The sequence below is a fragment of the Microbacterium terrisoli genome (assembly GCF_030866805.1).
Lineage (GTDB): Bacteria > Actinomycetota > Actinomycetes > Actinomycetales > Microbacteriaceae > Microbacterium > Microbacterium terrisoli.
This window is the reverse complement of record NZ_CP133019.1, coordinates 2,740,247-2,852,922: the sequence shown is the minus strand read 5'-3', so window position 1 is coordinate 2,852,922 and position 112,676 is coordinate 2,740,247. Positions and strand designations below refer to the sequence as shown.

The 112,676-nt window shown below is 69.3% G+C and carries 110 protein-coding genes and 3 tRNA genes (2 of these 113 running past the window's edge); 74 read left to right on the top strand and 39 right to left on the bottom strand.

The window, feature by feature from the left end; genetic code table 11:
- On the top strand, positions 1 to 609 hold the 3' portion of the coding sequence (locus QU603_RS12935) for an AAA family ATPase (RefSeq protein ID WP_308491788.1). It extends 2,439 nt beyond the left edge of the window; only the last 609 of its 3,048 coding nucleotides appear in the window; its start codon lies beyond the left edge, outside the window; the stop codon is at positions 607 to 609.
- Positions 610 to 639: 30 nt separating this feature from the next.
- Here the strand turns inward: QU603_RS12935 and QU603_RS12930 are convergent, their stop codons facing one another.
- From QU603_RS12930 to QU603_RS12920, 3 genes are all read right to left on the bottom strand, one after another.
- Positions 640 to 1,338: a hypothetical protein gene (locus QU603_RS12930; RefSeq protein WP_308491787.1), complete on the bottom strand. Its 699-nt coding sequence runs from the start codon at positions 1,336 to 1,338 to the stop codon at positions 640 to 642.
- Positions 1,339 to 1,403: 65 nt separating this feature from the next.
- On the bottom strand, positions 1,404 to 2,864 hold the full coding sequence (locus QU603_RS12925) for a lipase maturation factor family protein (protein WP_308491786.1): 1,461 nt from the start codon (positions 2,862 to 2,864) through the stop codon (positions 1,404 to 1,406).
- Between the two features lie 4 nt (positions 2,865 to 2,868).
- A complete protein-coding gene (locus tag QU603_RS12920; protein ID WP_308491785.1) occupies positions 2,869 to 4,329 on the bottom strand; it encodes a phytoene desaturase family protein in 1,461 nt (486 codons plus the stop codon).
- Between the two features lie 138 nt (positions 4,330 to 4,467).
- Here QU603_RS12920 and QU603_RS12915 point away from each other — a divergent pair, with 138 nt between their 5' ends.
- The 3 genes from QU603_RS12915 (at position 4,468) to QU603_RS12905 (ending at position 9,236) form a co-directional block, all read left to right on the top strand.
- On the top strand, positions 4,468 to 5,070 hold the full coding sequence (locus tag QU603_RS12915; protein ID WP_308491784.1) for a hypothetical protein: 603 nt from the start codon (positions 4,468 to 4,470) through the stop codon (positions 5,068 to 5,070).
- Positions 5,071 to 5,363: 293 nt separating this feature from the next.
- Positions 5,364 to 8,879 (top strand): TM0106 family RecB-like putative nuclease, encoded by a 3,516-nt coding sequence (locus tag QU603_RS12910; RefSeq protein WP_308491783.1) that lies wholly within the window; start codon positions 5,364 to 5,366, stop codon positions 8,877 to 8,879.
- A gap of 54 nt (positions 8,880 to 8,933) precedes the next feature.
- Positions 8,934 to 9,236 carry a DUF3467 domain-containing protein gene (locus tag QU603_RS12905; protein ID WP_308491782.1) on the top strand — a complete coding sequence of 101 codons (303 nt, stop codon included), beginning with the start codon at positions 8,934 to 8,936 and terminating at the stop codon, positions 9,234 to 9,236.
- Positions 9,237 to 9,272: 36 nt separating this feature from the next.
- Here the strand turns inward: QU603_RS12905 and upp are convergent, their stop codons facing one another.
- Positions 9,273 to 9,905: a uracil phosphoribosyltransferase gene (upp, locus tag QU603_RS12900; RefSeq protein ID WP_308491781.1), complete on the bottom strand. Its 633-nt coding sequence runs from the start codon at positions 9,903 to 9,905 to the stop codon at positions 9,273 to 9,275.
- A gap of 67 nt (positions 9,906 to 9,972) precedes the next feature.
- Here upp and QU603_RS12895 point away from each other — a divergent pair, with 67 nt between their 5' ends.
- Positions 9,973 to 10,404, top strand: coding sequence for a nucleoside deaminase (locus tag QU603_RS12895; RefSeq protein WP_308494020.1), 432 nt, complete (start codon positions 9,973 to 9,975; stop codon positions 10,402 to 10,404).
- A gap of 67 nt (positions 10,405 to 10,471) precedes the next feature.
- Here QU603_RS12895 and QU603_RS12890 read toward each other — a convergent pair whose 3' ends face one another.
- Genes QU603_RS12890 through QU603_RS12880 form a run of 3 tightly spaced genes read right to left on the bottom strand, consistent with a single transcriptional unit; the run spans position 10,472 to position 13,509 of the window.
- On the bottom strand, positions 10,472 to 11,398 hold the full coding sequence (locus QU603_RS12890) for an LLM class F420-dependent oxidoreductase (RefSeq protein ID WP_308491780.1): 927 nt from the start codon (positions 11,396 to 11,398) through the stop codon (positions 10,472 to 10,474).
- Complete coding sequence (locus QU603_RS12885) at positions 11,398 to 12,363, bottom strand: cation diffusion facilitator family transporter (RefSeq protein ID WP_308491779.1); 966 nt, start codon at positions 12,361 to 12,363, stop codon at positions 11,398 to 11,400. Before QU603_RS12885 ends, QU603_RS12890 begins: the two co-directional genes overlap by 1 nt.
- A gap of 33 nt (positions 12,364 to 12,396) precedes the next feature.
- Complete coding sequence (locus tag QU603_RS12880; protein ID WP_308491778.1) at positions 12,397 to 13,509, bottom strand: alpha/beta fold hydrolase; 1,113 nt, start codon at positions 13,507 to 13,509, stop codon at positions 12,397 to 12,399.
- Positions 13,510 to 13,587: 78 nt separating this feature from the next.
- On the opposite strand from QU603_RS12880, the gene proC reads away from it, so the two are divergent.
- Positions 13,588 to 14,412: a pyrroline-5-carboxylate reductase gene (proC, locus tag QU603_RS12875; RefSeq protein ID WP_308491777.1), complete on the top strand. Its 825-nt coding sequence runs from the start codon at positions 13,588 to 13,590 to the stop codon at positions 14,410 to 14,412.
- 219 nt (positions 14,413 to 14,631) lie between these two features.
- On the opposite strand, the gene QU603_RS12870 is transcribed toward proC, so the two are convergent.
- Together QU603_RS12870 and QU603_RS12865 are read right to left on the bottom strand one after the other, a co-directional pair.
- Positions 14,632 to 15,303, bottom strand: a complete 672-nt coding sequence (locus tag QU603_RS12870; protein WP_308491776.1) for a potassium channel family protein — start codon at positions 15,301 to 15,303, stop codon at positions 14,632 to 14,634.
- Positions 15,296 to 16,747, bottom strand: coding sequence for a TrkH family potassium uptake protein (locus tag QU603_RS12865; protein ID WP_370655305.1), 1,452 nt, complete (start codon positions 16,745 to 16,747; stop codon positions 15,296 to 15,298). The genes QU603_RS12870 and QU603_RS12865 overlap by 8 nt, the downstream gene beginning before the upstream one ends.
- Before the next feature lie 43 nt (positions 16,748 to 16,790).
- Here QU603_RS12865 and QU603_RS12860 point away from each other — a divergent pair, with 43 nt between their 5' ends.
- The 7 genes from QU603_RS12860 to QU603_RS12830 all read left to right on the top strand — a co-directional run bounded on the left by QU603_RS12860 (position 16,791) and on the right by QU603_RS12830 (position 19,937).
- Complete coding sequence (locus QU603_RS12860) at positions 16,791 to 17,189, top strand: ArsR/SmtB family transcription factor (protein ID WP_308491774.1); 399 nt, start codon at positions 16,791 to 16,793, stop codon at positions 17,187 to 17,189.
- Positions 17,190 to 17,209: 20 nt separating this feature from the next.
- Complete coding sequence (locus tag QU603_RS12855) at positions 17,210 to 18,397, top strand: glycosyltransferase family 4 protein (protein ID WP_308494019.1); 1,188 nt, start codon at positions 17,210 to 17,212, stop codon at positions 18,395 to 18,397.
- Positions 18,398 to 18,566: 169 nt separating this feature from the next.
- Complete coding sequence (locus tag QU603_RS12850; RefSeq protein WP_308491773.1) at positions 18,567 to 18,758, top strand: helix-turn-helix domain-containing protein; 192 nt, start codon at positions 18,567 to 18,569, stop codon at positions 18,756 to 18,758.
- 85 nt (positions 18,759 to 18,843) lie between these two features.
- Complete coding sequence (locus tag QU603_RS12845) at positions 18,844 to 18,942, top strand: 30S ribosomal protein bS22 (protein ID WP_003792170.1); 99 nt, start codon at positions 18,844 to 18,846, stop codon at positions 18,940 to 18,942.
- An 80-nt stretch (positions 18,943 to 19,022) separates the two neighbouring features.
- Entirely contained in the window at positions 19,023 to 19,316 is a 294-nt protein-coding gene (locus tag QU603_RS12840) for a rhodanese-like domain-containing protein (protein ID WP_308491772.1), read from the top strand.
- 46 nt (positions 19,317 to 19,362) lie between these two features.
- Positions 19,363 to 19,644 carry a glutaredoxin family protein gene (locus tag QU603_RS12835; RefSeq protein WP_308491771.1) on the top strand — a complete coding sequence of 94 codons (282 nt, stop codon included), beginning with the start codon at positions 19,363 to 19,365 and terminating at the stop codon, positions 19,642 to 19,644.
- On the top strand, positions 19,644 to 19,937 hold the full coding sequence (locus QU603_RS12830) for a Dabb family protein (protein ID WP_308491770.1): 294 nt from the start codon (positions 19,644 to 19,646) through the stop codon (positions 19,935 to 19,937). Before QU603_RS12835 ends, QU603_RS12830 begins: the two co-directional genes overlap by 1 nt.
- Before the next feature lie 52 nt (positions 19,938 to 19,989).
- Here QU603_RS12830 and QU603_RS12825 read toward each other — a convergent pair whose 3' ends face one another.
- The gene (locus QU603_RS12825; protein WP_308491769.1) at positions 19,990 to 20,172 is read right to left on the bottom strand and encodes a YegP family protein; all 183 of its coding nucleotides are present in this window, start codon (positions 20,170 to 20,172) and stop codon (positions 19,990 to 19,992) included.
- A 159-nt stretch (positions 20,173 to 20,331) separates the two neighbouring features.
- On the opposite strand from QU603_RS12825, the gene QU603_RS12820 reads away from it, so the two are divergent.
- Entirely contained in the window at positions 20,332 to 21,591 is a 1,260-nt protein-coding gene (locus QU603_RS12820; protein ID WP_308491768.1) for an amidohydrolase, read from the top strand.
- Between the two features lie 18 nt (positions 21,592 to 21,609).
- Here QU603_RS12820 and QU603_RS12815 read toward each other — a convergent pair whose 3' ends face one another.
- Together QU603_RS12815 and aspS are read right to left on the bottom strand one after the other, a co-directional pair.
- Positions 21,610 to 22,254, bottom strand: a complete 645-nt coding sequence (locus tag QU603_RS12815) for a trimeric intracellular cation channel family protein (RefSeq protein WP_308491767.1) — start codon at positions 22,252 to 22,254, stop codon at positions 21,610 to 21,612.
- Positions 22,255 to 22,258: 4 nt separating this feature from the next.
- A complete protein-coding gene (aspS, locus tag QU603_RS12810; protein WP_308491766.1) occupies positions 22,259 to 23,599 on the bottom strand; it encodes an aspartate--tRNA(Asn) ligase in 1,341 nt (446 codons plus the stop codon).
- Positions 23,600 to 23,671: 72 nt separating this feature from the next.
- Between aspS and QU603_RS12805 the strand changes: the two genes are divergently transcribed.
- From QU603_RS12805 to ccsB, 5 genes are read left to right on the top strand one after another with little or no spacing between them, the layout of a single operon-like run.
- The gene (locus QU603_RS12805) at positions 23,672 to 24,301 is read left to right on the top strand and encodes a histidine phosphatase family protein (RefSeq protein WP_308491765.1); all 630 of its coding nucleotides are present in this window, start codon (positions 23,672 to 23,674) and stop codon (positions 24,299 to 24,301) included.
- 26 nt (positions 24,302 to 24,327) lie between these two features.
- Entirely contained in the window at positions 24,328 to 24,915 is a 588-nt protein-coding gene (locus QU603_RS12800; protein WP_308491764.1) for a TlpA family protein disulfide reductase, read from the top strand.
- On the top strand, positions 24,912 to 25,712 hold the full coding sequence (locus QU603_RS12795) for a cytochrome c biogenesis CcdA family protein (RefSeq protein ID WP_308491763.1): 801 nt from the start codon (positions 24,912 to 24,914) through the stop codon (positions 25,710 to 25,712). The genes QU603_RS12800 and QU603_RS12795 overlap by 4 nt, the downstream gene beginning before the upstream one ends.
- Positions 25,693 to 27,513, top strand: a complete 1,821-nt coding sequence (resB, locus tag QU603_RS12790) for a cytochrome c biogenesis protein ResB (RefSeq protein WP_370655304.1) — start codon at positions 25,693 to 25,695, stop codon at positions 27,511 to 27,513. The genes QU603_RS12795 and resB overlap by 20 nt, the downstream gene beginning before the upstream one ends.
- Before the next feature lie 5 nt (positions 27,514 to 27,518).
- A complete protein-coding gene (gene ccsB, locus QU603_RS12785) occupies positions 27,519 to 28,586 on the top strand; it encodes a c-type cytochrome biogenesis protein CcsB (RefSeq protein ID WP_308491762.1) in 1,068 nt (355 codons plus the stop codon).
- Positions 28,587 to 28,810: 224 nt separating this feature from the next.
- Here the strand turns inward: ccsB and QU603_RS12780 are convergent, their stop codons facing one another.
- Positions 28,811 to 29,776, bottom strand: a complete 966-nt coding sequence (locus tag QU603_RS12780) for a GlxA family transcriptional regulator (RefSeq protein WP_308491761.1) — start codon at positions 29,774 to 29,776, stop codon at positions 28,811 to 28,813.
- 89 nt (positions 29,777 to 29,865) lie between these two features.
- Here QU603_RS12780 and QU603_RS12775 point away from each other — a divergent pair, with 89 nt between their 5' ends.
- Positions 29,866 to 30,087, top strand: coding sequence for a hypothetical protein (locus QU603_RS12775; RefSeq protein WP_308491760.1), 222 nt, complete (start codon positions 29,866 to 29,868; stop codon positions 30,085 to 30,087).
- Between the two features lie 40 nt (positions 30,088 to 30,127).
- On the opposite strand, the gene QU603_RS12770 is transcribed toward QU603_RS12775, so the two are convergent.
- Positions 30,128 to 31,375 (bottom strand): DUF4232 domain-containing protein, encoded by a 1,248-nt coding sequence (locus QU603_RS12770; protein WP_308491759.1) that lies wholly within the window; start codon positions 31,373 to 31,375, stop codon positions 30,128 to 30,130.
- 125 nt (positions 31,376 to 31,500) lie between these two features.
- Here QU603_RS12770 and QU603_RS12765 point away from each other — a divergent pair, with 125 nt between their 5' ends.
- A complete protein-coding gene (locus QU603_RS12765; protein ID WP_308491758.1) occupies positions 31,501 to 31,776 on the top strand; it encodes a DUF2277 domain-containing protein in 276 nt (91 codons plus the stop codon).
- Positions 31,777 to 32,099: 323 nt separating this feature from the next.
- Here the strand turns inward: QU603_RS12765 and QU603_RS12760 are convergent, their stop codons facing one another.
- The 3 genes from QU603_RS12760 to QU603_RS12750 form a co-directional block, all read right to left on the bottom strand.
- On the bottom strand, positions 32,100 to 33,119 hold the full coding sequence (locus QU603_RS12760; RefSeq protein WP_308491757.1) for an acetamidase/formamidase family protein: 1,020 nt from the start codon (positions 33,117 to 33,119) through the stop codon (positions 32,100 to 32,102).
- A 17-nt stretch (positions 33,120 to 33,136) separates the two neighbouring features.
- Positions 33,137 to 34,603 carry an APC family permease gene (locus QU603_RS12755; protein ID WP_308491756.1) on the bottom strand — a complete coding sequence of 489 codons (1,467 nt, stop codon included), beginning with the start codon at positions 34,601 to 34,603 and terminating at the stop codon, positions 33,137 to 33,139.
- Positions 34,604 to 34,666: 63 nt separating this feature from the next.
- Entirely contained in the window at positions 34,667 to 35,722 is a 1,056-nt protein-coding gene (locus QU603_RS12750) for an ABC transporter substrate-binding protein (RefSeq protein ID WP_308491755.1), read from the bottom strand.
- A 100-nt stretch (positions 35,723 to 35,822) separates the two neighbouring features.
- On the opposite strand from QU603_RS12750, the gene QU603_RS12745 reads away from it, so the two are divergent.
- Positions 35,823 to 36,224 (top strand): MarR family winged helix-turn-helix transcriptional regulator, encoded by a 402-nt coding sequence (locus QU603_RS12745; RefSeq protein ID WP_308494017.1) that lies wholly within the window; start codon positions 35,823 to 35,825, stop codon positions 36,222 to 36,224.
- 348 nt (positions 36,225 to 36,572) lie between these two features.
- On the opposite strand, the gene QU603_RS12740 is transcribed toward QU603_RS12745, so the two are convergent.
- Together QU603_RS12740 and QU603_RS12735 are read right to left on the bottom strand one after the other, a co-directional pair.
- On the bottom strand, positions 36,573 to 38,729 hold the full coding sequence (locus QU603_RS12740; RefSeq protein WP_308491754.1) for a YhgE/Pip domain-containing protein: 2,157 nt from the start codon (positions 38,727 to 38,729) through the stop codon (positions 36,573 to 36,575).
- The gene (locus tag QU603_RS12735) at positions 38,726 to 41,617 is read right to left on the bottom strand and encodes an MMPL family transporter (protein WP_308491753.1); all 2,892 of its coding nucleotides are present in this window, start codon (positions 41,615 to 41,617) and stop codon (positions 38,726 to 38,728) included. The genes QU603_RS12740 and QU603_RS12735 overlap by 4 nt, the downstream gene beginning before the upstream one ends.
- 166 nt (positions 41,618 to 41,783) lie before the next feature.
- Here QU603_RS12735 and QU603_RS12730 point away from each other — a divergent pair, with 166 nt between their 5' ends.
- Positions 41,784 to 42,416: a TetR/AcrR family transcriptional regulator gene (locus QU603_RS12730; RefSeq protein WP_308491752.1), complete on the top strand. Its 633-nt coding sequence runs from the start codon at positions 41,784 to 41,786 to the stop codon at positions 42,414 to 42,416.
- Positions 42,417 to 42,440: 24 nt separating this feature from the next.
- Here QU603_RS12730 and QU603_RS12725 read toward each other — a convergent pair whose 3' ends face one another.
- Positions 42,441 to 43,433, bottom strand: coding sequence for an o-succinylbenzoate synthase (locus QU603_RS12725; RefSeq protein ID WP_308491751.1), 993 nt, complete (start codon positions 43,431 to 43,433; stop codon positions 42,441 to 42,443).
- A gap of 257 nt (positions 43,434 to 43,690) precedes the next feature.
- On the opposite strand from QU603_RS12725, the gene QU603_RS12720 reads away from it, so the two are divergent.
- From QU603_RS12720 to QU603_RS12710, 3 genes are read left to right on the top strand one after another with little or no spacing between them, the layout of a single operon-like run.
- Complete coding sequence (locus tag QU603_RS12720) at positions 43,691 to 44,026, top strand: PadR family transcriptional regulator (protein ID WP_308491750.1); 336 nt, start codon at positions 43,691 to 43,693, stop codon at positions 44,024 to 44,026.
- Between the two features lie 57 nt (positions 44,027 to 44,083).
- Positions 44,084 to 44,359, top strand: a complete 276-nt coding sequence (locus QU603_RS12715) for a hypothetical protein (RefSeq protein ID WP_308491749.1) — start codon at positions 44,084 to 44,086, stop codon at positions 44,357 to 44,359.
- 59 nt (positions 44,360 to 44,418) lie between these two features.
- The gene (locus QU603_RS12710; protein WP_308494016.1) at positions 44,419 to 45,204 is read left to right on the top strand and encodes an LLM class F420-dependent oxidoreductase; all 786 of its coding nucleotides are present in this window, start codon (positions 44,419 to 44,421) and stop codon (positions 45,202 to 45,204) included.
- A gap of 33 nt (positions 45,205 to 45,237) precedes the next feature.
- Here the strand turns inward: QU603_RS12710 and QU603_RS12705 are convergent, their stop codons facing one another.
- The gene (locus tag QU603_RS12705) at positions 45,238 to 45,672 is read right to left on the bottom strand and encodes a glucose-6-phosphate dehydrogenase (RefSeq protein ID WP_308491748.1); all 435 of its coding nucleotides are present in this window, start codon (positions 45,670 to 45,672) and stop codon (positions 45,238 to 45,240) included.
- A gap of 101 nt (positions 45,673 to 45,773) precedes the next feature.
- Here QU603_RS12705 and QU603_RS12700 point away from each other — a divergent pair, with 101 nt between their 5' ends.
- The 7 genes from QU603_RS12700 (at position 45,774) to QU603_RS12670 (ending at position 53,241) form a co-directional block, all read left to right on the top strand.
- A complete protein-coding gene (locus QU603_RS12700; RefSeq protein WP_308491747.1) occupies positions 45,774 to 46,718 on the top strand; it encodes a 1,4-dihydroxy-2-naphthoyl-CoA synthase in 945 nt (314 codons plus the stop codon).
- An 8-nt stretch (positions 46,719 to 46,726) separates the two neighbouring features.
- Positions 46,727 to 47,878 carry an AMP-binding protein gene (locus QU603_RS12695; protein WP_308491746.1) on the top strand — a complete coding sequence of 384 codons (1,152 nt, stop codon included), beginning with the start codon at positions 46,727 to 46,729 and terminating at the stop codon, positions 47,876 to 47,878.
- Between the two features lie 162 nt (positions 47,879 to 48,040).
- Positions 48,041 to 49,198 (top strand): ABC transporter ATP-binding protein, encoded by a 1,158-nt coding sequence (locus tag QU603_RS12690; RefSeq protein ID WP_308491745.1) that lies wholly within the window; start codon positions 48,041 to 48,043, stop codon positions 49,196 to 49,198.
- Positions 49,195 to 50,421 carry an ABC transporter substrate-binding protein gene (locus tag QU603_RS12685; RefSeq protein ID WP_308491744.1) on the top strand — a complete coding sequence of 409 codons (1,227 nt, stop codon included), beginning with the start codon at positions 49,195 to 49,197 and terminating at the stop codon, positions 50,419 to 50,421. Before QU603_RS12690 ends, QU603_RS12685 begins: the two co-directional genes overlap by 4 nt.
- On the top strand, positions 50,418 to 51,347 hold the full coding sequence (locus tag QU603_RS12680) for an ABC transporter permease (RefSeq protein ID WP_308491743.1): 930 nt from the start codon (positions 50,418 to 50,420) through the stop codon (positions 51,345 to 51,347). Before QU603_RS12685 ends, QU603_RS12680 begins: the two co-directional genes overlap by 4 nt.
- A complete protein-coding gene (locus tag QU603_RS12675; protein ID WP_308491742.1) occupies positions 51,344 to 52,201 on the top strand; it encodes an ABC transporter permease in 858 nt (285 codons plus the stop codon). The genes QU603_RS12680 and QU603_RS12675 overlap by 4 nt, the downstream gene beginning before the upstream one ends.
- 83 nt (positions 52,202 to 52,284) lie before the next feature.
- Positions 52,285 to 53,241 (top strand): 1,4-dihydroxy-2-naphthoate polyprenyltransferase, encoded by a 957-nt coding sequence (locus QU603_RS12670; RefSeq protein WP_308491741.1) that lies wholly within the window; start codon positions 52,285 to 52,287, stop codon positions 53,239 to 53,241.
- Here QU603_RS12670 and QU603_RS12665 read toward each other — a convergent pair whose 3' ends face one another.
- Complete coding sequence (locus QU603_RS12665; RefSeq protein WP_308491740.1) at positions 53,242 to 53,580, bottom strand: DUF4229 domain-containing protein; 339 nt, start codon at positions 53,578 to 53,580, stop codon at positions 53,242 to 53,244.
- Between the two features lie 64 nt (positions 53,581 to 53,644).
- Here QU603_RS12665 and QU603_RS12660 point away from each other — a divergent pair, with 64 nt between their 5' ends.
- The 7 genes from QU603_RS12660 to QU603_RS12630 all read left to right on the top strand — a co-directional run bounded on the left by QU603_RS12660 (position 53,645) and on the right by QU603_RS12630 (position 60,083).
- On the top strand, positions 53,645 to 54,022 hold the full coding sequence (locus QU603_RS12660) for a PLD nuclease N-terminal domain-containing protein (RefSeq protein WP_308491739.1): 378 nt from the start codon (positions 53,645 to 53,647) through the stop codon (positions 54,020 to 54,022).
- Positions 54,019 to 55,842, top strand: a complete 1,824-nt coding sequence (menD, locus tag QU603_RS12655; protein WP_308491738.1) for a 2-succinyl-5-enolpyruvyl-6-hydroxy-3-cyclohexene-1-carboxylic-acid synthase — start codon at positions 54,019 to 54,021, stop codon at positions 55,840 to 55,842. Before QU603_RS12660 ends, menD begins: the two co-directional genes overlap by 4 nt.
- A gap of 105 nt (positions 55,843 to 55,947) precedes the next feature.
- Positions 55,948 to 56,811 (top strand): PPK2 family polyphosphate kinase, encoded by an 864-nt coding sequence (locus QU603_RS12650; protein WP_308491737.1) that lies wholly within the window; start codon positions 55,948 to 55,950, stop codon positions 56,809 to 56,811.
- Positions 56,812 to 56,897: 86 nt separating this feature from the next.
- Positions 56,898 to 57,266, top strand: coding sequence for a PadR family transcriptional regulator (locus QU603_RS12645; protein WP_308491736.1), 369 nt, complete (start codon positions 56,898 to 56,900; stop codon positions 57,264 to 57,266).
- Entirely contained in the window at positions 57,263 to 58,165 is a 903-nt protein-coding gene (locus QU603_RS12640; RefSeq protein WP_308491735.1) for a permease prefix domain 1-containing protein, read from the top strand. Before QU603_RS12645 ends, QU603_RS12640 begins: the two co-directional genes overlap by 4 nt.
- Positions 58,166 to 58,257: 92 nt before the next feature.
- Complete coding sequence (locus tag QU603_RS12635) at positions 58,258 to 59,280, top strand: ABC transporter ATP-binding protein (RefSeq protein WP_308491734.1); 1,023 nt, start codon at positions 58,258 to 58,260, stop codon at positions 59,278 to 59,280.
- Complete coding sequence (locus QU603_RS12630) at positions 59,277 to 60,083, top strand: ABC transporter permease (RefSeq protein WP_308491733.1); 807 nt, start codon at positions 59,277 to 59,279, stop codon at positions 60,081 to 60,083. Before QU603_RS12635 ends, QU603_RS12630 begins: the two co-directional genes overlap by 4 nt.
- A 118-nt stretch (positions 60,084 to 60,201) precedes the next feature.
- Here QU603_RS12630 and QU603_RS12625 read toward each other — a convergent pair whose 3' ends face one another.
- From QU603_RS12625 to QU603_RS12615, 3 genes are all read right to left on the bottom strand, one after another.
- A complete protein-coding gene (locus QU603_RS12625) occupies positions 60,202 to 61,425 on the bottom strand; it encodes an MFS transporter (protein ID WP_308491732.1) in 1,224 nt (407 codons plus the stop codon).
- Positions 61,422 to 62,000, bottom strand: coding sequence for an ArsR/SmtB family transcription factor (locus tag QU603_RS12620; protein ID WP_308491731.1), 579 nt, complete (start codon positions 61,998 to 62,000; stop codon positions 61,422 to 61,424). Before QU603_RS12620 ends, QU603_RS12625 begins: the two co-directional genes overlap by 4 nt.
- A 156-nt stretch (positions 62,001 to 62,156) precedes the next feature.
- Positions 62,157 to 63,452, bottom strand: a complete 1,296-nt coding sequence (locus QU603_RS12615; protein ID WP_308491730.1) for an isochorismate synthase — start codon at positions 63,450 to 63,452, stop codon at positions 62,157 to 62,159.
- A gap of 168 nt (positions 63,453 to 63,620) precedes the next feature.
- On the opposite strand from QU603_RS12615, the gene QU603_RS12610 reads away from it, so the two are divergent.
- From QU603_RS12610 to QU603_RS12580, 7 genes are all read left to right on the top strand, one after another.
- The gene (locus QU603_RS12610) at positions 63,621 to 64,181 is read left to right on the top strand and encodes a DUF402 domain-containing protein (protein ID WP_308491729.1); all 561 of its coding nucleotides are present in this window, start codon (positions 63,621 to 63,623) and stop codon (positions 64,179 to 64,181) included.
- Positions 64,182 to 64,362: 181 nt separating this feature from the next.
- Positions 64,363 to 65,025: a class I SAM-dependent methyltransferase gene (locus QU603_RS12605; protein WP_370655358.1), complete on the top strand. Its 663-nt coding sequence runs from the start codon at positions 64,363 to 64,365 to the stop codon at positions 65,023 to 65,025.
- 85 nt (positions 65,026 to 65,110) lie between these two features.
- On the top strand, positions 65,111 to 66,172 hold the full coding sequence (locus tag QU603_RS12600) for a polyprenyl synthetase family protein (RefSeq protein WP_308491727.1): 1,062 nt from the start codon (positions 65,111 to 65,113) through the stop codon (positions 66,170 to 66,172).
- Between the two features lie 51 nt (positions 66,173 to 66,223).
- The gene (locus QU603_RS12595; protein ID WP_308491726.1) at positions 66,224 to 67,597 is read left to right on the top strand and encodes an FAD-dependent oxidoreductase; all 1,374 of its coding nucleotides are present in this window, start codon (positions 66,224 to 66,226) and stop codon (positions 67,595 to 67,597) included.
- A 39-nt stretch (positions 67,598 to 67,636) separates the two neighbouring features.
- Positions 67,637 to 68,824 carry a Bcr/CflA family efflux MFS transporter gene (locus tag QU603_RS12590; RefSeq protein WP_308491725.1) on the top strand — a complete coding sequence of 396 codons (1,188 nt, stop codon included), beginning with the start codon at positions 67,637 to 67,639 and terminating at the stop codon, positions 68,822 to 68,824.
- 63 nt (positions 68,825 to 68,887) lie between these two features.
- On the top strand, positions 68,888 to 69,886 hold the full coding sequence (locus tag QU603_RS12585; RefSeq protein WP_308491724.1) for an alpha/beta hydrolase: 999 nt from the start codon (positions 68,888 to 68,890) through the stop codon (positions 69,884 to 69,886).
- A 435-nt stretch (positions 69,887 to 70,321) separates the two neighbouring features.
- On the top strand, positions 70,322 to 71,326 hold the full coding sequence (locus tag QU603_RS12580) for a squalene cyclase (protein ID WP_308491723.1): 1,005 nt from the start codon (positions 70,322 to 70,324) through the stop codon (positions 71,324 to 71,326).
- A gap of 504 nt (positions 71,327 to 71,830) precedes the next feature.
- On the opposite strand, the gene QU603_RS12575 is transcribed toward QU603_RS12580, so the two are convergent.
- A complete protein-coding gene (locus tag QU603_RS12575; RefSeq protein WP_308491722.1) occupies positions 71,831 to 72,319 on the bottom strand; it encodes a YajQ family cyclic di-GMP-binding protein in 489 nt (162 codons plus the stop codon).
- Between the two features lie 231 nt (positions 72,320 to 72,550).
- Between QU603_RS12575 and QU603_RS12570 the strand changes: the two genes are divergently transcribed.
- From QU603_RS12570 to QU603_RS12545, 6 genes are all read left to right on the top strand, one after another.
- Positions 72,551 to 73,786 carry a sugar ABC transporter substrate-binding protein gene (locus QU603_RS12570; RefSeq protein WP_308491721.1) on the top strand — a complete coding sequence of 412 codons (1,236 nt, stop codon included), beginning with the start codon at positions 72,551 to 72,553 and terminating at the stop codon, positions 73,784 to 73,786.
- Positions 73,787 to 73,926: 140 nt separating this feature from the next.
- Positions 73,927 to 75,537 (top strand): ABC transporter permease subunit, encoded by a 1,611-nt coding sequence (locus tag QU603_RS12565; protein WP_308491720.1) that lies wholly within the window; start codon positions 73,927 to 73,929, stop codon positions 75,535 to 75,537.
- Positions 75,538 to 75,607: 70 nt separating this feature from the next.
- Entirely contained in the window at positions 75,608 to 76,495 is an 888-nt protein-coding gene (locus QU603_RS12560; protein ID WP_308494015.1) for a sugar ABC transporter permease, read from the top strand.
- A gap of 29 nt (positions 76,496 to 76,524) precedes the next feature.
- Positions 76,525 to 78,426, top strand: a complete 1,902-nt coding sequence (locus tag QU603_RS12555) for a glycoside hydrolase family 13 protein (protein ID WP_308491719.1) — start codon at positions 76,525 to 76,527, stop codon at positions 78,424 to 78,426.
- A gap of 93 nt (positions 78,427 to 78,519) precedes the next feature.
- Positions 78,520 to 79,425 (top strand): PfkB family carbohydrate kinase, encoded by a 906-nt coding sequence (locus tag QU603_RS12550; protein WP_308491718.1) that lies wholly within the window; start codon positions 78,520 to 78,522, stop codon positions 79,423 to 79,425.
- Between the two features lie 90 nt (positions 79,426 to 79,515).
- A tRNA-Tyr gene (locus QU603_RS12545) sits at positions 79,516 to 79,600 on the top strand.
- Positions 79,601 to 80,129: 529 nt separating this feature from the next.
- Here QU603_RS12545 and QU603_RS12540 read toward each other — a convergent pair.
- Genes QU603_RS12540 through QU603_RS12530 form a run of 3 tightly spaced genes read right to left on the bottom strand, consistent with a single transcriptional unit; the run spans position 80,130 to position 83,201 of the window.
- Positions 80,130 to 80,891 (bottom strand): nitrilase-related carbon-nitrogen hydrolase, encoded by a 762-nt coding sequence (locus QU603_RS12540; RefSeq protein WP_308491717.1) that lies wholly within the window; start codon positions 80,889 to 80,891, stop codon positions 80,130 to 80,132.
- 4 nt (positions 80,892 to 80,895) lie between these two features.
- Positions 80,896 to 82,281, bottom strand: coding sequence for an APC family permease (locus tag QU603_RS12535; protein ID WP_308491716.1), 1,386 nt, complete (start codon positions 82,279 to 82,281; stop codon positions 80,896 to 80,898).
- A gap of 41 nt (positions 82,282 to 82,322) precedes the next feature.
- On the bottom strand, positions 82,323 to 83,201 hold the full coding sequence (locus QU603_RS12530; RefSeq protein ID WP_308491715.1) for a carbon-nitrogen hydrolase family protein: 879 nt from the start codon (positions 83,199 to 83,201) through the stop codon (positions 82,323 to 82,325).
- A 100-nt stretch (positions 83,202 to 83,301) separates the two neighbouring features.
- Here QU603_RS12530 and QU603_RS12525 point away from each other — a divergent pair, with 100 nt between their 5' ends.
- A complete protein-coding gene (locus tag QU603_RS12525) occupies positions 83,302 to 84,042 on the top strand; it encodes a FadR/GntR family transcriptional regulator (protein ID WP_308491714.1) in 741 nt (246 codons plus the stop codon).
- 45 nt (positions 84,043 to 84,087) lie between these two features.
- Here QU603_RS12525 and QU603_RS12520 read toward each other — a convergent pair whose 3' ends face one another.
- From QU603_RS12520 to QU603_RS12510, 3 genes are all read right to left on the bottom strand, one after another.
- Positions 84,088 to 84,921 carry a carbohydrate ABC transporter permease gene (locus tag QU603_RS12520; protein ID WP_308491713.1) on the bottom strand — a complete coding sequence of 278 codons (834 nt, stop codon included), beginning with the start codon at positions 84,919 to 84,921 and terminating at the stop codon, positions 84,088 to 84,090.
- 1 nt (position 84,922) lies between these two features.
- Positions 84,923 to 85,882, bottom strand: coding sequence for a carbohydrate ABC transporter permease (locus tag QU603_RS12515; RefSeq protein WP_308491712.1), 960 nt, complete (start codon positions 85,880 to 85,882; stop codon positions 84,923 to 84,925).
- 83 nt (positions 85,883 to 85,965) lie between these two features.
- Positions 85,966 to 87,336 (bottom strand): ABC transporter substrate-binding protein, encoded by a 1,371-nt coding sequence (locus QU603_RS12510; protein WP_308491711.1) that lies wholly within the window; start codon positions 87,334 to 87,336, stop codon positions 85,966 to 85,968.
- A 287-nt stretch (positions 87,337 to 87,623) separates the two neighbouring features.
- Between QU603_RS12510 and QU603_RS12505 the strand changes: the two genes are divergently transcribed.
- The 5 genes from QU603_RS12505 (at position 87,624) to QU603_RS12485 (ending at position 91,534) form a co-directional block, all read left to right on the top strand.
- Positions 87,624 to 88,637 carry a hypothetical protein gene (locus QU603_RS12505; protein ID WP_308491710.1) on the top strand — a complete coding sequence of 338 codons (1,014 nt, stop codon included), beginning with the start codon at positions 87,624 to 87,626 and terminating at the stop codon, positions 88,635 to 88,637.
- Between the two features lie 91 nt (positions 88,638 to 88,728).
- Complete coding sequence (locus QU603_RS12500; RefSeq protein ID WP_308491709.1) at positions 88,729 to 89,550, top strand: inositol monophosphatase family protein; 822 nt, start codon at positions 88,729 to 88,731, stop codon at positions 89,548 to 89,550.
- Positions 89,551 to 89,880: 330 nt separating this feature from the next.
- Complete coding sequence (locus tag QU603_RS12495) at positions 89,881 to 91,212, top strand: M23 family metallopeptidase (protein WP_308491708.1); 1,332 nt, start codon at positions 89,881 to 89,883, stop codon at positions 91,210 to 91,212.
- Positions 91,213 to 91,352: 140 nt separating this feature from the next.
- A tRNA-Thr gene (locus tag QU603_RS12490) sits at positions 91,353 to 91,424 on the top strand.
- A gap of 36 nt (positions 91,425 to 91,460) precedes the next feature.
- Positions 91,461 to 91,534, top strand: a tRNA-Met gene (locus tag QU603_RS12485).
- Positions 91,535 to 91,597: 63 nt separating this feature from the next.
- On the opposite strand, the gene QU603_RS12480 is transcribed toward QU603_RS12485, so the two are convergent.
- The 3 genes from QU603_RS12480 to QU603_RS12470 all read right to left on the bottom strand — a co-directional run bounded on the left by QU603_RS12480 (position 91,598) and on the right by QU603_RS12470 (position 94,469).
- Positions 91,598 to 92,707 carry a fatty acid desaturase family protein gene (locus tag QU603_RS12480; RefSeq protein WP_308491707.1) on the bottom strand — a complete coding sequence of 370 codons (1,110 nt, stop codon included), beginning with the start codon at positions 92,705 to 92,707 and terminating at the stop codon, positions 91,598 to 91,600.
- A gap of 178 nt (positions 92,708 to 92,885) precedes the next feature.
- Complete coding sequence (locus QU603_RS12475; protein ID WP_308491706.1) at positions 92,886 to 93,089, bottom strand: cold-shock protein; 204 nt, start codon at positions 93,087 to 93,089, stop codon at positions 92,886 to 92,888.
- A 564-nt stretch (positions 93,090 to 93,653) separates the two neighbouring features.
- Positions 93,654 to 94,469, bottom strand: a complete 816-nt coding sequence (locus tag QU603_RS12470) for a TrmH family RNA methyltransferase (protein ID WP_308491705.1) — start codon at positions 94,467 to 94,469, stop codon at positions 93,654 to 93,656.
- Between the two features lie 172 nt (positions 94,470 to 94,641).
- On the opposite strand from QU603_RS12470, the gene QU603_RS12465 reads away from it, so the two are divergent.
- Positions 94,642 to 95,574, top strand: coding sequence for an SGNH/GDSL hydrolase family protein (locus QU603_RS12465; RefSeq protein ID WP_308491704.1), 933 nt, complete (start codon positions 94,642 to 94,644; stop codon positions 95,572 to 95,574).
- Between the two features lie 10 nt (positions 95,575 to 95,584).
- Here the strand turns inward: QU603_RS12465 and QU603_RS12460 are convergent, their stop codons facing one another.
- From QU603_RS12460 to QU603_RS12450, 3 genes are all read right to left on the bottom strand, one after another.
- Complete coding sequence (locus tag QU603_RS12460; RefSeq protein ID WP_308491703.1) at positions 95,585 to 96,118, bottom strand: GNAT family N-acetyltransferase; 534 nt, start codon at positions 96,116 to 96,118, stop codon at positions 95,585 to 95,587.
- Positions 96,118 to 97,206, bottom strand: a complete 1,089-nt coding sequence (locus QU603_RS12455) for an LLM class flavin-dependent oxidoreductase (RefSeq protein ID WP_308491702.1) — start codon at positions 97,204 to 97,206, stop codon at positions 96,118 to 96,120. Before QU603_RS12455 ends, QU603_RS12460 begins: the two co-directional genes overlap by 1 nt.
- Before the next feature lie 166 nt (positions 97,207 to 97,372).
- Positions 97,373 to 97,804, bottom strand: coding sequence for a cupin domain-containing protein (locus tag QU603_RS12450; protein WP_308491701.1), 432 nt, complete (start codon positions 97,802 to 97,804; stop codon positions 97,373 to 97,375).
- Positions 97,805 to 98,066: 262 nt separating this feature from the next.
- Between QU603_RS12450 and mvk the strand changes: the two genes are divergently transcribed.
- From mvk to QU603_RS12380, 14 genes are all read left to right on the top strand, one after another.
- Positions 98,067 to 99,026, top strand: coding sequence for a mevalonate kinase (gene mvk, locus QU603_RS12445; RefSeq protein WP_308491700.1), 960 nt, complete (start codon positions 98,067 to 98,069; stop codon positions 99,024 to 99,026).
- The gene (mvaD, locus tag QU603_RS12440) at positions 99,023 to 99,994 is read left to right on the top strand and encodes a diphosphomevalonate decarboxylase (RefSeq protein WP_308491699.1); all 972 of its coding nucleotides are present in this window, start codon (positions 99,023 to 99,025) and stop codon (positions 99,992 to 99,994) included. Before mvk ends, mvaD begins: the two co-directional genes overlap by 4 nt.
- Complete coding sequence (locus QU603_RS12435; protein WP_308491698.1) at positions 99,991 to 101,181, top strand: phosphomevalonate kinase; 1,191 nt, start codon at positions 99,991 to 99,993, stop codon at positions 101,179 to 101,181. The genes mvaD and QU603_RS12435 overlap by 4 nt, the downstream gene beginning before the upstream one ends.
- Positions 101,178 to 102,287, top strand: a complete 1,110-nt coding sequence (gene fni / locus QU603_RS12430; RefSeq protein WP_308491697.1) for a type 2 isopentenyl-diphosphate Delta-isomerase — start codon at positions 101,178 to 101,180, stop codon at positions 102,285 to 102,287. The genes QU603_RS12435 and fni overlap by 4 nt, the downstream gene beginning before the upstream one ends.
- A complete protein-coding gene (locus QU603_RS12425; protein WP_308491696.1) occupies positions 102,284 to 103,333 on the top strand; it encodes a hydroxymethylglutaryl-coenzyme A reductase family protein in 1,050 nt (349 codons plus the stop codon). Before fni ends, QU603_RS12425 begins: the two co-directional genes overlap by 4 nt.
- Positions 103,330 to 104,538, top strand: a complete 1,209-nt coding sequence (locus QU603_RS12420; RefSeq protein WP_308491695.1) for a hydroxymethylglutaryl-CoA synthase — start codon at positions 103,330 to 103,332, stop codon at positions 104,536 to 104,538. The genes QU603_RS12425 and QU603_RS12420 overlap by 4 nt, the downstream gene beginning before the upstream one ends.
- Before the next feature lie 46 nt (positions 104,539 to 104,584).
- Positions 104,585 to 105,661 (top strand): ABC transporter ATP-binding protein, encoded by a 1,077-nt coding sequence (locus QU603_RS12415; RefSeq protein ID WP_308491694.1) that lies wholly within the window; start codon positions 104,585 to 104,587, stop codon positions 105,659 to 105,661.
- Positions 105,662 to 105,710: 49 nt separating this feature from the next.
- Positions 105,711 to 106,754: an extracellular solute-binding protein gene (locus QU603_RS12410; RefSeq protein ID WP_308491693.1), complete on the top strand. Its 1,044-nt coding sequence runs from the start codon at positions 105,711 to 105,713 to the stop codon at positions 106,752 to 106,754.
- Complete coding sequence (locus QU603_RS12405) at positions 106,754 to 108,304, top strand: ABC transporter permease (RefSeq protein ID WP_308491692.1); 1,551 nt, start codon at positions 106,754 to 106,756, stop codon at positions 108,302 to 108,304. Before QU603_RS12410 ends, QU603_RS12405 begins: the two co-directional genes overlap by 1 nt.
- A gap of 126 nt (positions 108,305 to 108,430) precedes the next feature.
- Complete coding sequence (locus tag QU603_RS12400) at positions 108,431 to 109,678, top strand: LCP family protein (RefSeq protein ID WP_308491691.1); 1,248 nt, start codon at positions 108,431 to 108,433, stop codon at positions 109,676 to 109,678.
- Positions 109,679 to 109,690: 12 nt separating this feature from the next.
- Positions 109,691 to 110,503: a sulfite exporter TauE/SafE family protein gene (locus QU603_RS12395; RefSeq protein ID WP_308491690.1), complete on the top strand. Its 813-nt coding sequence runs from the start codon at positions 109,691 to 109,693 to the stop codon at positions 110,501 to 110,503.
- Positions 110,504 to 110,512: 9 nt separating this feature from the next.
- Positions 110,513 to 110,959, top strand: coding sequence for an FAS1-like dehydratase domain-containing protein (locus QU603_RS12390; RefSeq protein WP_308491689.1), 447 nt, complete (start codon positions 110,513 to 110,515; stop codon positions 110,957 to 110,959).
- Positions 110,956 to 111,360 carry a MaoC/PaaZ C-terminal domain-containing protein gene (locus QU603_RS12385; RefSeq protein ID WP_308491688.1) on the top strand — a complete coding sequence of 135 codons (405 nt, stop codon included), beginning with the start codon at positions 110,956 to 110,958 and terminating at the stop codon, positions 111,358 to 111,360. The genes QU603_RS12390 and QU603_RS12385 overlap by 4 nt, the downstream gene beginning before the upstream one ends.
- 10 nt (positions 111,361 to 111,370) lie before the next feature.
- Positions 111,371 to 112,507, top strand: coding sequence for a UDP-N-acetylmuramate dehydrogenase (locus QU603_RS12380; protein ID WP_308491687.1), 1,137 nt, complete (start codon positions 111,371 to 111,373; stop codon positions 112,505 to 112,507).
- Between the two features lie 34 nt (positions 112,508 to 112,541).
- Here QU603_RS12380 and QU603_RS12375 read toward each other — a convergent pair whose 3' ends face one another.
- Positions 112,542 to 112,676: the 3' end of a pyridoxal phosphate-dependent aminotransferase gene (locus tag QU603_RS12375; RefSeq protein ID WP_308491686.1), read on the bottom strand. The gene runs 1,083 nt beyond the window's last position; the window shows 135 of its 1,218 coding nt (coding positions 1,084–1,218); its start codon lies off the right edge, out of view; it ends in the stop codon at positions 112,542 to 112,544.

Sequence of the window (112,676 nt, the reverse complement as noted above, 5' to 3'; positions counted from 1 at the left end):
GCCGCCGGCCGCGCAGGTCGGGCGCACGACGCCATCGCCGAGCTGGAGCAGCGTCGCCGCCTCATCGCCGGTGTCGCCAACGCGGTGGCAGGACGCAACGATCGCAAGATGGACCTCGAGACGTTCGTGCTGGCCGCCGAACTCGAGCAGATCGTCGCGGCGGCGAACCTGCGGCTGGAAGACATGTCATCGGGCCGCTATCGGCTGCGTCACACCGATGCGCTGGCTGCGCGCAACGCCGCCAGCGGGCTCGGACTCGAGGTGGTCGACGCCTTCACCGGCCAGGCGCGCCCCGCGCAGTCGCTCTCCGGCGGCGAGACGTTCCTGGCCTCACTCGCCCTCGCGCTCGGACTGGCCCAGGTGGTGACCGATCGGGCGGGCGGCATCCGGCTCGACACGCTATTCATCGATGAAGGCTTCGGATCGTTGGACCCCGAGACTCTCGACCTGGCGATGCGCACCCTGGACGAACTGCGTCAGGGCGGGCGCACGGTCGGCGTGATCAGCCACGTCGAGGCGATGAAGGAGCAGCTGCCCGCCCAATTGATCGTCGAAGCCGGAGCGCATGGGCCCAGCACGATCCGTCAAGGGGCCCTCGACCCGGCGTAGCACCCGGCGATCTGCGCGATCTGCACTCCGTCAGGGCCTGAGGTGGTCTTCCGCGGCCTTCAGCACGACATCGACCAGGCGCGTGGCCTGTGGCTTCGTGAACGCCCCGGGCTTCAGCGCCCTCAGCTGGTCGACCTGGTCGGCGACGGCGGCGTCGCCGCCCGAGCGATACGCCTCCAGCACGCTGTAGCCGATCAGTTTCAGGATGTCGTCGCTGTAGGCGCCGTCGATCTGGGCGTCAGTGGCATCCAGACGGATCTGCTTGACGATGTCGCGGATCTGCGGGCGGGCATCGGCCAGGAAGGCCTTCTCGCCGGCGGCCTGGGCGGCGGCTTCGGCAGCCGCCTGCTGCTCGGAGGTGTCGCTCACCTGCGCATCAGGGGCGGGCGCCACCGCAGCCGACTGTGCGCTCAGTCCGGTCCACGTTGCCACCACGAGGGCCACGACGAACACGATCCCGCCCAGCACCGCGACGATGACCCCGGTCACGCTCAGCCCCGTGCCGCCCTGGCGGCGACTGATCAGCGCGATGAGGCAGAGCACGAGCCCGACCAGCAGCAGCACGCCGGCCACGATCACCGCCGGCAATCCCAGTCCGGGCACGAACCCGCCGAACGCCGCGACCAGGCCCAGCACCGCGGCCACCAGCCCGAGCACGGCCAGCGCGCGCGGCCGCGCGGGCGGAACCGGTGGCACGAGCGGCTCGAGATCGGGGTGGGGTGAGATCACCCCGCGATACTACTGGCCGTCACCTGCGCACCTGCTCCACGTCAGTTCATCACGACGTCAACGCGTCACGACGTCAACGCGTCACGCGAGACCGGCTCGACGAGCATGCGCCGTCGCTCGCGCACCCAGACGCCCGCCCCCGCTCGGTGCTCGGCACGGGTCGAGAACCGGTAGCGGTATGCGACCACGCGCACCCACTGCGGGCGCTGCCCGTCGAACGGGTCGGACGCCAGCAGCCGCAGCGTCGGCCGGTCGGCCTCGAGCAGCCGCAGCAGCAGCACACGGAACCAGTCATCCAGCGCCCGCCCCAGCGGAAGAAACCACATCAGCCAGTCCAGACGCAGATGGTACGGCGCGAACTGTCCGGGCACGCGCGCCGGCGGCCCCGGCTTGCCTGTGAAGACGTACTCGGTCCAGGCCGCGGCATCCGGATTCTTCTCCAGCGTGCCCTCGATGACGTACTCCGTGCGCACGCGGGTCACCGTTCCGAACGCTCCGTACGCGTTGGCAAGCTGCCACCGGTTGAAGCTCGCGTTCATCAGCTGACGGTGCGCCACCAGATTGCGCGCCGGCCACCAGCTGAGCACGACATAGAGCACGAACACGACCGAGGTGACGACGATCCAATACCCGGGCACCCCGGCAGACCTGCCGCTGTCGGCCCGGATGCCGTAGCCTGCGAACGCGAGCACGATGGTCGCCCAGTTCAGCCACGCGAAGTTTCCGGTGATCACGAGCCACAGTTGGGTGGCGATGACGATGGATGCCGCGACCGCCCCGATGACCGCCGGCACAGGACCCGGCACCCAGAGGCCGACGACCGGGGCGAACAGGAACCACGGAACGATGAGCTGGGCGACATGGTTGCCGAGCACTTCGCCCTTGTGGAACCAGCGGGGGAGCAGATGCGCCTGCCGACTGAGCGGCCCCGGCATCGGCTGCGTCTCATGGTGGAAGGTCAGCGCGGTCAGGTCGCGCCATTCGCGTCCGCCGCGGATCTTGATCATGCCGGCACCGAACTCCAGCCGGAACACGAGCCACCAGAACAGCACGATCACCACGGTCGTCGGCGGCTGGTCATTCGACCCGAGGAAGGCCGCCAAGAACCCGGACTCCAGCAGCAGCATCTCCCACCCGAAGCCGTAGAAGGTCTGACCGACCGAGACGATCGACATGTAGCCGACCCACACGGCGAGAAAGCACAGCGCCGGCACCCACGGCGGACCGAGCTGGGGCAGACCCAGCACGAGGGATGCGGCCACGACGATCCCGGCGATGCACAGCACCCGCAGACGTCGGTCGGTGTAGCCCGTCCATCGGAACAGTGTCGGACGCAGCATCCCGGCCGCGCGCGAGGACGAGCGTGCCCAGGCCAGCAGCCGCGGCACCGGCAGCAGGCCGTGCTCGCCCAGCAACGCCGGGAACTGGTTCAGGCTGGAGACGAACGCGATCACATACAGCGCCGCGATGCCGCGCTGCAGCACCTCGCGGGCGAACCCGAAATCGACCGCCGCGAACCCGTCCACGGTCTCACCCGAACAGATCCGCCAGCTCGGCCGGGGTCCCCGCATCGCGCAGCGCCAGGTGGGCGGCATGCCATCCGGGCATCCCGTGCACGCCCGGTCCGGGCGGGGTCGCCGCCGAGGCGAGGTACACCCCGCGCATCGGTGTGCGCCACGGCGTGGGGGAGGTCACCGGACGACGGAACGCCTGGGCCATCGTGAACGCGCCGCCCAGGATGTCGCCGCCGACGTCGGCGGGATTGAACGATTCGCGTGCGGCCGCGGTCATGACGTGGGTGGCGATGACCCGGTCGCGCACGCCGGGCGCGAACCGTTCCAGCTGGTCGAGCACCGGCGCGGTGGGATCCAGCGTCGAGCCTGCCGGCACGTGGATGTACGCCCACAGCGTGTGAGCGCCCTTCGGCGCGCGCGTGTCGTCGAGGACGCTGGGCTGCACGACCAGGACGTAGGGGCGATCCGAGGCACGACCCGACGCGACGGCGTTCTCGCTCGCCTCGATCTCGGCCTGCGTGCCGCCCAGGTGCACGGTCGGTGAGGCCGCGACATCCGGATTCGTCCACGGCACCGGCCCGCTCAGCGCAAGATCGACCTTGGCCGCCGCCGCCCCGTAGCGGTACCGGCGCACGGCGCTGGCATAGCGGCGCGGCACGTCGGGCAGGGTGAGCGCCAGGCGCGGGGCGGTGTCCAGCAGCAGCAGGTCGCCGCCGGCGGGGTCGCCCCAGTCGAGCATCGACAGGTCCCGCACCCGGTGGCCGGCGTCGACGGTTCCGCCGTGCGCGTGCAGATCGGCCAGCAGCGCGGCCGCGATCGCGTCCGAGCCCCCGCGCGGATACGCCCATCCCGTCGAGTGCGCGTGCGCGAGCAGGTACAGCGCCGAGGCCGTGGCCGCCAGCGACGGCAGCGCGGTGTTCGCATGCGCCACAACGCCGGTGAACAGTGCCGCGGCCCGATCGGTGGTGAAGGAGGGGAACAGCGACCGGCCTGCGCGCGTGCCCAGCTGCAGCATGCGTGCGGCCAAGCGGGTGGCCACGAGAGGATGCCGAGGCACCCGCAGCAGCTGCCCCCCGGTGAACTCGGCCACCTCGTCGAGATGGCGGTTCAGCGGGCGCACGGCGGCGCGCCAGGCGCGGCCGTCCGGTCCGAGCCCCTCCACTGTGCGGTCCAGGTCCCGCCAGGCGATCGCCGCACGACCGTCGTCGAGGGGGTGGGCGAACGAGGCGTCCGGCACGATCCAGTCGATGCGGTCCAGTCCGAATGCGCGGAAGAACGGTGAGCTCAGCGCCGCCGGGTGCACGGCAGAGCACACGTCGTGGCGGAACCCCGGCTCGGTCAGCGCCAGCGTGCGCACGCCGCCGCCGGGGATGTCGGATGCCTCGACCACCCGCACCTCGTACCCGGCGCGGGCAAGGCTGACGGCGGCGGCCAGGCCGTTCGGCCCGCTGCCGACGATCGTCGCGCGTCGTGCCATGCGCCCAGTCTCGCACCGATGGCGGCCGTCGCCAGAGCACACTCACAGCGCGTTGATAGCCGCTCGACGCATGTTCGCCGCACGTTCGCCGCAGAACGCGCCATGATGGGATCACAGGATCGACCCGGGGAGGTTGCCATGGAGACGAAGGAACTTGCGGCGCCCAGCGGCATCACCGCGCGGATGGGCTGGGCGCCGGGCTCGTCGCCGACGGAGCGCATCCGGAGCCTTGCGAAGGACGCGCTCGCCGATCGACTCGACGTGGACCGCGACAACATCAATGTCGATCGCGTGGCGGTATCGCGGTTCGGTCACAATACGACGCTGCTGCCGTTCATCGGCTCACGCGAGCTGCCGGTGGTCGTGCGCACGGCCAGCGGCCGCATCGGGTCGGTCGTCGCCGTCACCGAACCCGACCGCCTCGTGGGCTTGGACATCCGCAGCCGCACGCACAACGAGGCGCTGCTGCACGAGATCCGCGCCCACTCGCATCTGTGGGGCGACAGCATGTGGGAGACCGCGAGCGACGAGAGCCTGCTGCTGCACTGGTCGCGCGTGCAGGCAGTGCGCCAGGCCGACCCCCGCGGGGTCGAGAACCGGCCCGAGCACGTCCGGCTGGATCCGCCGTTCGCGAAGGCGTGGACGCAGGACGGCAAAGACGCCTATCGGCTGTTCGACCTGTCGAACCAGGGGTTCATCGTCACTCTCGCCATCGGCGAGCCCGCCGTCGCACGGGTCTGACCGCGGCGGTCTGTCCCGACTGGTCGGGGTTGGTCCGTGCCGCCTCGGGCCGGCGCGGCGGCAGTGGGCAGGAGTGCGGCAGCGCTGGGCCGGGCTGGGCGGCGCTGGGCGGCGCTGGGCAGTACGGAGCGGTCGGGCTGTGCCCCATCGCGGCGACGCGCGTGAACCCGTGCCGGTAGGCATGGGCTGGGTGCGCAGGCAGGGTGCGCAGGCAGGGTGCGCAGGCCGCGTGCGCAGGCACGGGGCGCAGGGATGTCGGATGCCGCGGCTAGGGTCGGAGCGAAAGGGGAGGCATGCGATACATCGAGGGTGAAGCCCGCATCGTCTGGAGCGCGAGCGACGTGAAGGCCGCCGCCGAGTGCGAGTTCGCGTGGCTGCGCGCGATCGACGCGAAGGCCGGCCGCATCGCGGCGGTGGACGACCCCGAAGATGCCACTCTCGCCCGGGCCGGCCTGCTCGGCACCGAGCACGAGCGGCGGGTGCTCGCGGCGTACCGCGCGCAGTATGCCGCCGCCGTCGTCGAGATCCCCGAGACCAGATCCAGCGACGCCGAGCAGATGCAGGATGCCGTGGCCCGCACACGTGCGGCACTGGACGATCCGACGGTCCAGGTCGTCTACCAGGCGACGTTCGCGACCGATGAGTTCGTCGGCTTCGCCGACTTCCTCGTGCGCGATGACGACGGCAGCTGGATCGTGCAGGACTCCAAGCTCGCACGCCACGCACGGGTGACCGCGCTCATGCAGTTGGCGGCATATGCCGACCAGCTCGATCTGCTGGGCGTGCCGCGTGCCGCACGCGTCGAGCTGCTGCTGGGCGATGGCACGACCAGCGTGCACCAGGTCGACGACCTCATGCCGGTCTTCCGACTGCGGCGCGAGCGCCTGCGCGCGCTGGTGGCGGACCGCCGGCTGGAGCGGCCCGACGAGCCGCCGATCGCGTGGGGTGATGCCCGTGGCGAGCTCGGCGTCGTGGCGTGCGGTCGCTGCGCCACGTGCGACCTCGAGGTCATGGCGCACCGTGACCTGCTGCTGGTGGCCGGGATGCGTCCGGTCCAGCGCGAGCGGCTGCGCGGTGCCGGCATCGACACGATCGATGCGCTGGCGGCGGCATCCACCCCGCCCGAACGCATGAGCGCAGAGACGTTCGCGAACCTGCGCACGCAGGCCCGGCTGCAGCTTCAGAGTCCGGCCGGCACTCCCGTCGCCGTCGCCGGGACGGCGGCTCCCGCGATCCCCACCTACGAGGTCGTCTTCCCCAAGGCGCTGGGGGCACTGCCGCGTCCCGATCAGGGTGACATCTTCTTCGACTTCGAGGGCGACCCGCTCTACACCGAGGGCCCGGCCCGCGACTGGGGCATCGACTACCTGTTCGGCTGGGTCGACCTGCGCGAGGAGTACTCGGCGCTGTGGGCGCACACGTTCGCCGACGAGAAGGCCGCGCTCGAGCGCTTCGTCGAGATCGTGGCGACGCTGCGCCGCGCGCACCCGGGCATGCACATCTACCACTACGCGCCGTATGAGACCGCGCATCTGCTCGCGATGGCCGCGCGACACGGAGTGTGCGAGGCCGAGGTCGACACGCTGCTGCGCGAAGGGGTGTTCGTGGACCTGTATCCGATCGTGCGGCGGGCGCTGAAGGTCGGGTCGCGCTCGTACTCCATCAAGAAGCTCGAGCCGCTGTACATGGGGGAAGAGGTGCGCACCAGCGACGTGCAGCGCGGTGACGACTCGATCGTCAAGTACGTGCAGGCGCGGGCACTCGGCGACGCGGGGCAGGATGCCCAGGCACAGGAGGTGCTCGACGACCTTGCCGACTACAACCGCTACGACTGCGTGTCGACCCGCCGCCTGCGGGACTGGCTCGTCGATCGCGCCCGCGAGGTGGGGCTGGTCCCCTCCCGCGATGTGGAGCCGGTCGAGGTGGCGTACGAGCCCGCGCCGCAGGCCGATGCGTTGAGGGTGCTGGCCGTGGCGGCCGAAGCCGCTGGGGTGCCCGAAACCGACGTCCGCGCGCTGCGACTGGGTGCGGCGGCGATCGACTACTACCCGCGTGAGGCGAAGTCGTTCTGGTTCGCGCACTTCCTGCGCCTGCGTGAACCGGTCTCGGTGTGGGAGACCACGCGCGACGTGGTCGTGATCGACGCCGACCGCAGCGCGGTGACCGAGCAGTGGCATCCTGGACCGCGGTCCATCCGGCGCGTGGTGCGGCTGCGCGGCGAACTGGCCCCGGGCACCAGGCTCAGCGAAGGCTCACGCCCGTATGCCGTGTATGCGACGCCGTCGCCGTTCCCCGCGGCGGTCATGCCGCGCTGGGTGCATGTGGCGCGCGAGGTCGAGGTGCTCGAGGTGCTCGACGACGGCGCGATCGTGGCCGAGACCGCGGTGGACGGACAGACCTGGAGCGAGCTTCCCGTCGCCCTGGCCCCGTCGGCGCCGCCGCGCGCGGGCAATCAGCAGACCGCGATCGAGCAGTGGGCCGATGCCGTGGCTGCGGCCTCACCCGACTTCCCCGCCGATGCGGCTACCGACATCCTGCGCCGCCGCCCGCCGCGGCTGCGCGGGGGCGCCACCGGACTCGACACGAGCGCGCGCACAGCAGACCGCGTCGCGGGGATCACCGAGGCGCTGCGGGACGTGGATCGCAGCTACGTGGCTGTGCAGGGGCCCCCGGGCACCGGCAAGACGTTCGTCGGGTCGCATGTCATCGCCCGACTGGTGCGCGAGCAGCGGTGGAAGATCGGCGTGGTCGCGCAGTCGCACGCCGTGGTCGAGCACATGCTCGATCAGGTCGTGGCCGCGGGCGTGCCGGCAGAGCTCGTCGCCAAGGCCCGCAAGAGCGGTGATGACGCAGAGGTATCGTTCACGGCGATCCCCAAGAACGGACTGGCCCGCTTCGCCGAGGACCACGCCGAGACCGGCTTCGTCGCCGGCGGCACCGCGTGGGACTTCAGCCACCCGGGGCGGGTCGTGCGCGGCTCGCTCGATCTGCTCGTGGTCGACGAGGCGGGCCAGTTCTCGCTCGCCTCGACGGTGGCGGTCGCCGCGGCCGCGCAGCGGCTGCTGCTGCTGGGCGATCCGCAGCAGCTGCCCCAGGTGAGCCAGGGCATCCACCCCGAACCGGTGGACGCCTCGGCGCTCGGCTGGGTCATGGACGAGGCATCCGTCATCCCGCCCGCGTACGGCTTCTTCCTCGACCGGTCCTGGCGCATGCACCCCGCGGTGGCGGCCTCCGTCTCGCAGCTGTCCTATGCCGGCGAGCTCGCGTCGCAGCCGGGCACCGATGAGCGCGCGATCGCGGGCGTCGAACCGGGGGTGCATCCGGTCGCCGTGCGCCATCACGGCAATGCCACGTCATCCGATGAAGAGGCCGCCGAGGTCGTGCGCGTCGTGCGCGACCTGCTCGGCCGCGAGCTGTCGGCGTCGCCGACGCTGGACGGGCAGGATGCCGCGGCCCGCGCGCTGACGCAGTCGGACATCATCGTCGTCACCCCCTACAACGCGCAGCAGGTCGTCGTCGAACGGGCGCTGGCCGATGCCGGGTTCGGCGAGGTTCCGGTGGGGACCGTCGACAAGTTCCAGGGGCAGGAGGCCGCCGTCTCGATCGTGTCGCTGGCCGCATCCAGCGGCAGGGACGCGCCGCGCGGGCTGGAATTCCTGCTGCTGCAGAACCGGCTGAACGTCGCGATCTCGCGCGCAAAGGTCGCCGCCTACCTCGTGTATGCGCCGGGGCTTCTCGACGACCTGCCCCACACCCCCGACGGCGTCGTGCGTCTGAGCGCGTTCGCGCGCCTGGTCGGCATCCGCTGACCGGCGCGGGACATCGGGCATCGGCGAGGCGCGCCTGACACGTAGACTCGGCCCATGAGCGACGACCTGCCCCAGCAGTTCGAGATCGATCTGCCTCCCGAGATCATCCCGGGCAACTATGCAGACTTCGCGAACGTCTGGCACACCCCGACGGTGTTCGTCATGGACTTCGTGACGCTGGCCCAGCCGCCGCGCGAAGACACGAACGCCGACACGGGCGAGCGCATCGCCATCGTGCCGGCACGGGTGGTCAGCCGCATCCGGATCCCACCGGAGCAGGTGTTCGAGCTGGCCAAGGCGCTCACGCAGCAGCTGGAGTTCTGGGAGCAAGAGACCGGCAAGCGCTCTCCGTCCTGACGGTCGGCTGCCGGCGCCCGGTTCGCGAAACGCCGGTCAGACCGTGCCGTAGAGGCGATCGCCCGCGTCGCCCAGGCCCGGCACGATGTAGCCGCGTTCGTTGAGGCGCTCGTCGCGCGCACCGAGCACGAGCGTCACGTCGCGGTCACCGACCTGCTCATCGATCTTGGCGATGCCCTCGGGCGTGCCCAGCAGGCAGATGGCGGTGATGTCCTGCGCGCCGCGCTGGAAGAGGAAGTCGATCGCCGCCCCCAGCGACCCGCCGGTGGCCAGCATCGGATCCAGCACGAAGCACTGCCGGTCACTGAGGTCGGCGGGCAGCCGTTCGGCGTACGTCGTGGGCTGCAGGGTCTGCTCGTCGCGCACCATGCCCAGGAATCCGACCTCGGCGGTCGGCAGCAGCTTGACCATGCCCTCGAGCATCCCGAGCCCCGCGCGCAGGATCGGCACCACGAGCGGCCGCGGCTCGTCGATGCGCACTCCCATCGTGGTGGCCACGGGCGTCTCGATCTGCACCGGCGCCACCCGCACGCCGCGCGTCGCCTCGTAGGCGAGCAGGGTGACGAGCTCTTCGGTCAGCTGGCGGAACACCGGTGACGGAGTGCGCTGGTCACGCAGCACGGTCAGCTTGTGGGTGATCAGCGGATGGTCGGCGATGTGCACGCGCATGGATACAGATTACCGGCCGGCGCCCTACGCTCGAGACGTGGACACCGGCGGAGACTTCGACGACGCGATGCTGCACGCCCTCGCTCTGGCCCAGCAGGCGGGCGCGTCGGGCGACGTGCCGGTCGGGGCAGTCGTGTTGGATGCTGCGGGCCGGCTGATCGCGCAGGGCCGGAACGAGCGCGAGGCCACGGGAGATCCCACCGCGCACGCGGAGGTCGTCGCGCTGCGTGCGGCTGCGGCATCCTCGGGTTCGTGGAACCTCGAAGGCTGCACGCTGGTGGTCACACTGGAACCGTGTCTGATGTGCGCCGGTGCGATCCTGCAGGCGCGCGTCGGGCGCGTGGTGTTCGGTGCGTGGGATGAGAAGGCCGGCGCGGCCGGCTCCCTGTACGACGTGCTGCGGGATCGGCGCCTGCCGTACCGCGCGGAGGTCATCGGAGGCGTGCGCGAGGACGCCGCCACCGCTGTGCTGCGCGACTTCTTCGACCGGCGCCGCTGACCGGGTGGTCCAGCCGGCGCGTCTCGACTCGGTCGCGCTGCGCGCGGCCTCGCTCAACGGGCGGTGGTCACAGGTCGCGCAGGTGCGGCAGCACTTCGGCGCCCAGCAGTTCGAGGTGTGCGAGGTCGCGCAGATCCATCAGCTGGAAATACACGCGCTCAGCACCCAGGGCCTGCAGGCGCGCGACCTTCTCGACGACCTCGCCGGGCAGCCCCGCGATCACGTCGTCCGCGCGCACCGCACCGCCGTCGCGCCCGATCGCCTCGGCGCGACGCGAGAGTGCTGCTTCGTCGTCGCCGACGATGGTCGGCAGCGCGACAGACAGCTTCAGGGTCTCGGGGTCGCGTGCGGCCGCCTCGCACGCCGCGCGCACGCCGGCGAACTTCTCGGCGATGACGTCCTCGGGCTGGAACCCGATGTTGAACTCGCTCGCGAAGCGTGCGGCGATCGCCGGCGTGCGCGTCGGCCCGCCACCGCCCACGATCACCGGGACATGCGACTGCACGGGTTTGGGCAGGGCAGGCGCGTCGGCCAGCGTGTAGTGCCGTCCGGAGAAGGAATACCCGCCTTCGGCGGCCCACAGGCCGGTGATGATCTCGAGCTGTTCCTCCAGCATCCCGAATCGCTTCGCCGGGAACGGGATGCCGTAGGCGCGGTGCTCGGCTTCGAACCAGCCGGTGCCCAGTCCGAGCTCGACGCGGCCGCCGCTCATCGCGTCCACCTGCGCGGCCTGGATCGCAAGGATCGCGGGCTGGCGGTGGGTGGCAGAAGACACGAGCGTGCCCAGCCTGATGTGCGAGGTCTCCACCGCCAGGCCGGCCAGCGTCGTCCATGCGTCGGTGGGTCCGGGCAGCGGCGAACCCGCGCCCATGCGCATGTAGTGGTCGCTGCGGAAGTACCCGTCGAAGCCCAGACGTTCGGACGCCTGCGCGAATGCGCGTTGCTCGGCGTAGCTGAACCCCTGCTGCGGCTCGGTGAAGACACAGAACTCCATCAGTCCTCCGATTTCAGGATGAATGCCTCGGTCGGGGGAGCGGCATCGTCGCCGGGCCGGTAGACATCCGGTTCGACGTAGATCACCCGCGCGGCGGGCACCGCCGCGCGCACCCGCTGCTCGACCGCGTCGATGTCGCCGGCCACGGCCCGCAGCGTCCTGTCGCCGGCGAAGCCGAGCTTGGCGGCCACGAGCAGCTCGTCGGGGCCGAGGTACAGCGTCTTCAGGTGGATGACCTTCTCGATCCCGGGGCCGGATTCGATCGCGTCCACGATCGCGTCGTGGTCGCGCTTGTTGGCGCCTTCGCCGACCAGCAGGCTCTTGGTCTCGATCCCCAGAGTGATGGCCACCAGGATCAGCAGCGTGCCGATCATGAGTGTGCCGATCGCGTCGAACACCGGGTTGTGCGTGAGCCACGACAGCCCGACGCCCAGCAGCGCGAAGACCAGACCGGTCAGGGCTGCGACGTCCTCGAGCAGCACGACCGGCAGCTCCGGCGCCTTCGCGTGCCGGATGAACGCCGGCCACGACTCACCGCGCGCGCGGTGCGGTGCAGACTCGCGCACGGCGGTGCGCAGCGAGAACGACTCCAGGCAGATCGCGATGACCAGGACGAGGATCGGCACCCAGACGTTGGCCAGCTCGTGCGGATGGGTGAGCTTGTCCACTCCCTCGTAGATGGAGAACAGACCACCGACCGAGAACAGGATGATCGCCACGACGAATGCGTACACGTAGCGCTCGCGGCCGTACCCGAACGGGTGCTCCATGTCGGCGCGACGCTTGGCCTGCCGGCCGCCCCACAGCAGCAGCAGCTGGTTGCCGCTGTCGGCGACGGAGTGGATCGCTTCGGCCAGCATCGAGGCGGACCCCGAGAACAGCCATGCGATGAACTTCGCGACCGCGATGCCCAGATTCGCCAGGAACGCCGCGATGATCGCCTTGCCGCCGCCAGAAGAGCTCATGCGACGAGTCTAGAGAAAAGGCGGCGCGGGGCCTCAGTCCTCGGACTTGAGGATGATCGCCTCGGTCGGCGGTGCCGCCTCGTTGGCGGGCTTGATGTAGCCGATCGCCTGCAGCAGGGCGCGCCGGAACACTCCGGGCCGCTCGAGGTGCGGCGCGTGTCCGGCCCCCTCGATCTGGAGTTCGATGACGCCGCCGCCGGCGGCGCGGTACGCCTCGAGCACGTCGCGGGTCTGGCTGACCATCGGCTGCGGCGGTGCGACGTCGTCGCCGGGCCAGCCCGGGATGATGCCCATCTTGCCCAGCTGGTTGAGGTCGAACGACGACGCATCCGACACGATCGCGTCTGCCGTGCCGTGCACCCATAGGATCGGAGGCTTGACGACGATGTCGACGATGCTCGACACGTTGAAGTACTTCGGCGCCATCGTGTTCAGCACGCCGCGGCCACCGGGGGCGAACCCGGGCCAGGAGGTGCTGGTGACGCTGTCGCCCGGGTAGTTGTCCTCACCGGTCTTCGTGCTCAGCATCGAGGCGACCCACACGTCCTCCTGCGCTGTCGCGTACTCGGGCGAGACGTACGACGAGCGCAGGACCGAGCGCGGCGAGGTCGCGGCATCCGCCGATGTGTCACCGGCGGCGAGCCGGGCGACGAAGTCCGCGTTCGCGCCGCCGGCGCCGGTGCCGGCGTCGTCGGAGGTCAGCCGCGATCCGTCGCGGCGTGTGCCGCCGAATCCGTAGGGCGAGACCGGGGCCTGCAGCGTGAGGCTGCGCACGGGATGTTCGAGCGCGTACTGCATCACGACCCCGCCTCCCATCGACCAGCCCACCAGATGCACCGAGTTCAGGTGCAGCGCCGTCAGAGTGGCGCGCAGGTCGTCGGCGAAGTCGCGCAGACCGCGTGTCGCGTCGACCGGCGCGGTCTCGCTGTCGCCGAAGCCGCGCAGGTCCACGGCGATCGCGCGTAGGTCTCCGGGCAGGTCCTCCATGATCTCCTGCCAGAACAGCGACGACGACACATTCCCGTGCACGAACACGACCGTGCGCTCCTCGGGTGTCGCGGGGTCGTCGCCGCTGCGCTCGAGGATGTTCACCGCCAGACGCGGCGTCTTCACCATGCGTGCAACGATGCCGTCGAACAGGGTCATGGATCGGCCTCCTCAGCGTTCCCTTCCGACTATAACCGGGGCCCGTCGCCGAGGACCGTGCAGCCATAGGATGGCGGCATGCTCCCACCGATCGCGATCCTCGGCGCAGGCTCCATGGGCGGCGCCATTCTGCACGGACTCGTCGGCTCCGGCCGTGCCACGGGCCTGACCGTCACCAATCGCACCCGCGCGAAGGCGGCGAAGCTCGCCGCGGCACCCGGGGTGCGCAGCGTGGCCCTGGACGAGTCCCCGACGGGGAACGTGGATGCCGCAGCGGCGGCATCCATCGTCATCGTCGGGGTCAAGCCCCACATGGTGCCCGATCTGCTGGGTGAAATCGCGCCGGTGCTGCAGCCGGGCACGGTCGTGGTGAGCCTGGCCGCAGGGGTGACCATCGCGACGTACGAGCAGATCCTTCCGACGGGAACGCCCGTGCTGCGCTCGATGCCGAACACCCCCGCCCTCGTCGGCAAGGGTGTGACGGGGCTTTCGGCCGGAAGCGCCGTGGGCGACGCGGACCTCGCCGTCGTGCGGGAATTGTTCTCGACGGTCGGCGCGGTCATCGAGGTCCCCGAGTCGCAGATCGATGCCCTGTCGACGATCTCTGGGTCGGGGCCGGCGTACGTGTTCCTGCTCATCGAGAAGCTCACGGCCGCCGCCGTCCGCAAGGGCTTCTCGAGCGACGAGGCCCGGGCGATGGCCGAGGGCACGTTCATCGGCGCCGCGGCGCTGCTCGCGTCGAGCGGCGAGGACCCGGCCGAGCTGCGTCGGCGCGTGACGAGCCCTGCCGGCACGACCGAACGGGCCATCGCGGTGCTGCAGGACGCGGGCCTGGACGACGTGTTCGCCGCCGCGACCGACGCGGCCCTGGCCCGCGCCCGAGAACTGGCCGCCGTCGCCTGACCCGCTCCGCCCGGCGTCGCGCTCCGGCCCTCCGTCGTCGAAATCCGTGTGGTCGAAATCCGTGTGGTCGAAGTCATGTGACTTCGACGTCGACACATCGATTTGACGTCAATTCGGTGTGTCCTGGTCGAGAGCATATGATTTCGACGCCGTCCTGCCTCTCATGAAGGCACCAGGCGCCACTGTCGTACCCCAGTGCGGGGGCGTGAGCGGCACAGCTCAGCGCTCGAGCGAAGCGAACCGCTCGATATCGGAGTTGGTGCCCGAGACGATGATGAGGTCGTGGTCGGTGACCACGGTGTCCGCCTCGGCATAGCGGAACGGCCTGCCGGGGCTCTTGACCCCGACCACGGTGACATTGAACTTGGTGCGTACCCCGGACTGGTTCAGTCCGATGCCGCGGATGTACTTGGGCGGGTACATCTTGGCCAGCACGAAGTCGTCGTCGAACCGGATGAAATCCAGCATGCGGCCGCTGACCAGGTGCGCCACGCGCTCACCGGCTTCGCGCTCGGGGTAGATGACGTGATTCGCGCCCACGCGCGCGAGGATCTTGCCGTGCGACTGCGACACCGCCTTCGCCCAGATCTGCGGCACCTTCAGATCGACGAGGTTCGCCGTGATCAGCACCGACGACTCGATCGACGAGCCGGTGGCGACGACGGCCACCTGGAAGTCCTGCGCCCCGATCTGCTTGAGGGCGTCGAGGTTGCGGCCATCGGCCTGCACCGCGTGGGTGACGCGCTCGGACCACTTCTGCACGAGCTCGATGTTCTCGTCGATGGCCAGGACATCGCGATCGAGCCGGTCCAGCTCGCCTGCGCACGCGGCCCCGAACCGGCCCAGGCCGATGACCAGGACAGGGGCATCGCCTCGGATCTGCTCAACCAACGATCGGCCTTTCCACGGGGAGCGAATACAGCTGCTTGCTGCTGGTCGCGGCCACGGCCGCGGCGAGAGTCACTGTACCAACGCGGCCGAACAGCATGGTGGCCGCCAGCACGTATTTTCCGGGATCCTGCAGGGTCTCCGTCAGCCCCGACGACAGCCCGACCGTGGCGAACGCCGAGATGACGTCGAAGAGCACGTCGGCCACGGGTGCCTTTGTGAACTGCGCGATCGTCACCGTCGAGACCGCCACGAGGGTCGCGCCCCACGCCACGACCGACAGGGCCACGCGCTGCACGTCGCTCGGGATGCGGCGGCCGAACGCCTGCACGGACGGGCGGCCCTTCGCCTCGGACCAGACGGCCAGCGCCAGCACGGCCAGGGTCGTGACCTTGATGCCACCCGCAGTGGAGGCAGAGCCCCCGCCGACGAACATGAGCATGGAGCCGACGATGAGCGACGAGCCGTGCAGACTGCTGATGTCCACCGTGGAGAATCCGCCGGAACGGGTCATCGCCGACAGGAAGAACGACTGGTAGACGGTGTCCCACACGCCGCGGTCGCCGAACGTCTTCGGGTTGTTGTATTCCAGCAGCAGGAACACGAGCGCGCCGGCGACGAACAGCAGCACGGTCGTGATGATCGTCAGCTTCGCGTGCAGCGACCAGCGCCGGACGTGCCAGCGCTCACGCAGCAGCGTGTAGATGACCGGGAAGCCGATCGAGCCGAGGAAGACGCCGCCCATCATGACGGTGAGGAAGAAGTAGTCGTGCTGGAAGAGCTCGAGCCCGTCCGGGTTCGGCGCGAATCCGGTGTTCGTGAACGACATCGCCGCGTAGTAGGGGGCTTCCCACAAGGCGCGCAGCGGATCGATCCCGCCCAGGATGAGCGAGGGCAACATGAGCACGGCCAGCCCCGCCTCGATGACGAGGGTGGACAGGGCCACGGTGGCCAGCAGCGAGCCCACATCTCCCAGGCGCACCGTCTGTCCTTCGTTGACGGGTCCGCCGTGGGCGCGCAGCGGATTCGAATCGCTTGCCGCGATGAGCTTGGCGCGCAGGCCCAGCCGCTTCGAGATCACCAGACCGAGGATCGATGCGAGCGTGAGAACGCCCAGGGCTCCCACGTTCACGCCGATGTAGACGATGATGTTGCCGAACGCCGACCAATGCGTGGCCATGTCGACCGTCGACAGCCCGGTGACACAGATCGTCGAGATCGCAGTGAACAGCGCGTCGGCGAACGGAGTGCGCACGCCGTTGGCAGATGCGGCCGGCAGACTCAGCAGCATCGTGAAGATGGCGATCAGGATGATGTACACGCCCACCGCGAAGCGGGCCGGGGATGCCGTGGTGAAATCGCGCAGAGTGTCCCAGGCTTCGGCGGCGGCATGCCGCAGGCGTCGCAGAAGCGACCTGCGTATACGCGGATCCGTATGTGAGGACATCTGTGTCATGGTACTCAGCCGGACGCCCGGCTAACCTAAGGGCATGGCGGACATCTTCGACGTGATCGCGGACGGGACCCGTCGCGAAATCCTACGGTTGCTGCTGGACCGCGCCGCCGCGGGCCACGAGGGCACCAGCGTGTCGCAGATCGTCGCGGAGCTGGGGGTGAGCCAACCCACCGTCTCCAAGCACCTCAAGGTGCTGCGCGAGGCAGACCTGGTAGCTGTGCGCGAAGAGGGGCAGCACCGCTTCTATCGGATCGAGACGGCGCCGTTGGATGCCGTGGACGCCTGGATCGTCCCGTTCCTCGAGCACGCCGACCCGGTCGAGCCCGTCGCGCTGCCCGAGCCGGCCGCCCATGCCGCCGAAGTGGTGGGGCGCGCCGCGGCATCGGCCAAGCATGCGTGGGAGAGCGCGCTGAAGAAGCTCCCGGGCCGCTGAGCGCTCGCCTACACACCGTGATGTCCGACGACTCCCGCTCCGGTGCGCCCGCGGTCATGCTGCTGTGCGACTACTCGCTGCACTACCTGGGCGGCGCGCAGACCGCTTTCATGCGCCAGGCGCGCAGCCTCGCCGCCGAGGGCTGGAAGGTCGTCGTGGTCGCCCCGGACTCCGACGTGCTGGCGGGCACGCCCGGCATCCTGATCGCATCCCCCGTCGTGCGGCGCACCTTTCCGGTGCTGGACCTGCCGATCCTCGGCGACCGGTCCCGGCTGCAGGCCGATGTCGCCGTCATGGCGCGTCGCCACCGGGTGCGCGCCCTGGTCGTGCACTCCGAGTTCACCCTCGCCGCCGTGGCGCTCGGGGTCGGCGCCGAGCTCGGCATCCCAGTCCTGCACACGGTGCACACGTTCTTCTGGCACGCGCCGATCATTCTGTCGCCGTTCGCGCCGGGGATCCGGTGGTTCCACCGCCGGCTGACCGGCATCCCCTCCGTCGACCGATGCCACGGCGGCACTCCCGTCGACAATGCGCTGCGCGGCATGACGTTGCGCGTCGCGCTGCGCGCGGACGGGGTGCTCTCTCCCTCGGAGCATCAGGCGCGGGCACTGCGGGCGGCCGGGGTGGCTTCAGCCCGTGCGTTCTCGAACGTGTCCGAGCCGCTGCAGCCCGCGCCCCTGCGCCGGTGCGGGCCGTTGACGCTCGTGTGGGCGGCGCGGTTCGCTCCCGAGAAGCGGCTGCAGGTGGCATTGGATGCCGTGCGGCTCGTGACGGCGCGGCTCGGGCCGGGGCGCGTGCACCTGCATGTGGCCGGCGGCCGGCATCGCGCCCAGACCGACGTCACGTTCCACGGGCGGGTGCCGGCCACACGCGTCGCGGAGCTGATGACGCGATCCGACGCCGTGCTGATCACCTCGTTCGGATTCGACAACCAGCCGATGATCGCACTGGAGGGCTTCACGCGCGCACGGCCCGTGATCGTGTCCGACCCCGCGTTGGCAGCCGAGTTCGGCGCCGCGGCCATCGGCACCGTGACGCCGGATGCTGCGGGCCTGGCCGACACGCTCACCGGCCTGGTCGCCGACAGGGGCGCGCTGACCGATGCCGCGGCCGCGGCGCTGGCGTATGCCCGGGCGCGCCGGCCCGCCGCGCACGCCGCCGATCTGCGTGCTGCGATCGACGGCGTGTCGGCGAACCGGCGCGCCTAGCGGCCCGCCGATCGGGCGCGCGAGCGTCCCGCGAGCGTCCCGCAAAGGCACATCCGTGAGTCGATCGCACAGGTCACGCGCGCACCATGGGTTTACAGGTGTCCCGCCGACCCCATAGAGTGTGCTCAGTGTTCTGGCAAGGCGCTGATCTGGGGAGAGGTGGACCGACATGGCTGAACTGCCCGATGTGCAGTTCCTGACCGTCGCAGAGGTGGCCGAGCTGATGCGCGTGTCGAAGATGACGGTCTATCGCCTCGTGCACGCCGGCGAACTGCCCGCGGTGCGCTTCGGACGCAGCTACCGTGTGCCCGAATCGGCCGTGGCAGAGGTCATGCAGCGGCCCATCGCCGACGTCGGCTAGACTGACCCGAGGCATTTTTCGTTTTTTTGCCCGATCCCGGGTGCGGGAGACCCTGCGCCCAGACCCCGACATAGTGAGGTTTTCCGTGGGTTCTGTCATCAAGAAGCGCCGCAAGCGCATGGCGAAGAAGAAGCACCGCAAGCTGCTTCGCAAGACTCGCCACCAGCGCCGCAACAAGAAGTAAGCGGCACGTGCACCAAGCGCCTGTCCGGGTGGACGGGCGCTTCGTGTTATCCGCGTTGTGCCACCGCGAAGGAATCACACATGAAGTCGATCACCGTCCACGACCTGCATGATCAGCACGATGTCCCCCTCGTCGACGTCCGCGAGCCCGACGAATACGCCGCAGGCCACGTGCCCGGTGCGATCAATCTGCCGATGTCGACGATCCGCGATCGCATGGAAGATCTGCCCGAAGGCCCTTTCAACGTGATCTGCCAGGTGGGCGGGCGTTCGGCGCGGGTGACGAAGTCGCTCGAGCAGCAGGGCTACGACGTCACCAACGTCGAGGGCGGCACCGGGGAGTGGATCGCGCGCGGCTTCGACGTCGAGCGCTGAGACGCCCGCGGGCCGGCGTGTCCGAGCCCGCCTCTATGATGAGAGCGTGACCACGATCACCCTCATCGGCAAACCCGGCTGTCACCTCTGCGATGTCGCGCACGGCGTCATCGACCATGTCCTCGCTGAGCTTCCCGCCGGCGTGGCCGATCGTGTCGAGGTGGTCGAGAAGTCCATCCAGACCGATCCTGAGTTGTACGCGCAGTGGTGGGAGAAGATCCCGGTCGTCCTCATCGACGACCACCTGCACGCGCATTGGCGCGTCGGGGCCGACCGGCTGCACGCGGCGCTGATGGATGCCGCAGCCCCGGCCAAGGCGCTGCGCTGATGCTGCGGCACGTCGTGATGTGGAAGCTCGCCGCCTCCGATCCGACCGAGCGCGTGGCGCAGGCGCAGCAGATCGCCGATCGACTGAATGCGCTGCAAGGCGTCGTGCCCGAGATCGTCGCGATCAGCGCGGGCCCGGGCATGGCCGAGGGCGATTGGCATGCCGCCCTGATCGTCGACGTCGCCGGTCGCGATGCGCTGGCGTCCTATGCCGCGCACCCGGCGCATCAGAAGGTGCTCACCTACATCCGCAGTGTCGTTGCGGAACGCGCCGCGGTCGACTTCGAGTTCTGACGCCGCCCGCGCCGATCAACCCCCGCGTCGACCGACCCACGCGGTTCGCCTGCTAATTGTCGACTTCGACCACCGGTGCGTCCGGTGCGTTCGTCTTGACGGACTCGATGCCGTTCAGGGCGCTCGCCTTCGACGAATACCCTTGGCTGGTCGCCACGACCTGGCCGTTGGACGCCTTCAGGTTGAACCGCCAGTCGCCGCCCTTGTCGGTCCACAACTCGAACTTGCCTGCCATGGGATCTCCCTCGCTCTCAAGGACGGGTCTCGCACCCGCCGAGCATCACGGTAGCGGTCGCACGGCTGTGGCGGTAGAGGGCGGACCGGTGCACCCGGCGCTTGTGCATCTCGGCGTGAGAAGCGTTGAATGGCAGCGGTGCGTGTGGAGGGACCAACGATGATCCAGCACAGAGATGCGACGTCCGTTCTCGCGGGGCAGGAGACGATCAGAACCTGGCAGGAGCACCTCTACAAGACGGTCCACCAGCATCCCGAGCTCGGCCACCAGGAGGTCGAGACCGCGGCCCTGGTCGCCGACGCACTGCGCGGGTTCGGCTACGACGTGCACGAGAAGATCGGCTCGACCGGTGTCGTCGGCGTCCTGCGCAACGGAGACGGGCCGGTCGTGCTCACGCGCGCCGACATGGATGCCCTGCCCGTGGAGGAAGTGACAGGGCTGCCGTATGCCAGCACGGATCACGCGACCGATCGGGACGGCGTCGTGGTTCCGGTCATGCACGCCTGCGGGCACGATGTGCACGTGGCGTGCCTGCTCGGGGCTGCCAGCCTGCTCGCCGAGACGCCGGATGCCTGGAAGGGCACGTACATCGCCCTGTTCCAGCCCGCCGAAGAGCTCGCCGACGGAGCCGAGGTGATGCTCGATGCGGGCCTTGCCGATCTGATTCCGAAGCCGGACGTCGCGCTGGCCCAGCATGTGCTGCCCTTCCCAGCCGGACGGCTGGGAGTGCGGCCGGGTCCGTTCCTCTCCAGCGGCGACAGCATGCGCGTGACGGTGTGGGGCCGCGGCAGCCATGGTTCGATGCCGCAGCTGTCAGTCGATCCGGTGGTGCTCGCCTCCTCGATCGTCATGCGGTTGCAGACGGTCGTCTCGCGCGAGGTCGCGCCGGGGGAGTTCGCCGTGCTCACCGTCGGGCGCGTCGAGGCCGGTTCCAAGAGCAACATCATCTCCGACCATGCGGTTCTCGAACTGAACTTCCGCACCTTCAGCGAGTCGACCCGTGCCGCCATCGTCGCGGCGATCCACCGCATCGTGGAGGGCGAGTGCGCAGCCGCCGGGTCGCCCAAGCCGTCCACCTACGAGACCTACGACCACTATCCGGTCACCGACAACGATCCGGATGTCGCAGCCACTCTCGCCGCGGCGTTCGCCGACCATTTCGGCGACAGCGCGTTCGCGATCGATCGCCAGTCTGCCAGCGAGGACTTCAGCGAGATCCCTGACGCGCTGCGCGTTCCGTACGCGTACTGGGGGGTGGGCGGTATCGACCCGGCCCAGTACGCGAAGGCCGAGGCATCCGGAACCGTGGTCACCGACATCCCCGCCAACCACTCGCCATCCTTCGCGCCCGTCATCGAGCCGACGCTGCGCACCGGCACGGCCGCCGCGGTCGTGGCGGCGCTCGCCTGGCTCGGATGACCGGGGCGGCGCGGGCGCTCAGACGGGGTCGGACGGTCCGGTCGTTGCCCGCGGACGCGGGGCGTTGAGCTTGAAGTACACGCCCAGCAGCCGGATGAGGAAGCAGGCGGCAGCCGCGGCGAACGCCGCAGCCAGGCCGTGGAAGCCGAGCAGAATGCAGCCGACGGTGATCCCGGCACCCACGATCGCGGGGATCGCGTACAGTCCTTCGCGCATGACCGAGGGCACCCGGCCGATCATGACGTCGCGCAGCGTGCCACCGCCCACCGCGGTGATCGCACCCAGGATGATGGCCTGCACCGGACCGAGCCCGAACGTCATCGCCTTGCCGGCGCCGGTGACGGCGAACACGCTCAGTCCGACTGCGTCCAGCAACTCGATCGGCACGGCCAGCCGGGTCAGATGCTGAGAGAAGGCGAACGCGATCAGAGCGCCGCCGGCGGCCACCGCCAGATACCGCCAATCCTGGAACGTCGCCGGGGGAAGGTCATCGATCAGCGTGTCACGGATGATCCCGCCGCCCAGGGCGGTGATCATGCCCAGGGTGATCACGCCCACGATGTCCAGCCGTGCTGCGCGCATGGCCGTCAGGCCCCCGTTCAGGGCGAAGACGAACGTCCCCGTCAGGTCGAGGACGAGCAGCAGCAGCGATGCGCCCTCCATGTGCTCACGGTGCCAGGCGTGTGGGCCCTCGGAACAGGAACGTCACTTCGCGGATGGATGCCTCGCCCAGAAGCAGCATCAGCACGCGGGCAAGGCCCATGCCGAATCCGCCGTGCGGCGGGACGCCGTAGCGGAAGAAGTCCAGATAGTGCTCCAGACCCTCGAGCTTCAGGCCCTTGGCCAGCGCCTGCTGCTCGAGCACCTCGATGCGGTGCTCGCGCTGGGCGCCGGTGGTGATCTCGACGCCCTTGAACAGCAGGTCGTAGCTCTTGGTGAGCCCGGTCGCCGGGTCGATCATGTGGTAAAAGGGCCGGATCTCGGGGTGGTAGTCGGTGATGAACACGAACTCGTGCCCGAGCCCCTCGGCGACGTGCGCCGAGATCTGACGCTCGCCCTCGGGGTCGAGGTCGCCGTCGGTGCGTGGGATCTCGTAGCCGCGCTCGGCCACGATCCGGTGCGCCTCGGCCAGCGGGATGCGCGGGAACGGCAGCGTCGGCACCACGACGTCGATGTCGAAGAGCTCCTTGATCTCGTCGCCATGCTTGGCTTTCACGGCCTGGATTGCGGTGGCCAGCAGCTCTTCCTGCATGGCCGCGACATCCTCGTGCGACTCGATCCAGCTGATCTCGGCATCCACACTCGTGAACTCGGTCGCGTGGCGGCTGGTGAAGCTCGGGTCGGCGCGGAACACGTCGCCGATCTCGAACACCTTGCCGAAGCCGGCGGCCTGCGCCATCTGCTTGAAGTGCTGCGGGCTCTGGGCGAGGTAGGCCGTCTTGTCTTCGAAGTACGGCAGGCTGAACAGCTCGGCATTCGACTCCGACGGGCTCGACATCAGCTTCGGCGTGTGGATCTCGACGTAGTCGCGGTCGACCCAGTACTGCCGCATGGCGTGCTCGAGCGTCGTCGAGACGCGGAAGATCAGGTTGTTGCGCCGCTGACGCAGGTCGAGGAAGCGCCAGTCCATGCGCTTGTCCGTGCTGGAGTCCGCCGCGATCGGCGTCTCGGGCAGGGCCGCAGAGGCGACCTCGAGGGTTCGCAGCTTGATCTCGATGCCGCCGAGCTTGACGCGCTCGTCGTGCTTGAGGTCACCGGTGATCGTCAGGAACGACCCGTGGGCGAGGTTCGAGATGGCGTCGGTCAGTGCGAGGGCCGCGGCATCCTGGTCTGTCTTCTCTGGGTCGGGACGCGTCGCGGGGTTGACCAGCTGCACGGCACCGGTCTCGTCGCGCAGGATGACGAACTGCACCTTCTTCTGATCGCGGACGGTCTCCACCCATCCCGAGACGGACACGGGACCGTCGGCGCGGGCGGCGAGCTGGCCTACGAGAATACGTTCAGTCACAAGCGTCCAGTCTACGTGGCCGGGCTCACGCTCTCAGCGGCCTCTGAACCGCAGCGCACGTAGACTGGGGCGGTGCCCGCCGATCGCCTGCATCTGGTGCGCCATGGGGAGGTTCACAACCCCCGTGGCGTGCTCTACGGGCGACTCCCGAACTATCGGCTGAGCACGGCCGGGCGCACCATGGCGCGCGAGGCCGCCCGCTATCTGCACGGGCTGGGGCGTCCGATCGAGTCGCTCGTGTGCTCGCCGCTGCAGCGCACGCAGGAGTCCGCCGAGCCGTTCGCCGAGCTGTTCGGCATTCCGCCGTTCGTCGACGGTCGCGTCATCGAGCCCACCAACGTCTTCGAGGGCAAGCGCATGTCGCGGGCCCTGCTCAATCCTCTCAACTGGCGGTATCTGCGCCGACCCGAGATTCCGAGTTGGGGCGAACCGTACGCCCAGGTGATCGCGCGCATGGAGGCCGCGATGCAGGATGCCTGGACCCGCACGCCGTCCGGAGACGCTGTGATCGTCTCGCACCAGCTGCCCATCTGGATCACCCACCTGCACATCGCAGGGCTGCCGGCCCGTCACGACCCGCGCAGGCGCCGTTGTGCGCTCTCGAGCGTGACGAGCTTCGAGCGCACGGGAGATGTCTGGGTCGAGGTCGGATACGCCGAGCCCGCCGCCGCGGCGGGCGCTGTCGATGTGGGAGCCGTGTGATGCACATCTCGAAGAAGGTCCGGGGCGTGGCATCCATCGCCGCCGCTGTGATGCTCGTGGCGGGATTGACCGCCTGCAGCGGGGCGGGGGGCGACCTCGCCCAGCAGTACCGCGCCGGCGACAGTAAGGGCTTCATCTCCGCGGACGGTACCGTGCACGAGTACAAGCCCGGTGATCAGCCGAAGGCGATCGCCTACTCGGGCACGCTGGATGACGGCGAGGACGTGTCGAACAAGACGTATGCGGGCAAGGTCACGGTCGTGAACTTCTGGTGGGCCAACTGTGCACCCTGCCGCACCGAAGCTCCGATCCTCGAAGAGTCCGCGCAGCACTTCGCCGGGCAGGATGTCGCCTTTCTCGGCGTGAACACGTACGACCAGGCCGCCACCTCGCAGAGCTTCGCGAAGGAGTTCGGCATCACCTATCCGAGCGTCATCGACGTCGACACCAAGTCGGTCACCGCGGCGTTCGCCGACATCGTGCCGCTCAGTGCCACTCCGTCGACGGTGATCCTCGGCAAGGACGGTCGGCCGACCGCGCGCATCATCGGCCCGGTGCCCGATCCGTCGATCCTGAACGCGCTGATCACGACCGCGTTGGACGAGAAGTCGTGATCGCACTGATCGCGGGCGGTGCCCTGTGGGTCGCGATCCCGATCGCGATCCTGGCAGGTCTCGTCTCGTTCCTGTCGCCGTGCGTGCTGCCGCTGGTGCCCGGCTACCTCGGGTTCATCGGGGGAGCGGTGACCCCGCGCCAGCGGCCTGCGGCATCCGCCCCGGCTTCTGCGGGCCGGGCGGCCGCCGTCGCCGTCGAGACGTCGGTGGCCGCCCCTGCCCGCGGCCGGCTGGTGGGCGGTGTGCTGCTGTTCATCGCCGGGTTCACCGTCGTGTTCATGGCCGTGAACATCTTCAGCGGCACCGTGGGCCTGTTCTTCCTGCAGTACAAAGACGTCATCACCCGGGTCGTGGGCGTGATCGTCATCCTGCTGGGTCTCGTGTTCATCGGCCTGTTCGGGTTCGCCCAGCGCACGTTCAAGCCGCAGGTGCGCGGCAACCTCGGACTCGTCGGCGCACCGCTGCTGGGACTTGCCCTCGGGGTGGGGTGGGCGCCGTGCATCGGCCCGACGCTCGCCGTGATCCTGAACATGTCGCTGGATTCGGCCTCGGCCGGCCGAGGCGCCGTCCTGGGGCTCGCGTATTCGCTGGGCCTCGGCATTCCGTTCCTGCTCATCGCGCTCGGCTTCGGCTGGGCCACTCGCTCGGTGACGTTCCTGCGCCGCCATATCCGCACCGTCAACCTGATCGGTGGCGCGGTGCTCATCGTCCTCGGCGTCCTGATGGTCACCGGGGTGTGGGGAGTTCTCATGTCACAACTGACGGGAGTGTTTTTCAGTGTCACACCCGCGCTCTGATCCGATGGCGGATGCCGCGGCCGACCCGCTGCGGCCCGCCGACCACGTCGACCACACCGACGACGGACCCGATATCGTCTCGCCGCAGCTCGGCTTCTTCGGCTGGCTGCGGTGGGGGTGGCGCCAGCTGGCCAGCATGCGCACCGCGCTCGTGCTGCTGCTGCTGCTGGCGATCGCAGCAGTGCCCGGATCGATCGTGCCGCAGCGCACGGCCGACCCGAACGGTGTGACCCAGTACTTCCAGGACAACCCGACGCTCGCGCCGGTGCTCGACAAGCTGCAGCTGTTCGACGTGTATTCGTCGGTGTGGTTCTCGGCGATCTACATCCTGCTGTTCATCTCGCTGATCGGCTGCGTCATCCCGCGACTCAAGCACCACCTGAAGGCTCTGCGCACCCGTCCGCCGCGCACGCCGGCGCGCCTGGCGCGGCTTGCCCACCACAGCGAGACGCTCGTCGAACTCGCCCCCGGCGACGCCGAGCCCGCAGCCTACGCCGAGGGCGAGGCATCCCGCGCCATCGACCTGGCCGCATCGCAGCTCAAAGCCGGCGGATACCGTGTGCAACGCTACGAGTCCCGGGGCTCCGTGTCGGTCTCGGCCGAACGCGGCTACCTGCGCGAGTCCGGGAATCTGCTGTTCCACATCGCGATTCTGGGTGTGATCATCGCTGTCGGCTTCGGCGGCGGCTTCACCTACACCGGACAGCGCGTGATCGTGCAGGGCACGACGTTCGTCAACTCGGTGGGCACCGACTACTCGTCGTTCAACCCGGGCAGGTTCGTCAATCCCGACGACCTCACGCCGTACACGATGCGCCTGGACAAGTTCGACGTCACCTATGTGCCGTTCGGCACCGCCAACGGCGGTCAGGCCGGCAACTTCGTCGCACACATGACCACCACGCTGCCGGGGCAGAAGTCCGTGGACGACACCATCCTCGTCAACCACCCGCTGGGCATCGCGGGCGAGCGGGTGTATCTGATGGGCAACGGCTATGCGCCCACCGTCACGGTGCGAAACCCCGCCGGTGAGGTCGTCTTCCACGACAGCATCGCGTTCCTGCCGCAGGACAACAACCTGACCTCGCTCGGCATCATCAAGGTGCCCGACGGGCTGAAGAAGCAGATCGGCATGGTCTCGTTCTTCTACCCCACGCAGCTGGAGCACAAGGACGGAACGTTCTCATCGGCCTATCCGGCGCTGCTGAGCCCGCTGCTGACCATGAACGTGTATGAAGGTGACCTGGGCATCAACAACGGCGTGCCGAAGTCGGTCTATGCGCTGGACACCACGGGCATGACGCAGCTGACCGGAGGCTCCACCGACGTGAAGCCGATCGAGCTGGCACCGGGGCAGACGCAGAAGCTGCCGGACGGACTGGGCTCGATCACCTTCGACGACGAGTCGCCGCTGGGTGCGACCGACTCGTCGCAGTCGGTCAAGCGCTTCGTGTCGCTGTCGATCCATCGCGACGTGTCGGGCCCGTGGGTGCTCGGCTTCGCCGTGCTGGCGGTGCTGAGCCTCTTGCTCGCGCTGTTCATGCCGCGCCGGCGCATGTGGGTGAAGGCGACACCGAAGGGCTCGGTGCTCACGCTCGAATACGCAGGTCTCGCCCGTGGCGAGGACCCGACTCTCGGGGGAGCCGTCGACGCGCTCGCGCGCAGGCACGGCGAGGCGTTCGACGCCGGGTCGCCGGCGGGGCGGGATGCCGCTGCCCGCGGCGGTTCGGACGGGCTGGGAGATCGTGACGAGAACGCGTCGACCGACGAGCCGAGCCCGAAGAACCCGAGCGTAGACTGATCGCCATGCCCTCGCTCGATGAGATCTCCGTGCTGCTCGTGTGGACGGCCGTGGCCATCTATGCCCTCGCATTCGTCGCCTACACGATCGACCTGGCCAGCCGCTCGGCGCAGGCGCTCGATGCGAAGGATGCCGCCGCCCTCACCCGTGAGCGCCAGCTCGTGGGCGCTGCTGCCGGTGCAGCGGCCTCGGCTCGGTCCTCGAGCGCGCGCGGCGAGACGAAACGCCCCGCCGGCGCCGTGAACCGATCGATCGATTCGTCGCCTTCGCCGTTCGCGATCGCTCCCGCCGAGCGGGTGCGGCCGCTGTTCGCGCGCATCGGCACGTCGCTGGTGTGGCTGGGCTTCCTCTTCCACCTCGGCGCCGATGTCCTGCGCGGTGTCGCCGCAGGCCGTGTGCCGTGGGCCAACATGTACGAATTCGCCCTCACCGGCATGCTGCTGGTCGTCGCGGTCTACCTGGCAGTGCTGTTCCGGTACGACCTGCGCTTCTTGGGCGCGCTCGTGACGGGCCTTGTGGTGCTGCTTCTGGGCGGATCGGTGCTGGCGTTCTACGTCGTCGTGGCGCCGCTGGTCGACCCGCTGAAGTCGCCGTGGCTGGTCATCCACGTCTTCGTCGCGTCGCTGGCTACGGCGTTCTTCACCCTGACGTTCGGGTTGTCGCTGCTGCAGCTCATGCAGACGCGTCGCGAGCACAAGCTGATCGTCGCCGACGGCAAGCCGGTGCGCACGTGGGGGTTCCTCAAGACGCTGCCATCGTCGGAGGCACTGGAGTCGCTGGCCTACCGCTTCGCAATCGTCGGCTTCATCTTCTGGACGTTCACCCTCATCGCCGGGTCCATCTGGGCCAATGACGCGTGGGGCAGGTTCTGGGGCTTCGACACGAAGGAAGTCTGGACGTTCGTCATCTGGGTGCTCTACGCCGGGTACATCCATGCCCGTGCGACGCGCGGCTGGCGCGGCACTCGGTCGGCCTGGCTGTCGGTCATCGGCTTCGCCGCGGTGATCTTCAACTTCGCCATCGTCAACGTCTTCTTCAAGGGCCTGCACGCCTACAGCGGCCTGACGAACTGAGTTCGTTCGTTCGAGGGAGCGCAGCGAGACGGTCGCCGAGCGCCAGGTGGCACCCGGACGCGATGCTCCTTCGTTCAGCCATGGGATTCTTGGTGAGACCCAGGGCGACGTCTCAGGTCTCACCGAGCTTCCCCTCACTCGCGCAGGAATCCCCTGGCTGGCCAAGATTCGTGGCGTCGACTATCTGCGTCGGCTCGTGCGCTGCGCGCCCGGGTGCGGCGGACTCATCCGGCCATCGCCGCGGTGCACGAGAACCGTGCACGATATGCGCTCGGGGTCGTATCGAGCACGCGCGTGAAGTTCTGGCGCAGGACGGCGGCCGAGCCGAAGCCTGTCTCGGCGGCGATCTGCTCAAGGCCGAGGTCCGTGCGTTCGAGCATCCGCTGCGCCTCGACGATGCGCTGGCGGGTGAGCCACGTCGCCGGCGGCATGCCGAACTCGGAGCGGAACCGGCGTGCGAACGTGCGTGACGACATGTGGGCGCGGCGCGCGAGCTCGTCAACCGACAACTCGTCGCGAAGATTCTGCACCGCCCAGGCAGAGATGTCCGACAGCGAGTCGCCGGCGACAGCCGGCAGCGGGCGATCGATGTACTGCGCCTGACCGCCGTCGCGCTGCGGCGGCACGACCATGCGCTTCGCGATGCGGTTGGCCATCTCTGCGCCCAGCTCGATCCGCAGCAGGTGCAGACATGCGTCGATCCCCGCGGCCGTGCCCGCGCTGGTGATGATCCGTCCGTCCTGGACGAACAGCACATCGGGGTCGACGTCGATCTGCGGATACATGGCGGCAAGCACGCCGGAATACATCCAATGCGTGGTCGCCCGGCGCCCGTCGAGCACACCGGCCGCGGCAAGGGCGAAAGCGCCGCTGCACACGCTCATGGTCCACGCGCCGCGGGCCACGGCATCCTGCGCCACGGCGATCAGCCGCGCATCGACGTTCCCCCACCTCTCGCGGGGCATCGGGCAGAAGATGACGAGATCGGCTTCATAGGCGAACGAGAGGTCGTGCTCGACGTTCACCGAGAAGCCGAGCTTCGAGTGCACGGCACCCGGATGCGGCGCCACGACGCGGAAGTCGAAGTTGGGCACGCCGTCGTCGCTGCGATCGAGTCCGAACGCCTCGCAGGCCACGCCGAATTCGAACGGAGCGAAACCCTCGTCGATGATGCAGGCCACGGTCTTCATGTGTGCACTCCTCATGATGGCAGGATTGTGACGAACATTGACTATTCTGCCACTCGTGGCGGGATTTTGTCGAGCATAGTCTTTCTGCCATGTTCATCATCGTCGTCCTGGCGGGCCTCGCGATCTGGGGCCTGGTCGCCACTGTCATCGAACTGCGCCGCGATGGATATCGGGCGGTGCCCACGAACGAGACCCGCGTCGCCGAGTACGGTCCGCCGGAGGACTCATCCGCGGGGTCGGCGCCGCGACAGTCGATCGTCGCCGCATCCGGCCGTGTCGCGCACCACCGCCCGCAGGCCGTGCCGAGGTGACGGCATCCCGCCTCAACTGCCGGGTCGGTGCCGCACCGCCTCAGCCGGCGGCGGGCGCCCGCGTCTCCCAGGCCGTCACGTGCACGGTCGTGCCCGCGACGATGTCGAGCACGACCGGCCACGACACGCGCGTGGCGCCGGGCTGGGGCGCCGCCCAGAGGGTGCGCGCGGCGAGCTGACCCTGCATGGAGTTCGCGTCCCACCCGATCCCTGCATGCACCGACTCACCGGGCTTGACGGTGATGGTCGAAGGACCCGGGTCGGTGGCCATGAACGAGCTGCCATGCTCGACGGTCACCGGCAGCAGGTGGCCGTTCTGATCTGCAAACGCCACATCGGGATACCCCGTCACCGTGCAGGCGCTGTCGGTGTTGTTCACCAGCTGCAAAGTCTGCAGGCGGTGGCCGGTCGCGGCATCCGACCCCGGCGCGAGCAGCGTGGAATTCTCGGGCGTGCACGCGTCGGCGGGCAGGGGAGTGGTCGAGGTCGCGACAGTGGGCACCGGGTCTCCGACGGCGTTCGGATCGCGAGGCGCCGCGCCCCCGGGGTCGGCGTTGGCGGATGCCTCGGCCTGCGACGTCGCCTGCTGCTGGCGCAGTTGCGCCTGGGTCGCGGCGTGCGCGCCCTGGTCGACGAGCGGAAGGGCGACGGCGGCGACCACGGCCAGCGCGCTCACGATGAGGACGCTCGTGGTGCGCGCGGACGTGCTCGCGGGTGCGGCGGCTGTCGGCGTGCGGTCCGGGCCGGCGATCCCCGAGGTCTCGAGGGCGCCTGCCGCCGGTAGGGACTCGTCGAATGCCGCAGCATTCGGTGTCGTCACCGCGGACTCCGCACGGCGGCGGACGCCGAGCGCGACGACGAGGGCGGGGATCCACCCCACGACCAGCGCCCAGAAGACCGTGAGGGCTGCCGTTCCCATCGTTCCGATCGCGCCGCCGATGCCCATCCGTGCCGTCCACGCGATGAGGTTGCCGAGGTCGAGCACCGCGCCCAGCACGAATCCGGTGAGGATCGCCGCCAGCCATCCGGGGGCGAACGGCACCCGTCCGCCGCGCGCGAACCAGGACGAGATCGCGGCGTACGCGACCACGATCAGCAGCATCGCGGTCACGTACAGCACGACCGCCCATCCCAACGGGGCTGAGAAGAATCCGCCGCGCATCGGCGAGGGGACCAGCCGCGCCAGCGTCGAGGCCGAACCGCCGATCGTCGTCAGGCCGTAGGGCAACCAGCCGGAGGCGAGCCACAAAGCGGCAAGGACGATTCCCGCGATCAGTCTGCGTGGCATGACGCTCCTCTTCGTGTGCGTGCGGCTGCGGCATCCTGACTCTAATCGTCGTGGATTCGTGAACCCTGCAGGAGCGACGGGCCGGCCACTGGAAGATGGATGCCGCTTCGCGTAGCGTGTGCGGCATGTGCCGAAACATCCACACGCTGCACAACTTCGAACCGGCAGCCACTTCCGACGAGGTGCAGGCGGCCGCACTGCAGTATGTGCGCAAGATCGCCGGGACGACCAAGCCCTCGAAGGCGAACCAAGACGCGTTCGATCATGCCGTCGCCGAGATCGCCCACGCGACACAGCACCTGCTCGACGCGCTCGTGGCCACCACCCCGCCGAAGAATCGCGAAGAGGAGGCCGAGAAGAAGCGCGCCCGGGCGATCGCGTCGGGGCGGTACGCCGCCTGACGGCGCGCCGTGCTCTGCCTCACGGCGGCTGGCTGCGGGCATCCCGTGCGGGGTTGAGTCGGCGCTATTTACCGTTCCGGTCGAACCCGTAAATCGTGCCGACTGAATTTCGGGTGGCTCGTTCGGTCGACGCGATTCACCGCCGCCAGCGGGTCAAGACCGTGAAACGTGCCGACTGAATGACGGATGACGCGAACCGCGGATGACACGCCGCGCACGCTCACGTCTTGATGCGCGTGGAGCATCAAGATTTGAGTGCGCGCAACGGTGCATTGCGCCTCGGGTACGGAGTCGGTCTGAGTTCGACCCAGCTCGGCGCCGTGTCAGCTGGTGCCGTGGTCTGTTCGGTATGCGTCCGCGGCCGCACGCAGCCTTCGGTGGGCACCGCCGTAGGCCTCAGCATCCCTCAGCGCCCACTTCGGCAGCTTCGCGACCATCGTGTAATTGGGGTCGCAGACGTTCGCGGCAGGCGCCAGACCGAGCTGGCTGACAAGCTGGTATGCGTCCAGCAGATCCATGCCGGTCAGCGACGCCGTCCACTCGACGAGGTCTTTCTGGCTCAGCCGGAACGCGTCTTCCAGCGGGCGCACAGATCCCGTGCTCATGACGAAGTCGTCGTTCTCGTAGCGTGGCCAGGCAGGCGCTGCGGCCTTTACGAGCTCGACCGCGATGACCGAATTCATGGCGCATTCCAGACCAGTGCCGATGACCTCGCCTTCGCCCTGACGCGCATGTCCGTCGCCGAGGGCGAGCATGGCGCCGGCGACGTTGACCGGCAGATACAGCGTCGTGCCGCGGCGCACCTCGGGGGAGTCCATGTTTCCCCCGTGTGATGACGGAGTGACCACGAGTCGCACCTCGCCGCCGGACGGCGCCACGCCCACGACGCCGTGCATCGGGTCCAGCGGGAGTTCCAGCTCGTACTCCGATGTGTGCGCACGGAAGTGCGCGGTCCAGCGGTCCAGATCGAGGTCGTAGAACCATACGCGCTCTTCGAGCGGTTGTTGCAGAGTAGGAGTCTCGTGGCTTGAGGTCAGTGCCCCGAAATAGGGGAACGTCACCGACACCGCGCTCGGCCGCGACGGCCGGATGTCGATGAAGTGCACCGCCAGCATGTCGCCGGGTTCGGCGCCCTCCACGGCGATCGGCCCGCTCACAGGGTTCAGCTTCTCGAAGTCGCAGACCTCGCTGGGCCGGTCCTGTGCCGAGCGGACCCGCCCGCCGAAACAGTCCTCGGTGCTGACCTCCACGATGTCACCGGACCGGATCTGCAGTTTCGGCTCGGTGCCTCCGAACACATACGCGTAGTCGGTCGCCGCCGGCCTCAGTTCATGGATGCTCATGGGGACCTTCTCCTCGATCACTTCTCGGCGTCGTGCGCGTCGTCTTCGGCCTCTGCGGACTCAGCCGCCTGCATCGACAGCGGGTCGCGCAGCCGTCCCCTCAGACCGAGGATGATGGCGAGCACGATGCCCAGCGCCAGCCAGATGAAGCCGAGCGTCTGCGCGGCCACCTGTGCGTTCCACACGACGGCGATGAGCACGAGGAAGCCCAGCACCGGGAAGACCAGGTGCAGGAACCAGCGCCGCGAACGGTGCTTGACGACGAACCACCACACGACGGCGACGTTCAGCATCAGAAATGCGGTCAGGGCGCCGAAGTTGACCAGCGACGAGATCACGGTGAGCCCGTCGGGCAGCGACGCCAGCGGGATGCCGATCGCCAGCGAGATCGCCGCCACGAGGAACGTCGCGTTGGTGGGCACCTTGTGCTTGCGGTTCACCTGCCGCAGGAACTTCGGCAGCTGACGATCGCGGGCCATCGCGAACAGCAGGCGGCTCGTGGCCGCCTGGGCGACCATGGCGTCGGCGAAGCCCCACGCGATCGCCGTCGCGACCGCGGTGAGCACGCCCAGCCACGGTCCGCCCGCGAATGCCGCCGCATCGTAGAACGCGGTGCCGGCGACATCCCCCTTCGCGATGAGGGTCGAAGGGTCTTCGACGAGCATCGCGGCCACCCACGTCTGCACCACGAACAGCGCGCCGACGATCAGCAGCGAGAACACCATCGAGCGGCCGAGCTGCTTGCTGGTGCCCGCGTTCTCTTCGGCGAGGGTCGAGATAGCGTCGAATCCGAGGAACGACAGAACGGCGATGGATGCCGCGCCGAAAACCACCGCGAACGTGAAGGTGTGCGGATTGAAGAACGCCTCGAAGCTGAAGTGGCCGCGGCCGGATGCGACGGCCCAGATGCCGACCGCGAGGAAGATCGCCAGGACGATGAGCTCGGCCACGAGCATGTACTTGTTCACGCGCGCGGTGAGAGTGATGCCGAAGTAATTGATCACGGTGTTCAGCACGACGAACACGATCACCCAGGCCCACACGGGTACGTCGGGCACGAAGCTCGCCATCGCCAGCGCGGCCGCGAGATACAGCAGCGCAGGCACCAGGATGTAGTCCAGCAGGATCATCCATCCGGCCACGAACCCGGCACCGCGGTGGGTGCCGCGACCGACGTACGTGAACACAGAGCCGGTCATCGGGAACGCCTGTGCCATCTGCGCATACGAGTTCGCTGAGAACATCATGCCGACCATGGCGATGATGTACGCCAGCGCGACCATGCCGCCGGACTGCTGGAACACGCTGCCGAAGATTGCGAACGGTGCGATCGGCACCATGAAGATCAATCCGTAGATCAGCAGGTCTGAGAACGTCAGCGTGCGCTTGAGCTCCTGCTTGTAGCCGAACTGTTCGATCGCGTCGGCGTGGTCTGCGATGCCCGCAGCACTCGGGTTAGGGTCTGCGTCGGGGGTGGGGGTCATGAGCGGTCCTATCCGCTTCGCCTGCGAAGCGATATTTTCACGTGGAAATTGTTTGCCACGCTACTACGGACGATCGCCGGCCGCCACTGGTTCCAGCCACGTTCCCGCCGCACGGGCCAAGCTCACGGAACCGCGCGTCCGCAATCCGGCATAGGACCTCGCCCTCATCTGTGTGAGGTCGGCTCGACGGCCCACCACCTCGGCGAGAAGCCTGACACCGTCGTAGCAGCCGACGGCGTACGCCCCCGGCGTCGGTGCGAGGGCGCCGTAGCGGCTCGCGTACGCAGAGTGGATGCTGTCGAATCCACCGTCGTCGACGTCGAAGAACGGCATCGCCGAGAACAGGTTGCCAGTCTCGTCCCCGCCGGCGGCCAGCAGGCAGTTCTCGTCGAGCGCGGTGCACAGTCGCAGGCACGAGCCCGACACGGCGGATGCACCGAAAGCCCGATGGAACAGGATGCCGTCGCGTCCGATGAGCGAGACCAAGACGGCGTCGGGGCGCGAGCGCGACACGTGATCGACGAGTTCGTCGGGATTCGTCACTCCCACCGGGACGAGCCGGTCGTACACCACCTGCCCGCCGAGGTCGCCGATCACGGCACGCGCGGCCGTGTGCATGGCGCGGGGCCAGACGTAGTCGTTGCCGATGAGTGCCCACCGGCGTGCGCGGCCGTCGCCCATGAGCTTGCGCACGGGCTCTCGCAGCTGAGCCAGGGGACCGTCCCCGATGAACACCGTACGGCCCGATGGGTGGAGGAGTTCGTGCGGCGGCGTGAACACGTAGGGAAGTCGTCCGACGATGGTGCGCTCGATCGCCACGCGCACGTCCGACGTGTGCGCACCCACGAGCCCGTCGAGTCCTGCGCCACCCATCACGGCATCCACATCGCGTGCTGTCTGTGCGGGGCCTTGTCCGGCATCGATCACGACCAAGCGCACCGGCCGGTCCAGCACGGCCGCCTCTTCTTCCGCGGCAAGCTGTGCGGCGTTGACGATCCCGGGCCCGGCGACGCCCATCACGCCGCTCAGCGACGCGACGACACCCAGCGTGATGGCGTCGGGGCGCGGCCCGCCCAGCATCGCTTCGATCGGAGAGGTTATGCTGACCGCTGAGGTCATGGTCCCAGTATGGGCGCGTGACACGCCGCACGCGATCTGACCGGTTCGTCGGGCGAGAGCGGCGGGCGAGAGCGGCAGGCGAGAGCAGAGGACGGTGGCGATGCAGACGGCGAGGTCCGAGAGCGCCGGTTCGCTCGCGCTGACGCTGCTTGCTTCGATTCGTGCACAGCAGTCGCTGATCGATGTGCTGGACACGGCGCTCGCCGACGAAAGCGCGACCGTCGATCAGTGGCGCGTGCTGTCTGCGCTGTGCGCGGCTGGACCCGAGGCGATGACGATGGGCGAGCTCGCTGCCTCGACCCAGATTCCGCGCCCGACGCTGTCGCGCATCGTGGATGCCCTCGAAGATGCCGCCAGCGTCTTCCGCCACACCGGCGTCGTCGATCGGCGCCGCATCACCGTGCACGTCTCCGACCGCGGTGCGGAGCGCCTGGCCCGCATGGACGCGATCGTGGCGGCCTGGGAGGCAGCGACTGCTGCACGCCCCGGCGCGGCCACATAACCAGCGTTCGGTCGGCGTGAATTACCGTTCCGGCCGGTCTGACGCGTAAAACGCGCCGACTGAACCGCGGATGCGGCGCCGCGGATGCCGCGCCGCGTGCACGCTCACGTCTTGATGCGTGTGGAGCATCAAGACGTGAGTGTGCGCGAGGTGCGCTGCGGCCGGCCCGGCGCGCGGGGGCGAGCGCGCCGCCGATGGCCGGGAGCGCGCATCGCCTAGCGGGAGCGGGCATCGCTTAGCGGGAGCGCGCATCGCCTAGCGGGAGCGGGCATCGCCGAGCGGGAGCGCGCATGGCGTGGCGGCCAGCGCGCAGGCCGGGCCCCGCGGCGGCTCACCGCGGGGCGGCGGTCACGCGGCCAGCGGCAGCTCCTGCACCAGGGCCTTCACGCTCGTCGTGCGGCGGCGCATCACCACGACCACTGTCGCCCCGAACGAGATCAGGGCCCAGATCAGCAGCCCGGCGATGCCGGCGCCCACACCGGCGGAGCCGGTCAGCGCGGCCAGGCCCGCCGAGAGCGCCGGCGAGGTCGGCAGCACGCTCGCGATCGCCACGAGCACGCCCGGCACGGTCGAGACCACGCCGGTGGCCACCGCCAGCACGCCGATCAGCGCCGCGATCCAGCGACCGGCCCCGCGGAACACGGCCACCAGTGCCTGGTTGACCGCGGCGAAGGCGATGCCGGCCACGACGCAGACGGCGGCGAAGATCGACCAGGTTCCCCAGTCGTACGACGCGGCGATCTGCACGATTCCGGCCACGAGCAGCCCCTGCGCGGCGCCGATCACGGCCGCCGGGGCCAGGTTGCGCAGGGCGAGCATCGCCGATGCGCGACGTGAGGTCAGTGCCCGCCGCGACACCGCCTGCAGGGCCACGAACGATCCGAGGCCTCCGAACCACAGCGCGAGCATCGCCAGCAGCGGAATCGCCGACGCGCCGAACATGTTCTCGCCCACGCCCTTCGCGCTGACCGGGTCGGCGACCACGGTCGCCAGGCTCTTGGCCTGCTGATCGGTGAACGACGGCAGGGCGTCGGATGCTTTGTGCAGGCCCGCGGCGATCGTGTCGGCGCCGCCGGCGAGCTTGTCGACCCCGCCGGCGAGGCTGTGCGCACCGTCGGCGCCCTTGCTGGCCCCGTCGGCCCACGTCTGGGTGCCCGACGCCCACGTCCGCGCGCCCGATGCCCACTGCGCAGCACCGCCCGATGCCTGCGACGCACCCGACGCGAGTCCATCGGCGCCCGACGCGAGCGTCGAGACGCCGGCCGCGGCATCCGCAGCCCCCGACGCCAGACCGTCCATGCCGCCGGCCACCTGCGTCATGCCCCCGGAGACCTGCGACAGGCCTGCTGCGACCTGCGGCAGCTGGCTCAGCCCGTCGACGCCGGAAGCGATCGCATCGGACTGGTCGATGACGCCGTTGATCTGCGGCAGCGCGGCGTTGGCGGTGTCTGCCGCCTGCTGCAGCGCTGCGCACAGCTGGGCGGACGCACCGTCGGCCTCGCACTGCGCCACGAGCGCGTCGAGCTGGGCGACGGTGTCCGACACCTTCGTCTTGATCTGATCGCTGTTGGCGGCCAGCTGGTGCGCGGTGTCGACGACCTGCTGCGGGATCTGCGGGGCCTGCGACAGGCCGCCGGCGATCTTTGCGAGGTTGGTCGAGAGCTGACGGGTGCTGCCGGCCAGCTGCGTCGCGCCGCCGGCCCAGGTCTTCAGGCCGTCGGCGGCAGAGCGCGCACCGCCGGCCCATTGCGAAGCCCCGTCCGACAGCTTCGAGACGCCACCGGCGATGCCGTCGGCGCCCGAGGCCAGCTGTGTCGCGCCCGAGGCGAGTTTCGTCGCGCCGCCGGCGAGCTGCTGAGTGCCCTCGGCGAGGCTCCCGGCGCCGTCGGCGGCCGTGCGTGCGCCCTGCGCCCAGGTCGTCGCACCGTCGGCGGCCTTGCCCAGCTGATCGCCGAGCGTCGTGAAGCTGACGAAGACGTTCTGCATCGTGGTGCTCGAGAGCTGTTCGCCCATGACGCTGGTGGCGGTCTGGGCGAGCTGTGCGGTGATGGCGTCATCCATCACGCGCCCCTCGGGCGCGGTCTCGACCTTGATCGTCGCCTGCCGCGCCGTGTGGTCTTTGCCGGCCAGCTCCTGACCGCTGGAGACGGCCGCAGCCGAGAAATCCTCGGGGATCGTGATGACGGCCTGGTAGCGGCCGTCGGTCAGGCCCTTCTCGGCATCCTTCGTGTTCGAGATCGTCCACGTGAGGTTGCTGGGCGCCTCGTCCGACCCCTTGACCAGGCCCGCCGTGAGCTGACGGCCCAGCGGTACGAGCTGGTCGTTGACCGTGACGGCCTTGTCGTTGTTGACGATGGCCGCGTTCATCGAGTCCAGGCGCTCGGTCGGGTTGTAGAGCGCGGTGACAAGGATGCCGCCGATCAGCACCGGCAGCAGCAGCACGCCGATCAGCGTCAGCCATGTGATCGGCCGGCGCGAGCGGGCGCGTTCGATGTTCAGGGTCATGCTGTCACCTCGGGGGTCGACTCGGGGGTCGACTGACTTGTCGGACGTGCGGGTTCGGTTACGACGTGCCGGTGCACAGGGGCTGCCACGTCGAGGACGGCGGCGCCGGGACGCCCGGCATCCGCCAGCAGTGTGCGGGCCGCGGCGGCATCGGTCGCGGTGGCGATCACCGTCAGGGTGGGGGTGAGGGATGCCGCATCCCGCAGGGCTGCGGACACCTGGTCACGCGCGGCCGGCGCGGTGACGGCATCCAGTCCGTCGATCACGAGCAGCCTCGTGCGGCGTTTGAGCGCCCGACGCACGTCCGCGGCCGGATCGGTCGTGCCGACCAGCAGTGCCACGCCTGCGTGTGCGCGCACCCACACGGCGCGCTCGGGCAGCAGGTGCCCGTTGACCTTGACGCGACCACCGGTGGGCGCCACGCGGCCGGCGAGGGTCAGCGCGACCGCGCGCGCCGAGCGGCGGTCTCCACTGTTCAGCACAAGCGTGCCGCCAGGTTCGACCCGGAGGGTCACGCCGCGATACAGCGTCGTGCCGTCGGGGTCTGACAGCTCGAGGTCTTCGGCCACGGCCACGGCGGTCGTGTGCGGTTCTGGCCAGCGGGCGAGCGAGATCTCACGCTCGACGGCCTCGCCTTCGATGTCGAAGTGGGGGAGCACCCGCTGAAGCCAGCGCGGCATCCACCAGGCTTTCGCGCCCAGCAGGGCCATCACCGCCGGCACCAGCGTCATGCGCACCAGGAACGCGTCGATCGCGATGCCGGTGGCAAGTCCCAGGGCGATGGGTTTGAGGCTCGTGTCACCTTCGGGCACGAATGCGGCGAACACGGCGAACATGATGATCGCGGCGGCGGTGACCACGCGGGCCGAGCCGGTGTATCCGCTGCGGACGGCGTCCAGGGCGATCTGCCGGTCGCTGCGCCCGTCGCGTTTGCGTCTGCCGTGCACGTAGTCCTCGCGCATGCGCGAGACCAGGAACACCTCGTAGTCCATCGCCAGGCCGAACAGCACGCCCATGAGCACGATCGGCATGAAGCTGATGATCGGGCCCACCTTGGTCACGTGCAGCAGGTCGGCGCCGAACCCGTGGATGAACACGAGCGAGACGACGCCGAACGCGGCGGCGACCGACAGCAGGTAGCCTGCGGTCGCCTTCAGCGGCACCCAGATCGAGCGGAACACGATCGTCAGCAGCACGAGCGAGAGGCCGACCACGAAGATCGCGAACGGCACGAGGGCCGCGCCGAGTCGGTCGGAGATGTCGATCGCCACGGCCGTGAAGCCGGTGACCTTCATGTCGACGCCGTACGTGTCGAGGATGTGGTCGTGCTGCGCGCGCAGTTCGCGCACGAGGTCGGCGGTGGCCGGGTCGTCGGGGGCGGTGGTCGGGATGATCTGCACGATGCCGGTGTCGGCGGTCGCGTTGGGGGTGGCCAGGGCAACGGTCTTCACGCCCGGGAGCGTGGCGACGTCGTCGCCGATGTCGTGCATGAGCGTGAGCGGATCGTTGCTGGTCACGATCGTGCCGGTCATGATCAGCGGACCGTTGAAGCCGGGGCCGAAATGCTCGCTGATCAGGTCGTACGACTGGCGCGCCTGCGAGTTCTGCGGCAGCATGCCGGCGTTGGGCAGGGCCAGGGCCAGGCTCGACGCGGGGATCGCGAGTGCGCCGAGGGCGGCGACGACGGCCACAGTCGTGACGACGGGATGCCGCGTGACCAGACCGACCCATCGCGTGGCGAAGCCCTTCTTCTGCCCGCTCGCCCCGCGAGCGGGGCGAGCCGGAGCGTCGTCGGCAGTGTCGTCGTCGCGATTCGCCGCGGCCGTCGCAGTCCCACCCTCAACGGGCGTGGGCCGTCGCCGCTTCCAGCCGATGATGCGGCCTTTCGTGAACCCGAGGAAGGCCGGCGTCAGCGTCACGGCCACGGCCACGGCGATCGCGACGGCGACCGCGGCGGCGATGCCCATCGTGGTCAGGAACGGGATCTGCGCGAAAGACAGACCGATCAGGGCGATCAGCACGGTGACGCCGGCGAACACGACGGCCGACCCGGCGGTGCCGGTGGCCCGGGCGGTGGACTCTTCGGGTTCGATGCCGCCTCGCACCTGGTCCTGATGTCGGGAGATGATGAACAGCGCGTAGTCGATGCCGACGGCGAGGCCGAGCATGAGGGCCAGCAGCGGCGTGGTCGCCGAGATGGTCGCGAAGGCGGTCGCCACGAAGATCAGGGCCATCGACAGCCCGACTCCCAGAATCGCGGTCAGCAGCGGCAGCCCGGCCACGACGAACGAGCGGAACGTCACGATCAGCACCAGCAGGGCGATCAGCAGCCCGACCGCCTCGGTGAGTGTGATGGTGGGCAGCGTCGTGGCGAACAGGTCTCCGCCCAGAGCTACCTGCGATCCGGCCGGCAGTGCGGCGCGCAGGTCGTCGGTCACGTGTTCGAGATCGGCCTTGGTGCTGGCCTTGACATCGGTGACCTGGCCCTTGAACTGCATCTGGATGATCGCTGCGGTCTTGTCGTCCGAGACGAGCCCGTCGACCTGCTTCGAGAACGGGTCGCTGACCGCCAGCACCCCGGGCAGCTTCTCGATCCGGTCGATCGTTGCGTGGATGTCGGTCGTGAAGGCAGCGGCATCCACCTTCTGCCCCTCGGGGGCGACGACGATCGCCTGCGCGCTCGTGCCGGAGACCTGGGGGAACGTGAGGCTGAGCTGTTCGAGGCCCGCCTGCGACTCGGTGCCGGGGATCGAGAACGTGTTGTCGGTGCCCTGCGCGAAGGCCGCGACGCCGCCGCCGGCCAGCCCCAGCAGCAGCAGCCATGCCACCAGCACGCGCCAGGGGTGACGATACGACCAGCGTCCGAGCGCTGCCAGAAGTGTGGACACGTGTCCTCCGGATCGAGATGCGGAACAGTTCGATACGCCGCTGTATCCAATACAGGAGTGTATCGGATACATTCGTGTATCGTAATCGCATCACCAAGGTCCAAACTGGACGGTGCTTGTGAATGACAGTGGCTGTGAACTGCAGGTTGTGGACGAGAGGGATGCCGTGGCTGACGTCGGGACGGGTACGCGGAGCCGCGAGAACACGCGCGCGCGGCTGCTGGATGCCGCCTTCGACGTGTTCGCCGACGTCGGGCTGGACGCGGCATCGGTCGAAGCCGTGTGCGAGCGGGCGGGATTCACCCGCGGAGCCTTCTACTCGAACTTCGAGTCGAAGGACGAGCTGTTCCTCGAGCTGATGACGACGGTGTCGGACCGCAAGCTCTCGGTGATCACCGACCGCGTGAAGGCGATCGCCGGCGGGCACGCCGAGCCGGGCACTCCGGCCGAGGTCGTGCAGGGGCTGGTGGACGCGTCGATGGACACGCGCCAGGGCGTGCTGCTGATGAGCGAGATCCGCATCCGCGCGATGCGCGATGCGCGCATGGCCGCCGCGTACCGCGAGTGGGGCGATGACATGACCCACCGGGTCGCCGACCTCGTCGAGGAGCTGGTCTCCAGCTACGGCCTGCGGCTGCGCATGCCTTCGCTCGCGTTCGCGCAGACGATGCTGGAGCTGTGGGAGGCGACCTCGGTCAGTGCCGTCATCGCGGGCCTGGATGACGCGGCCACCCGTGACGTGATCAGCACCCGCACGCAGGTGTTCGCCGCGGCCGTGGTCGAGGGCTTCGACGCCTGAGCACGCGTTCAGGCCGCCGGCCGGTCAGCCGGCGAGAAGCGCGTGGCAGCGGGTGAGGCGGGCGGTCCACCATGCCACGCGATCGGCGCCGGCCGTGACAGCGTCGAGCAGTTCGGCATCCGGCGTCACGCGGCCCACCGGCAGCACTCCGGCGGACGGCCGCAGCGGAGGGTTCGCGACATCCTGCATGAACAGGGATGCCGTGCCCAGCCCGCAGTCGTAGTCCAGCGCGGGCAGGGCCGCGGCCAGGGTCGCGCCCATCGCAAGGCCGACCGAGGTGTCCAGAGCACTGGAGACCACGGCGGGCAGCCCTGCCTCGGCGACGATCTCGAGCGCGCGGCGCACGCCGCCGAGCGGCTGGGCTTTGACGATCACGAGGTCGGCGGCGCCCGCGCGGGCCACGGCGATCGGGTCGGCGGCCTTGCGCACGCTCTCGTCGGCGGCGATCGGGATGTCCCACCGCACGATGCGCCGACGCAGTTCGGCCAGCTCGTCGATCGTCGCGCAGGGCTGCTCGAGGTATTCGAGGTCCGCGTCGGCCAGGGCGTGGATCGCGCGCTCGGCTTCGTCGACGTTCCAGCCGCCGTTCGCGTCGATGCGCACGCGGCCTTCCGGACCCATCTCCTGGCGCACGGCGCGCACGCGTGCGATGTCGTCGGCCAGGCTCTGACCGGGTTCGGCGACCTTGACCTTCGCCGTGCGGCAGCCGTCGAAGCGGGCCAGCACGCCGGGCACAGCGTTCGCGGCCACAGCCGGCACCGTCGCGTTCACGGGGATCTGGGTGCGCACCGGTGCGGGCTGCGGCGCCCAGCCGAAGTCGATGGCTGCGGCCAGCCACGCCGAGGCCTCGGCGTCGTCGTACTCGACGAACGGCGAGAACTCCGTCCACCCCTCCGGGCCGTGCAGCAGCATCGCCTCGCGCACGGTGACCCCGCGGAACCGCGTGGCCATGGGCAGGGCGACCACCCGTGCCTCTGCGAGCAGGTCGTGCAGATCGGGCAGTTCAGGTATCCTCACCCTCCCATCTTGGACCGCGGCCCGTCGCGTCGCTGCGGCTGAGTGTCGCCGCCCGGCGTGTCCACGAAAGACAGGTACGGTCGTCTTCCGCGTTGAACCTCGCGTTCACACAGTGCGCGTTCGTCGGCGCGGCGCCTGGTGGCCCGCTGTGTGAACCGGAAGGTGAATGTCGTTCTCACATGTATCTGATCCGGGCGAAATGTCCGACATCAATGGTTGCTAGACAGTAGTGTGTGCCACACAGTACAGTGTGAGATGTGAGTGAGAAAGAGATCCTCGAGACGCATCTGCAGGAACTGCGCCGCGGCACCGTCGTGCTGGCGTGTCTGCGGCTGCTGGTCGAACCCGGCTATGGGTACGGCCTGCTCGAAGAGCTCGATCGGCGCGGATTCGCGACCGACGCGAACACCCTGTACCCGCTGCTGCGCAGGCTCGAGAAGCAGGGGTACCTGACCAGCGAGTGGAACACCGACGAGGCCCGGCCGCGCAAGTTCTATCGCGCCAGCAGTGCGGGCACGGCGCTGGCCGCCACGCTCATGACCGACTTCCGCGCGATCGCCGATGCCATCGCGGCACTCCCCGAGGAGAAGTGAGATGGATGCCGTACCCCTGACTGACCGGTAGTGCTCGAGCGCACCGGGCACGAGACCATGACGAGCGAGGCATGGACGCCCGACAAGCTGCCCGAACCGAGGCAGAGTGGAGCGACGTTCGGCGACATGCTCGCGAGCATCATCCTGATGGGCGCGCTGGCCGGTGCCGTGCTGTGGGACCTGTGGCTCGGATTCGTGCCCGGTCACCGCGTGTCGCTGGTGAATCCGGCGCTGTGGCCGATCGCGATCATGATCCTGTTCGTGATCATGGCGGTGGCCGCAATGCTCGCGGTCATCGACGCGTTCGCCAAGGCCCGGCGGTCGCGCGCGTGAGCCTGCGCGCCGGCGCACCTCACGCGCCGGCGCGCACCGCCATGCGCCCTAGGCTGGGCATCGTGCTCCTCGACACCCCCGTGCGGCTCGGCGTGCAGCTGCGGCCCGAACAGATCCAGTACTCCGACATGCGCGACGCGGTGCGGCGCCTCGAAGACGCCGGCGTCGACATCCTCTTCAACTGGGACCACTTCTTTCCGCTCTACGGCGACCCCGAGGGCACCCACTTCGAAGCGTGGACCATGCTCGGCGCGTGGGCCGAGCAGACCGAACGGGTCGAGTTCGGCACGCTGGTCAACTGCAACGGGTATCGCAATCCCGATCTGCAGGCGGACATGGCCCGCACTCTCGACCACATCTCGGGCGGCCGGTTCATCTTCGGCACCGGGGCGGGATGGTTCGAGCGCGACTACGACGAATACGGCTACGAGTTCGGCACGCCCAGCACGCGACTGAATGCGCTCGCCGAGGGACTGCGCCGCATCGAGTCGCGCTGGGCGAAGCTGAATCCGGCTCCGACTCGCCGCATCCCCGTCATGATCGGCGGCAAGGGCGAGCAGAAGACGCTGCGCCTGGTGGCCCGCCACGCCGACATCTGGCACAGCTTCGTGCCCGCCGACGGCATCGCGCACAAGATCGAGGTCATTCAGCGGTGGGCGGAGCGTGAGCAGCGCGACGTGTCGGGCCTGATCGTGTCGAACGAGCTGCACCGGCGTGATGAGCAGGATGCCACGGCTCTTCACGACGCCGGCGTGCGCCTGTTCACGCTCGCCCTACAGGGCCCCGACTGGGACTACGAGCTCGTCGATCGCTGGCTGCGCTGGCGCGACGCCCGCAACCGCTGAGCGGCCCTCGGGCGAAGGGGAGAGGAGAGTCGGTCAGGCGACCTGTTTGCCGCACACCCCGCAGATGCCGCTGGGCGGCACCACCATGAAGCAGTCCGGGCACACCGCTTCCGGCTTCTCGATCGGCTTGGGCGTTGCGGCAGTGCGGGGCGCACGCGCGGCGGCCTTCGCACGCGGCGGGCGTGCAGTGCCGGCCGGACGGGTCGCCCCGACCGTGCGTGAAGGGCTCGCGAGAGGTGTCGGCGCCGCCACGCGAGGGGCGTGATCGGCGCAGTACAGCCGCACACTGCCGGCGGGGTCGTGAGGGTGACGGTGCTTGACCGCCCACAGCGCGGTGCGCGGCAGCGGGTCGGATGCGATGCCGCACGTCACGCAGCGCGCCGGTTCGCCCGGCATCACGGTCTCGGCGATGATCGGTGCTTCGAATGGAAGGGCCTCGCGCCAATCGGCCGTCTTCGTGATCTTCATGCGGACCTCTCCGCGCTTCCGTTCGGGCGGACGCGCGCTTTCCAGTCTTGCACGCGCCGGGTCTCCTTCTGGCCGCGCTCCGGCCCGCGTAATCTGGTCGGGTGAGCGTTTCGGAGCTTTTCGACCCCGATGAATGGATGCCGGCACCCGGCCCTGACGGCGCTGCGGCGGCGTACACCGACATCACGGCGCATGTCTCGCGCGACGGGCGCATCGCGCGCATCGCGTTCGACCGGCCCGAGGTGCGCAACGCGTTCCGCCCGCACACCGTCGACGAGCTGTACACCGCGCTGGACATCGCGCGGTGCGACCCGCGCATCGGCGTGGTGCTGCTCACCGGCAACGGGCCGAGCCCCAAGGACGGCGGCTGGGCGTTCTGCTCAGGCGGCGACCAGCGCATCCGCGGGCGCGACGGCTACAAGTACTCCGACTCCGAGGACTCGGTCGTCGAGCGAGCCGAAGGCGAGTCGAAAAGCGGCGACACGGCACGTGCCGGGCGCCTGCACATCCTCGAAGTGCAGCGGCTGATCCGATTCATGCCCAAGCCCGTGATCGCCGTCGTGCCCGGGTGGGCAGCCGGCGGCGGGCACTCGCTGCACGTGGTGTGCGACCTGACGATCGCCAGCGCCGAGCACGGCCGGTTCAAGCAGACCGACGCCGACGTCGGCTCGTTCGACGCGGGATACGGCTCGGCATACTTCGCCCGGCAGATCGGGCAGAAATTCGCGCGCGAGGTGTTCTTCCTCGCCGAGGAGTACTCCGCACAGCGCGCGTATGAGATGGGCGCCGTCAACCGGGTCGTGCCGCACGCCGACCTCGAGCGTGAGGCGGTGGCGATGGCGCGCACGGTATTGACGAAGTCGCCCACGGCGATCCGCATGCTGAAGTTCGCCTTCAACGCCGTCGACGACGGGATGGTCGGTCAGCAGGTGTTCGCCGGCGAGGCGACCCGGCTCGCGTACGGCACCGATGAGGCTGTCGAGGGGCGCGACGCCTTCTTGCAGAAGCGCGATCCCGACTGGTCGCCGTACCCCTGGCAGTTCTGAGGCCGCGCATGAGGCTCGAACCACTCGCGGGTGACGCAACCGCAGTGCTCGCGGCGGCCCGGCGCATGCTCGAGGGCACCGGTCCTGCGCTGGCGCTGGGCATGACCGGTGGCATGCCGACCGACGTGCCCGACGGCACAGCGGTCGAGGTGCCCGAGGGCACAGCGGCAGTCATCACCACATCGGGCTCGACCGGCGTGCCCAAGAGCGTCGTGCTCAGCCGCGCCGCGCTGCTGGCCGGCACCGATGCCACCGCCGCCCGCATCGGCCAGGGCGCCTGGCTGCTGGCCCTGCCGCCGGGATACATCGCGGGACTCCAGGTGATGATCCGTTCGCTGCGCGCCGGCTGCGACCCGATCCTGCTGGAGGGTCGCTTCGACCCCGTGGCGTTCGCCGAGGCTGCCCTGGCGATGCCCCCCGGCTCGTACACATCGCTCGTACCCGCGCAGCTGCAGCGCCTGCTCGATGCGGCCGAGGCCGATGACCTCGTCGCCGAGGCGCTGCGCACTTTCGCCGCGATCCTCGTCGGAGGCCAGGCGCTGCCGCTGGCCACGAGGGAGCGCGCGCAGGATGCCGGGGCCCGCATCGTGCGCACGTACGGGTCGACCGAGACCTGCGGCGGCTGCGTGTACGACGGTGTGCCGCTGCAGGACGTGCGGGCTGCGATCGTCGACGGCGAGGTGCGGCTGAGCGGTCCGATGCTCGCCGACGGGTACCTCGGCGATCCGCAGCTGACCGACGCGGTGTTCGTGACCGACGACGACGGCCGCCGCTGGTACCGCACGGGGGATGCGGGCGTGATCGACGACGGGGTGCTGCGCATCCACGGCCGCATCGACAACGTCATCGTCTCGGGCGGTGTGAACGTCTCGCTCGATCGGGTCGAACGCGTCGTGAGGGATGTCGCGGGCCTGGCCGGTGCGGTCGTGGTCGGCGTGCCAGACCAGCACTGGGGCGAGGCATCCGTCATCGTCGTCCCCCGGGGGCAGGCACTGCGCCGCAGCGACAGTGCACAGCTCGATGCGGCACGGCAGGCCGTCGCCGACCAGCTGGGCGCCGCCGCCCGCCCCGCGCGACTCGTGCTCGTCGACCGGCTCGCAACTCTGCCCAGCGGCAAGCCCGACCGCGAGGCGATCCGCCGCGCCGTCGCCGACGCGTGAGCGACAGCCCCGCCATCCGGACGGAATGACCGGAACGGGTGCGCTCCAGGGCACATTGTCGTCGCGCCGACACGTGGGTCCGGGGCAGAATGAGTGCACATCCCGGCGCGACGCTGCCCCGGCTGCGCATCGCGGATGACACCTCACCCGAGAGGAGATACCGTGACCGACGAGCGTCCGCCTGCGGCATCCGTTCCCGCCGTCGTCTTGCAGCACGTCACCAAGGCGTTCGACCAGACCCACGCGGTGCAAGACATCGACCTGCAGCTTGCGCAGGGCGAATTCTTCGCGCTGCTCGGCCCGTCGGGCTGTGGCAAGACGACCACTCTTCGCATGGTCGGCGGCTTCGAGCTGCCCACCGAGGGCCGCATCCTGCTGGAGGGCGCGGATGTGACGGCCCTGCCCCCGTACAAGCGCGACGTGAACACGGTGTTCCAGTCGTACGCGCTGTTCCCGCACATGACGGTGGCCGACAACGTGGCCTTCGGCCTGCGCCGCAAGGGCGTCTCGGGCGGTGACGCCCGCCGTCGCGCGAACGACATGCTCGAGCTGGTCGGGCTCGAAGGCTTCGGCACGCGCCGGCCGCACCAGCTCTCCGGCGGCCAGCAGCAGCGTGTGGCGCTGGCGCGGGCCCTGGTCAACGAGCCGAAGGTGCTGCTGCTGGACGAGCCGATGGGGGCTCTGGACGCCAAGATCCGCAAGTCCATGCAGATCGAGCTCAAGCGCATTCAGCGAGAGGTCGGCATCACATTCCTCTACGTCACGCACGACCAGAACGAGGCCATGTCGATGGCAGACCGGCTCGCAGTGATGAACGGCGGCCGCATCGAAGACATCGGCGAGCCGCAGCGGGTCTACGACCGGCCGGCGACGCAGTTCGTGGCGGAGTTCCTCGGCTCGTGCAACATCCTGCCGGCACAGCTCGGCGACGACGGACTGCGTCTGCCCGACGGCACTGCTGTGCAGGTCGGCGCTGAGGACCTGAAGGCGATCGCGACGCAGGACGCTCGGATCGGCCTGCGTCCCGAGAAGCTCGTGGTCACCCGTGACGGCGCGAGCGCCGCCGGGGTGAATCGGGTGCGCGGGATCGTGCGCACCGCCACCTACCTGGGCGCGAGCACGGAATACGAGGTCGTGACCACATGGGGCGATGTGCTGCGCTCGTTCGCGCAGAACCTCGACCCCTCCCAGCGCGCCGCCGCCGGCGAGCAGGTCACGATCGGGTGGGACCCCGACCACGCCTTCCTGCTGCCGTCGGCCGCCGACAGTGCGCCGCAGGCGGCGCCGGTCACCGACACGATCCGGACGGCGACCCGATGACGCCGAACGATCCCGCGCTGATCCGAGGCCTGACCCAGCAGCGTCTGTCCCGGCGCACTCTGCTGCGTGGAGCACTCACGGGCCTGGGCGCGGTCGCCATGTCGGCGACGCTTGCCGGCTGCGGCATCCCGGGCTCGCCGGCCGGGCAGGCGCAGCAGCAGATCGACTGGCCGGCCTTCTGGGCCAAGCAGAAGAAGACGGGCATGCTCGACTTCGCGAACTGGCCGCTGTACATCGACCAGGACAAAGGCAAGATCCCGTCGCTGGAGATGTTCACGAAGGCGACCGGCATCAAGGTCGACTACATGCCGGTCATCCAGGGCAACGCCCCGTTCTATGCGACGATCGCGCCGCAGCTGCGTGCGCACCAGGCGCTCGGCTACGACATCGTGGTGATGACCAACGGGTGGGAGCTGACCGAGATGATCCGCAACGGATTCCTCATGCAGCTCGACCACTCCCGACTGCCGAACTTCGCGAAATACGCGGCCGACAGCGTCAAGAACCCGCCGTACGACCCCGGCAACGCGCACTCGGTCGTGTGGCAGACCGGTTTCACCGGGCTCGCCTACAACAAGAAGCTCTCCCCGAAGAAGATCACGTCGTTCCAGGATCTGCTCGATCCGGCGCTGAAGGGCCGGATCGGGATGATGAACGACAACACCGAGCTCGGCAGCGCAGGGTTGCTGGCGACCGGCGTGAAACCCGTGGACTCGACGCCGGCGGACTGGAGGCGTGCGGCTGACTGGCTGAAGAAGCAGCGCGTGAACGTCACCGGATATTACGACCAGAGCTACATCGACAAGCTCCAGAACGGTGACACGTGGGTGTCGCAGGCCTGGTCAGGCGACGTCTTCCAGGCGCAGGCGAACGGGGCGGCCGACCTCGAGTTCGTCACCCCAGACGAGGGCCAGATGGTCTGGCACGACAACATGCTGATCCCGATGCAGGCGCAGCATCCCGCCGACGCCCTGGAGTGGATGAACTTCTACTACACGCCCGAGATCGCGGGCATCGTCGAGGACTGGGTGAACTACGTGTGCCCGGTGCCGGCGGCCAAGCAGTACATCCTCGAAGAATTGGAGGATCCGGATGTCGCCAACAGCCCATTGGTGTTCCCGACTCCCGAGATGGAGCGCAAGAGCAACGACTTCTACGTGTTCCGCAACTACGACGAGTATGAGCAGTGGAACGAGACCTTCAACCAGGTGATCCAGTCATGACCGCCGTCACCGCTCTCGCCGCTCCCGCCACCGGCCCCAAGCCGCCGTTGCGCGCCCGCATCCGACGCAACCCCGCGCCGTACCTGCTGGCGCTGGCCGGCATCGCATGGCTGCTGGTGCTGTTCGTCATTCCGCTGATCTCGGGCCTTGCGGTCTCGCTCATGAGCGGCAACCCCGAAGACGGCTACACGTTCACGTGGAACGTCGGCGTCTACGCAAAGCTGTTCGGCCCGGAGGCGACGACCCCCTATTGGCTGTTCCTCGGACGTGGTGTGTTCTACGGCGCGGTGGCCACGGTCGTCACGATCCTCGTCGGCTATCCGATGGCGTACTTCATCGCGTTCCGGGTGCGCCCGCAGTGGAAGAACTTCCTGCTGCTGCTGGTGATGCTCAGCTTCCTGGTCTCGTTCATCATCCGCACAGACATGTGGGCGTTCCTGCTCAGCGACCAGGGGCCGGTGCTCTCGGTCCTTCGCGCGATGCATCTGATCGGCACCGACATCCACGTCCTGGGCACCGGTGCCGCCGTGATCGGCGGGCTCGCCTACAACGACCTGGCGTTCATGGTGCTGCCGATCTACGTCGCCCTCGAACGGATCGATCCGCGCCTGATCGAGGCATCCGCCGATCTGTACGGAAAGAAGAGCGCCACATTCTTCCATACCGTGCTGCCGCTGACCCGGTCGGGGATCTTCGCGGGCGTGCTGCTCGTGTTCATCGACTCGGCCGGTGACCCGGTCAGTCCGTCCCTGCTGGGTGGAACTCACACCTACACCATCGGCCAAGCCATCCAAGACGCCTACCTGACCAACCAGCAGTACAACGTCGCCGCAGCGCTGTCCACGGTCCTGATGATCGTGCTCGGTGTGATCCTGTTCGCGTATGCCCGCATCGCGGGCACTGACAACATCGAGGACCTGGTATGAGCATCGCCACCGATGTCGCGCCCGCCACCCGTGGCCTGCCCGACCCCGCCGGCAACGTCGTCAACCTGCCCAAGAAGCGGCGCGGCCCGTTCCTGCCGATCTTCTTCTGGGTGTTCCTGGTGATCACGCTGCTGCCGATCATCACGATGGTCGTCTACAGCTTCAACAACACCCCGACCAGCCGCATCACCTTCAGATGGCACGGGTTCACGCTGTACTGGTATCAGAACCTCACGCAGGTGCAGGGGCTGGGCGAGGCGTTCCTGCTGTCTGTCGTGATCGCTGTGCTCGCCGCGGTCATCGCGATCCTCATCGGTGTGCCGCTGGCGATGGCGCTGGAGCGCTATCGATTCTTCGGCAAGAGTGCGATCTCGGCGACCGTGTTCGCTGACATCGCGGCACCGTCGATCGTCGTCGGCGCGGCATCCCTGTCGTTCTTCCTGTCGTCGAGCATCCCGCTCGGATTCTGGACCGTGCTGCTGGTGCACGTGACGTTCTGTCTGGCCTATGTGGTGGTCGTCGTGCGCGCCCGCCTCTCGGGCACCGGCATGGTGCTCGAGCAGGCGGCCGCAGACCTCGGCGCTGCGCCGTTCGTCGGATTCGTCAAGGTGACACTGCCGCTGCTGGTGCCCGGCATGATCGCCGCCGGTGCCCTGGCCCTGGCGATGTCGATCGACGATTACGTCATCACGAGCTTCGTCGCAGGCCCCGCTGTCACCTTCCCGCTGTTCGTCTACGGAGCCGCGAAGGTCGGACTGCCGCCGCAGGTGCTGTGCTTCGGCACGCTCATCTTCGTCGTCGGGCTCCTCGTGATGTTCCTGAACAGCTGGCTGACCCGGCGCGGGCGGCGGTAGGGGCGCCGACGAGACCCACAGCGCGCCGACGAGACCCACAGCGCGCCGAAGAGACCCACAGCGCGCCGAATAGAATCAGTGCCGTGGCATCCTCTTCCCGCACGTCCCGCAAGAAGCGAACGCCGTCCGGCGGCAATCCGGCCAAGGCCCCGGTCCGGCACATCCCCCGGCCCACCGCCGGGGACTGGGTCGGGGCGGCCCGGTTGCGCACGCTGCCGCTCGCGGTGACGCCGGTGCTCATCGGCACCGGAGCGGCGCACGTGATCGACATCCGGTTCCACTGGGTGCTCGCGCTCGGGTGCCTGGCCGTCGCGGTGCTGCTGCAGATCGGCGTGAACTTCGCCAATGACCACTCCGACGGCGTTCGGGGCACCGACGACCACCGCCACGGACCGGCGCGACTGACCGCCTCGCGCAAGGTCCAGGCCCGCACGGTGCTGATCGTGGCGCTGTCCTTCTTCGCCCTGGCTGCTCTGGTGGGCCTGGCGCTGGTGATCCGCACGCAGCAGTGGTGGATGCTGGTGGTCGGCGCCGCGTGCATCGTGGCGGCGTGGTTCTACACCGGCGGCAAGAGGCCGTACGGTTACCACGCACTGGGTGAGCTGTTCGTGTTCGTCTTCTTCGGGCTGGTCGCCACGGTCGGCACGACCTGGATCCAGGTGCAGGCCGCCCCTCAGGAAGCCTGGCTCGGCGGTGTGGCGGCGGGGCTTCTGGCCGTCGCGGTGCTGGTGGCCAACAACCTGCGCGACGTCGACCAGGACCGCACCGCCGGCAAGAAGACACTGTCGGTCGTGATCGGTCGGCGCGGCTCGCAGATCCTGTTCACGGTCTGTATCGTGCTGGCGTTCGGCATCGCAGCGCTGGTGGCCGTGTTCTACCCCGTCGCGTGGCTGGTGATGATGGCGCTGCTCGGCGCCATTCCCGCGCTGATGATCGTGTGGATGTATCGCACGCCGCGCGAACTGGTCACCGCCCTGGCGGTCACCTCGTTCACCTCGCTCGCGTACGGCGCCCTGCTGATGTGGGCCTATCTCGGCTGATCAGCCGGCGTCGTTGCCCGAGTCGGCCGAGCCCGTCGGGTGCGGCTGAACCGCGTCGTTCGCGGCATCCTCGATATCGGCATCCTGCTGCCCCGCCGTGCGGTGCTGCCCGTCCTCGCGGGCCATGCGCCGCTCGCGCCGCTCCGCCAGCCCTGCCGAGACCTCGTTCAGCGGACGGCGCAGGAAGATGATCGACAGCGAGATGCCGATCAGCGCGGCGAAGATGATGGCGATCCAGTACATCGCACGGAAGATCGGGAACAGCATCATGATCCCCAAGGGCACGAGGAACGCCAGCAGGCGCAGCACGGAATACACGATTGCGGAGCGGGTCTTCACTCTTCCCAGTCTACGTGGGGCATCAGCACAGTCCGGGCGGGTGTGTGCGGCTTAGGATGAGGGCATGGCTCGCCTGCTTCTGATCCTCGCCCTCGTGGCGGTGATCTTCTGGGTGTTCAGCATCGTGGATGCTGCCGTGCAGCCTGCCATTCGGCACCGCGGTGTCGGCAAGTCGATGTGGGTCGCGATCGTGGTCGTCTTCCCTGTGCTTGGCGGCGTGCTGTGGTTCGCGATCGGTCGTGCGCCCGCTATGGCGCGCGGTGTGCGTGCTCCCGACGACGATCCCGAGTTCCTGCGCGGGCTCGGTCCGGCCCCACACACCTCCTCGTCGGCCGATCACCGCTCGCGCGCCGAGCAGGATGAACGCATCCGTCAGCTCGAACAGGACCTCGCGCGGCTCGACCACGACGACGACGATCCCACCGTCGGCCCGCGTCCGTGAGCGCCGAGTCTGATCCGGTCGGCCCTGATCCGGTCGGCCCTGATCCGGTCGGCCCGGCTTCTGCCGGCGGGCGGCCCTCGCCGGCGACCGATGCTGCTGCCGCCCTGCTGGCGCGGCTGGTCGAACGGGGAGTGCAGCACGTGGTGCTCAGTCCCGGATCGCGATCCCAGGCGCTGGCGCTGGTGGCCGCCGAGTTCGAGGAGCGTGGAGCGATCGCGCTGCACGTGCGCATCGATGAGCGCGTCGCCGGGTTCACCGCCCTGGGTGTCGGGCGCGAGACCGGGATCCCGGCGGCCGTGATCTGCACATCGGGCACCGCAACGGCGAACCTGCTGCCGGCCGTGCTCGAGGCGGACCATGCGGGCGTCCCTCTGCTGCTGCTGACAGCCGATCGTCCGCCCGAGCTGCGCGGCGTGGGTGCCAACCAGACCACGCGCCAAGTCGGGATCTACGGCGCGCACGTGCGGTGGGAAGACGACCTGCCCGTGCCCGAGGCGACCGACGCAGACGGCACGTCACCGGCGACGGCGGCGGTGCGGGCGGCAGCCGACGAGGCGATGGATGCCGCACTGGGCGTTTCGGGTCGCCCCGGACCCGCGCACCTGAACCTCCCCTACCGTGCGCCGCTGTCGGGTGCGTTCCCCGCATGGTTCGCTGCGAGGGCCGCCGCCGCCACCGATGCGTCGAGACTGCGCGAACTGCGCGCCGACGGACCTGGTCGTCGCAGTTCGCGCGATCTCGATGGTGCCTCGGGTCAGGATGCCGGTCCCGTCGAGCTGCCGCGCGGTCCCCGCACGGTCGTGGTCGCCGGAGCCGACGGAGGACCGGCGGCCGAGCAGCTTGCATATGAGGGCGGCTGGCCGCTGATCGCCGAGATCGTCAGCGGCGCGCGTTTCGGCCGGCAGATCGTGCACGGCTACCGTGCAGCGCTGCGCGATGCCGAGCTGGGCGGGCGCATCGAGCGCGTCGTCGTCTACGGCCACCCGACCTTGTCACGAGAGGTGACGGCGCTGCTCTCGCGCGGCGACCTCGAGGTGATCGCTGTGACCGGCGGCGGCGAACCGCTGAACCTCAACGGCGCGACCGCGCATGTCACGGCGGCCACGGTGGCACGAGGGGCCGCTGACCGGGACTGGCTCGGCACCTGGATGCGCGCCTCGCGTGCTGCCGAAGTCGATCTCGCCCCGGCGGCGCCGGACGCGACGGGACTTGCCTCGGCGGTGCCCAGCGAACGGCTGCGCGCGCTGGCCGCCGAGGTCGCGATCGCGCGCACCGCGGTGACGCGGGAGCTGCTGGTCGACGCCGTGTGGCGGGCCACCTGGCCGCACGACCGACTGGTGTTCGGCTCGTCGCGCCTGGTGCGAGTGGCCGACGGCATCCTGCCCGGAAAGAAGGTCCCCGTCCACGCCAACCGGGGACTCGCCGGCATCGACGGCACGGTCTCCACCGCGCTCGGCGTGGCGCTGGCGAGCCAGCGCAACGGAGAGCTCGGCGTCACGCGCGTGCTGCTGGGCGATCTCGCCCTGCTGCATGACGTGGGAGCGCTGCTGCTGCCGGACGGTGAAGTCGACCCGCGCATCCAGATCATCGTCGGCAACGACGGCGGCGGCACGATCTTCGACGGGCTGGAGGTGGCATCCACCGCCGCTGACGCTCCGATGCGCCGCGTCATGTACACGCCGCAGGCGGTGGATGTCGCGGCCCTGGCCACGGCCTACGGCTGGGATTACGAGCGGGTGACCACGCGCACGGCGCTGGATCAGGAGCTCACGGCGGGCCGCGGCGGCCGGCGCATCATCGAGGTGCCGCTGGAGCGCTGAGGGCGCAGCGATGCGCGCGCGGCGCTGGGGGCGGGCCGCGGCGCCGCGTGGACCGCGGTGAGGCGGTGCTGGACCGGCGGTGCTCGGACGGCCATGATGAGACGCATGACCCCGAAGAGCCAGAAGCACTGGAACGGCGACGCATCGACCCTGCTGCGGGCGACCGGCGGCTTTCGACTGGACCGCGTCGATGCCGACGCCAGCCCCGGCTATGGGCGCCGCAAGCGCGACGCCGTCGCCGATCTGGTCGCGGGGGCCGATGAGCTCAGCGAGCTGCAGGAACGGCTGTACGCGTCCGCCCGCGGCGGGACATCTGAGGCATCGGTGCTGCTGATCCTGCAGGCGATGGACACCGCGGGCAAAGGGGGGATCGTGCGCCACGTCGTGGGCTCTGTCGACCCGCAGGGGGTGCAGCTGACGGCCTTCAAGAAGCCCACGCCCGAAGAGCTCGCGCACGACTTTCTGTGGCGGGTCCGGCCGCAGGCGCCCGCCCCCGGCATGATCGGCGTGTTCGACCGGTCGCACTACGAGGACGTGCTGATCGGCAAGGTGCGCTCACTCGCGCCCGAGGAGGAGATCGAGCGGCGGTACGGGGCGATCGTCGACTTCGAGAAGGAGCTCACCGACGCCGGCACCCACATCGTCAAGGTCATGCTGCACATCTCCGCCCACGAGCAGCGCGACCGGCTGATGGACCGGCTCGACCGTCCCGACAAGCACTGGAAATACAATCCCGATGACGTGGACGAGCGCAAGCTGTGGCCCGACTACATGAAGGCGTATCAGTCGGTGTTCGAGCGCACGTCCACCGCGAACGCCCCCTGGTATGTCGTGCCGGCCAACCACAAGTGGTACGCGCGGCTCGCGGTGCAATCGCTGTTGCTGAACGCGCTTCTGGAGATCGATCCGCGGTGGCCCGCGGCATCCTTCGACGTCGCCGCCGAGCGTGAGCGTCTGCGCGCGACCTGACCTGCGCGCCCACCCTCCGCCGGCCCGCCCTGCCGTCGAGCGAAGTGTTGGTGTCGTCAAGTACTTGATGTGATACAGTAATTGACGTGACGAAAGACAGTGCATTCGCAGCGGACCTCATCCGCGGCCACACCGACACGATCGTGCTCGGCGTGCTGCGGGGCGGCGACCGCTACGGCTTTGAGATCTACAAGGCGATCCGCGAGGCCACCGGCGGCGAGCACGAGATCAAAGAGGCCACGCTCTACGCCACGTATCGCCGGCTCGAGCGCGACGGGCTCGTCGAATCGTACTGGGGGGACGAGACCCAGGGCGGGCGGCGCAAGTACTACCGCATCACCGACGCCGGCCGCGCCGTCTACACCTCCAACGTCGCCGCGTGGGTCGCCACCCGGCATGTGATCGACGCCCTGCTGGACGTCTCCGACACCTCCCCGAAGGGCACACACCGATGAACACCGACATCCACCGCCTGCTCGACGAGGCCTTCACCGCCGTCGAGATGACCCCCGATGCGCAGGACCTGAAAGAGGAGATCCGGGCGAACCTGGTCTCGCGCGTCGCCGAGCTCGAGGCATCCGGAACCGCTCCGACGGATGCCGCGCTCCAGGCCGTCGCCGAGCTCGGCGACGTGCACGAACTGCTGGGCGAGGCCGGCGGCGCGCCCGCGCCGGCGTCAGATTCCACTCTGAACGGCTACACCGCGCTTGCGCTGCGCAACAGGGTGCGGCCCAAGCCCGGCTTCGTCGTCCGTGTCGTCGTCTGGTCGGCCATGATCGTCGTCGGCGTCACGCTCGGCACGCTGGGGGCGACCGGGGTGCTGCCGCTCGTGGCGGGCCCGCTGATCGCCCTGCTCGGCCTGGCCTCGACCGGGCTCGGCCTGCTCGTCGGAGATTCGCTCGCGCAGGAGACGACGACGAATCACCCGATGCCGCACAACCGTGCCGGTGGCTATGCGGCGGCCAGCTTCCTGATGCTCTACGGCCTCGGCTTCGCCGGTTATGTCGGGCTGCAGGCACTGCCGGTGTGGTGCGTCGTGTTCGCCGCGCTCGGCGTGATCGCGGCCATCATCCTCTACGCGTTCCTCGGGGCGACCCAGACCAACCGGCACAAGGCCTGGACCCGACGAGCGCACGCCCAGATGCCGCCCAATCGGTTCGAGCAGGAGCCCGAGACCGCCGCGCGCTTCGGCGTCTATGTCGCGGCGATCTGGATCCTGACGTTCGCCGTCATCGCGGTACTCGGCTTCACCGTCGGCTGGTGGTGGGCCCCCGTGGCCTTCCTGGGCGGCCTGGGCGTCATGATGCTGGTCCTGGCGCGCATGATGTTCGGTCCGCGCAAGACGCAGGACTGACCGACAAGACCCAGAGCTGATCAGCCCGGCGCGTTTCGACTCGTCGCTTCGATCCTCGTTCGATCACCCGAAGAAGGAAGGGATGCTTCGCCATGCCTGAAAACGGTTCACCCCGCGCCGCCATCGAGGCGCGCGACCTCGTCAAGGTGTACCCCGGCCGCGGCCGCAGACCCGCCGTCCGTGCCCTGGACGGCCTGGGGCTCATTGTCCCCGCCGGGCGGGTGTTCGGCCTGCTCGGCCCCAACGGGGCGGGCAAGTCGACCACCACCAAGATCCTCACGACGCTCTCTCGTGCGACCTCGGGCTCGGCCTGCGTGGCCGGCCACGACATCCTGCGCGAGCCCGAGGCCGTGCGCACGGCGATCGGCTACGTCTCCCAGGGCGCCGGAACAGATCCGTTCCTCACCGCGACCGAGAACCTCGAGATCGCCGCGCGCATGCGAGGCGTCTCGGCCGCAGAGTCCCGTGCCCGTGCGGCGCATCTGCTCGACGAATTCGGGCTGATCGAGGCATCCGGCCGCCCCGTCCACACGTTCTCAGGAGGCATGCGCCGCCGGCTCGACGTGGCTGCAGCTCTCGTGCACCGGCCGAGCGTGCTGTTCCTCGACGAGCCGACCACGGGCCTGGACCCTGAGGCGAGAGCTGCCATGTGGGCCGAGATCCGGCGATTGTCGGGCGAGGACGCGCTCACGGTGATCCTCACCACGCACTACATGGAAGAGGCCGACCGTCTGGCCGACGAACTGCTGATCGTCAACCGCGGACGGGCCGTCGTGCAGGGCAGCCCCGACGAGCTGAAGGCGGCCCTGCACGGCGACTCCGTGCGCGTCACCCTCGTTGAGCCGGACCCTGCGCACGTCCGTGCGGCGATCGCGCGGGTGCCCGGGCTGCGCGACGTCATGGTCGAGGCATCCGGGGTCGACGGCGTGCTCGCCGCCCGCACCGACGACGCCTCAGCCGCCGTCGGTGCCGTGATCTCGGCTCTGGATGCTGCGGGCATCCGCTACGGCCAGGTCGCAGCATCCCACCCCACCCTCGATGACGTGTACCTGCACTTCGTCGGACACACCTTCGGCGAGCACACGCCCGCCGTCCCGGAAGGAGTCGCAGCATGACCACGATCGCTCCGGCCCTCGCGGTGCGCCGCGCGGGCTGGTTCACCCAGACCGGCCAGGTGCTGCGCCGGTGGCTGATCGTCTCGATCCGGCAGGTGTGGGGTCCGGCGATGAGCCTCATCCAGCCGGTGATCTGGATCGTGCTGTTTGGGCAGGTCTTCCACGCACTGGGCGCCCTGCCGCAGTTCGGCGGGGCAGGCTACATCGACTATCTGGTGCCGGGCATCCTCATGATGACGGTGCTGTACTCCGGCGCCTGGGCGGGCACCGGGTACATCGACGACATCAATTCAGGCGTCATGGACCAGTACCTCACCTCACCCATCTCGCGCTCGGCGATCATCACGGGTCAGCTCGTGCAACAGCTGATCGTGGGCGTGGCCCAGTCGCTGGTCGTGCTCGGGATCGGCGCGCTGGCCGGAGCACGCTACCCGGGGGGCGCGGGCGGGATGCTGGTGGCGCTGGCCGTGGCGACGGTGCTGGCGGCGATCTTCTGCTGTGCGTCCACCGGCGTCGCGCTGATCTCGCGCAACCAGATCGCGCTGATCAGCCTGTCGCAATTGATCGTGCTGCCGGCCACGTTCCTGTCGACCACGATGATGCCGGCGGCGCTCATGCCCGACTGGGTGCAGTCGGTCTCGCGCGGGAACCCGATGACCTGGGCCGTCGAGCTCGGCCGCGGCGGCCTGACGGGCGTCTATCCGGACGCGGCGTGGTGGCAGCTCGGCGGGCTCGTGCTGCTGGCGGCGCTCGCATTCACCTGGGCGGTGCGGTCGCTGCGCGCCTACCAGCGCTCGATCTGACGTTCGCCCCCACACGCCCGCACACACGCCCGACCGCCCGCCCGCCCGCAGAACCCTCACCGGAGATGCCGGGGCCGAGGGTGGGATGCCGCGGCCAGGCGGCCGGGATGCGGGGCCGTCAGAAGCCGCGCCAGCGGCGGCCGAACCCGGTGCACAGGATCGTCGTGGCATACAGCAGGGCCGCCAGGCCCAGGGCCGCGGTCAGACCCAGTGCGTCGACGCCGATGCCGGCCAGAAGGCTTCCCAACGGCATCGCGGCGGTGACGCCGGCGGTCAGCGCTCCGAGCACGCGCGCCCGGATGCCCGCCGGCACGATGCGATACAGCGCGGCGTCCAGCATCGGGTTCAAGGGACCGGCGGCAAGGCCGGTCACGGCGAGCACCACGGCCACAACGGCGAACGGCGGCTCGAGCATTAACGCGAGATACGGCGGGGGACCGGCGAGCAGGAACAGGACGATCAGCAGGCCATGACGAGGGACCCGGTCGCCGATGATGCCGTACAACCCGGCGCCCGCCAGCGCTCCGCCCGAGAAGCAGGCGATCATGATCCCGAGCTCCGCGCCGTTGTGACCGAGGCCCTTGGCATACAGGGGCTGCAGCACCGTGAGCCCCGCCGTGTCGATGGCGTTCGTGACCACCACCATCGCGACCACGGCGCGCATCAGAGGGGTCCGGAGGATGAAGCGGATGCCGGCGGTCATCGCCCGCCACCCCAGACCGCGGTCCGTCTCGGCGTCGTCGAGTGCGACCCGCGGTACGAACGCGACGGTGAGGACGATGGCGACCGCGAATGTCGCGCCGTCGACAAGCATCGTGGGAGCGGGACCGGTGAGGGCCACCAGCAGCCCCGCGAGCGCCGCGCCCGCCATCGTCGCGCTGCGCTCGACGGTGGCCTGCATCGCGGCGACGCGATCAAGCGGCATGCGGGCCAGGGCCGACAGTTCGGGAATCTGACTCGAGCGCGCGGCTTCGCCGGGTGCGTCGAGCAGGTTCGAGAGGAACACCAGCGCGAGCAGCGCGCCGAAGCTCAGCGCATCGGCTGCCGCCAGCAGCGGAACGGCGAGCACGGTGGCGCCGCTGGCCGCGTCGGCGATGATGCTCGCCCGGCGAAAACCGAGTCGATCGACCACGGCGCCGCCGACGACGCCGCCGATCACCAGCGGCAGCGTCGCGGCGATCCCGGCCGCGGCGATGGCGAGCGGGGTGTTCGAGATCTGCAGGGCGATCAGGGGTACGGCGACCACGGTGATCGCGTTGCCGGCACGCGAGATGCCGCCGGCCGCCAGCAGCGCCACGATGGGGGTGCGGCGACGTGTGGTGATGGCGGATGCCGCGCTCATGGCCGCCGGTACGCCGAGTAGATGATGCGCACGGGAGCGGCGCCGGCGCGCTCGCGATCACCGCGCTCGTGCCAGCGGGCGACGACCTCGTCAAGCTCCGCGGTGAGCTCGTGCAGCTGCTGGGCGGTGAGCCATGCCAGGTCGTCGCTGATGGTGGCGGCAGCGACCCATTCCTCGTCGAGCTCGTCTTCGTGCTCGAGGTAGGAGAGCTGATCTGCGGTGTACCCCTGCACGAACGCCTGTCGCATCGCGCGGGCGGCCGTGCGCTGCGCGGGGTCGCGGCGCAGCCGGACGGGATCGAACGTGGTCAGCTCGGCGCTCGCACGCCACCAGCTCTCGCGGCCGTCGCGGGCGAGTTCGGGCGCCTGCTCGACCATGCCGTGTCGCTCGAGCGTGCCGAGGTGATAGCTGATCGACCCGGGCGCCGCGTCGAGCCGGTCGCTGAGGGAGCCGACCGTCTGCGGCCCGTCCTCGCGCAGCGCGCCGATGATCTGCAGGCGCAGCGGGTGCGCCAGCGCACGCAGCGCGGAGGGGTCGGCGACCGTGACCGTGCGGCGGTGCGTGGATTCGTCCATGCCTCGACCTTAAACCCACAACGTTCATTGCACAAGAACTCTTGCAGAGTTGCATGTGGCGCTCACCGAATCGGCGACGCTGTCGGGTGGGCGAGCACGGTCGGGTGGGGCGAGGCGGGGCAGCGACGCTGCGCCGAGAGCCGGCAGGGCGGAGCGTCAGGCCAGGGCGTCGACGATCGGGCGGAACTTCACGCGGGTTTCCAGCAGCTCGGACTCGGGGTCGCTGCCGGCCACGATGCCCGCTCCGGCATGTGCGACCACCGGCATGACGCCGCCGACGGGCGCGTCGAACTGCGCGCAGCGCAGCGCTATCGCCCACTCGCCGTCGCCGTGCTGGTCGATCCACCCGACCGGCCCCGCATACCGGCGCCGGTCGAACGGCTCGAGCCGGCGGATCGCCTCGACCGCCGCAGCGGTCGGGGTGCCGGCGACGGCAGCGGTGGGGTGCAGCGCCTGGATCAGATCCAGCGAGGTCGCCCCGTCCGACAGCGTGCCGGCCACGTCGGTGGCCAGGTGCCACACGTTGGGCAGTTCGAGCGTGAAGGGATGCTCGTCGACGGTCAGCCCGGTGGTGTGTCCGGTCAGCGACGCGACGACGCTGTGCACCGCGTACGCGTGCTCGTCGAGGTCCTTCGCGCTTGCGGTGAGGGCTGCGCGGGACGCGGCATCCTGCGTCGCATCGGCCCCGCGCGGACGCGTGCCGGCGAGTACCCGCGCGGTGACGCGGCCGTCGTGCACGGTGGCCAGGGTCTCGGGGCTCGCACCGATGATGCCGTCGACGGCATATGTCCAGGTGTCGGGGTAGCCCGTGCTCAACTCGTGGATGAGTCGGCGCAGGTCGGCGTCTTCGGGCACCGTGCCCACGAGGTCGCGCGCGACGACGATCTTGCCGGCCTCGCCGGTCGCGATCGCCTCGAGCGCGCCGCGGACGGCCGACTGGTACCCGTCGGGGTCGAGGGCTCCGGGCCCGAGCGTCGCCGACCAATAGGGCTCGTAGGCGATCGGCTCGGGAAGGGTCTTCGCGTCGGTGTCGGTGTCGGCGTCGGCCTCGGTGTCCCGTCGGATGCTCGTGAGCCAGGCCCGACCGCCGCGCCGGCCGACGATCAGCGACGGCACGACGATCGATGCGCCCGCGGCCGAGCGCTCATCGAACGGCAGCGCCGCGAAGCCGACCAGGCCGGTGCCCGGCACATCCACCGGGTCGTCGATGTCGGCCTGCGCTGCCAGCTCGGCCCACGCTCGCGCCAGAGCCTGAGCGCGCGGCTCGGGGGAGTCGGGGCCGACGTCCAGCCGGGTGACCACGGGAGCGACGCCGACGATCCCCTCACCGCGGCGCAGCCATGCCAGCGGCGCGGCCGGTGAGGTGTGGGCCAGCAGGTCATCGTGTGCAAGGTCGTGCAGACCGACCTCACGCGTGCGCACGTGCAGACGCGGGGCGGGCGAACCGGTCATTCCACCAGCCTACGGCGCCCGCGGACCCCTTCCGCCCCGTCCGCCCGCATCCCGCCCACCGTCGAAATCATGTGACATCGACGGCGACACATCGAATTCACGTCAAACTCGTGTGCCCGTGTCGATTGCGTATGATTTCGCCGCCCCGAGGCGGGGTAGGCTCGGCCCGTGAGCGACCCGACGCGCCCCGAGCCGGGCACCTGCCTCGCGTTTCGCTGGCGCAAATGGGACGGCTCGCCGCACTGGCGCCACGACGGCATCTACCTCGGCGCAGACCGGTGGGGCGATTGGATCTGCCAGCCCGCCGGGTGGCAGAGCCACCGGCCCGGCCGCGAATTCACCGCCGAGTCGGCCAACGTGACCCTCATCCCGTCCGACGGCACGTGGACGGCCACTTGCTACGGCGCGATGCACCCGCGGCACGTGCGCATCTACATCGACCTCGCCTGGGACGTGCGCTGGCAGATCATCGACGGCGCGTGCGTGCCGACCGCGATCGACATGGATCTGGATGTCGTCCGCGCCGACGATGAGCGCGGCATCTGGGTCGACGACCGCGACGAGTGGGACGAGCACCGCGCCGCGATGGCCTACCCGCCCGAGGTCGTCGCGCAGCTGGAAGCGCTCGCGCTGGACCTCGAGCGCCGGGTCACGGCAGCCACCCCTCCGTTCGACGACGCGACGATCGACGCGTGGCTGGCACGGGTGCCGCAGGATGCCGGGGCCTGAGCCGCGGCCTGAGCCGGAAGCTGGGCCGGAAGCTGGGCGAGGCCTGCACGGGCCCGCTCGGTGCCCGCTCGGGGCCTGCTCGGGGCCCGCACGAAGGTCGCTCCCGGACGCGTCGGCCTAGACTCGTCGGGTGACCAGCAACCGCGCAGACCTCGGCAAAGACCCCAAACGGGTCAGCGGCATGTTCGACCAGGTCGCCGCCGGTTATGACCGCACCAACACGGTGCTCAGCCTCGGCAACGACAAGCTGTGGCGGGTCGCCGTCACCCGCGCCGTCGCGCCGCGACCGGGCCAGCGCATCCTCGACCTCGCCGCCGGCACCGGCGCGAGTTCGGTAGCCCTCGCGCGCAGCGGCGCCGACGTGGTGGCCGCCGACTTCTCTCCGGGGATGATCGCCGAGGGGAGGCGTCGGCACGGCGATCTGCCGAACCTCACCTTCCATGAGGCGGATGCCACGGCCCTGCCCTTCGAGGACGATTCGTTCGACACCGTCACGATCTCGTTCGGGCTGCGCAATGTGGCATCGCCGCGCGTGGCGCTGGCCGAGATGCTGCGGGTGGCCAAACCCGGCGGACGTCTGGTGATCTGCGAGTTCTCGCACCCGCGATCCGCCGCGTTCGCGGGGCTGTACGGCTTCTACAACAACCGCATCCTGCCGGTGGCGGCCAAGGCGGTCAGCAGCAACGCCGACGCATACGACTATCTGAACGAGTCGATCCGGGACTGGCCGGACCAGCGCACCCTCGCCAGCTGGATCCGCGCGGCCGGCTGGCGCGAAGTGGCCTACCGGAACCTCACCTTCGGCATCGTCGCGCTGCACCGCGCCTACAAGCCCATGGCCTAGCAGCACAAGCACGCAGAGGCCTGAGCCGCGGCATCCGCCCGCCACGCGTGCGAGCGCGCGAATGCGTGCGGGTAGGCTGGAAATCGTGACTCCGAGCCGTTCTGTGCCGGGCTCGCGCAGTGCGAGCCGACTCGGTCTGACCGAGCGTGTCTTCGCGGGTGCGAAGTCCCGAAAGCTGTTGCGCACCATCGAAGGCGGCTTGGAGCGCGTCGAGCACAGCCTCGCTGCCGAACTGCGCATCGCGGATCCGCTGGTGGATGCGCCCACGCGGTATCTGTATGAGGCGGGCGGCAAGCGCGTGCGCCCCATGCTGGTGCTGCTGACCTGCCAGCTCGGCGACGGCGCCACCGACCCCGTCGTCGATGCGGCCATGGCCCTCGAGCTGACCCACCTCGGTTCGCTGTACCACGACGACGTGATGGATTCCGCCGACGTGCGCCGCGGCGTGCCGGCCGCGCACTCGGTGTGGGGCAACAACATCGCCATCCTCACCGGCGACCTGCTGTTCTCCCGCGCCAGCCAGATCATGGCGCGCCTGGGCGAACGCGCGATCCGACTGCAGGCCGACACGTTCGAGCGGCTGGTGCTCGGGCAGATGCACGAGACGATCGGGCCGCAACCCGGTGATGACCCGGTGGCGTTCTACCTGCAGGTGCTCGCCGACAAGACCGGGTCGCTGATCGCGGCTTCCGCACAGGCCGGCATCATCTTCGGCAACGCCGATCCCGCCTTCGAGCAGCCGCTCATGGCGTTCGGTGAGAAGGCCGGTGTCGCCTTCCAGCTGCTCGACGATGTGATCGACCTGAGCGACGACCCCGATCAGACCGGAAAGGTGCCCGGCACCGACTTGCGTGCGGGCGTTCCCACGATGCCGTACCTGCTGCTGACCCAGCGGCAGGATGCGGCATCCGTCGCCCTTCGCGAGCAGATCGACGCGGGTGTCGCCGAGATCGCCGCCGGAGCCGACCAGTCGATCCTCGACACCGCACTCACGGCCCTGCGAGACCACGACGCCACAGACGAGACCCGACGTCTCGCGCGCACCTGGTCGCAGCAGGGCATCGACGCGATCGGGCACCTCCCGGATGGGCCGGTGCGTGAGGCGCTCACGCGCTTCGCCGTCGCCGTGGCCGATCGCAGCAGCTGACGCGGCATGACCCCGCCGCCGCGGCCCTACCGCCGCATTCGAAAGGACCCCATGACCAAGCTCAGACTTGCCATCATCGGCGCAGGACCCGCCGGCATCTACGCCGCCGACAATCTGCTGAAGACCGAGCGCAAGTTCGACGTGTCGATTGACCTGTTCGACAAGCTTCCCGCGCCGTACGGCCTCGTGCGCTACGGCGTGGCCCCCGACCATCCCCGCATCAAGGGCATCATCACGGCGCTGCGCAACGTGCTCGACCGCGGCGACATCCGCATCTTCGGCAACGTCGAATACGGCCGCGACCTGTCGATGGACGATCTGAAGGCTCACTACAACGCCGTGATCTTCGCGACCGGCGCCGTGCACGACGCGCCGCTGCCGATCGAGGGCATCGACGCGGAGGGCGTGCACGGCGCGGCGGAGTTCGTCAGCTGGTACGACGGGCACCCCGATGTGCCGCGTCAGTGGCCGCTGGACGCGTCGTCGGTGGCCGTCATCGGCAACGGCAACGTCGCCCTGGACGTGGCGCGGCTGCTGGCCAAGCACGTCGAGGACCTGCACCCCACCGAGATCCCGGCGAACGTCGAGGAGGGCCTGGCCGCGTCGCAGATCACCGACGTGCACGTGTTCGGCCGTCGCGGGCCCACCCAGGTGCGCTTCACCCCGCTCGAGCTGCGCGAACTCGGCGAACTGCGCGACGTGGACACCGTCGTCTACGACGAGGACTTCGACTACGACGAGGCGTCCAAGACGGCGATCGCCACGAACAAGCAGGTCATGGTGATCGACCGCATCCTCCAGTCGTGGCGCACGCGTCCCGGCGCGAACAACGTCGGCGGAGAGGCGTCCCGACGTCTGCATATGCATTTCTTCGCACGCCCCGTCGAGGTGAAGAAGGATGCCGCGGGCCGCGCGAGCGCGCTCGTGTTCGAGCGCACGAAGCCCGACGGGCAGGGCGGCGTCGTGGGAACCGGCGAGCTGCGCGAAATCGCCGTCGGCCAGGTGTACCGGGCCATCGGGTGGTTCGGCGCCGCGTTGCCGGGAGTGCCGTTCGACAAGCGGCACGGCGTGATCCCCAACCGCGAGGGCCGCGCGCTGGCGAAGGACTCGAACGACGCGGTGCCCGGCGTCTACACGACCGGGTGGGCAAAGCGCGGACCGGTGGGACTGATCGGCCACACGAAGTCCGACGCCATGGAGACCGTGCGCAATCTCATCAACGACCAGGGGTCGTGGTGGCGGCCCGGCCACCCCGAAGAGACGGCGATTCCGGCGCTGCTGGCCGAGCGTGGGGTGCAGTGGACGGATCTGGACGGCTGGCATCGGCTCGACGCGCACGAGATCGCCCTCGGCGAGCCGCACGAGCGCGAGCGAATCAAGGTCGTGCCGCGCGAAGAGATGCTGCGCATCTCGCGCGGCGAGTAGGCGCGGACCGGCCAGGGCTGCCGTGGACGAACCGCCGTGGTGACCCGGCGCCTCACTCCCGGGCTGCTGGTCGTCCTCGGGTTCCTCTCCGCGGTGGGTCCGTTCGCCACGGACCTGTATCTGGCCTCGTTCACCGACATCGCCCGCGACCTGGGCGGCGACCCGTCGAGCGTGCAGCTGACGCTGACCGCGTTCCTGCTGGGGCTGGGACTGGGTCAGCTGCTGCTGGGGCCGGCGTCCGACAGCCGCGGCAGACGCCCGGTGCTCGTCGGCGCGCTCGCCGTGTTCGCCGCGGCCAGCATCGCGATGGTGTTCTCCCCGACGCTGTCGGTGTTCGTCGGGCTGCGCGTCGTGCAGGGCTTCTCGGGCGCCGCCGGCATCGTCGTCTCGCGGGCGATCGCGGTGGACCTCAGCGAGGGCGAGACGGCTGTGCGGGCGCTGAGCGTGATGGCGATGGTCAGTGCGCTGGGTCCACTGATCAGTCCGCCGGTGGGCGGCGTGGTTGCGCAGCTGTGGGGATGGCGGGTGGTGCTGGCGGTGCTCGCGCTGATCGCGACCGGCATGTTCGTGCTCGCCGTGGTCGTCGCCCCCGAGTCGCTGCCGGTCTGGCGGCGTCATCGTGGGGGAGTGCGGCAACTGGCGGCGAGGTTCGGGATGCTGCTGGCCGATCGCCGGTTCGTCGGACGGGCGATCGCCTTCGCGGCCGGCTTCGGCGCGATGATGTCCTATATCTCCGCCTCGCCGTTCGTCGGCCAGGCGGTGCTGCACATGACCGCCCTGGAGTACGCTCTGGGGTTCGCCGCCGGCGCCCTCGCACTGGTCGTGGCGAATCTGACGAACGCGCGCATCGCCGAGCGCGTCGGCCCGGGACGCATGCTGGTGCTGGGCGCGGTGATGATGATCGCCGCGGGTCTGGCGTTCAGCGCACTGGCATTGTCCGGCACGCTGAGCATCGCCTCGTTCATCGCTTGCGCGTTCGTGCTGACCGGCGGCACGGGCCTGACGATGGCGAACGGATCGGCGCTCGCTCTCGCGCGAGCCGATGCGGCCCGCGGGTCGGGCGCGGCGCTGCTCGGAGCAGGCCAGTTCGCGATCGGCGGGCTCAGCTCGCCGCTGGTGGGACTGTGGGGCGAGCACACCGCGGTGCCGATGGCGCTGATCTCGCTGGGCTGGGCGGTGATCGCCGCGGTCGGGCTGATCGTGGCCCGCAGCCTGCGCGAGTCATGATGGGCAACCGGATGGACCCCGCCCCCGTCCCGGCCCGCCGACGTGACGCCCTACGCTGAGGGCATGGAGTGGGTGCCGGACATCCTCGGTCCGCGGTTCGAGCAGTGCACACTGCCGCTGGGCGCCGATGCCGAAGGTGCGGTGGTGGCCACGCTCGTGCGCAGCCGGCCACGTCCGGTGCCGCGCATGTTCGGCTCGTTCGCCGGCGTCGACGTGCTCAGCGTCCACGGCTGGTCGGACTACTTCTTTCAAACCGGGCTGGCGCACTTCTGGACCTCGAGGGGCGCGCGCTTCTTCGCGCTCGATCTGCGCAAGTACGGGCGCAGTCTGCGGGAGGGACAGACCCCGGGCGACATCACGCGTCTGGATGACTATGACGACGACATCGAGGCGGCACTGGCGCAGATGGGCCACGGCAGGGGTGCTCGATCCCGGCGTGCACTCGTCCTGCAGGGACACTCCACCGGCGGGCTCGTCTTCGCACTGTGGGCGGGACGGCATCCCGGGCGTGCCGGCGCACTGATCCTGAACAGCCCATGGCTCGAACTGCAGCTGGGTGCGGCCGGACGTGCTGCGCTCACGCCGCTGGTCGAGGCCCGTGCCCGGTACGACCCGCACGGTACCCATCCCGATGTCGACTTCGGCTTCTACACGCGGGCGCAGCGAGAGGTCGGGGCACTCCCGGTCCCCGACTATCGGGAGGCGTGGCGCCCGGCGCGTGGCTTTCGCGTGCGGGCGCGGTGGCTCGCGGCGGTCCTGGACGGGCATCGCCGGATCGCTCGCGGCATCGACGTCGGGTGCCCGGCGCTGGTCCTGCTGTCGGCGAGGTCGACCTCACCGCTGGCCTGGTCGCCGCAGATGACCTCGAGCGACTCGGTGCTGGTGGTCGACGACATCGCCCGAGCGGCCACCAGGCTCGGCCGTCGGGTCACGATCGCGCGCATCGACGGCGCGCTGCATGACGTGTTCCTGTCGGCATCTCCTGCTCGGGCGGAGGCCTTCTCGGCCGTCGCCGATTGGGTGCCGCGCGGCCTTCGAATGACCGCGACCGAAAGCCGGTGACACGCCCCGATTGCCCAAAGACTCGACAGCGGGCGTAGATACAATTACGGTGGGTAGTGGTTGACAGCTGATTGCGGCGCGCTGTGTCCCCAGCACAGTGTTGCGCCTGTTCCCCAGACAGGACCGTCGCGTCGACAACCACCGTGGGTGCCGTGAGCCGTGATCCCCAAAGATGATTGCTCGCGGTACCCACTCACTTTTCGCAAGTGGGCACGCCGTTAAGCGGCGTAGCACCGACACTTCGACTCCCCAGTCTTCTGTCTCGGTGGTGCAGACGCCCTGCGTGCTCACCCCCATTGCGTGAGTGATTTCAAGTTATCCGACCAGGCACCCCTTGTCCACCATATGGGGGACAAGAGAGCTGATCTTCAGCAAATCCTGAGCTTTGACCATCGGCTGTAGGACGATGTCGGATCCCGTGCGTACGGTGGCGTCATGGATATCGATGAGGATGTCGCGACCTGGCTGCTCGAGGCCGATCCGGCGATCTGCTGGCAGGCGCAGCGCGACGTACTCGATGCCGCGCCGGTGGATTGGCAGGCCACTCGTTCTCGTGTCGCAACCGAAGGGTTCGGCGCCGCACTGCTGGCGCGGCAGGACCCTGAGGGCACCTGGGCCGGGGGTGCATTCTTCCCTGCCGGCTTCTTCGAAAGTCCCGAAGCCGGCTCTCCGGGCCAGCCGTGGGTGGCCACCACCTGGGCACTGAAAGACCTGCGCGAGTGGGGTGTGGATGCCGCGGCGCTGGGCGACACGGCGCAGAAGCTCGATGCCGACTGCCGCTGGGACTACGACGACCTGCCCTACTGGGGCGGCGAAGTGGACGTGTGCATCAATTCGTTCACGCTGGCCGCGGGTGCGTGGCTCGGTGTCGACGTGTCGGCGCTGGCGGCCTGGTTTCCGGCCCATCGGCTCGACGACGGTGGCTGGAACTGCGAGGCCGAAGAAGGCGACTCGGTGCGCTCGTCGTTCCACTCGACGCTGAACGCGCTGCGCGGCATGCTGGCGTATGAGCGCGAAACAGGGGACTCATCGTTGCGTGAGGCACGCCGCAGCGGTGAGGAGTATCTGCTGTCTCGCCGGCTCGCGTTCCGCGCGACCAGCGGTGAACTGGTCGGCCCGTTCGTGACCAGGTTCGTCTATCCCAACCGGCACCGCTACAGCGTCCTGGCCGCGCTCGACTACTTCCGCGAGGCGGCGCTGTTCGACGGAACGGGCCTCGCCGACGGCAGACCCGATGTCCGGATGGCCGAGGCGATCGAGATGGTCCGCGCGGCGCGGCAGCCCGATGGCAGGTGGCTGCAGACGACGCCGCTGCCCGGTCGCACCTGGTTCGACGTCGACGTCCCCGAGGGCGAGCCATCGCGCTGGCTCACACTGTTCGGCACGCGTGTCCTGCAGTGGTGGGATGCTACGGCCGGCCGCCGACGTAGGCGGCGCTAGAACCGCTCAGCCAATCTTCAGGAAAAAATGTCTCTTTGTCCCCCATATGGGGGACAAGAGCATGTATGGTTGACATCGATCCGGACGCTATGGGGGCGTGATGGATGCGGGCATCCGCGGCACCCGACGAGCAACTGGGGTCAGGCCGGGGCGGGTGCCCCAATCCTCATCGCGCGCACGTCACGGTTAACGGTCGTGGGTGTCGCATACAGGCGTTGAGAGCTATGCAGCGACACCCACAGTGGTTTGCTACTCTCCGACACGGCACGCCTGGGGAGCGTGCGCTGATCAAGCTGGGGACTTGACGCGCCGAAGGTATTGACCATCGCAAGGCTACTCGCATCTCGACCCGTTTGGGGGCGGGCGCCCGTGAGCCGTCAGAAGTGCAGGCGCGGGTAACCCGCTGAGACGCCGCGCCGCGGCGGCGGACTTCATGGCCTCAGTGCTGGCCCCTGCGGACTCGGTGCGGACTGGAACAGGAAAACCCCTGGTCGGCCGGCCTCGCTACCGGTAGTTGATGAACTGCAGGTCGACGTCGAGGTCGGCGGCCTTCAGCAGTCGGATGACCTCTTGCAGGTCGTCGCGGCTCTTGGACTGCACGCGCAGCTCGTCGCCCTGGATCTGCGACTTGACCGACCGCGGCGCCTCGTCGCGGATGATCTTGCTGATCTTCTTCGCGTTCTCCTGCGAGATGCCGTCCTTCACGCTCGAGGTGATGCGCACCTCTTTGCCGCCCTGCACCGGTTCGCCGGTCTCGAGGCTCTTCAGCGAGATGCCGCGCTTGATGAGCTTGGACTGGAAGACGTCCAGCACCGCCTTCGCGCGCTCTTCGGTCGAGGCCTTGATCAGGATCGTCTCGCCGCTCCACTCGATGGAGGCGCCGGTGCCCTTGAAGTCGTAGCGCTGCTCGACCTCTTTGCGTGCCTGGTTCAGGGCGTTGTCGGCCTCCTGGTGGTCGACTTTGGAGACGATGTCGAAGGATGAGTCAGCCATGCCGCGAGTCTATCGAGTCGGCCCGCCGCGTCGAGGCCACGGCATCCATGCAAACGCTTCCAGTATGCCGAGGCCCGGCGTGCGCGAACATCACGAGATGGTATCGGGCTCGCGCAGAGATTGTCAGATCGACCATCATCAGTCATGATGTAAGCGCTTGCATTTCCAGCACGCCCCGCGTCGACATTCCGTCGTGCGGGCCTGGAGGACTCAGAGAGGCATGACACACCGATGAAGGTGAACAAGAAGGGCGCTGCTGCTGCCGCGGCGCTGATCGTGGCCAGCATGTTCGGGCTTGCCGGCTGCGCCGGCGGGACGGCCGCCACTCCGAAGCAGACCGAGAACGCCGGCACGCTGACCGTCTGGGTGGACGCCGACCGCGCCCGCGCGCTGAAGGACGTCGCCGCTGCATTCCAGAAGGACAAGGGCGTCAAGGTCGACCTGGTCGTCAAGGACTACGGCAAGATCCAGCAGGACTTCACCGCACAGGTGCCGACCGGCAAAGGTCCCGACCTCACCATCGGCGGTCACGACTGGACCGGCGGCTTCGTGCAGGACGGCGTGATCGCCCCCATCGAGCTCGGTGACAAGGCCTCGCAGTTCGAGAAGGTCGCGCTGCAGGCGGTCACCTACGACGGTAAGACCTACGGTCTGCCGTACGCGATCGAGAACATCGCGATCCTGCGCAACACGAAGCTCGCGCAGGATACTCCCGCCACGTTCGACGCGATGGTCGCCGAGGGCAAGAAGGCGGGCACGAAGTACCCGTTCCTGGTGGGCCTGGACCCGCAGGGCGCCGACCCGTACCACCTGTACCCGTTCGAGACCTCGTTCGGCAACTCGGTGTTCGCCCAGAACGCGGACGGCTCGTACGACCCGACCAAGCTGACCATCGGCGACGCCGCCGGCCAGAGCTTCGCGAAGTGGCTGGGCGCGCAGGGCGTCAAGGGCACGAAGGTCATCAACCTGAACGTGTCGCAGGACATCGCCAAGGAGGCCTTCCTGGCCGGTGAGACGCCGTACCTGCTGACCGGCCCGTGGAACGTCGCCGACGCGCAGGCCAAGGGCATCGACCTGTCGGTCGACCCGATCCCGTCGGCCGGTGGCAAGACGGCCGCGCCCTTCGCCGGCGTGCAGACGTTCTTCCTGAGCGCGAAGTCGAAGAACACGCTGGCCGCGACCGACTTTCTGGTGAACTACGTCGCCACTGAGCCCGTGCAGACGGCGCTCTACAAGGCAGGCGGGCGTCCGCCGGCACTGACCAGCGCCTACCAGGCAGCGCAGTCCGACCCGATCATCGCCGGCTTCGGCAAGGTCGGCGAGAACGCTGTGCCGATGCCCTCGATCCCGCAGATGGGTTCGGTCTGGGACGACTGGGGCAAGACCGAGGCCGCGATCATCAAGGGCGCCGACCCGGTCGCGAGCTGGACCAAGATGGCCTCCAACATCCAGGCCAAGCTCAAGTAGCACCCGCAGCGGGGTGGCGCCGATCGCGGTCGGCCCACCCCGAGTGCGCGCCGGCTGCCGGCAGGCGCCCGGCAGAGAACAGCAGTGGCGTGCCCCGTACGCAGCGGTACCGTGCGGTGCACGATGAACAGGAGTCGACGATGACAGGTCCCGCTCTGCAGGACGAGCGTGAGACGACGGATGTCGCGCCCTCGCGCCGCGGCAGACGTGCGGCCGCGCTGGCCGAGGCGGCGTCGGCCGGGTGGAAGGTGTGGCTGGCAAAGATCGTGATGCTGGGCGTCATCGATGCCCTCGCGATCTACGCCATGCTCGTGCTGATCGCCCAGGGGCAGTGGCTCGTGCCGCTGATCATCGCCGTGGTCGCCGTACTCGTGAACGTCGTGTACCTCGTGCCCGGGCTGCTGCCGGCGAAGTACCTGACGCCGGGACTGATCTTCCTGTTCGTCTTCCAGGTCTTCGTCGTCCTCTTCTCGATCTACATCGCGTTCACCAACTACGGGTCGGGCCACATCTCCACCAAGGACGATGCGGTGGCCGCGCTCATGCAGCAGTCGCAGACGCGCGTGGAGAACTCCCCGACCTTTCCGGTCAAAGTGCTCGAGCGCGGCGGGGACTTCTACCTGCTGACCACCGACCCGGCCACCGGGGCGTTCGAGGTCGGCGGCGCCGACCAGCCGCTGGAGCAGGTGGCGGGCGCGACCGCGTCGGGCGCCCCCGGTTTCACGACGCTCGACTTCGCGCAGATCCTGCAGCACCAGACCGCCATCGGCGCGCTGTCTGTGCCGCTGAGCAGCGACCCGAACGACGGCTACCTGAAGACGACCGACGGCTCGAACGCCTACCAGTTCACCTCGACGCTGACCTGGGACCCGACCGCCGACACGATGACCGACACGAAGACCGGCGTCGTCTACACCGACACCGGCCAGGGGGCGTTCACCTCAGAGGACGGCACTCAGCTGCTGCCCGGCTGGCAGGTGTGGGTCGGCGTCGACAACTTCGTCCGCGCGTTCAGCGACGCCTCGATCCGCGGCCCGTTCTTCGCCGTGCTGATCTGGACGTTCGTGTTCGCGATCCTGTCGGTGGCCACCACGTTCGTCCTCGGCCTGTTCCTGGCGATCGTCTTCAACGACCCGCGCATGAAGAGCAAGAAGTTCTATCGCGTGATCATGATCCTGCCGTACGCGTTCCCGGGGTTCCTGTCGGCGCTGGTGTGGGCGGGCATGTTCAACCAGGACTTCGGCTTCATCAACCAGGTGCTGTTCGGCGGGGCGTCGATACCGTGGCTGCAGGATCCCTGGCTCGCGAAAGCGGCGATCCTCATCGTCAATCTCTGGCTCGGCTTCCCCTACATGTTCCTGGTGTGCACGGGGGCCATCCAGTCGATCCCGGAAGACATCCAAGAGGCCGGCAGGGTCGACGGGGCGAGCGTGTGGCAGATCTTCCGCCACATCAAGTTCCCCCTGCTGCTGGTGGCGATCGCACCTCTGCTCATCTCGTCGTTCGCCTTCAACTTCAACAACTTCAACCTGATCTACATGCTCACCGCCGGTGGCCCCCGCTTCGCTGACGCGAGCATCAACGTCGGGCAGACCGACATCCTGATCTCGATGGTCTACAAGGTCGCCTTCGTCGGCGCGAACCGTGACTACGGCCTGGCCAGCGCTTTCGCGATCATCATCTTCGTGCTCGTCGCGCTCATCTCGTATCTGAGCTTCCGACAGACGAAGGTCCTCGAGGAGCTGAACTGACATGGCAATGAACTCGGCCGGACTCACCGGCACGACAGAAGTGGATGCCGCAGCCGCCATCGTTCCGATCATGACCGACATCGCCCCCGCGCCGGTGCCGCGCCGTCCGTTCGGCCGCTGGTTCCGCGAGACGGGATGGCGCCACATCGTCGGCATCGTCATGCTCGTGTTCGCGGCGTTCCCGCTCGTGTACGTGCTCTCGGCGTCGCTGAACCCGGGCGGCACGCTGCTGACGGCCAACGGCCTGTTCCAGAACTTCGACCTGGGCAGCTACTTCTCGCTGTTCGGCGACCCCACCCGCCCCTACGGCGCGTGGTTCGTGAACACGATCGTCATCGGCCTGTGCGCATCGGTGGGCACCGTCATCCTGTGCGCCCTGGCCGCCTACGCGTTCTCGCGGATGCGCTTCACCGGGCGCCGGTTCGGCCTGCTGACCCTGCTGCTGGTGCAGATGTTCCCGCAGCTGCTCGCGTTCGTCGCGATCTTCCTGCTCATGTCGGCGATCGGTGACATCTTCCCGGCGCTGGGACTGAACTCGCAGATCGGTCTGATCATGGTCTACCTGGGCGGTGCGCTCGGGGTGAACACCTACCTGATGTATGGCTTCTTCAACACGGTGCCCGCCTCGATCGACGAGGCCGCCAAGATCGACGGCGCGGGGCATGCCCGCATCTTCTTCACGATCATCCTGCGCCTGGTCGCGCCGATCCTCGCCGTGATCGGCCTGCTGGCCTTCATCGGCACCACGAGCGACTTCGTCATCGCGTCGGTCGTGCTCGTCGACCCCGACAAGCAGACCCTCGCCGTGGGCCTGTACCAGTTCGTGTCGCAGGAGACCGCGCGCAACTGGAGCGTGTTCGCCGCTGGCGCCGTGCTGGCCGCGATCCTGCCGATGGCGCTGTTCCTGGCGCTGCAGCGCTACATCGTCGGCGGCCTCACCGCCGGCAGCGTCAAATGATGTCGCAGACATCGCCGAAGATGGGAGATATGGCCCTGTCCCCTCACCACGACGGTTCACCGCTGCACGTCTCCACGCAGAACCCCGCCCTGGGCGACGAGGTCACCGTGCGGCTGCGCGTGCCGTTCGGCAGCGCACCGATCGCTCGCGCGTTCGTGCGATCGAACCCCGACCATGAGCCGCAGTGGGTCGCGGCATCCCTCGACGGCGAAGCCGACGGCTGGCAGTGGTGGTCGGCGGTGATCACCGTCGCCAACCCCCGGCACGGCTACCGGTGGGCGCTCGTGCACGACGACGGCTCCACGTCGACGCTGTGCCAGGGCGGGCACACCCGGCTCGAGTCGTTGGATGCCGTGGACTTCGCGCTGGTGGCAGGCAACCCGCCGCCGGCCTGGCTCGACGGCGCCGTGATGTACCAGGTGTTCCCCGACCGCTTCGCGCGTTCTGCCGCCGCCTCGGGCCGCGAGGCGCCGGACTGGGCGATCCCGGCGGCGTGGGACACGCCCGTCGACCCGCTGCCGCCCGGGCGCAGCCACCAGTTCTACGGCGGCGACCTCGACGGCATCGTCGACAGGCTCGACCACATCGCCGCGCTGGGGGCCACGATCGTCTACCACACGCCGATCTTCCCCGCCCGCTCGAACCATCGCTACGACGCGTCGCGGTTCGACGTGGTCGATCCGCTGCTGGGCGGGGATGACGCCTACCTGCGGCTGATCAGCGCTGTGCACGGGCGCGGCATGAAGGTGATGGGGGATCTCACCTCGAACCACTCCGGCGATGCGCACGAATGGTTCCAGGCTGCCTTCGAGCACCCCGGCGCGCCCGAGAGCGCGTTCTACTACTTCCGCGACGCTGCGCAGAGCGTGTACGAGTCATGGCTGGGTGTGCCGTCATTGCCGAAGTTCAACTGGACCTCGACCGAGCTGCGCCGCCGTTTCATCGAAGGATCCGATTCGGTCGTCGCGAAATGGCTGGCCGCGCCGTATCGCATCGACGGGTGGCGCATCGATGTCGCCAACATGACCGGGCGGCTCGGGGCGCAGGACCTCAATACCGAGGTCCGCGGCATCCTGCGCCAGACGATGGTAGAGGTCAACCCCGACACTCTGCTGCTGGCCGAGTCGACCAATGACGCCGCCGGCGACCTGCAGGGAGACGCCTGGCACGGGGCGATGACCTACCCGGCGTTCACCCGCGGCGTGTGGGCATGGCTGTCGGAGCCGGCGCCCGACGCGTGGTTCTTCGGGATTCCGACCGGGATGCCGACCTACACTGCGCACGAGTTCGTCGACCAGCTGCAGCGGTTCACCTCGCAGATCCCGTGGCGGGTGCGGCTGGGATGCATGCAGCCGCTGGACACGCACGACACCGCGCGCTTCGCGACCTTCGCCGCGCCCGGAACGGTGCCGCTGGCGGTCGGGCTGTCGATGACGCTGCCCGGGCTGCCGGTGGTCTTCGCCGGCGACGAGTTCGGCCTGACCGGGGTGGACGGCGAGATGAGTCGCACACCGATTCCGTGGGACCGCGTCGACGAGCCTGAGATCGCCGACTGCATCGCGCTGTACCGCGACCTGATCGGCCTTCGCCGCCGGTTCGAGGCCCTGCAGACCGGCGGGCTGCGCTGGCTGCACGTCGATGACCAGACCATCGTGTTCGTGCGCGAGGCGGCATCGGGCAGCGTGCTCGTTCTCGCATCGCGGGGTGATGTGGATGTCGAGATCCCGGCGCCGCTCGTGATCGGGGCGTCGTCGGCCGATGCCGTGTTCGGCGAGGCCACGCTCGCGGTCGCGAGCGACGGTGCGGTGCTGCTGTCGGCCGGCGGTCCCGTGTTCGCCACCTGGACGCTGCCGGGCGTGGTCGCGCCGGCGCCCACCGCGATCGCGCACGCCCTGCCGCAGGGCGGCATGGGCGCGGTGCCCGAGCATTGAGTCAGCACTGGGGCCCGAGCGAAGCCGCACGAAGCGCGCACGAGACGAAGGGCCGGCCCAGGCAGCGGCATCCCGAATCCCTAGACTGACGAGATGGAACCCGCGGCCCCCGTCGTCGTGATCGGCGATGCCCTCATCGACGAACTGCGCGACGGCACGACGGTGACCGAGCTCGTGGGCGGTGCGGCGCTCAACGTGGCCGTCGGCCTCGTCCGGCTCGGCGTGCCCGCCATGTTGATCGCGATGGTCGGCGACGACGAGGCGGGCGATCACATCCGGGCGTACCTGCACGACTACGGGGTCGGTCTGCTCGCCTCGCCCGCGCCGCTCGGTTCGTCGCGGGCAGTGTCCACCCGTGTCGGCGGTGAGCCGGTCTACGAGTTCAACGAGGCCGCGCAGGCCCGCGCGGTGACCTACGGCGCAGTCGAGCGCGCCGCCATCGCCGCCGCTCCGTTCGTTGTCGTGAGCTGCTTTCCCTTCGATCACGCCGCGCAGGTCGCCGCGCTCGCCGAGGCCGTGGGCGACAAGCCCCTCGTGATCGATCCCAACCCACGGTCCGGGATGCTGACTGATCGCGACGCGTTCATCCAGGGGTTCGAGTCGCTCGTGCCGCGCTGCATGCTGGTCAAGGTGGGTGCGGACGACGCATCGCTGCTGTACCGCACATCGATCGACGAGCTGCGCGAGCGGTTGGCCGCCGCCACGACCGTGCTGGCGACCGCAGGCGCCGGGGGAGCGGTGCTCGAGGTCGACGGCGTCGTCGTCTCGGCCCCGATCGCGGCGCTTGCCGGGCGCGTGGTCGACACGATGGGCGCCGGCGACGCGGTGCTCGCGTCGGTCGTCGCTTCGCTCGTGCAGGATGATCCGCAGGATGCCGCGGCCTGGTCGGCAGCCCTCGAGCGCGCGATGCAGGTCGCGGCTGCCACGGTGCGGTTCGAGGGGGCGCTGCTGCGCATACCCGGTGCCGACGCGATGGACCTGGATCGCCTGGGCACCTGACCCGAGGGGTGGTTCGCAGCACCGGTCGCGACCAGGTAACATTGATAATCGCGCCTCCGATCGACTGGACAAGCCGGGCGGAGCGCACTTGGCAGGTTACCCAAGCGGCCAAAGGGATCTGACTGTAAATCAGCCGTCTTCGACTTCGGGGGTTCGAATCCCTCACCTGCCACCAACCTGGTGAGTCGCGTCATAGGCGACAGCCACGAACGAGAGCCCGGCCATCGGCCGGGCTCTCGTTCGTGTTGCGCAGGGAGATGTGGTCGCGATCGACGGTGTCGGCCGCGAACTCACCTCGAGGGTGCGGGGAAGGGCGGCTCCTCCGGATCCGTCGGCTCTGCAGGAGGAGTCGGCGCCGTCGGTTCGGCCGGTGCGGGGAAGGGCGGCTCCTCCGGTTCGGGCGGTACCGGGCGCGTCGTGGGGTCGTCAGGCGGAATCGGAAAGGGAGGCTCCCCGGGTTCGGGTGACGCCGGTTCCCGCGGCGGTCCGGGGACTCGGGGTTCTGCAGGGGGCGCTGGAAAGGGCGGGTCGGTCCGCGGCGGCTCTTGCGGCGCTGCGAGGGCGGCGTCCAAAACGGGTATGGGACGCGTGTCTTCTAAGTTCATTCTGATTCCTCCGAGTTCGCTCACTGCAGGATGCGCCCGCTGTTCGCGTGAGTGAAGAGGCTTGCGTCGGGGCTCAGAATGAGGTACCGGATGGGACGATCAGGTCGCCGCGCGTGCGCGCTCACGCGCGGTGGCGTCGGGATCGACATCGACGCACAGCACACCCGGCGCCGGTCCGAGTTCGCCGAGCACGGTTCCCATCGGGTCGATCACAAGACTCGTTCCGATCGACACGGGTGGCGCCTGGCATGCCGCGGCCGTCACGATCACATTCTCGATGGCGCGGGCGGCGGCGAGTACGCGCCAGTGGTTGACCTTCTGCGGGCCGGGCACCCACGACGCGCAGATGGCGAGCATGTCCGCTCCCGCTGACGCGAGCGCGGCGGCCATCGACGGCTGCCTCAGATCGCTGCAGGTCATCACCCCCACCGACACACCGGCAAGTCTCATCACGACATGCTCGGCAGGGTCGGGCCGGGAGATCCATTGCGACTCGCGGAACCCGTAGGAGTCATAGAGGTTGATCTTGCGGTACCGGCCGACGGGCGACCCGTCGGCGTCGAATCCGACGAGAGTGTTGAAGGGCCGTTCGCCGTTCGGATGAGCTTCGACCATCCCGGCGATCGCGGCGATGCCGTGCTCTCGAGCGAGAGCGGCCACAGCAGACGCGAACGGGCCGTCCACCGGCTCGGCCGCTGTCGAGAAGCTGCCGTCCACCACCTTCTTCTCGTACATGGCGTACTCGGGGAAGAGGATGAGGTCGGCACCTCGCCCCGCAGCGTCGTCGAAGGCGGAGCGGATCAGCGCGAGGTTGCCGGTGGTGTCCGTTCCGGACCCGATCTGAGCGAGGGCGAGGCGCATGATCCTACTCGGCGACCGGCACGGTGGATGGTGAGGCGGCGACGGTCGGATCCTCATCCTGCTCATAGGTCAGCTCCGGCGGAAGCTTGCGGAAGCCCTTCGTGATCACGGCGAGCACGACGATTCCGACCGCCAGCCAGCTCAGGCCCAGGACGATGGCGTTCGAGTCGAGCTTGGTCAGCAGATACGCCGTGATGATCGCGCCGATGGCGGGCACCACGACGTACACGATCGGGTTGAGCCTGCGTCCGTTCCGGTGCTCTTTCACGTAGTACACGATGACGGAGATGTTGACCATTGTGAAGGCGGTGAACGCGCCGAAGTTGATGAACGACGTCGATGTGGCGACATCCAGGAACACCGCGGCCAGCCCCACGACGCCGATGAGCACGATGTTGAACACCGGCGAGCGGAACCGCTTGCTGACCTCACCGAAGATCCTCCGGGGGAGCGCCCCATCGCGTCCCATCGCGTACAGCAGACGAGACGCCGATGCCTGCGCGGCAAGTCCCGACGCGAACTGGGCGATGACCAGACCGGCGAGGAAGATCGCGCCGAAGACGTTGCCGCCGATGGTCATTGCGATCTCGAAAGCCGCCGACGAGGCATCCGTGAACTGGCCTCCCGGGTGGACGAGCTGTGTGGTGTACGAGACGAGGATGAAGACGCCGCCGCCGATGAGGGCGATCAGCATGATCGCGCGCGGAACCGTGCGGGTCGGGTTCTTCGTCTCCTCGGTGAACGTGGTCACGGCGTCGAACCCGAGGAACGAATACGCCGCGATCGCAGCGCCGGCCGAGACCATCGCGAAGTTCGAGGTGGAGTTCGCGAACGGGTTCACGCTCAGCAGGCCGCCGGGACCCTGCTGGCTGACCACCGACCCGATCGAGAGGGCCACGAAGACGATGATGACCAGCACCTGGAACGACATCATGATGTAGTTGGTGCGGTCGGCGACCTTGATGCCGAGGATGTTGAGGATGGTCGTGATGAGCACGAATGCCACGATCCACACCCAGCCGGGAACAGTCGGGAATTCTGCTTGAAGATATGCCCCGCCGATCAGCCAGATGACCATCGGCAGGAACATGTAATCCAGCAGCACCGCCCAGCCCACGAGGAATCCGACCCGGGAGTCGATCGTGCGGCGCACATAGGAATAGGCCGAACCGGCGACGGGGTAGGCCGCGGCCATGCGTCCGTAGCTGGACGCGGTGAACAGCATCGCGACGAGGGCGACCAGATACGCCGACGCGCTGGCGCCGCCGGTCGTCTCGGCGACGACGCCGAAGATGCCGAGCACGATGAGCGGCGTCATGTAGGCCAGTCCGAACAGGACCAGCGAGGTGAGCCCGAGTGATCGGGTGAGGTGGGGTTGGGGGGTGGACATCGTCGTCTCCTGTCGGGTGCGGGACTGCTGTTCTGGTGCTGCTATTTCTGTGAGCCGGTGGTGCTCTGGGGCTCCCACCGGTGCGGGTCTATGCGTCCCTCGTAGAGGGGCAGGTCGAGTGCGTGGTCGGTGGGCAGGAACTGCGACCACATGCGGTTGCTGCCGGCGGTGCCGTGTGCGCGCACCCGGGCGACCTCATCCAGATCCAGGGTCACGAAGAGGGTCTCGGGGTCGACGCCGGCCTGGGCGAGGATTGCTCCTTCGGGGTCGACGACGATGCTCTGGCCACGGCCGATGGGGCCTGCGCAGTTGACGCTCACGGTGAAGGTCTGGTTCACGATGGAGTTTGCCTGCGCGAGCACGAGCTCCTGCGCGCGATCGGGGGTGGTGGTCTTCACGATGTTGGCCACGACGTCCGCGCCCATCCATGCCAGGTGGCGGGTGACTTCGGGGAACCACGCGTCGTAGCAGATCGACAGGCCCACGGTGCCGTCGTCGAGTCCATACGTGACGAATCGGTCGCCGGGGTCATACGGCTCGAAGGGCCGCCACGGGAAGATCTTGCGGTACGAGGCGGTCAGCGTGCCGTCGGGCGCAATGGCCAGCGCCGTGTTGAACAGCTCTCCGTCCGCGCCCTCTTCGCAGACGCTCCCGGGGATGAGCCAGACACCGGCGCCACGCGCGATGTCGCGCAGTTCGTCCACGAACGGACCGTCCAGAGGGATGGATGCTGCGCGCAGGCGCTCATTGCGCTCTTCGGCCGGCCACGAGTCTGCGCTGAACAGGTGCAGCTCGGGGTACACGACCAGGTCGGCGCCGACATCCCGGTGCGCACGCACGTCTGCCGCGAAACCGTCCAGCGGCGCGCCGATCGCAAGGGGAGCGGCCTGGACGGCCGCGATGGCGATCGTGCGGGTCACGAGGACCTCCTTGTCATGGGATCCGAGGCATCTCGGATCTGCTCTGTACAAAATAGATCATAATGATCGATTATGTCTAGCCCCTCGATAAGGTGGTGACATGTCCAGCGCAGGCGAAGCGACGCGCGGAGCCCTTCACGACCCGGAGCTGACGGGGATCACGAGGCTCTCGGCGTCTGACACGGTGCGGGCACGCATCGCCCTCGCCGTCGAGCTCGACCTCATCGGCACAGGTGAGCGGCTGCCCCGTGACGCCGAGATCGCGGCAGCGCTGGATGTCAGTGAGATGACGGTCCGCCGCGCTCTCGAATCGATGGCCGAGGACGGGCTGGTCGAGCGCCGCCGAGGACGCAGCGGCGGCACCTTCGCCACCGGCCGACACGGTGCCGTTCCCGACCGGGCCGCCGAGGCCTACCGGCAGGACGCCGTCGAAGTGCATCGCCTCATCGATGTGCGGACCCTGCTCGAGTGCGCCCTCGTGCATCATGCCGCGGTCTCGGCCACCGATGACGACATCGCAGCGCTGGCAGAGCGGGTGGCCGAGGCATCCGGCGCCGCAGACTGGAGTGCCTATCACCGCGCCGACGAGCGGTTCCACCTGCGCGTGGCCGAGGCCGCAGGGCTCGAGTGGGCGATGGGGCCCTACCGCCAGGTGCTGTCCGACCTGTATGCGTACTTCATCCCGTATCCGATCGACCGGCTGCACCGCGCGAATGAAGATCATGTGCGCATCGTCGACGCCATCCGCGCACACGATCCGGTCGCAGCCGTCGATCACATGCGTGCGCACGTCCAGGTGCTGCATCACACGATGTACGTGGGCGGCGCCGCCGATCGGTGAGCCGGGGCCGACCCGGCGCGCACGCATGTCCGGGCCGCGGCATCCTCACCCCTTGATCGCGCCCGAGGTGAGGCCCGACACGACCGAGCGCTTGAACACGAGCACGAGGATCGCGATCGGGATGACGGCGACCGTGCTTGCGGCGAAGATCGCGCCGAACGGGGTGATGTGCGCGTTGCCGAACAGGGCGATGCCGACCGGGATCGTGCGGAACTCGTTGGCGCTGTTGAACGAGAGCGCCATGAGGAACTCGGTCCAGCAGGCGGTGAACGCGAAGATCCCGGCGGTGAACACGCCCGGCAGCGCCATCGGCAGCACCACCGACCAGACGGTGCGCAGGGGTGACGCGCCGTCGATTCGGGCCGTCTCTTCCATCTCTTTGGGCACGCCGATGAAGTAGTTGCGCAGGATCCAGATCGCGAACGGCAGGTTCAGCGCGGTGTACGGGATGATCAGCGCCTGGTAGCTGTTGAGCCACCCGATCGTGCGCATCATGAGATACAGGGGCGCGATCAGCGCGATGACGGGGAACACCGAGAGCACGAGCAGGATGACGAGGATCGTGAACGTGCCGCGCATCTTGGCCCGGCCCAGCGCATAGCCGGCGAGCGTGCCCAGCACCAGCACCAGCACGGTGGCGGCGACCGAGACGACCAGCGAGTTCAGGATGTACTGCCCGAATCCGTGGTCGACGAACGCGATGCCGTAGTTCTCCACGCTGACCGGATCGGGGAACAGCTGCGGCGGTTGGGCCGACGCATTGGCGGCGGTCTTGAAGCTGGTCGCGACCATCCAGTAGATCGGCGCCAGCACGAACACGGCGACCAGGGCGGTGCTGATCGCCAGCCCCCACCGGGCCCGGGTCGATCGCCGACGCATGTCAGTCCTCCGTCTCGGAAACCTGCGCGCGGAACACCTTCAAGAAGACGAGGCATCCGATCACCACGAGCGCGGCAGTGGTCACCGCGACCGCCGCCCCCGGACCGAACTTCAGATCTGTGAACATCGCCTGGTAGCCGAGGATCGCCAGCGACGTGGTCGCGTTCTGCGGCCCGCCCTGGGTCAGCACGAACGGCAGGTCGAAAAGCCCGAACGCCTGCAGGATGCGAAACAGCACCGCCAGGGCGATGGTCGGACGCAGCAGCGGCAGTGTGATCTTCCAGAACAGCTGCCAGCCGCTCGCGCCGTCCATCTCGGCAGCCTCGTACAGGTCGCCGGGGATCATCACCAGCCCCGCCAGCACGATGATCGCCACGAACGGCGTGGTCTTCCAGATGTCGGCGACCATCATCGCGATGATCGCCGAGGTCGGGGTGCCCAAGATCACCGGCGACCCCCAGCCCAGCTGCTGGAAGATCCAGTCGGCGATGCCCGCGGTCGGATCGTAGATGTAATCCCACAGGGTCGCCGAGATCACCGTGATCAGCGACCAAGGGATCAGCAGGATCGCCATCATCCAGCCGCGGATGCCCTCCAACCGCTCGAGCACAAGGGCGATGAGCACCCCGAGCACGAGTTCGACGATGACGGTGACGATCGTGTAGCCGATCGTGAACACAAGTGCGTACTGCCAGATCGAAGCGGTGAAGATCGTCTTGTAGTTGCCGAGGGTGAAACCGTCGATCTGGAATCCGCTGCCCAGCACGTCCACGTTGCTGAAGCTCATCACCACCGAGAACGCGACCGGAAAGAGCGTCACGGCGGCGATCACGAACAGCCCCGGCGCCGAGAAGGCCCAGCCCATGCGGGTCATCGCGCGCTGCAGCGCGTTCTGTCGTGGGCGCGGCGGACGTGACCCCAGCGCCGCGCGCGGCGCGGCGGCCACCCGAATGCTCGTCACGGTGCCTCCTCGAACCCGCGATCGATGGGGCGACCGCGACGCCGATGGATGCCGCATCCCGGCGCCGCGGCCGCGTCTGCCGGTTACAGCCCGCCGCTCAGGGCACTGTTGATCTGGCCGCTGGCTTTGGTGATGGCCGCCTTCGGCTGCGCGGAGCCGGCGAGCACGCCGTTGACCGCCGTGTAGATCGCCTGGCTGACCTGCGGGTAGTCCGGCGTCTGCGCGGGCCGCGGCACGAGCTTGGTCTCAGAGACGATCGCCAGCACCGGGTTGGCCTTCTTGACGTCGGCCGACGCGCGCACGGTGGCGTTCGTGGGGATCTCGCTGAACTGCGTGGCCAGCGTCGTCTGCGCGTCGTTGCCCGTCATCCACTTGATGAACGTGAGGTCGGCGGCGATGTTCTTGCTGTGCGGGTTGACGTACAGGTTCCATCCGCCGATGTTCGAATAGCCGGGGGTCGGCTGCCCGCTGAAGGTCGGCATGGGCGCCACTCCGACCTTGCCGATCACCTTGGAGGGCGCGGCTTGGGACTGCCCGTACGCGTAGTCCCAATTGCGCAGGAACAGGGAGTCACCGGCCGCGAACGCGTTCATCGACTGGGTCTCCTGGTAGGTGGACTCGGCCTTCGGCGAGACCCCCGAGGTCACCAGCGACTGCTCGAAGCTGAGCGCCTTGTCGGCTGCAGCGCCGTCGAGGGTGGATTTCGTCTGGTCGGAGTTGAGCACCGTGCCGCCGGCGTCGGCGAGGAACTCCATGAAGTTGCACGTCGCACCCTCGTAGTTCGCGCCCTGGAACACGTAGCCGTCCTTGACGGCACCGGCGGACTGCACCTTCTTGGCGTCGGTGACCAGCTGCTCCCACGTGGTCGGCACCGGGAGGTTGTATTTCTGCAGCAGGTCTTTGCGGTAGTAGAGGAACCCCTGGTCCTCGAAGAACGGGGCGCCGTACACCTGATTCTTGTATGTCGCGCCTTGCACGAGACCCTGGGCGAACGTGTCCCAGTAGCTCTTGGGCAGGTACTGCGAGAGTGGAACGGCCAGCTGGTGCGCGCCGAACTGCGCGGGCCAGATGACGTCGCCCATGTAGACGTCAGGGCCGCCGCCGCCGGAGATCTGCGTCGTCAAGGTCGCGCGGTTGGTGTCGGTGTCGTTCGGAGCCGACACCAGGTTGACCTTGATGTTCGGGTAGGCCTTCTCGAAGGCGCTGATCAGCACGGTGCGCGGATCGGTGCCGCTGGTGGTGATGGGGCTCGCCCACCAGCTGATCGTGCCGGATGCCGCATTGCCCGGAGGTGTCGCGCTGCCCGCCGGGGTGGAACCGCCGCCGGGGGAGCCTGAACTGCACGCGGCCAACCCGACCGCGGTCAGCGCGGTGAGGGCTATTCCCGCCGCCTGGGTGATCCGCCGGCGCCGCGGGCTGCCACCGGAGATGCGCGGGACAGAACGGTTCGACATGAGTACGCCTCCTCGTGTTCAGTTGCGTGTGCCGGACGGGCGAGAAGCCAGACGCGTCTCGTGCGCAAGCAGGAGGCGTTGCGGCGCACGTCTTGAGCGTACGCAGCGGCGCGTGCACCGGCCTGTCTTCACAGGTTGCGGGCGCGATGCATAGCTCGCACGTATTCGATGCCCAGGATCGGGTGGCCCGCGGCATCCATCCACAGCTTGTCGGGAAAGCTCACGTGCGAGAGGGCTCGCATGTCAGGATGGAACTGCGGGCCTGCCCCGCCGACGAGAGGACGTCCATGATCGTGCCCCCTGAGACGCAACCTGGTGATGCGTCCACTTCAAAGATCCTGCGGGCGGCGATCTGGGTCGCCATCGGTGCGCTGATCGCCGCCGCGATCGTGTGCGTGGTCATGGTGCTGGTCGGCACGGCGAACGGCATCGTGCCGCGGGCGTTCCTGACCATTGTGCTGATGGTCGCCTTCGCCGGTGTGGCGCTGATGGACACGTACCTTGCACCGCGCCGCCCGGTCTGGTTCGCGCTGACCAGCATGGTCGTGTGGGTGGTGACGCTGCTGATCGGCGCCGTGATGATCTGGATGCCGTTCCCTGAGTTCCGCCCATCCGACGGCGCGTCGCGCTTCATGTCCTTCCTGCTGATCGTGCTGATCCTGCAGCTGGCGGTGCTGCACGTGCGTCTGTTCATGAAGGCCTGGCAGCGGCACGCGACGACGTTCACGACGGCCATGTTCTGGATCACGGTCATCCTGGTGGGCCTGCTGGCCCTCATGCTCGTCTTCCCTCTCATGCTGAGCGAATGGGTCCGCTTCCACGACCTGTACTGGCGACTGACGGTGGCCGTGACCATCCTGGCCGCGGTCGGCACCGCGCTCGTGCCTCTGGTCAACGCGCTGCTCGCCCCGCGCGGGCAGCAGCCGCGGCCTGCTGCGCCCGCCGCAGGGTGGCCGACCTACGCGGATCGCGTCACCCCGTTGCCGGTCATGCCCGATGGGCAGCCGGACTGGAACGCCTACTACACGGGGCAGCCGTCGGTGGCCCCGGCCCCGGCCGCCGTTGCATCGCCCGTCGAGGCGGCCGCGTGGCCCGCGCCCGAGCCGGCTCCTGCCATCGCGCCGCCGTCCGCGCCGCCCGTCCCCCCATCGGCGCCCGCGCAGGCCGTGTCTCCGGTGCCCCCTCTGCCGGAGCCCGCGCAGGTCGACCCGCGATGGCCGGCCCCCGCCATGCCCGCTGAGGGCGCGGGCCCGCAGCAGCCACCGGCCCCGACCGAGCCGCCGGCCGCACCCCAGCCGTAGAACCGTCTCGTACCGCACCGCCCGGTCGCATTTCTCGTGCGATCGGGCGGTGGTCGGTTGCGGCATCCTCCGGCGTCGATAGCGTGGAGGCATGACCCAGGCAGACGATCTCGTTCAGCTCGCCATCGATGTGGCACGCGAGGCGGGCGAGCTCGCCCGACGGCGGCGCGGTGAAGGAGTGGAGATCGCGGCGACGAAATCCGCGGCGGCCGACATCGTGACCGCCGCCGACCGGGAGGTCGAGGCTCTGATCCGACGGCGTCTCGCGCAGGAGCGCGCCGGTGACGGCTTCTTCGGTGAGGAATCCGGTGCCGAAGCGGGCACGAGCGGCCTCACGTGGGTCGTCGACCCGATCGACGGAACCGTCAACTACGCCTACGGCATCCCGGAATATGCCGTCAGCATCGCCGTCGTCGAAGGGGAACCCGACCCGCAGCACTGGCATGGGTTGGTCGGCGTCGTGTACGCGCCCGCGATGCAGGAGCTGTTCACCGCGACGGTCGGCGGCGGGGCATGGTTCGCGCCGACCACGGCCGGTGGTGCCCCGCGGCGACGTCTTGCCGTCAACGAGGCGCCCACCGATACCGGCGCGCTCGTGGCGACCGGATTCGGCTACGACCCTGCCACGCACGTGGGCGATCTGGCGCGTCTGGGCCGAGTCATGCCGCTGGCCCGCGACATCCGCCGGATCGGATCGGCGTCGCTCGACCTTGCTGCCGTCGCCGCCGGCCGGCTGGACGGCTACTTCGAGCGCGGCCTGCGACCGTGGGACCACGCCGCGGGTGCGTTGCTCGTCGAAGAGGCGGGTGGAGTCGTGGGTGGACTGCCGGGCCAGCGCCCGAGCACCGCGCTCACGATCGCGGCGGGGCCGGTGCTGTTCGCGCAACTCGAGCAGGCGATCGACGGACGCTGACACGCGGTCTGGAATTTCGAGCGCGTGCCACATGGCATTCTCAGTCCGGGCGTTGTAGTGTTTACCCGTTCGTTACCTTTGCCGGCCCGAACGGCAGGGGTGATCACCTACCCCGTGTTCGACCGTTGCCCCCCACAGCGACCCGACCCCGAGAGTTCGCTTCCCTTGCCCTTTGACGCTCCTCAGGCCGAGCCCGCGCCCACGCGGCGTTCGGCCCGTACCGCTCCCGTGCCGACTTCGGCCGTTGAGCGCACGGGTTCCAGCCGCGCCGAGACACGCCGCCGTGGAGGCGCCGAGGCAGCGCAGCGGCCTGCCGTGGTCTGGGGTCGGGTGACGAACGACGTCACCACTGAGCCGGACGTGGATGCTGCCGCGCCTGCCACATCGACGCACTCGGGCCAGATGCCGTTGACGCGCCGCAGCGCGCGTCGGCAGACGCAGCCGATTTCGCTGGGCTCCCACGCTCCTGCGACGCCCGCTGAGGCCGGCCCGGCGGGCCTCGCCGATGCCGCTTCGGCCGCCGTCACGAGCACAGTCGTCCCCGCCGCCGCGACGACGCCGGCAGCGTCGACGAGCAGCGCACCCGCGCAGGCACCTGCTGCGGCGCCCACCAGTGCAGCCGTGCAGCCCCCGGCTACGACGCCCGCGCAGGCACCTGCTGCGGCGCCCACGAGGGCTGCAGCATCCACTTCTCGTACGCCGTCCGTTCCGCTGACCGCGTCGATCCCGATCGTGTCCGACGATGCGAAGCCGACCGCCGACGACCGCGACGCGTTCGCGGCTGCGGCAAGGCTCTTCTCCTTCACGGGTGAGACGCCGATACAGCAGTCCAGGGACGATGCCGACGCCGCCGGGGTCGAGGCTGACACGCTGTCGCACAGGCACAGCAAGCACAAGGCCAAGGTGCGGCGCCCCGGGCGCTCGCGGATGATCGCCAAGCGCGCCGCCGCGACATCCTTCTCCTTCGCCACGATCATCGCCGTCGGCCTGCTGGCCGTCACCTCGACCCTGCCGGCGGCTGCCGTGGCCTCACCGGAGACGCACCTGCTGGGTGCAGCGCCGCAGCAGCAGGCGGGGGATGTCGCGGCCACCGGCAGCGATGACATCCAGGCATACGTCGCTCCCGTCGACAGCAAGGCAGAATCGGCGTCGCTGGATCGGTCGGCGAACTACAGCACAGCGACCATGGTCGACATGGCCGGCACCGTGGGCATCTCGAACTTCTCGAGCCGCATCTTCACGAACAACCCGCAGTGCGCGGTGCAGTGGCCGTTCGCGGTCGGTGTGCCGATCTCGTACGGCTTCGGCCCGCGCCCGGGAGAGTTCCACGAGGGCGTCGACTTCACGCCCGGCTCCGGAGCGCACGTGCAGGCCATCGCCGACGGCGTGGTGCGCGTGGCGCAGCAGGGCTATCAGGGCTACGGCGTCGCCGTGATCATCGACCATGAGATCGACGGTCAGCACTGGGCGAGCCTGTACGGCCACATGCAGTACGGGTCGCTGCAGGTGCGCCCGGGCGAGCACGTGCAGGTCGGCCAGTACATCGGCCGCACCGGCAACACCGGATTCTCGTTCGGCGCGCACACCCATTTCGAGATTCGGCAGAACGGCGTCACGCCGATCGATCCGATCCCGTGGCTGCGCCAGCACAACCGCTGCTGACCCGCAGTCCGAGAGTGCGCGTTGGGCGTCGAGTGTTCACAACTCCGCCGATCCGGGACGCCGCACAGGGAGCCTGGCCGTTTCGGCAATCGGCGGCGGCTCTGATAGTCTTTTCTGGTTGCCCGAAGTGATTCGGGAGCGCCCCGATAGCTCAGTGGCAGAGCACTTCCATGGTAAGGAAGGGGTCGTCAGTTCAATCCTGACTCGGGGCTCGCACGCACCACGGACCCCGGTTCGAGATGCCTCGCGGCAGGGTAGCTCAGTTGGTGAGAGCGCACGACTCATAATCGTGAGGTCGCGGGTTCAAGCCCCGCTCCTGCTACAGAACGAAACCCCCGGCATCGGCCGGGGGTTTCGTGGTTTGCGCGGCTTCGCCGCCGTGGGCTCAGGCGCGCCGGTACTGGCTGGCCATCGGGCACTCGAACGGGTCACGGGCGGCGAGCCCGACGCGGTTCAGGTAGTCGATGACGATCGCGTAGGAGCGCCACAGCGAGGTCTCGGTGTAGGGGACGTTGTTGCTGGCGCAGTAGTCGCGGACGATGGCGCGTGCCTGGGCGAGGTGGGGGCGCGCCATGCTGGGGAAGAGGTGGTGCTCGACCTGGTAGTTCAGGCCGCCCATGAGCCAGGTGGCCCACCATCCGCCGCGGATGTTGCGCGAGGTGCGCACCTGCTTCGTGAAGAAGTCGAGCTTCGCGTCGGGTGCGATCACCGGCATGCCCTTGTGGTTGGGGGCGAAGGTCGCGCCCATGTACACGCCGAAGACGGCGGACATGACGCCCAGGAAGGCGAACGCCATTCCGAGGGGGAGGAACAGGAACAGCGGCGTCAGCACGAGCGCGAAGCGCAGGACCAGCAGCACGATCTCGGTCCACCGGCCCTTCACCGTGCCGCGGCTTGCCAGGTGCCGGAAGCTCAGGACGTGTAGGTTGAAGCCTTCGAGCGTCAGCAGCGGGAAGAACAGCCACCCCTGCCTGCGGGTGATCATGCGGCGCAGACCGCGAGCCTGTGCGGCATCCTCATCGAGGAACGAGATCGTGTCGACCTCGATATCGGGGTCTTTGCCCACCTTGTTGGGGTTGGCGTGGTGGCGGCTGTGCTTGGAGTCCCACCAGGAGTAGCTCATGCCGACGAGCGCGCCCAGCACCCGTGCGAGTCTGTCGTTGGCGGGTCCGGTGGCGAGGATCTGCCGGTGGGCCGCCTCGTGCGCGAGGAACGCGATCTGGGTGAACATCACGCCCAGGGCACCCGCGATGAGCAGCTGATACCAAGTGGGCCCCAGCAGGATGAAGCCGGTGATCGCACCGCCCAGTGCGAGGGCGATGCATGTGCCGACGAACACGTAGAACCACGGCGTCCTACGCAGAAGTCCCGTCTCTTGCGCGACATGGGAGATGTGCATGTACGCCTTGGCGACCGGCGGGAAGTCCTCTCGCCGTGCGTATGTCTGCCGGATCGGGCCCAGAGTCGAGGGGGAGATGGTGGGTGACTGAGACAAGATCGGGCGCCTTACGTCGGGCCCGTCACCGATCGGTGAGTGGGCATCAAGCCAAGGGCGGCTGCCGATCGCTTCCTCACACGGTACCCGCCCATTCATGCAGTAAGCCGAATGTGGGGAACTCTGCCAGGTGAGGGCGGGAGTCCGACGCAAGCGCCGGACGCCCGCCCTGAGGCGTTCAGAGGGGGCGGATGTTGGCCGCCTGCGGGCCCTTCTGGCCTGCCTCTGCGTCGAACTCGACCTTCTGGTTCTCTTCGAGGTTGCGGTGGCCCGAGCCCTGGATCGCGCTGAAGTGCGCGAACAGGTCGGCCGAGCCGTCATCGGGCGCGATGAACCCGTAGCCCTTGTCGGAGTTGAACCATTTGACGGTGCCTGTGGCCATGACGTCATTCCTTCGTTGTCTGGGACCACGGGTGTGATCCGTGAGGCCGCGACGACGGCGCCGTCGCGGGGTATGGGTGAGCGGGGCGAGAGCGAGTCGCCCCGCCATGTCGGCATCGATCGCCGGGCTTGCGAGCGCTGCGAGCATCCGCTGTGCATCGCCGAGCGTCGCAGCGACGCCGACGTGCTGGCCGGACGGCCCGAACGCGGCGAATCGCGTGTCGTCGATGACCACGTGGCCGGCGAATTCGCCGTCGCGTGTGGCGGCGTAGACGTCGTAGTCCGACTGGCGCCAGTTGAGAGAACGGTCCGCCGGTATCGCGGAGACGGAAGAGAAGATGGAAGACCTCGTCGATCAGGTGCTGGACCGTGCCATCGTCGGCCGGGTCACAAGGATGGTAGGAGCACACGAGTTGTCGTATGCGAGGCGCGGATGCGCGCCACAGATTCCGGGAGCGATGACCGACGCAAGGCGCCGATGAACTCAACCGGTAGGACACAGCTTACCGTACGTCCGCATCAGGCGGACGCCATGTGTTTTCGTCATGCGACGCAACCGAGTCTCTCACCGGCGCTGGCGTGCCGCCTCGTACAGGGCGACGGTGGCCGCGTTGGCCGCATTCAGCGAGCTGGCGGCACCGCCGATGGGAATGCGCACCATCGCGTCGCACGCATCCTGCCACCCTGCACTCAGGCCGGCCGTCTCGTTGCCGATGGCCAGCAGCGTGGGTCCGGTCAGGTCGAAATCGGCGATGTCCGCCGTGCCGTGCTCGTCGGTTCCGACGATGGTGATCGGGATGCCGGCATCCCGCCATTCCTGCGCCCACCCGACGACCTCGCGCTGCGACGCGACGCGCACCACGGGGCGCGCGAACAGCGATCCGGTCGAGGCGCGCACCGACTTGGGGTCGTAGGGATCGGCACCGTGCCCGGTGACGATGACGCCGGCGCCGTCGAAGGCGTCCAGCGAGCGCACGATCGCGCCGATGTTGCCGGGGCCCGACGGACGGTCGAAGGCGATGCCGAGGAACGTCGGGGTGACCGTGATGCGCGCGAGGTCATCGGAGGGCAGCTCGACGACGGCGACGAGCTCGGGCAGGTCCTCGTCTTTGCCGCTGAGCTGCCGCAGCAGATCGGGGGACATCGCGACGCGGTCGCCGCCTGCGCGCTCGAGCAGGTCGGCGGCCCAGCGCGAGAGCGGGCGCCGGCTGTCGTAGAGCATCGCCCGCACCGGCCAGCCGTGCTCGACGGCCAGGGTGATAGGGCGCACGCCGTGCACGAGGAACTCGCCCAGACGCTGGCGCTTGTTGCGATTGTGCAGCAGTGCCTCCCACTGCTGGAACCGCGCGTTCGGCCGCGAGATCCTCAGCTCACCCGCCACGTCAGCCTCCCGGTGTGTGTGCGACACGACGGTCCCAGGTTCTCATGCCCGAGGTCGTCACTCGCACACAGCAGACGGAAAGGGGATGCCGATCCCCGGCGCGGCGGGGGCGACTACGGTGAGACCGGGGGCAGCAATGGATGCGCGTTCGAATTCAGTGTGGAGTCGGAGCATGATCGGTCGCCTCGCCCGGTTCGCGTTGACCGCCGTCGGGTCGGCTGCAGCGCTCACCGCGGCCGTGGGACTGGTCACCACCGCAGAGGGCCTGCTCGCGTGGGAGCGGCTGAACCCCACGCGGATGGGATCGGTGCTGCCGCGCAGCGGCCGGTTCGGTACGGAGGCGGGAGAGGCGATCCGGCTCGGCGTTCTCGGTGACTCGCTGGCCGTCGGCTACGGCGCCGAAGAGCCCGACATGACGCCCGGGGCGCTGCTGGCGACGTGGCTGTCAGAAGTGTCGGGCCGGCCGGTCGAGTTGACGAACATGGCCGTCATCGGCGCCGAATCGACCGCGCTGATCAGCCAGCTCGCACACCTGCGTGAAGTGACGCAGCCCGATGTGGTCGTGATCATCATCGGCGCCAATGACGTCATGCATCTCAAGCGCCTCGTCGATGCGCTGTGGCCGCTGTCAGAGACGGTGCGCGACCTGCGGCGCACCCACGCACAGGCAGTCGTTGCCACCTGTCCGGACCTGGGCACCGTGCGGCCGTTCTCGCAGCCGCTGCGGTTCTTCGCCCACTGGTACAGCCGGGTGCTCGCCACGGGGCAGGCCATCGTCGTGCTGCGCGCCGGGGGGCGCACCGTGTCGCTTGCCGACACCCTCGGTCCGCTGTTCCACCGCGACCCCGACGACATGTTCTCGCCGCGCGACCACCTGCATCCCTCGAGCATCGGCTATGAGCAGGCCGCCGCCGTGATCCTGCCGAGTGTTCTTGCGGCAGCCGGAATCGAACGGGAGGATGCCCGGACCCCGCACCGCATCTACCGCAAGGACGTTCGGCACCCGCTCGCGTGGTGGGCCTTCCGCGCGTCGCGTCGGGTGGGGGAGCGGCTCACCGCCGCATCCAGCACCGTCACTCCGGCGGCCGGAGCCCGCTCGCTCTGAGGGCGGCGCGTCATCCGATCCGGTAGCGGTAGGCGAGCAGGTCGAACACGCGCTCGCCGCCGATCCACAGTCCGTCGTGCTCGGGTGCCCGTTCGAAGCCGAGCGCTTCGTACAGCCGGTGGGCGCCGTGCATGTCGGGGCCGGTCTTCAGCGTGACGTCCGCGTAGCCGGCGGCCGCGGCATCCTCGATCACCCGGCGCATCAGCGTCGCGGCGATTCCGCGCCGACGCGCGGTGGGGTCCACCCCGAGCAGGCGCAGGTCGGCGTCGGCATCGCCGAAGTCCTCGTGCAGGACGGGGCCGCCGGGGCGGCGGACGGTGACGGTGCCGAGAATGCGGACGCCTTCCACCGCGACCAGCACGTCGTACGTGCGGGCGCGGAAGGCGGCGTGGTGCATGTCGTCGGAGTGGTCGCGCCGGCCGTAGTCGTGCGTGTAGGCGGCCTCGACCAGACGATCGACCTCGGCGTACTCGTCGGGTCGGGCGGCGCGCACCGTGATCTGCGTGGCCGCCGACGGGGATGCCGGCTGTGCCTCGAGCGTCATCAGGCCGCCTGCTCTTGGTCGTCGCCGTGTGCGGCAGAAGCCGAGGCTGCGGCCGAGCCCGGCGTCCAGCCGAGCGCCGGGCCGATGCTCGTGGCGATCTCGTGCAGAATGTGCTTCCAGTCGGCGATCTCGAACTCGAACGGCAGCTCGAACAGGTAGTCCTCCGCGGCCTGGTACGCGACGTCGGCTCGGATGGCCTCGACGATCTCGTCACGGGATCCGAGGTTGTCCACGGCGATGAGGGTGTTCTTGCCCCGGATGCCGTGGGTGCGCGGCGTGCGGCGCTGGACGTAGTCGCGATACCGGTTCAGCTGCGCGGTCGTGGCGTGGTCGGTGGGCACCGCCACGCGGGCGACCGTGACGTGGGCGGCCTCACCCTGTGGATGGTGGGCGCGGAACGCGTCGATCTGCCCGCGCTGCACCCGGGAGAAGTCGGTGTCGCCGTCGGCGGTGGTGCTGATGTTGCTCACGAGCCAGTTCAAGCCCGCCCGGCCCGCCCACTCGGCCGAGCGCAGCGATCCGCCCCCGTACCAGAGCCGGTCGGCCAGTCCCTCGCTGTGCGGCTCCGCACGGTCGGAGTCGAAATCGCCGCCGATGCCGTTGTACGCAGGCACGTCGCGCACGGAGCGTCCTGCGATGAGCTCGCGCAGCAGCTCGATGCGGCTGTAGCCGTAGTCCTCGCTGCGCCATCCGCGGTCGAACACGATGTCGTTGACGTCGTCGGTGAACGACGGTGGGTGCACGCTGAGCCCGGGCTGCAGTCGCCCTCCCGAGAGCACGTCGGCGGTCGCGAGGTCTTCGGCGAGCCGGAAGGGGTTCTCGTTGCCGACCGGGATCACGGCATGCCCGAGCTTGATCCGCTCGGTGTGCTGCGAGATCGCCCCGAACAGCACCGGCGACGACGAGACGCCGTGCTGCAGGTGGCGGGTGCGCAGCCAGCCGCTGTCGAGCCCGAGCTCTTCGGCATAGCGGAACAGCTCGATCGCGTCTTCGAGCCCCTGCCGGGGCGAATCGCGGTCGAACGGGGCGATGTGCACGAAGCCGAGGCTTCGCAGCGGTCGGTTCTGTGGTTGCCGTGCGGTGGTCATCGCGGTCTCCTAGCCGGTGCGTACTGCCGTGGTCAGAACACTACGAATCACGCGCCTGCCGCGCGACATGCGGGTCGAAGTCTTACCGAGCGTGACGAAGTGTGTCGGCTCGGACCCTCACTCAGTCCCAGCGCACTCAGTCCCGGAGCACTCAGTCCCAGAGCAGTCAGTCCCAGAGCATGGGGCGGTGGGCGTCGCGCTCGCCGTCATCGGGCAGATGGGGCAGTCGCTCCGATCCGCCGCGGATGCACAGCCAGCGCAGCTGCTCGGGGCTGTCGGGCACGCACCGCCACGAACGCCACACGCCCTGACCGACGCGCACGACCGTGCCGGGGCCCACGTCGACGATCTCGTCGTCCAGGCCCATCTGGCCGCGCCCGGCCAAGAAGACGTACAGCTCTTCGATGCGCCCATGGCGATGCCAGTAGTCCACCGATTCGCCGGGCTCGTAGGCGTTGGCGGTCATGCCGAGGTACTGCGTGTCCAGCTCGTGGTCGATGACCCGTCGGCCCTGACGCGAGCGGTCGGGGGCGAACCCGCCGTAGAAGTCGCGCCACGCCTCGGGCGCCCCGATCTCCAGCACTTCGTAGTCGGTCATGACGCCACCGTAACGCGTCTGCGCGTCATCGGCGCCGGCACTCGGCCCGGACTCAGCCACGCACGGCCGCCAGTGGATAAAATCGTCTGATGGTGTCCGCGCTCCCGCGGCATGCCAGCGGTCGTGCCACGGTGGCCTGGGCCCCGTACAGGGTCGTCGTGACCACCGCTCGCACGATCCACGAGAACAACAGGAGACGATCATGGCCGGCTTGTCAGGTCGCGTCTCCGACCTCTCCGATCCCTGGACTTCCCCTGTTTCGATGACGGATGCCGCAACCCGCGCACGCGCGCACGCCAAGGTGATCCTGCTCGGCGAACACGCCGTCGTGCACGGGGGGCCGGCGATCGCGCTGCCCGTGCACGGCCTGACCCTGACGGCATCGGTCACCTCGACCGAGCGTCCGCTGTGGATCGACTCGGTGCTGTACCGCGGCCCGGTCGCCGCCGCGCCGACACTGCTTGCCGCCCCCATCACCGCCATCACCGCCACCCTCCAACGGCTGGGTGCACCGGCGACAGGACTGACGGTGCGCGTGGACGGAGAGATCCCCGCCGAGCGGGGCCTCGGTTCGTCGGCGGCCGTGGCCGCGGCCATCATCACCGCCATCGCCGCGCACCACGCAGTGAGCTTCGACGACGATGAGCGGTTCGCACTCGTGCAGGCGGCCGAACGGGTGGCCCACGGCAACCCGAGCGGTCTGGACGCCCGCGCGGTGGTCTGCGAAGCGCCGATGTGGTTCCAGGCCGGGGCCGCACGGCCGTTGCACTGCGCGTTCGGCGGCGTGTTCGTGATCGGCGATTCCGGCGTCCACGGGCGCACCCGCGAAGCGGTCACCGCGGTGGGGGCGCTGAAGGCGGCCGAGCCCGAACGCGTCGGTGCGATGCTGGCCCGTATCGACCAGCACGCCGCCGCCGCCGCCCACGACCTGGCCCGCGATCAGCGCCGCGCCCTGGGCGAGCGCATGTCGGCCGTGCACGAACTGCTGCGCGAGCTGAGCGTGAGCAGCGCCGAGCTGGATGCGCTGGTGGCAGCGGCCCGCGAGGCCGGAGCCCTCGGTGCGAAGCTGACCGGCGGCGGTCGGGGCGGCTGCGTGCTCGCCCTCGCCGACGACGAGCCGGCCGCCGCACGCATCGCTGCGGCATTGCGCGCGGCGGGCGCCGAGCGCACCTGGCTGCTGCATCCCGCCGACATCACCAGTGCGAAGGACGCCTCTGCATGAGCACCGCCGTCGCGACACCCAACATCGCGCTCGTCAAGTACTGGGGCAAGCGGGACGAGGACCTGATCCTGCCTTTGACCGGCAGCCTGTCGCTGACGCTCGACGTCTTTCCCACCACGACAACGGTGACCGTCACGGCCGGAGCTGACGCCGACGACGTGGTCTTCGACGGGGCGTCGTCCACCGGCGCTGCGGCCGGCCGCATCACGAAATTCCTCGACCTCGTTCGGGCACAGGCCGGCTCGACCGCCCCCGCCCGCGTCCAGACCCGCAACTCCGTGCCCACGGGAGCGGGCCTGGCCTCCAGCGCGTCGGGCTTCGCAGCGCTCGCGGTGGCCGCCGCCGACGCCTACGGGCTCGACCTCGACGAGCAGGCCCTCAGCCGCCTCGCCCGCCGCGGCTCTGGCTCGGCGTGCCGTTCGGTGATCGGGGGAGCGGCGATCTGGCACGCGGGCACCGACGACGCCTCATCGTTCGCCGAACCGGTCCACGGCCCCGCCCTGGGCATGGTCATCGCCGTGGTGGATGCCGGGGCCAAAGCGGTCTCGAGCCGAGAGGCCATGATCCGCACCCGCGACACGTCGCCGTACGCCTCGGCGTGGGTGGCGTCCACGACCGCCGACCTGGCCGCGATGCGCGACGCGTTCACCCGGGGCGATGTCACCGCCATCGGAGAGCTGACCGAGTCCAACGCGCTGCGCATGCACGCCGCGATCATGGCCTGCCGCCCGCCGATCCGCTACCTCGCACCGCAGAGCATCGCCCTGTTCGATGAGGCGGCACGGCTGCGGGCTGTGGGCCTGGAGGCGTACGCCACCGCCGATGCCGGCCCGAACGTCGTGTTCGTGTGCCGAGACGGCGACGTGGACGCGGTGCGCGACGCCCTGGCCGAACGCTTCGAGGCGGGCCGCCTCGTCGCAGCCCATGCCGGCCCGGGTGCCCACCTGATCTCCGAGGCGGCCGCATGATCCGCGAGCAGGCGCCCGGCAAGCTGTTCATCGCGGGAGAGTACGCGGTGGTCCAGCCGGGCGAGCCGAGCGTGCTGGTCGCCGTCGACCGCTATGTCAGCGTCGAGCTGACCCCCGCCAGCGACCAGGGCAGCATCTCCTCCGACCAGTTCGGCCGCGCCCCGCTGCTGTGGACGCGCGGCGCCGACGGCGTCGTCATCGACCAGGACCACCGGCCGTACGACTACGTGCTGGCAGCGATCACGGTGGTCGAGCAGCTGGCGGCCGAGCGGGCCGTCGCCGGCCGCTTCTACGACATCCGCATCTCCAGCGAACTCGACGACGTGTCCGGCCGCAAGTTCGGGCTGGGGTCGTCGGCGGCGGTGACCGTCGCGACCGTCCGCGCACTGAACCGCTTCTACGAGCTCGAGCTGACGGCGCTGGAGATCTACAAGCTCGCGCTGATCGCCACGGTGCGCGTCTCGCCCGCCTCGTCGGGCGGCGACCTGGCCGCCTCGGTGTTCGGCGGATGGATCGCCTACAGCGCGCCGGACCGTGCCGAGGTGGCGGCCCAGACGGCCATCGTGGGAGTGCAGGCGATGCTCGACCGTGCCTGGCCGCACCTTGCCGTCCGGCGCCTGCCGGCTCCCGCCCACCTGCGACTGATCGTGGGCTGGACCGGGCACCCCGCCTCCACGGAGCGGATGGTCGGCGACCTGCAGCGCGCCTGGCCCGCCGGTCAAGCACAGTCTGGTCAAGCACAGTCCGATCAGGCACAGTCCGGTCAGGCACGGTCCGGCCAGGCGCAGTACCGTCGGTTCCTGGCCGACAGTCGCGCGGCGGTCGAATCGTTGATCGCCGCCCTGGAGGGGCAGGATGCCGCGGCTGCGGCATCCGCGGTCCGTGCCGCGCGCACGGCCCTGGGCGACCTGTCCCGCCACGCCGGCATCCAGATCGAGACCGCGCAGCTGGCGGCGCTGTGCGACATCGCGCAGGATGCCGGGGCTGCGGCCAAGTCCTCCGGCGCGGGCGGCGGCGACTGCGGCATCGTGCTGGCCGGCGGCGACACCGACGTGCACGGCATGCTCGCACGCTGGGAGCAGAACGACATCCGGCACCTGGCGATCGAGGTGCACTCGTCCGACGAAGAGTCCGAGGGCGACGCCCGCATCGGAACGATTCCCGAACCAGAGCGGAGCGACCCATGACGTCCCAGGGCGGCACCCGAAAAGACCAGCACGTCGACCTTGCCCGGGCCCAGCACGTGCAGGGCCCCGCCCGCAACGACTTCGACGAGGTGCGCTTCGTGCACCACGCGCTGGCGGGCATCGACCGCGACCGCGTCGATGTGTCCACCTCGTTCGCCGGATTCCAGTGGAGCGTGCCGCTGTACATCAACGGCATGACCGGGGGCAGCGTCCGCACCGGAGAGATCAACCGGCAGCTGGCGATCGCCGCGCGTGAGACCGGAGTGGCCATCGCGTCGGGGTCCATGAGCATCGCGCTGCGCGAACCCGACACGGCCGCGACGTTCCGGGTGCTGCGCGAGGAGAACCCGGACGGATTCGTGCTGGCCAACCTCAGCGCCGATGCGACCGGTGAGCAGGCGCTGCGCGCGATCGACCTCGTGCGCGCCGACGCGCTGCAGATCCATCTGAACAGCGTGCAGGAGACGGTCATGCCCGAAGGCAGCCGCGCCTTCTCGGCGTGGCCGGACCGCATCGCCGAGATCGTCGATCGCGTCGAGGTCCCGGTCGTCGTCAAAGAGGTCGGCTTCGGTCTGAGCCGCACGACGCTCGAGCAGCTCGCCGACCTGGGCGTGCACGTTGCCGATGTGAGCGGCCAGGGCGGCACCGACTTCGCGCGGATCGAGAATGCGCGCCGCGCCGAGAACGACTACGCCTTCATGGCGGGATGGGGCCAGTCCGCCGCCTCCTGCCTGCTGGATGCCCAGGCCGCGGTGGACGGCGGATCGGCGATTCCGGCGCTGCTGGCCTCGGGCGGAGTGCGCACGCCGCTGGACGTCGTGCGAGCACTTGCACTGGGCGCACGGGCGGCCGGGGTGTCGGGCACGTTCCTGCATTCCCTGCTCGACGAGGGGCTGGAGGGCCTGATCGCCCGCATCCGCGCCTGGATCGGGCAGATCGAACAGCTGCACGCGCTGCTGGGCGCGGCAACGCCCGCCGGCCTTGTGGGCACCGATCTGCTGCTGAGCGGCGCGGTGCGCGAGTTCTGCGACCTGCGCGGCATCGACGCTGCCGCCTACAGCCGCCGCAGCGATCGAGGGCTGCGCGATCAGGAGGGACGGGGATGAGGAACGAGCCGATCACCGCAGCGCCCGTGCCGATGACGTGGGTGGGACCCATCTCGGTCAGCGGCAATGTCATGACCGGGCTGCAGGAAGTGCCCCTGGCGACCTATGAGACGCCGCTGTGGCCGTCGGTCGGACGCGGCGCGAAGATCTCGACGCTGACCGACAAGGGCATCGTCGCCACCCTCGTCGACGAGCGGATGGCGCGCTCCGTGCTGTTCGAGGCGGACGATGCGACCACGGCCCTGGCGGCGATGCAGGTGCTCAACTCTCAGCGCGACCGACTGCAGGAGGTCGTGTCCACGGCGAGCCGGTTCGCGAAGCTCATCGACATCCACCATCAGATCGTCGGCAATCTGCTGTTCGTCCGCTTCGAGCTGTCGACCGGGGACGCCAGCGGCCACAACATGGTGACCCTGGCCAGCGATCGGCTGATGGACCACATCCTCGCCACCGTCCCGGGGCTCCGGTACGGATCGATCTCGGGCAACTACTGCTCGGACAAGAAGGCCACCGCGGTCAACGGCATCCTGGGGCGCGGCAAGAACGTCGTGACCGAGCTGCTGATCCCGCGCGAGGTCGTCGCCCGCCGTCTGCACGCCAGCCCCGAGGCGATCGCCGAGCTGAACGTGCGCAAGAACCTCATCGGCTCGATCACCGCGGGAGGCCTGCGCACCGCCAACGCGCACTACGCGAACATGCTGCTCGGGTTCTACCTGGCGACCGGGCAGGATGCCGCGAACATCGTGGAAGGATCGCAGGGCATCACGCACGCCGAGGTGAGAGGCGGCGACCTGTACTTCTCGTGCACGCTGCCCAACCTCATCGTGGGCACGGTCGGCAACGGCAAGGACCTGCCGTTCGTGGGAGAGAACCTCGCCCGCCTGGGCTGCGCGGACGAGCGCCCCGCAGGCGAGAACGCGCGACGTCTGGCCGTGCTGTGCGCTGCCACCGTGCTGTGCGGCGAGCTGTCGCTGATGGCGGCCCAGACCAACCCCGGTGAGCTGATGGCGGCCCACGTGAACATCGAAAGGAAGGGCACGCGATGAGCGCGCAGCCGCTGCGGATCGGCATCCACGACATCTCGTTCGCGACCGCGCATCAGGTCCTGGACCTGAGCGAGATCGCCGAGCACTCCGGCGTGGACGTGGGCAAGTTCTACGTCGGCATCGGCCAGTCCGAGATGAGCATGCCCGCCGCCGACGAGGACATCGTCACGATGGGCGCCGAGGCCGCCGCGCGCATCCTCGACCGCCACGGCGCAGAAGGCATCCGCACGCTGCTGTTCGCCACCGAGTCCGGCATCGATCAGTCCAAATCGGCCGGCGTCTTCGTGCACGGGCTGCTCGGGATGGGCGAGAACTGCCGGGTCGTCGAGCTCAAGCAGGCCTGCTATTCGGCCACCGCCGCCCTGCAGTTCGCACTCGGCGTGGTCGCACGCGACCCGCGCGAGAAGGTGCTGGTGATCGCCAGCGACGTCGCCCGCTACGCACTGGATTCCAGCGGTGAGCCGACGCAGGGCGCCGCCGCCGTCGCGTTCCTGGTCACCGTCGACCCCGGCCTGGTCGAGATCGAGCCGGTCACCGGCCTGCACACCGACGACATCCACGACTTCTGGCGGCCCAATCACCTCTCCACGGCCCTGGTGGACGGCAAGTACTCGCTCGCCGCCTATCTGCGTTCGCTGGAGGGCGCCTGGAATGAGTATCAGTCGCGCGGCGGTGTGCCGTTCGAGGCCATCGACCGCTTCTGCTACCACCAGCCGTTCACCAAGATGGCCGTCAAGGCTCACGACCGACTGAACACCATCGTGGGTTCTCCGTTGGACCGCGACCAGCGACGCGCACAGATCGAGGCGAGCCTGCACATCAACCGTCGTACCGGCAACAGCTACACGGCGTCGATCTATGCGGGCCTGCTCTCGCTGCTCAATGACGACGGGACAGGCGACGGGGCAGCTGACGGGGCCGACCTCGCCGGGCGTCGCATCGGCTTCTTCAGCTACGGCTCGGGCAGCGTGTCGGAGTTCTTCACCGGTGTGGTCCAGCCCGGCTATCGCGCGCTGCTGCGCGCAGACGAGGATGCCGCGGTCCTGGACGACCGTGTGAGCATCGACTACGCCCGCTACCGCGCACTGCACGAGAGCGTGGACGAGGTGCGCGGAGAAGACATCCTGACCGCCGCCGAGACCTCCGGCCCCTTCCGATTCGCGGGCATCACCGACCAGATGCGCCAGTACCAGCGACGCGGCTGACCCCCTTCGTTAGGCAAGCCTTACCTTCAGCGTCTATAGTGGAACCGTGCTCGATGTGCGCGAGGTGATCAAGGATTTCGGCGGCGACGGTTCCGCCCATGCGCGGGCTCTGGACGGCGTCGATCTGCACATCGACGCGGGCGAGCTGGTGACGGTCTTGGGCCCCTCGGGCTGCGGCAAGACGACGCTGCTGCGGGTGATCGCGGGCTTCGAGGTCCCCGATTCCGGCAGTGTCAGTGTGGACGGTCGCATGGTCGCCGGCGACCGGTTCGTGCCCGCACACGATCGCGGCATCGGACTGGTGCCGCAAGAAGGGGCGCTGTTCCCGCACCTGTCGGTGGCGCAGAACGTCGGCTTCGGCCTGAGCCGCCTGCGCGCCCGCGAGCGTCGTGCACGGGTGGCGGAGACACTCGAACTCGTCGGACTGTCGGGCTTCGGCGCGCGCCGTCCGCATGAGCTGTCGGGTGGTCAGCAGCAGCGTGTGGCACTGGCGCGGGCGATCGCCCCCGGCCCCGAGATCGTCCTGCTCGACGAGCCGTTCTCCGCGCTGGACGAGTACCTTCGCGAGTCGCTGCGGGCCGAGGTGCGCGGTCTGCTCAAGCGCCTGGGCACGACCGCCGTGATGGTCACGCATGATCAGGAAGAGGCCCTCGCGATGGGCGACCGGGTCGCCGTCATGCGCGAGGGACGGGTCGTGCAGGTCGGTCCGCCGCGTGAGACGTACTTCCAGCCCGCAGACCTGGAGCTGGCCCGATTCCTCGGCGAGGCCGTGGTCGTGGCCGGCTCCGTCCAGCACGCGTCGTCGCGTGGGGAGATGACGGTCACGTGCGCGTTCGGCGACCTCGCCGTGGCGTGCGCGAATGGATGCCGGGGCCTGTGCGATGTGCTGATCCGGCCCGAGAACATCCGCGTCAGTGACGAGGCCGGACCGGGACTGACCGGAACCATCGCCGATCAGACGTTCTACGGCCATGACGGCATGCTGCGCGTGCACGTGCCCGCCCTCGACGCCGAGGTGCCGGTGCGCGTGCTGGGAGACCATCCGCACCGCGTGGGCGACGAAGTGCGCCTCGTGGTCGACCGTGCCGTGTGCACGTACCCTCGACCGTCCATCGCCGCCTGAGCCGCGGCATCCGAGTCTCGGACTCTCATCCCATCGAAAGGGGATCGTCATGCGTCGTGCCCGTCTGCGCGCGTCTGTCGCACTGACCGCTGTTGCCGCCGTCATGCTCGCCGGCTGTTCTGCGGCCTCACCGGCGCCGAGCGAGAGCGGTGACACCGCGACGCTGACGGTCTACACCGATCAGCATGCCGAGCTCGTCAAGGCGCTGACCGACGCCTACACCACGAAGACCGGCGTGGCGTTCAACATCCAGAACGACGCCACCGCCGGCCAGATCCAGGCTGAGGGCTCTGCTTCGCCGGCCGACGTGTTCCTCAGCGAGGACCCGGGACCTGCCGCGCAGCTGGCCGCCGCCGGCGCGTTCGTCCCGCTCGACCAGAGCACGATCGACCAGGTGCAGCCGAAGCTGAGCGACCCGAAGGACGAATGGGTCGCTTACGCCGCGCGGGTGCGCGTGCTCTATTACAACCCCACCCTGATCGCCGAGAAGGATCTGCCCACCACGCTTGCGGACATCACCGCCCCGCAGTACAAGGGGAAGTTCGCGTGGGCGCCGTCCGGCGCGTTCGTGGCGACCGTGCAGTACCTCATCTCCACGATCGGAATGGACCAGACCCGTTCGTTCCTCGAGAAGGTGAAGGCCAACGGCGTCAACGAGCAGTCCAACGGCAACGTGCGCGACACCGTCGAGGCCGGCAAGCACGCGATGGGGCTGTCCAACCACTACTACTGGTGGGTGAAGGCCGCCGAGGTCGGCGGGCCCGACCACATGACCAGCAAGATCTATCACTTCCCCGAGGTCGATCCCGGCAATCTCGCCCTGTCGTCGGGGGCGGGAATCCTCAAGACCAGCAAGCACCAGGCCGAAGCCGCCGACTTCCTGGCGTGGCTGACCGCTCCCGACGGCGGACAGACGATCCTCGCCGACGGCCCGATCGACGTCAACGAAGGCCAGTACCCCGTCGGGGTCGGCATGACCAGCGCCACGGTGGGGAGCCTGTCCGACGTGAAGTCGCCGGTGTACGACATGAGCATCTTCGCCGACCAGGCACAGGCACAGCAGCTGCTGAAGAGCCTCGGCATGTCCAGCTGATGTCACGTCTGCACGGCGGCCGGGTCGCTCTCGGCACGGCGGCGGCAGCCGTCGCCGTGCTGTCGCTGCTGCCGCTTGCGTACCTGTTCATCGCCGGCTTCTCGCCGCACGAGATCGGGATGCTGTTCACCTACCCGACGACGATTCCCGACATCGTGCGCACGGTCGGCCTGACCGTGGCCGTGTGTGCGGTGTGCCTGGTGCTGGGGGTGGCCACGGCCCTGCTGGTGGTGCGCACCACGGTGCCGCTGCGACGCACCCTGACGGTGCTGTTCGCTCTGCCGCTGGCGGTGCCCGGCTTCGTCAGCGCGTACGCCGTGTATTCGATGAACCTCGTGTATGCGCCCCGCCTCGACATCGTCACCTCGTTCACCGGTGCCACGGTCGTGATGGCGCTGACACTGTACCCGTACGTCTTCTTGGCCTGTGTGGTCGCGGTGCGCAACATCGATCCTGCTCAGGAAGAGGCGGCGCGCAGCCTGCGTGCGCAGCCGAGCGCGGTCTTCTTCCGCGTCACGCTGCCGCAGCTGCGCGTGGCGATCGCGGGGAGCCTGCTGATCATCGCGCTGCACGTGCTCAGCGAATACGGCGCGATGGTGCAGCTGCGCCAGCGGACTCTGACCACGACGATCATGGCCGAGATGCTCGACTACGGCGACTACGCATCGGCCCGGTCGCTGTCGGTGCTGCTGGTCTCGCTCGCCGTGCTGATGCTGCTGGCCGGACGCATGGTCTCGGGCAGGCCGGTGCCGCTGAGCGTGGGTCGGCAGAGCGTGCGCACTCCCACGCGCGCTCGCCTCGGGCGGGCGCGGGGGCCGGTGCTGGTGCTGGCGCTGCTGGTGCCGCTGGCGGCCATCGGGCCGACGGTGTTCATGACCCTCCGCGGATTGGTCATGACGCACCGTGACGTGTTCGTCGACTGGTCGCAGGTGGCCGCGTCGGGCGGTGTGACGCTGCTGTACGGCGCGGGTGCGGGCCTTCTGGCCACCGCGGCGGCTCTGCCGGTGGCGTGGTGGGTCAGCCGCAGACCCTCGCCGTGGTCGCACGTGGCCGAGAGGTCGGTGTGGTTGGCGCATGCGATCCCGAACGCGGTGCTGGCCCTGGCACTGGTGTTCCTGGCAACCCGGCTCGTGCCGGGCCTGTACAAGACGGCGGTGCTGCTGATCATCGCCTACGTCGTGATGTTCCTGCCCCTGGCGGTGTCCAATCAGCAGGTCGGCCTGCAGGCGGCCTTCGTCCGCTACGACGAGGCTGCGGCATCCCTCGGCCACCGCGCCTGGCAGCGACTGCGCCGGGTCTCGCTGCCGCTCGCGCTGCCGGGCATCGCCACCGGCGCGCTGCTGGTCGGGCTGGATGCGAGCAAAGAGCTCACCGCGACCCTGATGCTGCTGCCGTTCAACACGCAGACCCTGGCCACCGGGCTGTGGGCGACCACCAACGGCCAGTCCCTGGACTTCACGGCGGCGGCGCCGTACGCGCTGGTGCTGGTCATCCTGGGTTCGATCCCGGTGTGGCTGATCGTGCGCCGCACGCTGCGCCACGTGCGCTGAGGGCCCGCTTCGGCTCCGAGTCAGCTTGCAGACGGCATCCCTTAGAATCTGCAGAGTCCGGGCACGGGCGCACGCCGTCGCCCGTGGACACCGTTTTGGCACGCACGCGTGGAGAGGAGCCCGAGCATGAGCCCGAGGCCCCCGCGCGCACCCCTGGCCCAGCATGGGCGCCATCACACGCAGAGCCCTCTGGCCCAGATCGCGATCGTCGTCGGCGTGGTGCTCGCCGTGATCGCGCTGAGCATCGCGGGCACGGGGGTCTTCGCCCTGTGGTCGGCCTCGACCACCATCGCCGACAACGCAGTCACACTGGAGACCACGCACGAGGTCCCGCCCGACATCGGCGAGATCGAGGGCGGCGTGAACCTGCTGGTGGTCGGCACCGACTCGTGCCAGGGACAGGATCTGAAGCTGTTCCCACGATGCAGGCACGACGACGGCGGCGAGCGCAACGACGTCACAATGCTCGTGCACATCGGTGACAAGCCGCGGCGGGTCACCGTCGTCTCGTTCCCGCGCGACATGCTGGTGGCCATCCCGTCGTGCCCGTCGCCGGACGGCGGACGCTTCTCGGCGATGAGCCAGCAGATGCTCAACGTCTCGTACAGCTACGGGGGACTGGCCTGCACGGCGCTCACGATCCAGCAGCTGACGGGCGTCGACATCCAATTCGCTGCGGCGATCCGCTGGACCGGCGTGATCCACATGTCCGACGCGATCGGCGGTGTGAACGTCTGCGTGGCCGGCGCCATCAACGACCGCAATACGGGACTGCACCTGAGCAAGGGCGAACACACCCTCAAGGGGGCGCAGGCGCTGCAGTTCCTGCGCATCCGGCACGGCATCGGCGACGGGTCGGACCTCGGCCGCATCTCCAACCAGCAGCAGTTCATGTCTTCGCTGGTGCGCAAGCTGCAATCCGGCGGCGTGCTGGGCGACCCGGGCAAGCTGTTCGCGTTGGCGACGACCGCGCTGCAGCAGGTCTCTGCGAAGCAGCTCGTGCTCGACCAGAACCTGGCCAACCCCACCCACATGGTGCAGATCGCGATGGCCGTGAAATCCGTGCCCTACAGGGACATCGTGTTCGTGCAGTACCCCACCAGGTACGACCCGGCCGACACCTCGCGTGTACTGCCCGTGACCTCCTCGGCCGATGTGCTGTTCACCGCGTTGAAGGAGAACAGGGCGCTGAACCTGACCGGCAAGGCGAGCTCCGCCTACGGCGTGGAGGTGAAGGGCACGGTCACCGGCTCGTCGGGTCCGACCCCTGCGCCGACGGCCGCCCCCGTCGACAGGGTCGACCTGCCGGAGAATATTTCAGGCTCCACGGCCGCGCAGGTCACATGCACGCAGCCGGAGACCGCCGGCCGGTAAGCTCATCAGGCCATGGAGAAGACAGAACGCACCGCCCGATCGTACGTTCTGTTCATCGGCATCGGCCTCGGTGCGGGGCTCCTGTCGGGTCTGTTCGGGGTGGGCGGCGGCACGGTCATCGTTCCGCTGCTGACGATCGTGGCCCGGTTCGAGCATCGCCTTGCCGCCGGCACCTCGTTGGCGGCGATCGTGCCGATCGCGACGGTCGGCGTCATCAGCTATGCCGCTCGCGGCTCGGTGGCCTGGATCCCGGCTCTGATCCTCGCGGCGGCCGCGGTCGTGGGCGCGCAGTTCGGCACGTGGCTGCTGGCGCGGCTGCCGGTGAACGTGCTGCGCTGGGCGTTCGTCGTGTTCCTGGCGGTCGTGATCGTGGGACTGTTCTTCGTGATCCCGTCGCGCGGAGCGCACCTGGTCCTGACCGTGTGGAGCACGTTGGGCCTGATCGCGACGGGCTTGGTCACCGGCCTCCTGTCCGGGCTTCTGGGTGTGGGCGGCGGCGTCATCATCGTCCCGACCCTCATGCTGGGCTTCGGCGCCAGCGACCTCGTCGCCAAGGGCACGTCGCTGCTGATGATGATCCCCACCGCCGTGTCGGGCACATTCGGCAACCTGCGTCGTCGCAACGTCGACCTGCCGGCGGCGGCGTGCATCGGCGTGGCCGCCTGCACGACGACGGCGCTGGGTGCCTGGCTCGCCTCGCTCATCGACCCGCTGGCCGGCAACGTGCTGTTCGCGCTGTTCGTCGTGTTCATCGCGGTGCAGATGGCACTGAAGGCGCTGCGCAGCCCCGACGCCGGCAGGGAGGGCTCCGCCGCCCCCCGATAGACTTATCGGGTGCCAGTGAACCCCGAACTCGTCGGCCGCGCGTTCGCGCCGACCGCGCCCTATCTGGTGGGCCGCGAGAAGGTGCGGGAATTCGCCCGCGCCGTCTTCGCCACCGATCCCCAGCACACCGATCCCGACGCCGCGCGCGCCCTCGGCTACGCCGACGTGGTCGCACCGCCCACTTTCGCGATGGTCGTCCAGGACCGCACGCTGCAGCAGCTGCTGTCCGAACCGGACTCAGGCATCGCGTTGGAGCGCACGATCCACGCCGAGCAGCGCTTCGCCTACACGCGCCCGATCGTCGCCGGCGACGAGCTGACCGCCCAGCTCTCGATCACCGGTGTACGCGCGATCGGCAAGGGTGCGATGGTCACCAGCGTCGCAGAGATCACGGATGCCGCGGGTGACCATGTGGTCACCGCGACCTCGGTGCTGCTGATCGGGGGGGACGAGTGAGCGAGCCGACCGTGGGCGATGTGGTCGCCGAGCGCACCGTGCACCTCACGCGCGAAGACCTCGTGCGCTATGCCGGGGCATCCGGCGACTTCAACCCCATTCACTATCGCGACGACGTCGCCGCCCGCGTGGGGCTTCCCGGCGTGCTCGCGCACGGGATGCTGACCATGGGCCTGTCGATCGAGACGCTCGTGCCGTGGCTGGGCGATGCCGGTCGCATCCTCGAATACGGCGTGCGGTTCACCCGTCCGGTCGTGGTCGATCCCGAGAACGGGGCGGATGTCACGGTGGTCGCCAAGGTCGCCGTCGTCGAGGGCGACGCCGCGCGCGTGGATCTGACCGTCACCTGTGCCGACACCACGGTCCTGGGCAAGGCCCAGGTGCGTGTGCGCCTGGCGTGAGCGCTGCGAGATGACCGAGATCGATCCGATCCCCCTCGCGCGACTGACGACGCTGCACACCGGCGGCACTCCCGCGCATCTGGTCGAGGCGCGCACCGCCGATGAGCTCGTCGTGGCCGTGCGCGCTGCGTGGGACAGCGGTCAGGAGTGGCTCGCCCTCGGTGGCGGGTCGAACCTGTTCGTCGGCGATGAGCCGGTCGACGGCACCGTCGTGCACATCATGACCCGCGGCATCCAGCCTCTGCCCTCGCCCCGCGACGGCCACGTGCGGCTGCGGATCCAAGCCGGCCACGACTGGGACGACGTCGTCGCCTACGCCGTGGCCCACGGGCTGGCGGGCATCGAGGCGCTCTCGGGCATCCCCGGCAGTGCGGGGGCTGCACCCGTGCAGAACGTCGGTGCCTACGGACAGGAGATCGTGCAGACCCTCGTCGAGGTCGAACTGCTGGATGAAGCGACCGGCGAGGTCTCGCGCGTGCCCGCCGCCGAGCTGGAGCTGGGCTTTCGCACCTCGGTGCTCAAGCACCACTACGGCAGCGAGCCCCGGCGGCCGGCGGTGATCGTCTCTCTCACCCTCGAACTGGCCGTGCGCAACGGCGCGGCGACGCCGGTGCCGGGAGTCCAGCTGCGCACCGCGCTGGGCCTGGAACCGGGCGATGCCGTGACGCTCGCGCAGATCCGCGAGACGATCCTGGCCGTGCGCGCCCGCAAGGGCATGGTGCTCGACGACGCCGATCCCGACACGCACAGCGCCGGTTCGTTCTTCCAGAACGCGGTGGTCCCGGCATCCTTCGCCCGCACACTGCCGCCCGAGTGCCCGCGGTGGCCGGTGGCACCCGAGGTCCAGCACACGCGCGTGATCCCCCTGGACCAGTACGCGGGGCTGGCGCCGACGCCGGCCGCACCCGAGCCGGATGTGAAGATCAGCGCGGCCTGGCTGATCGAGCACTCCGGATTCCGCAAGGGGTTCCGCCTGCCGCGGTCGCGGGCGGGATTGTCGACCAAGCACGCCCTGGCCCTCACCAACCGTGGTGGCGCGTCGGCTGCCGAGCTCGCCGAACTCGCGCGGTACATCCGCATCCGCGTGCACAGTGAGTTCGGCCTGCTGCTGCAGCCCGAGCCGGTACTGGTCGGCGTCGAACTGTAGCAGTCGCCTCGCGCGGCGGCAGCGGCGCCGCGGACTAGGCGAACAGCTTCTGCAGGCGCTGCACGCCCTCCAGCAGCTGGTCGTCGCCCAGCGCATACGACAGGCGCAGGTACCCGCTGGGGCCGAAGGCCTCACCGGGGACGACGGCGACCTCGGCCTTCTCGAGGAT

Bases quoted from the DNA above. Each gene is read 5' to 3' on its own strand.
- QU603_RS12920 (WP_308491785.1), bottom strand. From the start codon at position 4,329: ATGGCACGACGCGCGACGATCGTCGGCAGCGGGCCGAACGGCCTGGCC.
- QU603_RS12915 (WP_308491784.1), top strand. From the start codon at position 4,468: ATGGAGACGAAGGAACTTGCGGCGCCCAGCGGCATCACCGCGCGGATG.
- QU603_RS12910 (WP_308491783.1), top strand. From the start codon at position 5,364: ATGCGATACATCGAGGGTGAAGCCCGCATCGTCTGGAGCGCGAGCGAC.
- QU603_RS12905 (WP_308491782.1), top strand. From the start codon at position 8,934: ATGAGCGACGACCTGCCCCAGCAGTTCGAGATCGATCTGCCTCCCGAG.
- upp (WP_308491781.1), bottom strand. From the start codon at position 9,905: ATGCGCGTGCACATCGCCGACCATCCGCTGATCACCCACAAGCTGACC.
- QU603_RS12895 (WP_308494020.1), top strand. From the start codon at position 9,973: ATGCTGCACGCCCTCGCTCTGGCCCAGCAGGCGGGCGCGTCGGGCGAC.
- QU603_RS12890 (WP_308491780.1), bottom strand. From the start codon at position 11,398: ATGGAGTTCTGTGTCTTCACCGAGCCGCAGCAGGGGTTCAGCTACGCC.
- QU603_RS12885 (WP_308491779.1), bottom strand. From the start codon at position 12,363: ATGAGCTCTTCTGGCGGCGGCAAGGCGATCATCGCGGCGTTCCTGGCG.
- QU603_RS12880 (WP_308491778.1), bottom strand. From the start codon at position 13,509: ATGACCCTGTTCGACGGCATCGTTGCACGCATGGTGAAGACGCCGCGT.
- proC (WP_308491777.1), top strand. From the start codon at position 13,588: ATGCTCCCACCGATCGCGATCCTCGGCGCAGGCTCCATGGGCGGCGCC.
- QU603_RS12865 (WP_370655305.1), bottom strand. From the start codon at position 16,747: ATGTCCTCACATACGGATCCGCGTATACGCAGGTCGCTTCTGCGACGC.
- QU603_RS12860 (WP_308491774.1), top strand. From the start codon at position 16,791: ATGGCGGACATCTTCGACGTGATCGCGGACGGGACCCGTCGCGAAATC.
- QU603_RS12855 (WP_308494019.1), top strand. From the start codon at position 17,210: ATGTCCGACGACTCCCGCTCCGGTGCGCCCGCGGTCATGCTGCTGTGC.
- QU603_RS12850 (WP_308491773.1), top strand. From the start codon at position 18,567: ATGGCTGAACTGCCCGATGTGCAGTTCCTGACCGTCGCAGAGGTGGCC.
- QU603_RS12840 (WP_308491772.1), top strand. From the start codon at position 19,023: ATGAAGTCGATCACCGTCCACGACCTGCATGATCAGCACGATGTCCCC.
- QU603_RS12830 (WP_308491770.1), top strand. From the start codon at position 19,644: ATGCTGCGGCACGTCGTGATGTGGAAGCTCGCCGCCTCCGATCCGACC.
- QU603_RS12825 (WP_308491769.1), bottom strand. From the start codon at position 20,172: ATGGCAGGCAAGTTCGAGTTGTGGACCGACAAGGGCGGCGACTGGCGG.
- QU603_RS12820 (WP_308491768.1), top strand. From the start codon at position 20,332: ATGATCCAGCACAGAGATGCGACGTCCGTTCTCGCGGGGCAGGAGACG.
- QU603_RS12815 (WP_308491767.1), bottom strand. From the start codon at position 22,254: ATGGAGGGCGCATCGCTGCTGCTGCTCGTCCTCGACCTGACGGGGACG.
- ccsB (WP_308491762.1), top strand. From the start codon at position 27,519: ATGCCCTCGCTCGATGAGATCTCCGTGCTGCTCGTGTGGACGGCCGTG.
- QU603_RS12780 (WP_308491761.1), bottom strand. From the start codon at position 29,776: ATGAAGACCGTGGCCTGCATCATCGACGAGGGTTTCGCTCCGTTCGAA.
- QU603_RS12775 (WP_308491760.1), top strand. From the start codon at position 29,866: ATGTTCATCATCGTCGTCCTGGCGGGCCTCGCGATCTGGGGCCTGGTC.
- QU603_RS12770 (WP_308491759.1), bottom strand. From the start codon at position 31,375: ATGCCACGCAGACTGATCGCGGGAATCGTCCTTGCCGCTTTGTGGCTC.
- QU603_RS12765 (WP_308491758.1), top strand. From the start codon at position 31,501: ATGTGCCGAAACATCCACACGCTGCACAACTTCGAACCGGCAGCCACT.
- QU603_RS12760 (WP_308491757.1), bottom strand. From the start codon at position 33,119: ATGAGCATCCATGAACTGAGGCCGGCGGCGACCGACTACGCGTATGTG.
- QU603_RS12755 (WP_308491756.1), bottom strand. From the start codon at position 34,603: ATGACCCCCACCCCCGACGCAGACCCTAACCCGAGTGCTGCGGGCATC.
- QU603_RS12750 (WP_308491755.1), bottom strand. From the start codon at position 35,722: ATGACCTCAGCGGTCAGCATAACCTCTCCGATCGAAGCGATGCTGGGC.
- QU603_RS12745 (WP_308494017.1), top strand. From the start codon at position 35,823: ATGCAGACGGCGAGGTCCGAGAGCGCCGGTTCGCTCGCGCTGACGCTG.
- QU603_RS12740 (WP_308491754.1), bottom strand. From the start codon at position 38,729: ATGACCCTGAACATCGAACGCGCCCGCTCGCGCCGGCCGATCACATGG.
- QU603_RS12715 (WP_308491749.1), top strand. From the start codon at position 44,084: ATGACGAGCGAGGCATGGACGCCCGACAAGCTGCCCGAACCGAGGCAG.
- QU603_RS12705 (WP_308491748.1), bottom strand. From the start codon at position 45,672: ATGAAGATCACGAAGACGGCCGATTGGCGCGAGGCCCTTCCATTCGAA.
- QU603_RS12695 (WP_308491746.1), top strand. From the start codon at position 46,727: ATGAGGCTCGAACCACTCGCGGGTGACGCAACCGCAGTGCTCGCGGCG.
- QU603_RS12685 (WP_308491744.1), top strand. From the start codon at position 49,195: ATGACGCCGAACGATCCCGCGCTGATCCGAGGCCTGACCCAGCAGCGT.
- QU603_RS12680 (WP_308491743.1), top strand. From the start codon at position 50,418: ATGACCGCCGTCACCGCTCTCGCCGCTCCCGCCACCGGCCCCAAGCCG.
- QU603_RS12675 (WP_308491742.1), top strand. From the start codon at position 51,344: ATGAGCATCGCCACCGATGTCGCGCCCGCCACCCGTGGCCTGCCCGAC.
- QU603_RS12660 (WP_308491739.1), top strand. From the start codon at position 53,645: ATGGCTCGCCTGCTTCTGATCCTCGCCCTCGTGGCGGTGATCTTCTGG.
- QU603_RS12650 (WP_308491737.1), top strand. From the start codon at position 55,948: ATGACCCCGAAGAGCCAGAAGCACTGGAACGGCGACGCATCGACCCTG.
- QU603_RS12640 (WP_308491735.1), top strand. From the start codon at position 57,263: ATGAACACCGACATCCACCGCCTGCTCGACGAGGCCTTCACCGCCGTC.
- QU603_RS12635 (WP_308491734.1), top strand. From the start codon at position 58,258: ATGCCTGAAAACGGTTCACCCCGCGCCGCCATCGAGGCGCGCGACCTC.
- QU603_RS12630 (WP_308491733.1), top strand. From the start codon at position 59,277: ATGACCACGATCGCTCCGGCCCTCGCGGTGCGCCGCGCGGGCTGGTTC.
- QU603_RS12625 (WP_308491732.1), bottom strand. From the start codon at position 61,425: ATGAGCGCGGCATCCGCCATCACCACACGTCGCCGCACCCCCATCGTG.
- QU603_RS12620 (WP_308491731.1), bottom strand. From the start codon at position 62,000: ATGGACGAATCCACGCACCGCCGCACGGTCACGGTCGCCGACCCCTCC.
- QU603_RS12615 (WP_308491730.1), bottom strand. From the start codon at position 63,452: ATGACCGGTTCGCCCGCCCCGCGTCTGCACGTGCGCACGCGTGAGGTC.
- QU603_RS12605 (WP_370655358.1), top strand. From the start codon at position 64,363: ATGTTCGACCAGGTCGCCGCCGGTTATGACCGCACCAACACGGTGCTC.
- QU603_RS12595 (WP_308491726.1), top strand. From the start codon at position 66,224: ATGACCAAGCTCAGACTTGCCATCATCGGCGCAGGACCCGCCGGCATC.
- QU603_RS12585 (WP_308491724.1), top strand. From the start codon at position 68,888: ATGGAGTGGGTGCCGGACATCCTCGGTCCGCGGTTCGAGCAGTGCACA.
- QU603_RS12580 (WP_308491723.1), top strand. From the start codon at position 70,322: ATGGATATCGATGAGGATGTCGCGACCTGGCTGCTCGAGGCCGATCCG.
- QU603_RS12575 (WP_308491722.1), bottom strand. From the start codon at position 72,319: ATGGCTGACTCATCCTTCGACATCGTCTCCAAAGTCGACCACCAGGAG.
- QU603_RS12570 (WP_308491721.1), top strand. From the start codon at position 72,551: ATGAAGGTGAACAAGAAGGGCGCTGCTGCTGCCGCGGCGCTGATCGTG.
- QU603_RS12565 (WP_308491720.1), top strand. From the start codon at position 73,927: ATGACAGGTCCCGCTCTGCAGGACGAGCGTGAGACGACGGATGTCGCG.
- QU603_RS12560 (WP_308494015.1), top strand. From the start codon at position 75,608: ATGACCGACATCGCCCCCGCGCCGGTGCCGCGCCGTCCGTTCGGCCGC.
- QU603_RS12555 (WP_308491719.1), top strand. From the start codon at position 76,525: ATGGCCCTGTCCCCTCACCACGACGGTTCACCGCTGCACGTCTCCACG.
- QU603_RS12550 (WP_308491718.1), top strand. From the start codon at position 78,520: ATGGAACCCGCGGCCCCCGTCGTCGTGATCGGCGATGCCCTCATCGAC.
- QU603_RS12540 (WP_308491717.1), bottom strand. From the start codon at position 80,891: ATGCGCCTCGCCCTCGCTCAGATCGGGTCCGGAACGGACACCACCGGC.
- QU603_RS12535 (WP_308491716.1), bottom strand. From the start codon at position 82,281: ATGTCCACCCCCCAACCCCACCTCACCCGATCACTCGGGCTCACCTCG.
- QU603_RS12525 (WP_308491714.1), top strand. From the start codon at position 83,302: ATGTCCAGCGCAGGCGAAGCGACGCGCGGAGCCCTTCACGACCCGGAG.
- QU603_RS12520 (WP_308491713.1), bottom strand. From the start codon at position 84,921: ATGCGTCGGCGATCGACCCGGGCCCGGTGGGGGCTGGCGATCAGCACC.
- QU603_RS12510 (WP_308491711.1), bottom strand. From the start codon at position 87,336: ATGTCGAACCGTTCTGTCCCGCGCATCTCCGGTGGCAGCCCGCGGCGC.
- QU603_RS12505 (WP_308491710.1), top strand. From the start codon at position 87,624: ATGATCGTGCCCCCTGAGACGCAACCTGGTGATGCGTCCACTTCAAAG.
- QU603_RS12500 (WP_308491709.1), top strand. From the start codon at position 88,729: ATGACCCAGGCAGACGATCTCGTTCAGCTCGCCATCGATGTGGCACGC.
- QU603_RS12475 (WP_308491706.1), bottom strand. From the start codon at position 93,089: ATGGCCACAGGCACCGTCAAATGGTTCAACTCCGACAAGGGCTACGGG.
- QU603_RS12465 (WP_308491704.1), top strand. From the start codon at position 94,642: ATGATCGGTCGCCTCGCCCGGTTCGCGTTGACCGCCGTCGGGTCGGCT.
- QU603_RS12460 (WP_308491703.1), bottom strand. From the start codon at position 96,118: ATGACGCTCGAGGCACAGCCGGCATCCCCGTCGGCGGCCACGCAGATC.
- QU603_RS12455 (WP_308491702.1), bottom strand. From the start codon at position 97,206: ATGACCACCGCACGGCAACCACAGAACCGACCGCTGCGAAGCCTCGGC.
- QU603_RS12450 (WP_308491701.1), bottom strand. From the start codon at position 97,804: ATGACCGACTACGAAGTGCTGGAGATCGGGGCGCCCGAGGCGTGGCGC.
- mvk (WP_308491700.1), top strand. From the start codon at position 98,067: ATGACGGATGCCGCAACCCGCGCACGCGCGCACGCCAAGGTGATCCTG.
- mvaD (WP_308491699.1), top strand. From the start codon at position 99,023: ATGAGCACCGCCGTCGCGACACCCAACATCGCGCTCGTCAAGTACTGG.
- QU603_RS12435 (WP_308491698.1), top strand. From the start codon at position 99,991: ATGATCCGCGAGCAGGCGCCCGGCAAGCTGTTCATCGCGGGAGAGTAC.
- fni (WP_308491697.1), top strand. From the start codon at position 101,178: ATGACGTCCCAGGGCGGCACCCGAAAAGACCAGCACGTCGACCTTGCC.
- QU603_RS12425 (WP_308491696.1), top strand. From the start codon at position 102,284: ATGAGGAACGAGCCGATCACCGCAGCGCCCGTGCCGATGACGTGGGTG.
- QU603_RS12420 (WP_308491695.1), top strand. From the start codon at position 103,330: ATGAGCGCGCAGCCGCTGCGGATCGGCATCCACGACATCTCGTTCGCG.
- QU603_RS12410 (WP_308491693.1), top strand. From the start codon at position 105,711: ATGCGTCGTGCCCGTCTGCGCGCGTCTGTCGCACTGACCGCTGTTGCC.
- QU603_RS12405 (WP_308491692.1), top strand. From the start codon at position 106,754: ATGTCACGTCTGCACGGCGGCCGGGTCGCTCTCGGCACGGCGGCGGCA.
- QU603_RS12400 (WP_308491691.1), top strand. From the start codon at position 108,431: ATGAGCCCGAGGCCCCCGCGCGCACCCCTGGCCCAGCATGGGCGCCAT.
- QU603_RS12395 (WP_308491690.1), top strand. From the start codon at position 109,691: ATGGAGAAGACAGAACGCACCGCCCGATCGTACGTTCTGTTCATCGGC.
- QU603_RS12380 (WP_308491687.1), top strand. From the start codon at position 111,371: ATGACCGAGATCGATCCGATCCCCCTCGCGCGACTGACGACGCTGCAC.